Source organism: Pseudothauera rhizosphaerae, assembly GCF_004801305.1.
GTDB classification, from domain to species: domain Bacteria; phylum Pseudomonadota; class Gammaproteobacteria; order Burkholderiales; family Rhodocyclaceae; genus Pseudothauera; species Pseudothauera rhizosphaerae.
The window spans coordinates 224132-311585 of sequence record NZ_SSOD01000005.1; the positions used below are offsets into that span (position 1 = coordinate 224132).

The window sequence follows — 87454 nt, forward strand, 5'->3', positions numbered from 1 at the left end:
CGAGGCCGGCACCTGCACCAGGAAGAAGGACTGCAGGCACCCGGGGGCGACGCTGACCTCGGCGCCATAGCGCATCTCGCTGAAACTCACCGCGCCTAGGGGCTGATGGACGTGCAGGTAATCGAGCCGCTCGCCGCCTCGCGCCTGCGCCAGGCGGTGATCGCAGTAGATGTCGGCCACGATGCGGCGTGTCTCGTCCACATCGTGGGAGCGGTAGGTGGCCGGTGGCGGACAGATCCCGGGTTCTTGCATCACGCGCGCAGTCCTCGAACAGGGTTGCGGGCAGCCTTCCTGGATCGACGCCGTGGGCGTGCGGCGCCGCGACAGGCCTTGCCCCGCGCCATGCTGGCCGAGGCCGGCGGGGGCCGCACTCCGTCGAGCGCCGGCCTTATCCCGGCAGCGCACGAAAGGCATCGACCCGCGCAATGCAGGCGGGGCCGCCCTCAGTGCGCCAGCGTCTCGGACGGGCTTTCGCCGAAGCGGCGCTTGTAGTCGGTGGTGAAGTGGCCCAGGTGGTTGAAGCCCCAGCGGAAGGCGACCGCGGTCACGGTGCTCTCGCCGGGGATGAGGCGCTTGAGTTCCTCGTGCACCCGGCGCATGCGCACTTCCTTCAGGTAGAGCATGGGCGAGGTGTTGCGGAAGCGGCGGAAGCCAGTGAAGATCGAGCGCGTGCTGACCCCGGCGTGCTCGGCCAGGTCGAGGATGGTGATGGGCTCGTCGGCGTGTTCCTCGATGTAGTGCTCGATGCGCTTGACGAAGGCCGGCGCGATGGAGCGGTCTTCCTGCGCCAGCGCCTCGCTGTAGTTGTGCGCCTGACAGGTGAGCAGCATGGTGATGACCATCTGCTCGGTCTGGGCGGCGATCAGCGGCGACTGCAGGCCCTCGTCGTCGTCGGCCAGGTTGGTGTGCAGCCAGGTCATGAGCCGCATCCAGCGTTGTCCGGCCGTAGTGTCCAGCGCCATCGCGGGGCGGAAGGCGATGGGCGCGCGCAGCGCCTGGCCCAGGTGCTGGATGCAATAGCGCTCCAGCACGTCCCGGTCGATGCGCACGACCAGCTTCTCGGTGTCGTTCTCGTGGCGGATCAGCACCGGCAGGTGGGCGTTGAGCACGGACGCGGTGCGGGGCGTCGAACAGACGGTTTCGCCGCCGGTTTCGATCAACTCGCGCCCACGCAGCGGCATCTGCACCAGCACGAAGGAATCGAAGGTGCCGGGGTCTATGGTCACCTCGCCGCCGTAGCTCATGCGCCCCACCCCCAGGCCGCGCAGCCGCCGGTAGTACATGCGGGTGCGGATGGGTTTGCGGGTGTCGAGCCTGCTCAGGCGGTTCTCGCAGAACACCCGGGTGCCCCACTGGCGCGCCTCTTCGATGTCGCTCGTCTGGAACAGCTCGAAGCCGGGCAGATCGGCGCCCGCGAGGGGCGTCGAGGCATAGATTGCGCTTTCCATTGCATCGTTCCTCTACTGTTGGGGTCGAACGAAGTCATGCCCCCCGGCTGGTCGATACGGCGCGCGATCCACCGGCACTGTTGCAGTGCATCAACGATCCATCGGGGTGCATCGGAAAGGCGGTGCGGCGCCCGGGAACGTCGGCAAATCCCTTGTCTATCAACGAAATAGGTTTAGTAGGTCAGCAAAGGGGCAGGGCAATGACGCAATATCTATGCCCAAAGCCATAGGGGGAGCGTTCTCCCCCTTCCGAACGGAGCGGGCTTGTTATTTATGAGACGATCGGTCTAATATTCATCCCATGCCGCCGACCCCCACCCTGCGCCGCCGCCCCGGCCGCCCGCCCAAGCGCATCGATGACCGCCTCGAAACCCGCGAGGCGCTGATCCGCTGCGGCACGGAAGTGCTCACCGAAAAGGGCTTCGCCGCCGCCGGCATCGACGAGGTGCTCAGGCGCGTGGGCGTGCCCAAGGGCTCCTTCTATCATTACTTCGACAGCAAGGAAGCCTTCGGCCACGCGGTCATCGACCACTACGCCGCCTACTTCGCGCGCAAGCTGAACCGCTGCTTTCGCGATGCCTCCCTCCCGCCCCTGGCGCGCGTGCAGGCCTTCGTGGACGACGCCTGCCGCGGCATGGCGCGCTTCGAGTTCCGCCGCGGCTGCCTGATCGGCAACCTGGGGCAGGAGATGGCGGTGCTGCCGGAAGCCTACCGGGAGCGGCTGGAGGCGGTGTTCCTGGACTGGCAGGCCCGCCTGGCGGCCTGTCTGGCCGCCGCGCGGGAAGCCGGGGAGATCGCGGCGGGCGCCGACTGCGAGGCGCTGGCGGCGTTCTTCTGGATCGGCTGGGAAGGGGCGGTGCTGCGTGCCAAGCTGGTACGGGGCGACGCCCCGCTGCGCAGGTTCGCCGACGGCTTCCTCGCCGGGCTGCCGCGCTGACGCCCCGCCGTATTGCACCTTTTGTGGAGGAAAGACCCATGTTCAAGGCCGTACTGATCGAAAAGGACGACGCGGGCTACCGCGCCCGGCTCGCCGAGCTGGACGACGGCGCCCTGCCCGAGGGCGACGTGACCGTGCGCGTGGGCTGGTCCACGCTCAACTACAAGGACGGCCTGGCCATCACCGGCAAGGGCCCGGTGGTGCGCAAGTTCCCCATGGTGCCGGGCATCGACCTGGCCGGCACGGTGGAGGCCAGCACCCATCCCGAATACAAGGCGGGCGACGCGGTGCTGCTCAACGGCTGGGGCGTGGGCGAGACCCACTGGGGCGGGCTCGCCCAGCGCGCGCGTCTGAACGGCGACTGGCTGATTCCGCTGCCGGCGGCCTTCACCCCCCGCCAGGCCATGGCCGTCGGCACCGCCGGCTACACCGCCATGCTGTGCGTGCTGGCGCTGGAGCGCCACGGCGTGACGCCGGACAAGGGCGAGGTGCTGGTGACCGGCGCCAACGGCGGCGTGGGCAGCGTGGCGGTGGCCGTGCTGGCGAAGCTCGGCTACACCGTGGTGGCCTCCACCGGCCGCCCGCAGGAGGCGGAATTCCTCAAGACCCTGGGTGCGGCGGAGATCATCGACCGCGCCACCCTCAACGCGCCGGGCAAGCCGCTGGCCAGGGAACGCTGGGCCGGCGCCGTGGACACCCTGGGCAGCCACACGCTGGCCAACGTGTGCGCCAGCACCCGCTACCGGGGCACCGTGGCCGCCTGCGGGCTGGCCCAGGGCATGGACCTGCCCGCCTCCGTGGCGCCCTTCATCCTGCGCGGGGTCACGCTGGCCGGCATCGACAGCGTGATGGCGCCCCGCGCCGACCGCCTGGAAGCCTGGCAGCGCCTGGGCCGCGACCTGGACGTGGCCAAGCTCGACCTGATCACCCACGAGATCGGTCTGGGCGAAGTCATCGCCACCGCCGGCCGGCTGATGGAAGGCCAGGTGCGCGGGCGCGTGGTGGTGGATGTGAACCGCTGAGCGCCGCCCAACGTTTTCAGACCCGAGGAGACCCCGCATGACCGAGAAAATCAGCCGCTTTCCTGTGCCCGACCTGAACGCCCTGCCCGAGGACGTGCGCAACCGCATGCTCGCCGTACAGGAGAAGGCCGGCTTCATCCCCAACGTGTTCCTGATGCTGGCCCACCGTCCGGCCGAGTTCCGCGCCTTCTTCGACTACCACGACGCGCTGATGGAGAAGGATGTGGGCCTCACCAAGGCCGAGCGCGAGATGATCGTCGTCGCCACCTCCGCCGCGTCCGACTGCCTGTACTGCGTCATTGCCCACGGCGCGGTGCTGCGCATCCGGGCCAAGAACCCGCGCGTGGCGGACCAGCTCGCCACCAACTACCGCAAGGCGGAGATCACCCCGCGCCAGCGCGCCATGCTGGACTTCGCCGTCAAGCTGTCCACCCGCGGCGGCGAGGTGGAGGAAGCGGACTTCGACGCCCTGCGCGCCCACGGCTTCGACGACGAGGCCATCTGGGACGTCGGCGCCATCACCGCCTTCTTCGCCATGAGCAACCGCCTGGTGCACCTCACCGCCACACCGCCCAACGAGCAGTTCTACCTGATGGGGCGGCTGCCCAAGTCCTGAGCCGTTCAGGCCGGCGCGGTGAACACCGTCAGCACGCCGGTGTAGCCGTACAGCCGGTCGCGGGCGATCTCGCCGGCGGCGTGGAAACCCACCAGCGCCAGGTCGGCGCCCAGCTCCTCGCGGATCGCCCGGGCTTCCGCGTGGGGCGAGCCGAAATGCCTGCCGCCGCGTCCGGTGCAGCTCACGTACACCGCACCGGCGGCCTGGCGCCCGGTGGAGGCCAGTTCGGCGCGGATCTCCGCGGCGATGCGGGTCAGGTCGGCCAGCGCCGCCTGAGCATCGCGGCGGCAGAAGGCGAGCTGCATGCCGGGGGCCACCTCGTCGGCCACCGCCAGCACCTGGTGCTGCGGGTCCAGGCCGATGATGTGGCGTACCCGTGTGTCCGGGCCGAACAGGCCAGGCGCGAGCGCCAGGTCTTCCGTGTCCGTACACAGCCCCACCAGCGTGCCGGCCAGGGCGTGGGCCGTGAGGTCCAGCGGCAGGTCGTGCTCCAGGCCCAGGTCCTGCAGCGCGCAGGCGAGTGCCGGCTGGCCGTCCAGCGCGATCACGTAGTTGTCTTCCGCATGGGTGATGGTGCGCAGCGGGCCCACGGGCTGGCAGCCCTGGGTGACCCGCGAGACGATGCCCACGCGCTCGTCGAAGGCCACTCCCGACAGCCCGCCGGAGAGCACCCCGCCGGCGATCTGCAGCGTGCGGTTGCGTGCCGCCGACAGGCCGCCGAAGAGATGGCCCGAGGCCGTGCGTGCGGCCAGTTCCTGCAGCAGCTCCTGCAGATCCGGGGTGCCGCCGTCCGCATGGACCAGCGCGGTGTGGGGGTGGAAACCGCCCACGCCTGGGTGCAGCGGCTGGCGCCCGGAGAACAGGTGGAAGGCATGCGCGGGCAGCGGCGCGATCATCAGCGCCAGCGCCGGCTCGTCGAAACGGGCGGTGTCGCCGGCGATGACGCCCAGCCCCACCGTCCCCACCCAGGTCAGGCTGGGCAGGCGGCGGTTGAGGCCATGCACGATGTTCTCGGCCTCGCCGGCGAGCTGGTCGGTGAGATAGCACCAGCCCAGCGTGTAGTCCGCCACCTCGCCGCCCGCGCGCCGTTCCGCCAGCGCGCTCTTCAACCGGGCCACGCAGTCGTTCAGCGCGGCCTGCCAGTCCGCATTCGCCGCCTGGGCGACGAGGAAACGTGTGGGAGTCATGTCGGCGGCCTCCGCTCGGGTCGTGCCGGTTGGACATTGCCGCGCCGGAGGGGTTTGCCCGCAGGGCTGCGGGCGTCCACCGGCGACGATGCCAGTCTCATTCTAGTTCGGCGGCCGAACGCGCATAATCCGGCGCTTGACCGCCTCGTGCCCGAATGCCCCATGAACGATCTCCGCGACTTGTCCGCCCTGCTGCGTTCCCGCGTGCCCATCATCGTCATCGAGACCATGGAGGAGCAGCGCGCGTTGAAGCTCCTGGCCGACCTGGCCGAAGCCCGCCAGACGCTCCTGTACCGCTGGTCGGCGGCCACCGGGCTGGTACACACCAACTTCCGCTACGGTCCGGCGGCCGATCCGGTGCGCAGGCCGTTCGGTTTCGACGTGGTGGAGGGGGCGGGTACGGCGCCCACCGCGCGTCCGGCCGAGGCGGGGCGCACGCGGGCCATCGAGGACACGCGCAGCATCCAGTCCGCCCTGGCCTTCATCGACGGCCGCGGCCAGCCGGGCATCTACGTGCTGCTGGACCTCCACCCCTACCTGGAAGACCCGGTGGCGCTGCGCCTGCTGCGGGAGATCGCCCTCGACCACGCCGTGGACGGCCGCACCCTGGTGCTGGTCTCCCCGTCCCTGCGCCTGCCGCCCAAGCTCGCCCGCCACGCCGCCCGGCTGAGCCTGCCCCTGCCGGACGAGGCGCGCATCCGCGAACTGCTGGAGACCGAATTCGCCCTCTTCGCGCGCCAGGCGGGCCGCGCCCCGGTGCGCAACCGCGGCCTGGAAGACGCCATGGTGCGCTACGCCAGCGGCCTGTGCGAGGAGGACGTGCGCCACTTGCTGCGCCTGGCGGTGCGGGACGACGGGTGCTCACCCGCGAGGACCTGCAGCGTGCCGCCGCCTTCAAGCAGCAGACGCTGCCCGGCCTGACGCTGGAGGCGGTGCTCGACGGGGCGGATGCAGTGGGCGGCATGGTGCGCCTGCGCCGCTGGCTGGCGCAGCGCAAGCCGATCTTCCTCGGCGAACTCGCCCGCCCCGGCCTGCCCATGCCCCGCGGGGTGCTGATCGCCGGCGTGCAGGGCACCGGCAAGAGCCTGGCCGCCAAGGCCACCGCGGCGGCCTGGGGCCTGCCCCTGCTGCGCCTGGACATCGCCGCCCTGTACGACAAGTTCCAGGGCGAAACCGAGCGCAAGCTGCGGGAAGCGCTGCAGGCGGCCGAAGGCATGCAGCCGGTGGTGATGTGGATCGACGAGATCGAGAAGGGCATGGCCGCCGGCGCGGCCGAGCAGGACGGCGGCGTGTCGCGCCGGGTGCTCGGCACCCTGCTCACCTGGATGGCCGAGCGTACGGCGCGCCTCTTCATCGTCGCCACCGCCAACGACGTGGAGGCCCTGCCGCCGGAGCTGGTGCGCAAGGGGCGCTTCGACGAGCTGTTCTTCGTAGACCTGCCGGACGCGCCGGCGCGGGAGACCATCTTCCGCATCCACCTGGCGCGCCATCGGCTCGACCCGGCCGCCTTCGACCTGCGCCTGCTGGCGGGCCGCTCCGACGGCATGTCGGGCGCGGAGATCGAACAGGCGGTGGTGTCGGCGATCTACGAGGCGCTGCCCGACGGGTGCGACCCGGACGTGGCCATGGTGCTGGCGGAACTGGAACGCACCCGGCCGCTGTCGGTGGTCATGGCCGAGAAGGTGGCGGCCCTGCGCGCCTGGGCTGCCGAACGCTGCGTGATGGCGGACTGAACGGCGGGCGGTTTCCCCGCCCGTGGCGTTCAGAAGGCGTTTTCCACCGCGTACTGGCCGGGCTGTTCGCGGCGCGCCAGGGTGAAGCCGCGCGCCTTCAGCGTGTCGCGGGTGTCGCGCACCATCTGCGGGTTGCCGCAGATCATGATGCGCGAGGCGTCCGGGTCCAGCCGCAGGCCGGCGCGGGCCTCCAGTTCGCCGCTGTCGATCAGCGCCGGGATGCGCCGCCCGAGGGCGCCCGCGCAGGCGCTGCGGGTGACCACCGGCACGTGCACCAGCGCCGCGGCGCGCTCGCCGATCAGCGGATTGGCGCGCAGGCGCGCCGCCTCGTCGCGGTAGGCGAGTTCGTCCGCGGTGCGCACGCTGTGCACCAGCACCAGGTGGCGGTAGTCGTCCCACACCGCCGGGTCCTGCAGGATGGACAGGAAGGGCGCCAGCCCGGTGCCGGTGGCGAGCAGCCACAGGTCCCGGCCGGGGCGGAAGCGGTCGGTGGTGAGATAGCCGTAGGCGCTGCGGTCCACCAGGATCGTGTCGCCGACCCCCAGGCGGGCGAGGCGGCCGGTGAATTCGCCGCCCGGCACGACGACGGAAAAGAACTCCAGATACTCGTCGTAGGGCGCGGAAACCATGGAGTAGGCGCGCCACACCAGGCTGCCGTCCTCCCGCGCCAGACCCAGGCGGGCGAACTGGCCGGGCACGAAGCGGAAGCTGCGCGGGCGCGTGGTGCGGAAGGAGAACAGGCTACCGGTCCAGCGGTGCAGCCAGACGATGCGTTCGGTGGTGTGTTTGTCGAGCGGCGCGTTCATCGGTCGTCCTTGCGCGTATCCCGTTTTACCTGAGTAATTTGCTCGGGAAATGGTTCCGCGCCTGCGGCAAGGGGATACAGAACGGTCGCCGCAAGGCCGGTACAGTTGGCTGTTCCGGTATTCTGTATCCGGCACAATTTTCAATTCTTGAGTCTGTACCCATGAAGGGCGCCGCCCTATCGTGGACTCGCCGCTGCAAACCTGCGGCGAGGAGAACGTCATGATGGTGATCGAGCTGCTGCGCCGCCTGGAGGCGGCCATTCGCGCCCTGCTGCAGCGCCGGCAGGGGCGCCGGGAACTGCTGGAACTGGACGAGCGCCTGCTGCGCGACGTGGGCATCAGCCGCGAGCAGGCGAGGCGGGAGGCGGCCAAGCCATTCTGGCGCCAGTGAGAAGGCTGGGCAGGCGGTGCGTCGCCGCCCCTCGGCGCGAGCTACCCGGTCAGCCCGGCGAGCGGAGCCGGCGGCGCGATGACGAGGCCTTGGGCGTACTGGAAACCGTAGTCGCGCAGCATGTCGCGGAACAGTTCGTCCTCGACCTCGGAGGCGATGGCGTGGATGTCCAGCGCGGCCGCCATGCCGCACAGCGCCTGGGCGACGTTGCAACCGGCTTCCAGGCCGTAGTTGTCGGCCAGGGTCTTGAGGCTGACCTTGGCGTAGTTGGGCCGCAGCAGCGTGAGCAGGGTGGTATTGCCGCCGTCGAGCTGTTCGAGGGCCACGCCGCAGCCCAGGTCGCGCACGCGGGTGACGAAGGCGGCCGCCTCGGCCGGGCACTGGGCCGCCACGGCGGCAGGGAATTCGAGCACCACGCGCTCCGGCTCGACCGCATGGCGGTGCAGCAGGCTGGTGAGCGCATCCAGGTAGTCGCCCGGGTGGTTCAGGGAGGCGCGGGTGAGGTTGAGGCCGATGCGGCCGAGGGGCGTATCGGGGCCGGCGATCTGCCGTCCGAGCTGGATGCAGGCCTGTTCGGCCACCCACAGGTCGAGTTCGAGGCCCGCGCTGCCGGCCTCCAGGCGGGAGAGCAGCTCGCCGGGGGTGAGCACGGTGTCGCCGCTGCCCGCGACGCGCAGCAGCACTTCGTGCCACGGCAGCACGGGGCGTCCGTCGAGGGTGACGATGGGTTGGCCGTACAGTTCCAGGCGGCTGTAGGGAATGCCTTCCGGACGGCTGTCCACGCTCTCGTGGTCGCTCTGGCGGCGGCCCGCCGCCATGCCGTGGCCATGCTCGATGACGCGGTTGCGGCCGCTCTTCTTGGCCGCGTAGCAGGCCAGGTCGGCGGCCACCAGTACGTCGGAGGCGCTGTCCAGGCCGCCGTCGATGCGCACCAGGCCGACGCTGGCGCCCACGGAGAAGCGCCGGTCGTCCCAACTGAAGCGGAAGGCGGCGACGGTTTCGCGCAGGCCCTCGGCGATGCGCAGCGCCTCCTCGGCGTTGCAGCCGCGCAGGATGAGGGCGAACTCGTCTCCGCCCACCCGGCAGATCAGGTCGTCGGCACGCACGCGCTGGCGGATCAGGCGGGCGATGCGGCGCAGCAGTTCGTCGCCCGCGGCATGGCCGCAGGTGTCGTTGACGATCTTGAAGCGGTCCAGGTCGATGAAGCACAGCGCGCCTTGGTCGCCGGCGCGGCGCGAGGCGGCCACGGCCTCTTCCAGCGCCTGCTCGAAGGCGCGCCGGTTGGGCAGGCCGGTAAGCGGGTCGTGCAGCGCCTGATGGGCGAGCTGGGCGGTGGCTTCGTCCACTTTCGCCTGCAGGGTGTGCTGGGCGTCGGCGATGGCGCGCGCCATGGTGTTGAAGCCGCTCTGCAGGGCGCGCAGCTCGGCGACCGCGGCGTCGTCCGGCACGCTGACGTCGAGCCGGCCCTGGGCCACGCCGCCCACCGCGTCGGCGAGCCGGCGTACGGGGCCGGTGACCGAGCGTGCCAGCCGGATCGCCAGCACGGCGGTGAGCGCCAGGCCGCTGATGGTGAGCGCGAGCGTGGTGAACACGATGGCACGCTTGGCATTGTCGAGTGCGCGCGTGTCGAGTTCGACATATACCCAGCCGGCCTGCACCGCCGGCAGGCGGTTGGGGTCGTTCAGGTAGCCGGCGTCCAGGTCGTCCACCACCAGTTGGGTGGCGAGTACCGGCGCGGCCAGCGTGAGCCTCTGCTCGCGCTTGTCGAGGATCTGTGCGCTGCGTGCGGCGACGATGCGGGGCGCTGCGGCCAGGCGCGGGCGGCCGCTGACCGCGAGCAGCTCGCCGGCGCCGTCGTAGACCGCCACGGCGGCCACGTCACGCTGTTCGAGCACCGCCTGCAGCAGCGTGCCGAGCGTGCCGCGGTTGCCGGAGATGACCCCGTATTCGGCCGCCGGGGCGAGGAAGCTGACGATGGCCAGCCCGCGCTCCTGCAGCGCGCCTTCGGCGGCCTGCGTGCCGCGCACCACGAACAGGCCGGCGATGGCGCCGGCCAGCAGCGCGGCCGGCAGCAGCACCACCAGCAGCAGGCGCTGGCGCAGGGTGAGGCGGAACGCTGCCCTCATGGCCGGTTTCCTCCACGCAGGCGTTCGAGTACGCCGGCATTGTCCGGCACCTCCAGGCCGAGGGCGCGCGCCACCTGGCGGTTGATGGCGATGTCGAAACCGCGCGGCGCGCGCACGTCGGGCAATTGCGGGCTGCCGCTGCGCGGCGCGCCGTCCAGCCACGCCGCCACTTCGCGGGCCGCGTCTTCCGGTGTGCTGAACACCGCTGCCAGCGCGCCGGCCTCCACGTAGGCGCGCGAATAGGCGAACACGGGGCGGCGATAGCGGTAGCTGGTGAGCAGCAGCGTGCGTGCCGCCGTCGGGCCGGACACCAGCGGGTCGGCCAGCGCGAGCAGGGCGTCGGACGATTCCAGCAGGCGTTCGAGCGCCGGAAGCAGTTCGCCGGCGGTGGAGATGTGCTGCCCTCCCAGGGCGAGGCCCGCGCTGCGGGCCGCGTCGCCGAAGGCGGGGGCCAGGCTGCTGCTGGCCGGTCCGAACAGGATGCCGACGCGCTGCGCATCCGGGAGGATGGCGCGCACCAGGGCCAGGTGGCGCTCAGCGGGCTGGTCGAGGACGATGGCGGACAAGCGGGCGTTCGGCAGATCCCGGCGCAGGCCGTCGAACTGGCTGCGCCCGACCAGCACGCCGAGCGTGGGCCGGGTGCCGCGGCGGGCGATCTCGTCCATCGCCGGCGCGCCCGCGGCGACGATCACCGCGGCGCGCTCGAGCACGGCTGCATCCACTCCGTCCTCCAGGTTTCCTGCCAGTTCGATGCGGTGCCTGCCTCCGGCAGCGGCCGCGAGTGCTTCGGCGAACGTCCCGTAGGCGCCGCCTTTCTGTGTCAGCACCAGCGCCACCTCGTGCGCGTGCGCCGCCGGCGCGGCCAGCAGGCACACGGCGGCGAACACGATTATGCGGTGAAGGCACGAAGGCATGGGGGGCGGCGTTCAGCGCGAGGATGCGGCGCGGTGGCGGGAAATACGTTCGGTATATGTCATCAGGCTATATCCGGGCGTGGCGGCCACCAAGCGCTTCCGCGCGCCGCGCATGACGTTTACCACGCTCAGAGGTCCAGGCGCAGCGATATCCAGTGGCGGCGGTCCACCCGGCGCTGCATGCGCTGTTCGAAGTGCGCGCCGTTCAGGGACTGCACGGTGTAGGCGAGTTCGCCGCGCTGCTGGCCGACGGCGAAGGGCCAGGCAATGCGCATGTCGGTGCGGTTGTAGTTGCCGACTTCCGTATTGCGCGTCCATTTCATCGCCCCGACCCAATAGCGTGCCAGCGACAGGTCGATGCCCCAGGGCAGCTTCTGCATCAGCAGCAGCGAGGTGGACCGGCGCGGCGCCGACTCCTCGGCCAGGGCGGCGTAGGCCCGCTGCGAAGACCTGTAGTTGCTGTCGGGCGAGTGCGCCAGGCGTTCGCCGAGGGCGGTGTTCTTGTTGTCGATGCGGATGCTGGCATGGCCGAGCGCCAGGCGGGTGGCGTCGAAAGGCTGCCACTTGAACTGGAATTCGTAGCCGCGGATGCGCAGGTCCTGCACCGCCTGCACCGAATAGGGCCGGTTGTCCAGGCCGGACGGCTGTTCGCCGGTGCGGATCAGGCGCATCTGGCGGTCGGACAGCTTCTCGCGGAAATGGCGCACGTCCAGGCTTGCGCGCCATGGGCGCCATTCGCCCAGGTAGGCGAGCTCCCAACTGTCCAGGCGCTCGGCCGGCAGGTCGGGGTTCGCCATCCAGTCCGATACGGCATCGCCGCCGGTTTCCACGTAGTAATAGTTCGCCTTGTAGTCCTGCGTGCCCGGGGTGCGCCAGGCGCGGGCGTAGCCGATGCGGATGGTGTGATCGGGCGTCAGGTGGAAGCTGGTGCTGGCCCGCGGCGCCACGTGGCTGCCGGCAAGCGAGTCGTATTCGTGGGACACCCCCAGGTTGCCGGTGAACCAGGACAGCGGCTTCCATTCCCCGTTGGCGAACGCGCGCCCCACGTCGCGGCTGACGGTTCCCAGCCCGTACAGCACCGTGTCCGAGTCCAGGGTGTCGTAGCGCCAACTCGCACCCCACACCAGGCGGGTGTCGGCGAACGGCATGAAGGTGTGCTGGGCCTCGATCTCGTGGCGGACGCCGCGGTCGCCGACTTCATTGACCTTGCGATAGGGCGGCAGTCGATCGGGATGGAGGAAGGAATCGTCCGCCTTGTCGACGCTGTGCGTGTAGCGCAGCGAGAAATCCGCGGTGTCCGACAGCGTGCGCAGCCAGCGCAGTTGCAGCCAGGTGGACGACTGGTCGAAGTCGCGGATCGGGTCGTCCGGCCTCGACCTGATCGGGTAGGCCATCCGCTCGCGCTTGTCCGCGTCGTCTTCGGTCACCAGGCGGCCGTTGACCTCGCGGCCGATGATGTGTCCCAGGTGTACTTCCAGCGCATCCTGGATGCCGAGCTGGAAATGGGCCCTCAGGTCCAGCAGATGGGTCTTGCTGTCGGCCCGCCAGTCCGGATTGGCCTCGTAGCGCAGGTCGGTGTGCGGCGTGAGGCCGTCGTCGCCGGTCTGCTGGTAGGTCAGGCGGAAGTCGCCCCCTTCGCCCAACCGGCCGCCGGTGCGCAGCGTGTAGTCGTGCACGCCCTGGCTGCCCTGGTTGGTGGATACGGACCATCCCCTCACCAGCGCCGGGTCGACGGTGACGATGTTGATGACGCCCAGAAAGGCATTCGCGCCGTAGGAGGTGGTGTTGGAGCCGCGTACCACCTCGATGCGTTCGATGTCCTCCAGGGCGACGGGAACCAGGGCCCAGTTCATGCCGCCGCGGAACAGCGGCGAGTGCAGCGAACGGCCGTCCACCAGCACCTGTACGCGCGGCGAGTAGTCGTTGTCGTCGCTGACGCCGTGGTAATTGACCCGCGCGGCCACGTCGCTGGCGGCGAAGGTCTGGAAGCCGGGTACCAGGCGGAAGATGTCGGAGAGGGTGCGCGCCCCCGAGGCGCGGATGGTGTCGCGGTCGACCACCGTGACCGAGGTGGGCGCGTCGGCCAGGCGTTGCGGCAGGCGGCTGACCGAGGCCACCACCGGCAGGTCGCTGAAGAAGAGTTCGGTGTCCGCCTGCGCCGCAATGGCGGGCGCGCTCAGCGCAAACAGCGCGCAGTTGCGCAAGCCAAGGCGTTTGCGTCGGCGAATCAAGCGGCCCCCTGAATCCTGTCATTGCCAGTTCAGGGGGCAGACTCGCATGTCGACGAAAACCGGTCAACCGTCGGCCGCGCGCGGGGTGGCGGCCCTGCGTGGACAGCCGGAATCGTGCGCCGCCGAGGTGAGCGTGGTCATGATGACCTTCTGGAACATCGCCGCCAGTTCCGGCCGCGCGATCTCGGGATTGCGCACCGCCCGCACCAGCAATCCGTCGTACATGGTGGCGAACAGTTCGGCTATGGCGTCGAGCCCGGCCTCGTCGTCGGTCAGGCCGAGGCTGCGGCGCTGCTCGCGCAGGATGTCGGTCATGCTGTCGCGGCAGCGCCGGTCGGCGGCGCGGACGATTTCCGCCACGCGGGGATTGCGGGCGGCTTCGGCGACGATCTCCACCTTCAGGGACGCGGTGTTCGGGTCGAGGTTGTCGCGCACGCCCTCGGCGGTGCAGGCGGCGATGGCCTCGAGCATGTCGGGTGAGGCGCGCAGTTGGGCGGTCATGGTCAGCAGGCGGTCGAGATCCTGCTCGACGATGGCCGCGATGATCGCTTCCTTGTTCTCGAAGTAGTGGTAGATGTGCCCCGCGCTCATGCCCGCTTCTTTGCAGATCTGCGCGATGCTGGCGCCGTGGAAGCCCTGGCGGCGGAAACAGTCCCGCGCGGCATCGAGGATTTGTGCGCGGCGCGCCTCGCTGCGGGGCGAATCGCCGCTTGCGCCGGGTGTTGCGTTCATCGTGTTGCTCCGATACATATTTCGCCGGCAAGGGTTATCCGTGCTTGCTAGCGTTTGGAGGCTAACATAGAATGCGCGTTCTATTTAGAACGTTCATTCTAAGAACGATTCCCCGCGACCGGTAGTCGACATCCCGATACGCCTGCCCCAATCGATGAGAGGTTTTCCATGCAGATCCATGAGCGCCGGTTCCCGGCATTGCTGGCGATGGCGTTGACCGGTGCGGTGGTGCTGGCCGGTTGCGGCCAGGGCCAAGCCCCGCAGCAGGCCGGCGGCGCGGCGGCACCGCAGGTGGCGGTGTTCGAAGTCCAGGCGGGAGAGGTGCCGCTGGTGCTGGAACTGCCGGGACGCACGGCGCCCTACCTGATTGCCGAAGTGCGGCCCCAGGTGGGCGGCATCGTCAAGCAGCGGCCGTTCCGCGAGGGGGGCGAAGTCAAGGCGGGCGAGTTGCTCTATCAGATCGATCCGGCCACCTATCAGGCCGCCCACGACAGTGCCGAGGCTGGGTTGGCGCGTGCCGAGGCCAACCTGTACGCGGCGCGGCTGAAGGCCGAGCGTTTCGCCGGCCTGGTCGGCATCGAGGCCGTCAGCAAGCAGGCCAACGACGATGCGCAGGCCGCCTTCAAGCTGGCCGAGGCCGAGGTGGCGAGCGCCCGTGCGGCCCTGGCGAAGGCCAAGGTGGATCTCGACTTCACCCGCGTCACCGCCCCCATCTCCGGGCGCGCCGGACGTTCGGGCGTCACCCCCGGCGCCCTGGTCACCGCCAATCAGGCTGCGGCGCTGGTCACCGTCCAGCAGCTCGATCCGATCTACGTGGACCTCACCCAGTCCAGCGCCGAACTGCTGAAGCTGCGCCGCGATCTGGAAAGCGGCCGGGTGCAGCGCAAGGCGGCCGAGGAACTGCCGGTGCGCCTGCTGCTGGAGGACGGCAGCGAATACGCCGTTCCCGGCAGGCTCGCCTTCTCCGAAGTCTCGGTGGACCAGGCCACCGGCAGCGTGACGCTGCGTGCCGTGTTCCCCAACCCCAACGGCGAGTTGCTGCCCGGCATGTACGTGCGCGCCCGCCTGGAGCAGGGCGTGGCGAGCGGCGCGGTGCTGGTGCCCCACGCCGGGGTGAGCCGCGATGCGAAGGGCAATGCCCTGGTGATGGTGGTGAACGGCGAAAACACGGTCGAGGCGCGCGTGGTCAGGGCCGAGCGTTCGCTGGGCGACAAGTGGGTCGTGAGCGAGGGGCTGGCCCCCGGCGAGCGGGTCATCGTCGAGGGCCTGCAGCGCGTGCGCCCCGGCGCCCAGGTGCAGGTCGCCGGCACGCCCGCCACGCCTGCCGCCCCCGCGGCCAACTGAGGGTCTGAACCATGGCCCGCTTCTTCATCGACCGGCCCATCTTCGCGTGGGTCATCGCCATCGTCATCATGCTGGCCGGCGCTCTGTCCATCCTGGAACTGCCGGTCGCCCAGTACCCGGCGATCGCGCCCCCGCAGGTCGCCATCAACGCCACCTACCCCGGTGCCACCGCCAAGGCGGTGGAGGATTCCGTCACCCAGGTCATCGAGCAGAAGATGACCGGGCTGGACGGCCTGCTCTACATGAACTCCACGTCCGACTCCTACGGCCGCGTCACCGTCACCCTCACCTTCGATGCCGGCACCGATCCGGACATCGCCCAGGTGCAGGTGCAGAACAAGCTGCAGATGGCGCTGCCGCTCCTGCCCCAGGCAGTGCAGGAGCAGGGCGTGCAGGTGGCCAAATCCACCCGCAACTTCCTGATGGTGCTGGGCTTCGTGTCCGAGGACGGCAGCCTGACCGCCAACGACCTGTCGGACTTCCTCGCCTCCACCGTGCAGGACCCCCTGTCGCGTGTGACCGGCGTCGGCGAGGTGCAGGTGTTCGGCTCCCAGTACGCCATGCGCGTCTGGCTCGATCCGGACAAGCTCAACAAGTACAAGCTGATGCCTGCGGACGTGCGCGCCGCGCTCGAGACGCAGAACACCCAGGTATCGGCCGGCCAGTTGGGCGGCACGCCTGCGCGGCCGGGCCAGGGTTTCACCGCCTCGATCACCGCCCAGAGCCGGCTGCAGACGGTCGACCAGTTCGAGAACATCCTGCTGCGCAGTTCCACGCAGGGCGGCGAGGTGCGTCTGCGCGACGTGGCCAGGGTCGAGATCGGCGCCGAGAACTACGGCTTCACCGGGCGCTACAACGGCCAGCCGGCCGCCGGCATCGGCATCAAGCTCGCCTCGGGCGCCAATGCGCTGGACACCGCCGACGCGGTGCGTGCGGCGGTGGCCGACATGGCGCGCTACTTCCCGGAAGGGGTGGAGGTGGTCACGCCCTACGACACCACGCCTTTCGTCAGGCTCTCCATCGAGGAGGTGGTGAAGACCCTGATCGAGGCCGTCATCCTGGTGTTCCTGGTGATGTTCCTGTTCCTGGAGAACTTCCGCGCCACGCTGATCCCCACCATCGCCGTACCGGTGGTGCTGCTGGGCACCTTCGCGCTGATGGCGGCCTTCGGCTTCTCGATCAACACGCTCACCATGTTCGGCGTGGTGCTCGCCATCGGCCTGCTGGTGGACGACGCCATCGTCGTGGTCGAGAACGTCGAGCGCATCATGACCGAGGAAGGGCTCTCGCCCAAGGAAGCCACCAAGAAATCCATGGGCCAGATCACCGGGGCGCTGGTGGGCATCGGCCTGGTGCTGTCGGCGGTGTTCGTGCCCATGGCCTTCTTCGGCGGCTCCACCGGCGTGATCTACCGCCAGTTCTCCATCACCATCGTCTCGGCGATGGGCCTGTCCGTGCTGGTGGCCATCGTGTTCACCCCGGCGCTGTGCGCCACCATGCTGAAGCCCGTCGCCAAGGGCCATGAGGCTTCCGAAGGCGGCTGGTTCGCCGGTTTCTTCCACTGGTTCAACGGCATGTTCGCGCGCAACACCCGGCGCTACGAATCGGCCGTCGGCCGCATCGTGCATCGCACCGGCCGTTTCCTGCTGATCTATGTGGTCATCGTCCTCGCCCTCGGCTTCCTTTTCACGCGCATGCCGACCTCCTTCCTTCCGGAAGAAGACCAAGGCGTGATGTTCACCCAGGTGATGCTGCCGGCGGGCGCGACCCAGGAGCGCACCCTGGAAGTGCTGGAGAAGGTCGAACACCACTTCCTCGAAACCGAGAAGGACTACGTCAAGTCCATCTTCACCGTGGCCGGCTTCAGCTTCGCCGGCAGCGGCCAGAACATGGCCATCGGCTTCATCCACCTGCGCGACTGGGATGAGCGCAAAGGCGTGGCGGGCAAGGTCCAGACCGTGGCCGGGCGCGCCATGGCGGCGTTCTCGCAGATCCGCGAGGCCATGGTGTTCGCCTTCGTGCCGCCCGCGGTGCTGGAACTGGGCACCTCCAACGGTTTCGACTTCTATCTGCAGGACCGCGTCGGCATGGGCCACGATGCCCTGATCGCCGCCCGCAACCAGTTGCTCGGCATGCTGGCCCAGGACAAGCGGCTGGTGGCGGTGCGGCCCAACGGCCAGGAGGACATGCAGGAATACGTGCTCGACATCGACCACGCCAAGGCCGGTGCGCTGGGTGTCACGGTGGCTGACATCAATTCCACCCTGTCCACAGCCTGGGGCGGCAGCTACATCAACGACTTCCTCGACCGCGGCCGCATCAAGAAAGTCTATCTGCAGTCGGATGCCGACGGCCGCATGGCGCCGGAAGACTTCTCCAAGTGGTACGTGCGCAACCGGGACGGCGAAATGGTGCCCCTGTCGGCCTTCGCCACCGGGCGCTGGGCCTTCGGGTCGCCTCGCCTGGAACGCTACAACGGCCAGTCGGCGGTGCAGATCCAGGGCCAGGGCGCACCCGGCGTATCCTCCGGCGAGGCGATGAAGGCCGTGGAGGAAGCCATCGCCAAGCTGCCGCCGGGCGTCGGCTACGAATGGACGGGCATGTCCTTCGAGGAGCGTCGTTCCGGCTCCCAGGCACCCGCCCTGTATGCGCTCTCGCTGCTGGTGGTGTTCCTGTGCCTGGCGGCGCTGTACGAGAGCTGGTCGGTGCCCTTCTCGGTGATGCTGGTGGTGCCCCTGGGCGTGATCGGCGCGGTGGCGGCGGCGGTCAGCCGCGGCCTGCCCAACGACGTTTACTTCCAGGTCGGCCTGCTCGCCACCATCGGCCTGTCGGCCAAGAACGCCATCCTGATCGTGGAGTTCGCCAAGGCGCAGATGGAAGAGGAAGGCAAGCCACTGATCGAGGCCACGCTGGAGGCGGTGCGCATGCGTCTGCGTCCCATCCTGATGACCTCGCTCGCCTTCGGCCTGGGCGTGCTGCCGCTGGCCATCGCCACCGGTGCCGGTTCCGGCAGCCAGAACGCCATCGGCACCGGCGTGCTCGGCGGCACCATCGCGGCCACCGCGCTTGGAATCTTCTTCATCCCGCTGTTCTACGTGGTGATCAAGCGCATCTTCAAGGACAAGCCGGCCACCGACGCGCCGGCCGCGCAGACCGGGGAGGCCCGCTGATGAACAAGCTTCGTATTCTTGCCCTCGCCCTTGTCACTTTGGGCACGGGCGCCTGCACCACGCTGGCGCCGGACTATCAGCGCCCCGCCGCGCCGGTGCCCGCCGCGTGGGCCTACGCCCCCGCCGCGGAGAGCGGCGCCGCGGCGGCCGCCGACATCGGTTGGCGCGACTTCCTCGCCGACGAGCGCCTGCGCCGCGTCGTCGAACTGGCGCTGGAACACAACCGCGACCTGCGCGTGGCCGTGCTCAACATCGAGCAGGCCCGCGCCCAGTACCGCATCCAGCGCGCCGACCAGTTCCCCTCCCTGGGCCTCACCGCCAGCCAGAACGCCCAGCGCGTGCCGGGCGACCTCAACACCAGCGGCGAATCCATGGTCAGCCGCCAGTATGGCGTCTCGGCGGGCATCGCCAGTTGGGAACTGGATTTCTTCGGCCGCGTACGCAGCCTGCGCGATGCCGCGCTGGAACAGTATCTGGCCAGCGAGGAGGCGCATCGCAGCGCGCACATCGCCCTGGTCACCGAGGTGGCCACCGCCTGGCTGCAGGTGGCGGCCGACCGCGAGCGCCTGGACCTGGCCCGGCGCACGCTGGAAACCCGGCGCAAGGCCTACGACCTGACCCGCGCCAGCTTCGAGGCCGGTGCCGTCTCGGCCCTCGACCTGCATCAGACCCGGGGTGAGATGGAGAGCGCGCGCGCCGATGCCGCGGCCTTCGAGAGCAGCGCGGCGCGCGCGGAAAACGCGCTGGCGCTGCTGACGGGCCGTGCCGTGCCCGCCGAGCTGCTGCCGGCCGGCCTGGACGTGGCGGCCACGCGCCTGGCCGAACTGCCTGCCGGCACGCCCGCCGACGTGCTCGTGAGCCGTCCCGACATCGTCGCCGCCGAGCACCGCCTGCGCGCGGCCAACGCCAACATCGGCGCGGCGCGCGCGGCCTTCTTCCCGCGCATCACGCTGACCGCGAGCACGGGAACGGCCAGCGCCGAACTCGGCGGCCTGTTCGAAGGCGGCTCGCGCGCTTGGAGCTTCCTGCCCCAGCTCACGCTACCCATCTTCGAGGCCGGCCGCCTGACGGCCAATCTCGATCTGGCCGAAGTGCGCCGCGACATCACCGTGGCCGAGTACGAGCGCGCCATCCAGGGCGCCTTCCGCGAGGTGGCCGATGCGCTGGCCGAACGCGCTACGCTGGGCGAACAGCTCGACGCCCGGCGCGGGCTGCAGGCGGCGGCGCTGGAAAGCCACCGCCTGTCCGAGGCGCGCTACCGCGCCGGCGTGGACAGCTTCCTGGTGCTGCTCGATGCGCAGCGCACGCTGTACGGCGCCGAGCAGGAGCTGATCGCCGCACGGCTGGCGGATGCGGCCAACCGGGTGACGGTGTACAAAGTGCTCGGAGGCGGCTGGCAGTAGGCGTCTGGCGCAAGGCTGCTCCCACTGCCGAACGCCGGGCCTGCCTTTCTCTCCAAGCCACCATGGACACCCTGACCCATGCCCTGTCCGGCGCCGTGCTCGGGCGCCTCATGGTCCGCCCCGGGCATGCGGCGCATCCCGGCCGCCTGCGCGTGGCGCAGGCGGTGCTGGCCGGTACCGCCGCGGCAGCCTTTCCGGACATCGACTTCGTCCTCGGCTACGTCTCCGAGATCGCCTACCTGCGCGGTCATCGCGGCGTGACCCATTCCGTGCTGATGGCCCCGCTGTGGGCGCTGCTGCTCGCCTGGCTGATGGCGGGCATCAGCCGCCTCGCACGGGACGGGACGCGGCCCTGGCGGGCCTTCTACCCGGTGGCGCTGGGCGGGTTGCTGATCCACATCGCCGGCGACTGGATCACCCAGTTCGGCACCATGATGCTGGCCCCGTTCTCCGACCGGCGCTTCGGCCTGGGCACCACCTTCATCATCGACCTGGTGATCTCCGGCCTCCTGCTCGGCGGCCTCGCCGCCAGCGCCCTGTGGCGGAGCAGCCGCGTGCCGGCCGCGCTGGCGCTCGCGGGCGTGGCCGGCTGGGTCGGGATCAGTTGGGTGGGACGCGGCGAGGCCCTGGACGCCGGCCGCGCCTACGCCGCCGCCCACGGCGTGCCCGTCGTGGAGCTCGACGCCGCTCCGCGCCCGGCCTCGCCGTTCAACTGGACCGTGATCCTGTTCGACGGTGCCGACTACCACGTCGCCCATCTCAACACCCGGCGCCGCGAGCCCCTCGCGGCCGGGCCGGACGACCACTTCATCCGCCGCTTTTCCGCGCCCTACCAGCCCGTGCATCTGGCCGAATGGACGCGCGTGCCGAAATTCGGCAACGGCGCAGCGCAGGGCCTGGCGCGCAACGTGTGGGCGGCCGACGGCTTCGCCTTCTTCCGCTGGTTCGCCATGTTCCCGGTGCTCGACCATGCCGCTGCCGAAACCCCTGACGGCCAGCAGTGCGCAGGCTTCCGCGACCTGCGTTTCGACATCCCCCAGCGCGACCACCAGCCCTTCCGCTACGGTCTGTGCGGGCGGACGGACGAAGGTCCGTGGCGGCTCTACGCGCTGGCCGACGGGGGCCGGCGCTGGCTGGACGGGGGCGGTGCCCTGGCGGCGGAATGAATCCGGATTCCGACTCCAGTTCCAGATCCACGTGGATCAGTGGATCTCCAGGGACTGGATCCTGTCGCCGGCCAACTGGAAGACGTGCTGGAGCTGAACCGGGCTGCCGGGAAAGTTGCCGGTGACTCTGGCGGCGACCGTCACGCACTCTCCCCGCTGCGATACCTCCAGCGGTTCGACGCTGTATTCATACTTCCGCCGGGCCGCTCGCAGCCAGGACCGGATGGCTTCGTGCCCCCGATGCGTGCGCCCTTCATCCAGCACGACGGCGTCCTGGGCAAAGCAACCGGCGAGCCGGGTATCGTCTGCGCCATTGCCGACCTCGAAGTAAGTGGCAATGGATTCAGGCAGTGGAATGGCCATGGTCGTGACTCCTGGAAGGAAATTGCGGTACCTGAATTTTCCGCATAGACTCACCTTCCATCAAGAACGCACCGAAAAGTAAGTTACATACCTGTGATAAAGGTCTATACGCCCGCGACCGCTGCGGTCGGCGTGGAGGAAGTGCTCCGGTTGCTGGAGGGGCGATGGAAACTGGTCATCCTGTTCCATCTCTTCGGCGGCAAAGTGCAGCGCTATTCGGACTTCGAGAAGCTCATCCCGGGGATATCCCAGAAGATGCTGGCCCAGCAGTTGCGGCAACTGGAGGCCGACGGGATCGTGGCACGCAAGCTCTATCCGCAGGTTCCTCCCAAGGTCGAGTACCGGCTGACGGAGTGGGGGCAGGCGCTGTGCCCCGCGCTGGATGCACTTCTGAAGTGGGCGGAGCAACGAGACGGCTTCGGGAACCCCGCCCGGGCCGGCCGCCCAACCTCCGGCGGGCCTGCGGCCTAGCCCCGTTTTCTCCACACGGTGAGTTCCGACAGCGTGTGCTGGAACTTGCGCCGCGTCTCGCGGATCACGAAAGGCACGTCCCGCGGGCCTTCGACCAGGTCGAAGCGTTCGCCCAGCAGGTCCTTCAGGCCGTCCAGCGTGGTGTGGGATTCCCCGTCCTTCTTGAAGCCGCCCAGCCACTCCTCGCGCCTGGTGTGCTCCTCCAGCCAGGTGTAGGGCGAGGCGAGCACCAGCAGGCCGCCGGGGTTGAGGCGTTGGTGCACATGGGCGAGGAAGCGGCGCGGGGCGTACAGGCGGTCGATCAGGTTGGCGGCGAGGATGAGGTCGTAGGCGGTGAAGACGGGCTTCAGGTTGCAGGCGTCGCCCTGCCAGAAGGCGACCTTGCGGGCGACCCCGGCCAGCCCCAGCGCATCCAGGCGGCGTTCGCGGTAGCTGACGAGTTCGCCTTCGTCGAGCAGGGTGTAGCGCAGCACGCCGTTGTCCTGCAACTGCACGCCGGTCTGGATGAAGCGGGCGGAGAAATCCACCCCTTCCACCGCCTCGAAACGGCGCGCCAGCTCGAAGCTGGCCCGGCCGGTGGCGCAGCCCAGGTCCAGGGCGCGGCCGGCGGGGCCGCCGTGGTGGCGGGCGAAGGCGTCAAGCGCGATGCGGGCCACCGCCTGCGGGAAGTTGGGCACGCCGAAGTATTCGTCGCCGTAGTGGAATTCGGCGTATTGGGCGAGCAGGGCGTCGGTTTCGTACAGGGAACCCGGCTGGGCGACCGGCGCCGCGCTGACTACGTAGCGGAAGCCCGCGTGCTGGAAGAAGTGGCGGCGGAAGGCGTAGCGGGAGACGTGGCGCGCCTCGTTGCCGGCGGAGATCCACGCGCCGCCCTTGATCATGTTGTGGCGGCCGTCGAAGGTGGGCGTGGTGAAGTCGTCGTACAGCGGATGCACGGCGAAGCCGTCGAAGGGATAGGTGGGCGTCTCGCACCATTGCCACACGTTGCCCACCACGTCGAACAACTCGCCGTGGGGAAAGCGCGTCACCGGACAGCTCGACGCCCAGTGGTCCAGGTGCAGGTTGGCCGCTGCCGGGGCATCCGCCGGCACGTCGGCGAGCCCGGCGTGGTCGTACAGGCGGTGCCATTCGTCCTCGCTCGGCAGGCGCACCGGCAGGCCGGTTTCCCGCGCCTTCCAGCGACAGAAGGCGCGTGCCTCGTGGCAGTTGGTCTCCACGGGCCAGTCCCAGGGCATGGGCACTTCCTCGGCCAGCAGGCGCAGGCGCCAGCCGCCGCCGTCGGGCACCCAGAAGGTGGGGTGTTCGGCGCGGACGAAGCGCCGCCAGCCCAGACCTTCCTCATCCCACAGGTCGTCGTCGGCATAGCCGCCGGCCTCGACGAAGGCGAGGAATTCGGCGTTGCTGACGAGGTATCTGGCGGCCCGGAAGGCGGGCACCTCGGTCTCGTGGCGGCCGTACTCGTTGTCCCAGCCGTAGTAGGGATCGTCGAAGTCCCGCCCCAGGTGCACCTGGCCGGCGGGGATGTCCACCAGCGCGTTGCCGGGGGCGGGACCGCTGTCGCGGCAGGGCTGCCAGTCCGGCTGCGGGCGAACGTAGCGCAGCGCGTGCTGGCGCATCAGCACCGAGGAGGTCTCCAGGTGGATGCGCTCGTGCTCGATGCCCATCAGCACGGCCCAGAAGGGGTTGTCCCAGCCTATGGGCAGGACGAGGGGCGTCGCGCGGATCACCCGGTCCACGGTCTCGCGCACCTTGCGGCGGTAGTCCCATACCGCTGCGACGGGCGGCCAGTCGTAGCGGGCGTCGTCCAGGTCGTCCCAACTCATCTCGTCCACACCGACGGCGAACATGGACTCCAGGCGGGGGTCGAGGCGTTTGTCCACCAGCCCGGCAAGCACGAGCTTGTTGATGAAGAAGGTGGCGGTGTGGCCCAGGTAGAAGATCAGCGGATGGCGCAGGCTGATGGGCTTGCGGTAGTAGGCCTCGTCGTCGGCGAGCAGGCCGAACAGCGACTCGTAGCGGTCGAAGGTGGCGTGGAAACAGCGCAGGATTTCGGCGCGCTTCGCTTCCGGGTCGGTGCCGTCCAGGCGCGGCGTGCGGGGGAAGAGTGCGGTGGCCATGGATGCTCCGGGGTTCGGCCGGCGATGGCCGAACTGTGCGCCAAAGCGGTGCGCCGATCAAGCCGGCGGCCTGCCGTGGCGCCTGTCTATACTGCAGCGGGAGCGGACGACAAGAATGCCGAAGACCGTCTCCCCAACCCGACAGGAGACCCGATCATGAAAAGCGGAAACAACCCGTTCGCCGGCCGGTGCGCGCTACTCGCGCTGGCCGCCCTGCTTGTCGCGCTGGCCTCGCCGGCGGCTGCGCGCACGCCCGCGCCGGAGGGCGTGGAACTCTACTTCATCGCCCCGGCCGACGGTGCGACCGTGCGCAATCCGGTGGTCGTGCGCTTCGGCCTGCGCGGCATGGGCGTGGCCCCGGCCGGTGTGGAAATGGCCAAGACCGGCCACCACCACCTGATCGTCGATGCGCCGCTGCCGCCGCTCGACCAGCCGGTGCCGGCCGACGCGCAGCACCTGCACTTCGGCGGCGGCCAGACCGAGGTCAAGCTGGACCTGCCGCCGGGGCGGCACGAACTGCAGCTCCTGCTCGGCGATCACCTGCACGTGCCCCACGACCCGCCGGTGATGTCGCCGCGTATCGTCATCACCGTGGAGTGACGGCCGGCAGAGCCTTGACCGCCGCCACGCGCGCGGCGTGGATGCGCTGCGGGATCTGCGCGCGGTCTTCGCAGGCACGCGCGGTGGCGCCCGCATCCACGCCCTGCACCGCAGCGAGGGCCGCGCGCCAGCGGGGGGCGGGCGCATAGTCCCGCGTCTCGTAGCCGGGCCGGCCCTGGGCGTCGCAGGCGCAGGCGGACAGCAGCAGTTCGAAGCGTTCCGGGCGGCGCAGGGCGTCGGCCCGTTCGAGCACCTGCACCACGGTGCCCGGCCGCAGTTCGTCCACGTGGCCGACGATGCCATGCTCGCGGGCCACCAGTTCGGCCAGTTCGCGGCAGTCGGAGGGCGCCTTCAGGCGTTCGGACACCTCCCGCGCGCGGCGTGCGCTCCTCGCCTCGTGGCCGTAGTGGTGGGGCAGGATGTCGGCCGGCGTGTCGCCCTTGCCCAGGTCGTGCAGCAGGCAGGCCCAGCGCACCGGCAGCGGCTGGGCGGTGGCGGCGGCGCGGTCGATGACGCGCAGCACGTGGTCGCCGGTGTCGATCTCGGGGTGGTATTGCTCCGGCTGGGGCACGCCGAACAGGCGGTCCAGCTCCGGCAGGATGCGCGCCAGCGCGCCGCACTCGCGCAGCACGCGGATCATGCGGGAAGGGGCGGCTTCCATCAGCCCGCGGGCGAATTCCTGCCACACGCGCTCGGGCACCAGGTGGTCCACCTCGCCCTCGTCCACCATCGCGCACATCAGCGCCAGGGTCTCGGGGGCCAGCGTGAAGCCGTCGAAGCGCGCGGCGAAGCGCGCCACGCGCAGGATGCGCACCGGGTCTTCGGCGAAGGCCGGGCTCACGTGGCGGAACACGCGCGCGGCCAGATCGGCCCGGCCGCCGTAGGGGTCCACCAGCGTGCCGTCCTCGTCGCGGGCCATGGCGTTGATGGTGAGGTCGCGGCGCACCAGGTCGTCTTCCAGCGTCACGTCCGGTGCGGTGTGGAAGGCGAAGCCCTTGTAGCCGCGCCCGGTCTTGCGCTCGGTGCGCGCCAGCGCGTACTCCTCCTGGGTCTCGGGATGCAGGAACACCGGGAAGTCCTTGCCCACCGGGCGGAAGCCGCGGGCGAGCATCTCCTCCGGCGTGGCGCCCACCACCACCCAGTCCCGGTCCTGCACCGGCAGGCCGAGCAGTTCGTCGCGGATCGCGCCGCCCACCACGTAGCAGCGCATCAGCGGCCGATCCGGTTGGCGTTGCGGCGGAAGGGGTAGAACTGCCGGCGCAGGTTGGCGCCGGCGAGCCAGCCGGGCGCCACCGCCTCCAGCGGCGTGGGCTGCAGGCCGAAGGGCAGCGGCGCGCCGGCGGCGACATTGTCCACCCGCAGGGAGCGCACGTTGTCGCGGCTCATCAGCGGCTGCGGGGCGAACTCCATCAGCCACGCCTGCAGCAGCGCGAGCGCTTCGGGCAACGCGATCACGATGCGCGGCCTGCCGACGAGCGTCGACACGTACTTCACCAACTCGCGCAGCGTATAGACCTGCGGGCCGGCGACCTCGTATGTCTGCCCGGCGGCGGCCGGCTCCACGAGGCTGCGCCACACCACTTCGGCCACGTCCTCCACCCACACCGGCTGGAAGCGCGTGCGCGCGCCGGCCAGGGGCAGCAGCGGGAACAGGCGCGCGAGATGGGCGAACAGGTTGAGGAAGCGGTCGCCGCGGCCGAACACCACCGAGGGCCGCAGGAGGGTCCACGCGCAGCCGGCCTCCCGCACCGCCGCTTCGCCGGCGGCCTTGGAGCGCTGGTACTCGGACGGCCCCTGCGGGTCGGCACCCAGTGCGCTGATGTGTACCAGATGTGCCACACCGGCCGCCACGCAGGCGGCGACGATGCGGCGCGGCAACTCCACGTGGGCACGTTCGAAGGCCTTGCCCCAGGGCCGGCCCCGCGGCGAATGCAGCACGCCGACCAGGTTCACCACCGCATCCGCGCCGGCGAACAGGCCGGCCAGCGCGGCCGGGTCGAACACGTCGGCCTCGACCACCTCCACCGTGGGCAGCAACAGCAGATGCCCCGCCCGGCTGCGCCGCCGGGTGGGCACCAGGACTTCGATTCCGGCCTCGCACAGCCGGTTGGCCAGCGCGCTTCCGATAAAGCCGGAACCGCCGACGAGTACGACGCGTTTGGGATTCATGGGGCACCAGGGTTTCGAGGGATGGAAAGCGGGGGATGGAACGCCACCCCCGATTATCGCAAAAGCCCACGACGAAGGAATGCTCCCCGCCGCCTTCAGCCGCGGCTGGCTTCCTCGTAGCGCGACAGGGTGACCCCGGCGTGCGCCAGGTACTCGCGCAGCAGCTTGACGTCCTGCTTCGAGAAGGTGCCGCCGTGATGGGGCTGGTGCAGAAAACCTTCCACGCCGTTCAGCATCACGCGGAAGCGCGCGCCGTGGGAGGGTTCTATCGTCGCGCCCACGTGATGCAGCAGCGACTCGATCTCGCGCCAGTGGATGTTGCCGCTGATCGGATCCTGGAAGATCGCGCGCAGCAGGCTCAGGTGTTTGTGGCTCATCGGGCGACTCCGCGGGTGACGCACTTGCACGATAGACAACGCCGGGCCGCGCGGATATCCCGCCCGCCGGCACGATGGTAACGGTCGGGGAAAAACGTCCCGTGCTCGCCTATCCTTCAAGGACCCGCGTCGGCGTCTGCACGACCCGGTGCGAGGCCCATAAGGAAACCGGAGAGGAGAAGATCATGCATGCGAACAAGGATGCACGCGATTGGGCGGGCGGCACGGACGGCGGGCTGTTCCCGCCCTTCGAGGACGGCGGCGTCCGCGCGCCGTCCTGGGACCGGCAACTGGCCGCGGCGCAGGCGTGGCAGGACGCGGGCGGCAACGGCGGCGGCGAGGCGTGCCAGTGGCGGGCGCAGCGCGCGGCCGGCGCGACTCCTGCGCTGACGATGCGGACCATCGTGCGCCTGAATACGCTCAATCTGGCCCTGCGCGCGCGGCTCACGCGGATTGCCAGCGACATGTCGGACGTGGCCATCGCGGCCATGCAGGCTCATCAGGATGCCAACCCGGACCAGTCCGCTGCCCGTGGGGTCGAAGTGCTCGATCATGCCGGTGCGGCACGTCTGGCGGGCATGGTGCGGGACTGGTACGCCATCCTGGCCAACGCCCAGGCCGACATGAGCGCGCTGACCGGCATCGCGCCGGCCCGCGCGGAGCGCTCCCAGCCGCTGGTGGAGCGGCGCCAGCGTGCGGTGCCCATCGACTTCGCCGAACGGCGCAAGGCGGGTTAGGCGCGGCACGTCACGTGCGCGTAGGGTTGCCGGCTTCCTGCAATGCGCGCGCCACCGAGGTCAGTGCTGTCCGACCGGCCGGTGTGGTGGCGCGGAAGGTGTCAATGAGGATGTCTTCGTCGGCACTGAATGTTGCGGATATGGGGCGGTTGCCTGGGCCGCGGCGGCCCGTCAGTACATAAAGTACGTCGATCCCCGTGCCGTCGAGCCGGGCCAGCAGGTCGATGGGGCAGCGCTGCTTGCCGGCAGCGACGTCTTTCATCCGCTGCGGGGACGCCTCGCCGGCAGCGCGGGCCGCGGCAGCAAGTGTGAGTCCGGCGCGTGCAATTTCTTCGCGTAACCGGAGGTTGATTTGTTCTACCAAATCGGTTGACATGGTAGAAAAATTCCATCAGTATTCATTCGCTGCCCAGTTGTAATCGCTACCACGGGGCATTGCCTTGCGACCGCCTCATCCACGCCGGGTGGGGCCGCCGGTGCCCGTGGATGGCAAGACTTCCTCGTTCGGCCCACATGTGAGGCGAACGTTTCGAGTGGCACGGCCTTGTCCCAAGGCCGTGCGTTCGTCCGCAATTATCCCGTTCTGGTCATGGACAGGGCAATCCGCTGCGCATCCCATTGGACGCCCAATTCTAGTGCAATGTGCCGTCTAAAACTGTGGCATCCCCATACCGAGTGTCCTCGGCAGATGTGCTCGTGCCTGATTGCACTGCCGGGAAACTCGCGTGACCCGCATAACGAGCCGCCCATTCTGACGGCCGATCTTCATGTCTACGATCCGCTCGACGGCCACTTCCGCAACGAGCGAACGCACCGGCAGATCGAGTACCCCGAATTCTGGTGGGCGCGCGAAAGCGACGTGCTGGCCGAACTGGCCGGCGTCGAGGCGGTGGCGGCCGGCTAGCCGGGGCCGCCTTCAACTGCCGCTGTCGGTGCGCGCCGTGACCACGCCCAGGCGCGCCTTCAGCGATTGCGGCCGGCCTTCCAGCAGGGCGGCATAGATCACCGTGTTGGCCATGACCTTCTTGACGTATTCCCGCGTCTCGTCGAAGGGGATCGTTTCCGCATAGACGGCGCCTTCCAGCGGGCGCTCGTCGCGCCAGCGGCGGGCGCGCCCCGGTCCGGCGTTGTAGCCCGCCGAGGCCAGCAGCGGGTGGTTGTCCAGGTCGTCGAGGATGATGCGCATGTAGCTGGTGCCGAGCAGCACGTTGGTGTCCGGGTCGGTGAGCATGCGCTGGTGGTAGTTCGGCAGGCCGATCTTGCGCGCCACCCACTTGCCGGTGGCCGGCAGCACCTGCATCAGCCCCTGGGCGCCGGCACTCGACCGTGCCGGGGCGGTGAAGCGGCTTTCCTGGCGCATCAGGCCGTATACCCAGCTCATGTCCAGGCCCTGGCGGCGCACCTGGGGTTCGATGACCTGGCGGAAGGGGGTGATGAAGCGCAGTTCGAAATGGTCGCCGGCGTTGGCCAGTTCCGCGGTGTTGATGGCGCGGTCGTAGATGTCGTGGCGCAGCGCGAGCTCCGCGGCGGCGACGAGGAAGGCTTCGTCGCGCCCGCGCAGGGCCCAGTTCCATTCCCGCGTCGCGTCCAGGCGCATGTCCAGGCGGTACATCGCCAATGCGCGGCGCAGGGCCGGGTCGGCGGCGGCGCGTGCACGGTCTTCGGCGGCGGGTCCGCCGCCCCGGTTCGGCAGGCTGAAGGTCTGGCCCATTTCGTCGGCGGCGAGCATGCCGTAGAAATGCGGTTCGCCGGCGATGGCCTCGTACAGCAGGCGCGCGGCGGCGGGATTGCCCAGGGCGTCGTGGGCGCGGGCCAGCCAGTAGGTCCATTCCGGCCGCTCCCGTTCGTCCTCGGGCAGAGCCTCGATCGCGCGCCGCACCCGTCCCCAGTCGCCGGCGCGCAGCGCGCTGCGGATGCGCCAGGCGCGCTGTTCGGCCGACAGGGGCACGTCGCCCGCGGCGTCGAACCACTCCACCGCCTGCGGCATCTGCTGGAAGGCGGCGCGCAGCGCCAGCGCGGCGTAGGCGAGCGCGGTCTTGTCGCTGCCCAGCGCGTCGCGCAGGCGCAGCAGGTGCAGGTGGGCTGCCTCCACGTTCTCGCGCGCCAGGCGGACGATGGCGGCCAGCGCCAGCTCGCGCGCACTGCGCCGGGTGAGCTGGGCGGGGGTCAGGCGGGCCAGGTACTGCCCCGGATTGCCGGCCGCGCGGCTGAACTCGGCCACCGACGGCGCCTCGGCGGCCGGCAGCCAGGCCAGCGTGGCGAGCGCCGGGGGGCTGCCGCGGCTTTCGAGCTGGCGCCGGATGCGCCACCAGATCTGGTCGACGGTGGCGCGCCGCTCGATGGCCAGGGTGCGCAGCACCGGTTCGCAGGCGCCATGGCTGTTGATGCGTTCGGTCCACAGCGCGGCGGCTTCCTCGGCCACGCGCGGGTCGCCGTACAGCAGGCGGGCGTGCCAGGCGTGGCAGGCGAGCTCGTCGTCGGGCTGCTCCAAGGTCGGGTACAGGTCCAGGTAGGCGCGCCATTCGCCGTCCTTGGCCAGGCGGCGCAGCCAGTCGCCGCGCAGGCGCTCGGCCACCAGGGTACCGGGATGGGCCTGCAGGAAGGTGGTGAGTTCGGCCACCGGCGGCGGGTCGGGGCGGGCGAGCTTGTTGAACAGCAGCCAGTAGCGCACGTAGCTGTCGAGTTCGTGGGGTTCGCGCTGGGCGGCAAGGCGTTCCAGGGTGTTGCGGTCGCCGGTGCGCAGGGCTTCGCGCGCGGCGAGGATGCGCGCATCCCCGCTCTGCCCGGCCGCCTGTCCGCACACCAGCAGCCAGCCGGCCAGGACGACCCCCCACAACCCCTTCACCATCGCTTACCATCCTTCCCCGAGCTGCGGAACAAATTACCACAATGAACGAGGCCTCCAGCGCTGTTACATCTGCCGTCGCCGCCCGCCGCCAGGCCCTGCGCGAGCAGGCGGTGTTCCGCCGCGAGGCGCTCGCGGACGACGAGCGCGAACGCCTGGAACGGCGCATCGAAACCCATCTCGACACCCTGTGCGCCGATCTGGCGCCGCGCGTGCTGGCGTTCTGCTGGCCGTGGCGGGGGGAAGCCGACCTGCGCCCCTGGGTGGCGCGCTGGCTGGCCGGCGACGCAGGCCGGGTGGCGGCGCTGCCGGTGGTCGTGGAACGCCATCGGCCGCTGGCGTTCCGGCGCTGGGTGCCGGGCATGCAGATGGCGCTGGACCGCCACGGCATCCCGCATCCGGCCGGCGGGCCGGAACTGCGGCCGGACCTGGTGCTGGTGCCCCTCAATGCCTTCGATGCGCAGGGCTACCGGCTGGGCTACGGCGGCGGCTATTTCGACCGCACGCTGGCGCAGATGGACACGGTGGCGGCCGGGGTGGGCTTCGAACTGGGACGGGCGGACAGCGTGTGGCCGCAGGCCCACGACCGGCCGATGGAGTGGCTGGTGACCGAGGCCGGGGTGTTCCGCGCCGGCGGGCGGTCGCGGCGGCCGTAACCCGCGGGAGCGGCGTCAGCGCGCGCAGGCGGTGCGTTCGACGCGGTTGCGGCCGCCCTGCTTGGCGCGGTAGAGCGCCTCGTCGGCGCGGGCGAGCACGGTGTCGGGGGTGGTGTCGGTGGTCTCGAGCTGGGCGATGCCGATGCTGACCGTCACGCGTATGGCCTCGTCGCCGAAGGCGATGCCCTCGGCCGCAAGCCGGCCGCGGACGCGTTCGGCCAGTTCGGCCGCCTGCTCTTCGTCGGTTTCGGGCAGCAGGACGGCAAACTCCTCGCCGCCCAGGCGGCCCAGGGTGTCGGTCTGGCGCAGCGTACGCTGCGCGAGCGTGGTGAAGCTGCGCAGGGTGGCGTCGCCCGCGGCGTGGCCGTGGCGGTCGTTGATCTGCTTGAAGTGGTCCAGGTCCAGCATCAGCAGCGCGGCTTGCTTGCCGTAGCGGCGCACGCGCGCCAGCTCCAGGCTCAGCCGCTCCATGAACACGCGGCGGTTGCTGGCGCCGGTGAGCGGGTCGGTGCTGGCCAGGCGCTGCAGTTCGTGCTCCTGCAGCTTGCGCACGGTGATGTCTTCCTTGACCGCGACGAAATGGCGCAGGCGGCCGTCCCGGTCGCGCACCGGGGTGATGGTGAGGGCCTCGTCGAAGAGCACGCCGTCCTTGCGCCGGTTGACCACCTCGCCGCGCCACACCTCGCCGCGCAGGATGGTGTTCCACATCTCGGCGTAGAACGCCGGGGCGTGCTTGCCCGACTTGACCAGTTCGCTGGGGCGGTGGCCCACGGCTTCTTCCGGTGTGTAGCCGGTCAGCGCGGTGAAGGCCGGGTTGGCCCACTGGATGACGGCCTCGGCGTCGGTGATCACGATGGCGTTGGCGGCGGCGTCGAGGGTGGCGTGCAGCAGGCGGTTGCGTTCTTCGGCGTGGCGGCGGTCGCTGATGTCGAGCTGGAGCACGGCCGCTCCCGGCGGGCCGCCGTGGGCGAAGGGGCGGGCGATGATCTGCACGGCGGCCTGGGTGGCATCGTCGTGCAGGGCGTATTCCCCTTCGAAGGCCTGCCGCTCGCCGTGCAGGATGGCGCGGATGCCGCCGGCGACGGTGTCGTTGCCGGCTTCGGTGCGGAACTGGCGGGCGTAGTCGCGGTAGTGCACCGTGCCGCGTCCGGCGAGGCCCGGGCGGGCCGCGGCGAACTGGCGCCAGGCGTCGTTGGCGAGCACGGCGCGGCCGTCGTGGCCGAACACCAGCACGGCCGCCGGCAGGGCGTCGAGCAGGATGTCCATGCGGTCGAAATCGCGCTCCTGGGCGGCGATGTGCTGGCGCGCGTTGCGCCGCAGCAGCACGTAGCCGGCCAGCACGCCGGCGAAGGCCAGTGCGATCAGCGGCAGCAGGATGAAGAACTGGCGCCGGGTTTCGTGCCGCGCTTCGGCCAGCGCCCGATCCCGGTCCAGGCGCGCGAGCACGCCCAGCGGGAGCACGCGGGCGGTGCGCCAGGTCGTGATCAGCGTCTTGTCCGCGGGGGTTTCGAGGCGGCTGCCGCGTCCGTCGCCGGCCCGCCAGCGCACCGCGATGTCCTCGTCGGCCGCGCGGGTGGCGGCATCTAGGGCGGCCTCGCGGGTGGACAGCAGCAGGGCGCCGTCGGAGCGCAGCACGTCCACCCAGGCGCCCTCTTCGAGGTCGTGGGTGCCGATGCGGTTGAGGAAGTAATCCACGTTGAGCGTGGCCAGCAGGCCCAGCGTGCCGGATTCGCCCTTGCCCAGGCTGCGCACCACCGGCACGAAGGCGAGCGTGGGCGGCGCGGCGCCCGCATCCGCCACCGCCCGGCCGTCGGCGAGATCGCGCCCGGCGTGCAGCCGGCCGATGCGCAGCACGCCGCCCAGGCCGTTGCCGGGCGGCAGGAAGTCGCTGAGCGGCGGTTGCAGGCCCAGGTTGGCGGGGCTGGAGCTGGCGACCACGGTGCCGTGGTCGTCGAGCAGCGACAGGGAGCGCAGGTGGGGGGCATGGCGCAGCGCGTCGCGCAGCAGGGTGTTCCAGGTGGCGGCGCCGTGCCCGGCGTAGCCGGTTTCGAGCAGGCTCTGCAGGGTGAGGCTGACCGTGGTCAGCGTGCGTTCGAGATGGTCCAGCGTGTAATGGGCATCGACTTCGAGCAGGCGCAGGCGGGCGGCCGCGGCTTCCCGTTCCAGGCGGCCGCCGTGGTAATGCAGCGCCGCCCCGGCCGCCGCGATGCAGGCGAGCAGGAAGACGACGAAGGCGAGATCCGCGCAGCGGCTCCAGCGGTAGTGCCGTATCGCCATGCGTCAGTGGTCGACGACGATGGGTTCCAGGCCGTGGCGGCGGGCCGCCTCGGCGAGGCGGCCGTCGCGCTTGATCGCGCCGACGAAATCCTCCAGGCGCTGGTGCCAGACTTCGTCACCGGGGGCGAGGGCCCAGGCGTAGGGCGTGACGTGGTAGGTGGCGGTGGGCGATACCAGGCGCGCCCAGTCGGCGCCGTCGAGCATGCGCCGGCTGTAGGGGTAGTCGGTCATGAACACGTCGGCACGGCCGGATTCGACTTCCTGCTCGCGTGCGTGGGGGGTGTCGAGCACCGCCAGTTGCGCGTGGCGCAGCATGTCACGCATCACCGGCTCGTGCAGCGTGCCCTTGGCCACCGCCACCACCACGCCGGGCCGGTCGATGTCGTCCCAACTGCGGATGCGGCGGTTGCTGCGGGTGGTGATGGCGTAGATGTCGCTGGCCAGATGGGGCGAGGTGAAGCGCAGCCTTTCCTGGCGCTGGGGGGTGATGCCGATGGCGAACATGGCGACGTCGCAGCGCCCGCCCAGCACGTCGTCGAAGAGGCGCGAGAAGGCGCTGTCCACGAACTCGACCGCCACGCCGAGCTCCTTGCCCAGCTCGCGGGCGAGATCCACGTCGATGCCGATCAACTCGCCGCCCTGTGGGTTGCGCCAGGAGACGCCGTAGTAGTCGGGCCACACGCACACGCGCAGGGTGCCGCTGGTCTGGATGCGGTCGAGGCGGCCGTCGGCGGCTGCGGGCGCGCAGGCCAGCACGGCGGCCAGGGCAGCGGCGAAGCGGAGGCGCATGGCGGACTCGGTCTCGAGTAATAACGGGCCGAAGCATCCCGTGTCCGGTTCGAGTGCGCATTGACGCCGCTCAACCCGCACTACGGGTGAGCGGGGGAATCCGGCTTTCTAATCCAAAAGACCTATATTTTCAACGGCCTCGCTACCCGGTCCGGGCAGTCCGCCGCGCCGCCGTTCAGCCGAGGAACATCCGGTAGGCAGGGTTGCCGGTTTCTTCCACGTAGGCGTAGCCCAGGCGGTCGAGGAATTCCTGGAAGCCGGCGCGGTCGCCCGGCGCCACCTGCATGCCGACCAGCACGCGGCCGAAGTCGGCGCCGTGGTTGCGGTAGTGGAACAGGCTGATGTTCCAGTCCGAATGCAGGTTGGAGAGGAAGTTCATCAGCGCGCCGGGGCGCTCGGGGAAGGTGAAGCGGTAGATCAGCTCGTTGTCCACCTGCGGTGCGCGCCCGCCCACCATGTAGCGCACGTGGGTCTTGGCCATCTCGTCGTCGGTGAGGTCCACGGCGGGCAGTTCGTGGCGGGCCAGCATCTCCGTGAGGCGGCCGGCTTCGGCGCGGTTGTGCACGGTGACGCCGACGAAGATGTGGGCGGTCGCCGCGTCCGCGTAGCGGTAGTTGAATTCGGTGATGTTGCGGCTGCCCAGGACGCCGATGAACTTGCGGAAGGAGCCGGGCTTCTCCGGGATGCTGACCGCGAGCACGGCTTCGCGCTGCTCGCCCAGTTCGGCGCGTTCGGCGACGAAGCGCAGGCGGTCGAAGTTCATGTTGGCGCCCGAGGCCACCGCCACCAGGCTCTTGTCGCGCAGCTTGTAGCGCTTGGCGTATTCCTTGGCGCCGGCGATAGCGAGCGCGCCCGAGGGTTCGAGGATGGAGCGGGTGTCCTCGAACACGTCCTTGATGGCCGCGCAGATGGCGTCGTTGTCCACCAGGATCATCTCGTCCACGTACTGCCGGCACAGGCGGAAGGTTTCCGCGCCCACCTGCTTGACCGCGGTGCCGTCGGCGAAGAGGCCCACCTGGTCGAGGGCCACGCGCTCGCCGGTGGCCAGCGAACGGGTCATGGCGTCCGCGTCCACGGTCTCGACGCCGATGATCTTCGTTTCCGGGCGCAGGCGCTTGACGTAGGCCGCCACGCCGGCGATCAGCCCGCCGCCGCCGACCGCACAGAAGATGGCGTGGATGGGCTTCGGATGCGCGCGCAGGATCTCCATGCCGATGGTGCCCTGGCCGGCGATCACGTCCGGGTCGTCGTAAGGGTGCACGAAGGTGAGCTTCTCCGCCTTCTCCAGCTCCAGCGCGTGGGTGTAGGCGTCGGAATAGGAGTCGCCCGCCAGCACCACCTCGCCGCCGCGCGCGGCCACCGCATCCACCTTGATCTGGGGCGTGGAGGTGGGCATCACGATCACCGCGCGCACCCCCAGTTTCTGCGCCGACAGCGCCACGCCCTGGGCGTGGTTGCCGGCCGACGCACAGATCACCCCGCGCTTGAGCGCCTGGGCCGAGAGCTGCGCCATCTTGTTGTACGCGCCGCGCAGCTTGAAGCTGAACACGGGCTGCATGTCCTCGCGCTTGAAGTGGATGCGGTTGTGCAGGCGGGCGGAAAGGTTGGCGGCGAGGTCGAGCGGCGTCTCGTGGGCCACGTCGTACACCTGGGCGTTGAGGATGCGTTCCAGGTAGTCCGGGCTGGCGGCGGTCATGGCGAAGGTGTCCCGTGCGGGCGGCGAAAGACGAAGAGGGTAGCAGTCCGTGCCGCAGTGCCGCAAGCGGAAGGGGTAGGCTCAGGCCGGTGCGGTCTCCACCCGGTTGCGTCCGCCGCGTTTGGCTTCCAGCAGGGCGTTGTCGGCCGCCTCGGTGAGGGCGGCCGCCGTGTCGAGTTCCGGGTACGCTGCCACGCCGGCGCTGAAGGTGGCGTACAGCGTGCCGCCCGGGTGGGCGTGGGGCAGCGCGGCGAAATCGGCCCGGATGCGGTCGAGCACGGTCTGCGCCAGCGCGGCGTCGGTGCCAGGCAGGGCGATGAGGAATTCCTCGCCGCCGTAGCGCCCGATCAGGTCGCTTTCGCGCAGGCGGGCCTTGAGCAGCCAGGCGAGGCCGCGGATCACCAGGTCGCCTACCGGGTGGCCGTAGGTGTCGTTGACGGCCTTGAAGTTGTCGATGTCTATCATCGCCACGGCGAAACGGCCGCCGTCGGCCGCCGCGTCGTCGGCCATGGCCTTCAGGCGCGCCTTGGCGGCCGCGTGGTTGAAGAGGCCGGTGAGGCCGTCGATGCAGGTCGAGCGCTGCAGATCGCGGAAGCGGGCGATCTTGGTCTTGACCACCGCGGCCAGCAGCACCGGGTTGAAGGGCTTGATCAGGAACTGGTCGCCGCCCAGGCGCAGCGCCTCGACCTGCATGCCGATGTTCGATTCACCGGACAGGTAGACGATGGGCAGGGTGTGGTAGGCCGGTATCTGGCGCAGCACGCGGGTGGCCTCCACGCCGTTGAAGCGCGGCATGTGCATGTCCATCAGGATCAGGTCGGGGCGGTAGGTCCGCAGCGCGTCGAGCAGTTCGCCCGGGTCGCCGATGGCCAGGCTGTCGATGCCGTGTTCGCCCAGCGTGCGGCAGATCACCAGGGCGGCGACGCGCGAATCCTCCACCACCAGCACGCGATACTTGTCCTGTTCCTCGGTATGGAGCAGGTCGAGCAGGCGGTTGATGACCATGGACGGCTGTTCGTCCGCGGGCAGCGCCGCGTCGATGCCCGCGCGCATCAGCGTGACGATGGGCTCCACCGCCGGGGCCGCGCCGAGGCAGAACAACTGGCTGGCCGGGCAGGCCTTGCGGCAGGCCTCGATGTAGTGCAGTTCGTCGGCCTGCGCCTCGATGCCGGCCGGGATGAACAGCATGGCGAACGGGGCCTCGTCCGGCGTGATCCCGGCGCACCAGTCCACGCGCCGCGCCTTGAAGCCGAAGTATTGCAACTGGGACTGCAGCCCGTCGGCCACCTCGCCGCGGCCCTCCGCCACGACGATCCACACGTTGCGCGGCTTGACCCAGTCGAGTTCGCGCGCCGGCGCCCGTTCTCCGGTGCGCCGCACCGGCGCGACGGTCTGCGAGGTGGCCACCGAACCGAACAGCGCGTCGATCTGGCGCTGCAGGGCGATCCGTTCCTGGGCCTCCATGGGGTGCGACGAGGCATCGCCGATGCGCGCCAGCACGGCATTCTCCAGCCCCTGGCACAGGCGGACCAGGCCGGGCAGGCGCAGACGGTTGAAGTGCTCGACGAGGCTATTGACCGCGACGGCGAACTCGATGAACTGTTCGAGCTGCCCGCCGGCCATGTACTGCGCCCAGCGGGCATGCAGCACTTGGAGGCGGTCGTCCAGGGGAGAGGGTTGCGCGGAGGTCATCGGGCGGTGGATTCCGAGGTTGCCCGTAATTATGTGGCATCGGTGCGGCGTGCACAATCGTGCGGCGCAGCGAAGGCAGCCGGATGGCGGACGGGTTTCACGTGGGCGGGTCGCCGTCGTTCAGCGCCCGGCTCTGGCGGTCGATGAATTCCTGCGTGGAGTCGATGCCGCGCAACTGCAGGATGGTGCTGCGCACCGCGGCTTCCAGCAGCACCGCCAGGTTGCGCCCCGCCGCCACCGGCAGGATCACGCGCGGCACCTGTACGCCGAGGATGTTCTGCACCTCCTGCTGCAGCGGCAGGCGGGAGGGATCGTCCACGCCGGGCAGGCGGCGTTCCAGGTGGCACACCAGGCGCAGGCGCATCTTCCGCCGGCAGGCGGTCTCGCCGAAGATGGTGCGGATGTTGATGATGCCCAGCCCGCGCACCTCGATGAAGTCCTGCAGCAGTTCCGGGCAGCGCCCTTCCAGCACGGTGGGGGTGACGCGGGCGAATTCGACCACGTCGTCGGCCACCAGGCCGTGGCCGCGGGAGATCAGTTCCAGCGCCAGTTCCGACTTGCCCACGCCGGAGGTGCCGGTGATGAACACGCCGATGCCGAGCACGTCCATGAACACGCCGTGCAGCGAGATGCGCTCGGCCAGCCGGCGGGCGAGGTGCTGGCGCAACTGGTCCACGACGCCGGCGGAGGGCTGCGGCGTGGTGAACAGTGCCACGCCCTGGTTCTCGCACAGGCCGTGGAGCAGGCCGGGGACTTCCGCGCCGTCCGCGACCACGATGGCCGGGGGGTGGGCGGCGAGGATCTCGTTGAGGTGGTGGGCGATCTTGTCGCGGGACTGGCGGCGCGCCCAGGCGAGTTCGGCGGCGCCGAGGATCTGCAGGCGCTGCGGGTGGATCAGGTTGAGGTGGCCGACCAGGTCGGCCGGCCAGATGCGCTCCTCGGCCACCGCGATGGCGGTGTCCAGCCGGCCGCAGACGTGGGTCAGTTCGAGCCGCTGACGCAGCGACTCATAGAGCAGCGCGACGCTCGTCTGCCGCATGGGGGCCCCAGTTGGCGAACAGGGCGTGGATGGAGGCGGCGTCGGGCGCGTTCTGCAGCTCTTCGCGGAAGCCGCGGTCGCTGAACATCTGCGCCAGTTCGGAGAGCAGTTGCAGATGGGTTTCGTTGGCCTGTTCGGGCACCAGCAGGATGAACAGCAGGCTCACCGGGCGGCCGTCCGGGGCGTCGAACTGCACCGGAGTGGCCAGGCGGAAGAAGGCGCCGGCGGCATCCTGCAGACCCTTGATGCGGCCGTGCGGGATGGCGATGCCCTGTCCCAGTCCGGTGGAACCCAGGCGCTCGCGCGAGAACAGGCTGTCGAACACCACGCTGCGCGCGATGCCCTGATGGTTCTCGAACAACAGGCCGGCCTGCTCGAACACGCGCTTCTTGCTGCTCGCGTCGAGGTCCACGACCACGTTGGAGAGGGGGAGGAGTTGGGAGATGAGGCTCATTCGGTCAGGCCGCGCGCGGTGCCGGACTGCAGGGCGCCGCGCGGGCTGGGGAAGGGCTTTCGGGTGCCGGTTGCCGACACGGCTCTGAAAAACGCGCGAATTATACCCACACCCTAGCCCGAAAGAAGTAGCTACTGGATCACAGCTCGCTGTTCTGATGCTTGATCGCGTCGTGATTGTGGTCCTGCACCTTCTGCTTGTGCTTCTGCACCTGGCGGTCGAGCTTGTCGGTCATGGCGTCGATTGCCGCATACAGGTCGCCATCGTGGGCCTCGACGAAGATGTCCTTGCCGCGGGTGTGCAGCGTGACTTCCGCTTTCTGGTCCAGCTTCTCCACCGAGAGGATCACGCCGACGCTGGTGACGTTGTCGAAATGGCGAATGACGCGGTCCAGCTTCGAGGTCACGTAGTCGCGGATGGCCGGGGTGACTTCGACGTGATGCCCGGTGATGGTGAGATTCATGATGACTCCTCTTTTTCAGATCGTTTTGCGCATACTGACCGGCGGGATATTGAGCGATTCGCGGTATTTGGCGATGGTGCGCCGCGCGACGACGATACCCTGCTGGCCCAACAGATCGGCAATCCTGGCGTCGGACAGGGGTTTCTTCCTGTCTTCGGCATCCACCAACTGGCGAATCAGCGCGCGAATCGCAGTGGAGGATGCCGCCCCGCCGGTGTCGGTGGCGACGTGACTGCCGAAGAAATACTTGAGCTCGAACACCCCCCTGGGCGTGGCCATGAACTTCTGCGTGGTGACGCGGGAGACGGTGGATTCGTGCAGTTCCAGCTGATCCGCGATCTCGCGCAGCGTGAGCGGACGCATCGCCACCTCCCCATGATCGAAGAACTGCCGCTGCTGGTCAACGATGGCCTGGGACACCCGCAGGATGGTGTCGAAGCGCTGCTGCACGTTCTTGATCAGCCAGCGCGCCTCCTGCAACTGGCCCGTCAGGCCGCCGCCGTTGCCGCGGTTCTGCTGCAGGATCTGGGCGTACAGCGCGTTGATGCGCAGGCGGGGCATGGCCTCGGGGTTGAGGCTCACCATCCATTGCCCGCGCAGCTTGCGCACCACCACGTCGGGGATCACGTAGCGCGTTTCCTGGGCGGCGTAGCGCGAGCCCGGGTGCGGGTCGAGGCGGCAGATCAGCGTGTGGGCGGCGCGCAGCGCGTCGTCGTCACAGCCGAGCAGGCGCTTGAGCTTGACGAAATTGCGCTCGGCCAGCAATTCCAGGTGGCGGTCCACGATCTGCAGCGCCAGGTCGCGGGTAGCGTCCCCGGGCATGGCGCGCAGTTGCAGGCCCAGGCATTCCTGCGGGGTGCGCGCGCCGACGCCGGCGGGCTCCAGGTTCTGCACGTGGCGCAGCGCGATGGTGAGGTCGTCCAGGTCCAGGTCGAGCTCTTCGGGCAGCAGGGGCAGCAGTTCTTCCAGGGTCTGGTTGAGGTAGCCGTCGTCGTCGAGGGCCTCGATGATGAAGCGCACCAGCGCGCGGTCGCGGTCGGACAGCGGGGACAGCGCCACCTGCTGGTCCAGGTGGTCGCGCAGCGAGGTCTCGGCGGCCTGGAATTCCTGGAAATCCACGTCGTCGTCCTCGTCGCGGCGGGCGCTGCCGCTGCCCGCGGCACTGAGCCATTCGCCGGCCTCGTCGTAGCTCGCCGCATCCGCGTCGGGCGCTTCTTCGCGCGTGCCCTCGTGTGCCCCTTCGCCGCTTTCGGCGGAGGCGGCCGTCTCGTTCGCGCCGCTGACCGGCCCGGCGGCAGCGGCCTGCGCGGCACCGAACTCGCTGCCGTCGCCGTCCTCGCGCTCCAGCATCGGGTTCTCCAGCAGGAAGCGCTCGATCTCCTGGTTCAGCTCGATGGTCGACAACTGCAGCAGCCGGATCGACTGCTGCAACTGGGGGGTCAGCGTGAGGTGCTGGGAGAGCTTGAGCTGGAGGGTCGGTTTCATGCTGGCAGTCTCGAACGCTCAGAGGCGGAAGTGCTCGCCCAGGTAGACCTGGCGCACGCGCTCGTTGCGGACGATCTCGTCGGGCTCGCCGCTGGCGAGCACGCGGCCCTCGCTGATGATGTAGGCGCGGTCGCAGATGCCCAGGGTTTCGCGCACGTTGTGGTCGGTGATCAGCACGCCGATGCCGCGCTCCTTGAGATAACGGATGATCTTCTGGATGTCGAGCACGGCGATGGGGTCCACGCCGGCGAAGGGTTCGTCGAGCAGGATCAGGCGCGGGGCGGTGGCGAGCGCGCGGGCGATCTCGCAGCGCCGGCGCTCGCCGCCCGAGAGCGAGATCGCCATGCTGTCGCGCAGGTGGGCGATGCCCAGCTCTTCCAGCAACTCCTCCAGGCGGAGCGCGATCTCGTCCTCGTCGAGTTTCTGCAGTTCCAGCACCGCGCGGATGTTCTCCTCCACGGTGAGCTTGCGGAACACGCTCATTTCCTGCGGCAGGTAGGACAGCCCCAGGCGCGCACGGGAGTGGATGGGCAGATGGGTCAGGCGGGCGTCGTCGAGGGTGATTTCGCCGCCGTCGGCGCGCACCAGGCCGACGATCATGTAGAAACAGGTGGTCTTGCCCGCGCCGTTGGGCCCCAGCAGGCCGACCACCTCGCCGCTGCCGACGGCGAAGCCGACGTCGTGCACGACGGTGCGCGCCTTGTAGCGTTTCTGCAGCCCTTCAACCTTCAGCAGACTCATCCGGGGTCTCTTTCAACAGCTTGCAGATCACCGCGGCGGCAAAGCCGCGCCCTTGCAGGAAGCGCGCCTGGCGGGCCCATTCGCGCGCGTCCTGCGGCGCGCAGCCGAACTTCGCGGTCCATACCTGGCGCGCCCGCTCCAGGTCGTCGTCCCGGGCCTCGTGCGCCAGCGCCGCCTCGATCAGCTCGGCGGCCACGCCGCGGCTCGTCAGGTCGTGGCGCAGGCGGGCGGCGCCGAAGCGCGCGGCCTTGTTGCGCACCCAGCTTTCCGCGAAACGGGCATCGGACTGCAGCTCCACCTCGGCCAGTCGGTCGAGCACGGCGGCGATCTCCCCGGCGTCGCCGTGGCCGGCGAGCTTCCTCGCCAGCTCGGCGCGGGAGTGCTCGCGCTGGGCCAGGTAGCGCAAGGCGCGCTCGCGCAGGCCCGCCGCCATGATCCCCGACTCAGGCCTCGGCCGCGGCCGGTTCGGCGCCCAGCGCGGGCAGTTCCTTCAGGCCCAGCGCCACGCGCACCTTGTTTTCGATCTCGCGGGCGAGCGCCGGGTTGGCGCGCAGGAACTCGCGCGCGTTGTCCTTGCCCTGGCCGATCTTGTCGCCGCCGTAGGCGTACCAAGCGCCGGACTTGTCCACGATCTTGTTGTCCACGCCCAGGTCGATGATCTCGCCTTCCCGCGACACGCCCTCGCCGTAGAGGATGTCGAAGTGGGCTTCCCGGAACGGCGGCGCGACCTTGTTCTTGACCACCTTGACCTTGGTTTCGGAGCCGATCACCTCGTCGCCCTTCTTGATCGTGCCGGTGCGGCGGATGTCCAGGCGCACGCTGGCGTAGAACTTGAGCGCGTTGCCGCCGGTGGTGGTTTCGGGGTTGCCGAACATCACGCCGATCTTCATGCGGATCTGGTTGATGAAGATCACCAGGGTGTTGGTGCGCTTGATGTTGGCGGTGAGCTTGCGCAGCGCCTGGCTCATCAGGCGGGCCTGCAGGCCGGGGAGCTGGTCGCCCATCTCGCCTTCGATTTCCGCCTTGGGGGTCAGCGCGGCGACCGAGTCGATGACCACGATGTCCACGCCGCCGGAGCGCACCAGCATGTCGGCGATCTCCAGCGCCTGCTCGCCGGTGTCCGGCTGGGAGATCAGCAGGTCGGAGATGTTCACGCCCAGCTTCTCGGCGTAGCCCACGTCCAGCGCGTGCTCGGCATCGACGAAGGCCGCGGTGCCGCCCAGCTTCTGCATTTCGGCGATGACCTGCAGCGTCAGCGTGGTCTTGCCGGAGGATTCCGGGCCGTAGACCTCGACCACCCGGCCGCGCGGCAGGCCGCCCAGGCCCAGCGCGATGTCCAGCCCGAGGGAGCCGGTGGAGACGGTCTGAATGTCCTTTTCGACGTTGCCGTCGCCCATGCGCATGATCGAGCCCTTGCCGAACTGTTTTTCGATCTGCGAGAGCGCGGCAGCCAGGGCCTTGGCCTTGTTGTCGTCCATGAGATGTATTCCTGAGTGGTTGGCGGATTATGGCACAGAGTTTGCAGGAATGTGCCCGCCGCGCTGAGGCAGGCACGCCTGCCGGCAGTCTAGTGGCTGTATGGATTTACAGCAACTGCGGCGGGTCGCCGCGGCCGCATGCCAGTGCAATGACCCCCGCCAGGGCGCAGATCACGGTCTGGCGCCGCACTGCCTCCCGGTCGCCGGCGAAGTGGCGGGTTTCGACGCGGGGTGGCTCGCCGCACACGCCCCAGGCCAGGCACACGGTGCCCACCGGTTTGTCCGGCGTGCCGCCGGACGGGCCGGCGATGCCGGACACCGCCACCGCCACGTCGGCGCGGCTGTGCGCCAGCGCGCCCACCGCCATTTCGCGCACGATGGGCTCGCTGACCGCGCCGTGGGCGGCGAGCAGGATGGGGGAGACTTCCAGCATCTCGCACTTGGCCTCGTTGGAATAGGTGACGAAACCGCGGTCGAACCATTCCGAGCTGCCCGCGGTGGCCGTGACGGCCTCGGCGATCCAGCCCCCGGTGCAGGATTCGGCGCTCGCCAGCTTCCAGCCGCGGGAGCGCAGCGCCTCGCCCACTTCCCGCGACAGCGCGGCGAGTTCAGCGTCCATGGGCGGCATCCATCAGGCCACCAGGTCGATGGCGCGGCTCAGCACGGCCAGCACCAGCAGGGTGTAGCCGGCGGCGATGAGGTCGTCGAACATCACCCCGAAGCCGCCCTTGAGCTTCTGGTCCGCGAACCGGATGGGCTGCGGCTTGACGATGTCGAAGAAGCGGAAGATCACCACCGCGGCGAGCTGCCACAGCAGCGACACGGGGGTGAACAGCAGCACCAGCCAGATCGCCACCATCTCGTCCCAGACGATGGCGCCGTGGTCCGGCACGCCCAGGGCGCGCCCGGTGCGGTCGGCGGCGATCACGCCGGCGACGAACAGGCTGGCGAGAAAGGCGAGGAACACGCCTTCCGTCACTGGCGTGCGCAGCAGCGGGTAGAGCAGCCAGCCGACCAGGGTGCCTACCGTGCCGGGCGCCCTGGGCGACAGGCCGGCGCCGAAGCCGAGGGAAATGAAGTGCGCCGGATGGCTGAACAGGAAGCGGGCATTCGGGGTCGAGGGCATCTCAGCGGGCGAAATGGTCATAGCCGGTCATCGTGGGCGGCTGCAGGCTGCCGTCGGCCTCGCGCAGCAGCAGTTCGCCCGGTCGGTCGGTGAGTCGTCCGATGCAGTGTAACGGCAGATTGCAGTGCGCCGCCATGGCCGCGACCAACCCGTGCCGCGCGGGCGGCGCGGCGAACAGCAGTTCGTAGTCGTCGCCGCCGGCGAGCACGGCGCGCAGCGCTTCGTCATGCGGTGCACCATCGGCCAGCAGGGGTGCCAGCGGCAGCGCGGGAAGATCGATGATCGCACCGCAGCAGGAGCGCTCCAGGATGTGGCCGAGGTCGCCGGCCAGACCATCGGAGACGTCGAGCATGGCCGTGGCCAGCCCGCGCAGCGCGAGCCCGAGCGCGACCCGCGGCTGCGGGCGGTGCAGCGCTTCGAGGCAGTGCGCGCGCCCGTCCGCCGACAGCGCCAGCCCGTCGCGCAGGGCGGCCAAGCCCAGGGCCGCGCGGCCGGGCCGGCCGGAAATCCATACCTCGTCGCCCGGCCGCCCGCCGCCGCGGGTGACGGCCTGCCCGGCCGGCACTTCGCCGGCCACGGTCACGCACAGGTTGAGCGGCCCGCGCGTGGTGTCGCCGCCGGCCAGATCCACGCCGAAGGCTTGCGCACAGGCGAATAGGCCGTCCGCGAAGGCGGCCAGCCAGGCGTCGTCGGCCGCCGGCAGGGCCAGCGCCAGGAAGGCCCAGCGCGGCTCGGCGCCCATGGCGGCGAGGTCGGAGAGGTTGACCGCCAGCGCCTTCCAGCCCAGGTCGGCGGGATCGGTGTCGGGAAAGAAATGGGTGCCAGCCACCAGCATGTCGGTGGACACCGCCAACTGCATGCCGGGGCGCGGCATCAGCAGCGCGGCGTCGTCGCCCACCGCCAGCGCGGTGTGCGCGGCCGGGCGGGTGAAGTGGCGGCGGATCAGGTCGAATTCACCGGGCATGGACGGGAACGGGCGCTTGGACCAAGGCCCAAGAGCTTAGCGCAGCACGGCCGGCGCGCTGAAACTTCTTGCGCCGGAGCGCTTCCCGGCGTGGCCGGCTCAATCCTCGTCGTCGTCGCCGCCGCCATCGCGCCGCGGCACCTGGGTGGGGTCGCAGATGATGGCGCGGTAGATCTCGACGCGGTCGCCGGGCTTCAGCGGCGCGTCGAGCTTGGTGACCTTGCCGAAGATGCCGACCTTCTGCGTTTCCAGGTCGATCTGCGGGAAGGTCTGCAGGATGCCCGACAGTTCGATGGCCTGCTGGACCGTGGCGTCGTCCGGCACTTCGATCCGCAGCCAGACCGGTTGGGCGACGTCGGCGTAGGCGACTCCGATGCGCATGGTTGTCTATCCTCCGGGTAGCGTCAGACTGCCGCGCCGCCGGCCGGCAGCGCGGGCTGGGCGGCCTTGCGTTCGGCCTTGCGCTTGGCGCCCTCCTCGATCAGGCGGTGGCCGGCGATCAGGAAGGCGATGACGAAGAAGGCGCCCGGCGGCAGGATCATCATCAGGAAGCCCTTGTAGTCGGGAATGACGGTGAACTCGAGAAAGGCGAACTGAGTGCCCAGCATCTGGCTGGCGCCGGCGAACAGCGTGCCGCTGCCGAGCACTTCGCGGATGCCGCCGAGGACCACCAGGGTGGCGGTGAAGCCCAGGCCCATGGCGAAGCCGTCGACTGCTGCGGCACCGACAGGATTCTTGCTGGCGAAGGCCTCGGCGCGGCCGAGGATGGCGCAGTTGACGACGATGAGCGCGATGAACAGGCCCAGCACCTGGTAGAGGTCGTACATCCAGGCGTTCATGCTCATGTCGATCAGGGTCACCAGGCTGGCGATCAGCACGATGAACACCGGGATGCGCACATTAGGGCTGACTAGGTTGCGGATCGAGGCGATCAGCACGTTGGAGAGCACCAGCACGGCGGTGGTCGCCAGCCCCATGCCGAGGCCGTTGGTGGCGCTGCCGGTGACCGCCAGCGCCGGGCACAGGCCGATCATCTGCGCCAGCACGGGGTTGTTGGACCAGACCCCGTCCTTGATCAGCGTGCCGTAGGCGGGGCCGGCGCTGCCGGCGGCGGGGGGCGTGGCGGGCGTCGCGGAACAGGCTTCGCTCATGGTGTCCGTCCTCAGGATCGGGGGGCGGCGGCCGGGGCCGGCGCCGGGGTTTCGCCGAGCATGGCGGCGCGCTGCCCGGCATAGAGTTCAAGGCCGCGCTTGACCGCCTTCACGACGGCGCGCGGGGTGATGGTGGCGCCGGCGAACTGGTCGAAGATGCCGCCGTCCTTCTTCACGGCGAACTGTTCCGGGGGCGGATTGCCCAGGAACTTGCCGTCGAAGGACAGCACCCAGGGGTGGCGGGCGACTTCGATCTTGTCGCCGAGGCCGGGGGTTTCGGTGTGGCCGGTGATGCGCACGCCGGTGATGCGGCCGTCGCGGTCGACGCCCATGACCAGGCTGATGGTGCCCGAGTAGCCCTTTTCGCCCATGGCGAACACCACGCCATTGACGGTGCCGTCCTTGCGCGCCCGGTACACAGTCACGTCCGCGCCCTTGTCGTCCTTGACCACCACGGTGTCGGCCATGAGTTCGTTGTCGAAGCTGTTCTTGGGCAGCACCTCGGCCAGAGCGGCCTGGGTCTTGCGTGCCTGGGCCTCGGCGATGCGCGGCGCGGCGCCCTGGTAGGCCACCGCCAGCGCGGTGCCGGCGACCGTGGCCACGACGGCCAGCGAGAGGCCCTGGTACCAGAGGGTGTCGAACTGATTGGCGATGTTCATCGTGCGCGGGCCTTCGCCGTTTCGGCAGGGTCGAGGGAGCGGCCGTCGCGCTTGCGACCGAAGATGCGCGGCCGGGTGTAGCGGTCGATCAGCGGGGCGCAGGCGTTCATCAGCATGACCGCGAAGGCGATGCCTTCCGGATAGGCGCCCCAGGTGCGGATGATCCAGGTCAGTAGCCCGCAGCCCAGGCCGAAGATCCACTGCCCGACCGGCGTGCTGGAGGAGGTGACGTAGTCGGTGGCGATGAAGAAGGCCGCCAGCATCACGCCGCCGGACAGCAGGTGGGCGACCGGGCCGAGATAGTGGTCCGGCGACACCGCGCTGGCGATGGCGGCGGGCACCGCCACGCCGGCCAGGAAGGCGAGCGGGATGCGCAGGCCGATCACGCCCTTGGCGACGAGGAAGACGCCACCGGCCAGCAGCAGCAGCGCGCTGGTCTCGCCCAGGCTGCCCTGGCGCGCGCCGACGCTGAAGCCCGTGGCGGAGTAGTGGCCGACGATGGACTGGTCGAGCAGGATGCCCTTGGTGGCCTCGGTCTTGACGTGGCCGAGCAGCGACGCGCTGCTCATGGCGTCCGGCACGCCGGGGCCGAAGGTGATGGCCAGCGCGTCGACGAAGCCGGGCAGGGCCTCGGGCGCAGGCAGCAGCCACTGGGTCATCTCCACGGGAAAGGAGATCAGCAGCATCACCCGTGCGGCCATGGCGGGGTTGAACAGGTTCTGGCCCAGGCCGCCGAAGAGATGCTTGGTGACGACGATGGCGAACGCGCTGCCCACCACGCCTATCCACCACGGCGCCCAGGGCGGCAGGGACATGGCCAGCAGCCAGCCGGTGAGGATGGCCGAGCCGTCATGGACCAGCCTGGCGGCGGAGACGCCGCGCACGCGGGCGCACAGGGCCTCGGCGATCACACAGGAGAGGATGGTGACCAGCCACAGATACACCGCGGGCCAGCCGAAGCGCCAGAACCCGGCCACCGTGGCCGGCGCCAGCGCGAGCAGGACCAGCCCCATGACGGCGCCGACGGAGCGGGCGCCGACGGCGTGGGGGGAAGACAGTACGGTGCTCATGTGGCGCTTTCCTCTTGCGTGGCCGCATCGGCGGCGGCTTTCTTCGCGGCGGCCTTGGCCGCGGCCTCGGCCTTGGCGCGTTCGCGCTCGGCCTTGCGCGCGGCGGCGGCGGCGGCCTTTTCCTGCGCTTCCCGCTCCATGCGCGCCAGGCGTTCCTCGGCCAGTTGCTTGGTGGCCTGCTGGCGCAGCTTGTTCTTGTCCTGGGACGTGAGTTCGCCCTTGGCGTAGTTGAAGTAATGCACCAGCGGGATGCGCGACGGACAGACGAAGGAGCAGGTGCCGCAGGCGATGCAGTCCTTGAGGCCGATGTCCACCGAGGCGGCGAGTTCGCCGGCGCGGATGCGCGCGGCCATCTCCAGCGGCAGCAGGCCCACCGGACAGGCGCCCACGCAGGAGCCGCAGCGGATGCAGGGGCCTTCGTCGCCGTGCTTGTTGCTCTCGACCACGGAGAGGGCGAGCACGCCGCTGGTGCCCTTGACGATGGGGGCGTCGGCGCGGGGCAGGATGGTGCCCATCATCGGCCCGCCCATGATGAGCCGCGTGGGCGGCGCGGTGAAGCCGCCGCAGTGCTCGAACAGGACCGAGATCGGCGTGCCGATCAGCGCCTCCACGTTGCGCGGCGCGCGCACCGCGCCGCCGGCCACGGTGACGATGCGCCGGGTCAGCGGTTCGGCGTGACGCACGGCGCGATGCACCGCGTGCAGCGTGCCCACGTTGTGCACCACCACGCCCACGTCGGCGGCGCGGCCGTCGGCCGGCGCTTCCAGCCCGGTCAGCATGTAGATGAGCTGGCGGTCGGAGCCCATCGGGTAGCGCGTGGGCAGTCGCACCACGCGGATTTCCCCGTGGTTCTTCGCCGCCTCCAGCATGGCGGCCATGGCTTCGGGCTTGTTGTCCTCGATGCCCACGTAGGCTTGCGTGGCGCCGGTGGCGTGCAGCACCAGGCGGATGCCGTCCACGATGCCGGCGGCGCGCTCGCGCATCAGGCGGTCGTCGCAGGAGAGGTAAGGTTCGCACTCGCTGCCGTTCACCACCAGGCTGTGGATCTTGCTGCGGCGGCCCAGCGCCAGCTTGACCGCGGACGGGAAGGTGGCGCCGCCCATGCCCACGACGCCCGCGGCGGAGACGATGTCCGACACCGCTTCGGGCGCCAGCGCAAAGGGATCGGCTGGCGGCTCGGCGGGGAAGAGTTCGTCCAGGCCGTCGGGCACGATCTCGATGCCGTTGCCGTACAGGCCGGACGGGTGCGGCATCGGCAGTTCGCCGATCTCGCGCACGGTGCCGGAGGTCGGCGCGTGGACGCCGGCCGAGATGTTGGCGGCCGGCTCGGCGATCAACTGGCCGCGGCGCACGCGCTCGCCCACCTTGACCAGCGGCCGCGCGGCGGCGCCCACGTGCTGGGACAGGGGCAGGATCAGGCGTTCGGGCAGCGGGCCGGCGGCGATCGCCACATCGGCAGTGGGACGCTTGTGGTCGTCGGCATGCACGCCCCAGCGCTGGGACAGCCAGCGCAGGAAGGGGACTTTTTCGAGGGTGGCGGTGGCCATGGTGCGGTTCTCAGGCGGCGGCACCGGCGGGTTGCGCGGGCCGGGAAGTGGTCTGGCTCTGGGGCTTGGGCCACACCCAGGTCTGGATGGTCGGGGCGACGGGCGACAGCGTGATGGCGCCGGTGGGGCAGGCGTGCTCGCACTTGGCGCAGCCGGTGCAGGCGTCGCGGATCACCGCATGGACCTGCTTGACCGCGCCGATGACGGCATCGGTGGGGCAGGTCTTGTAGCACTTGGTGCAGCCGATGCACAGCTCTTCGGTGACGCCGGCGATCTTCGGGCCTTCGTCCACCATGCCCGAGGTGTCCACCGTGACGCCGAGCTTTTCCGCGAGCACGAGCGCCAGCGCCTTGCCGCCCGGCGGGCAACAGGTGACCGGCGCCTCGCCGGAGGCGATCGCCGCGGCGGCGCCGGAACAGCCGGGGTAGCCGCACTGGCCGCATTGTGAGCCCGGCATCAGCGCCTCGATCTCGGCCACCATGCTGTCCGGCTCGACATGGAAACGGCGGGCGGCGACACCCAGTGCCACGCCGCAGAAGCCCCCGATCAGGGCGACGCTTGCGACTGCGATCAGCATCTTCGTGCTCCTTTTCCGCGCGGGTTCAGTGATTGGTGAGGCCGGCGAAGCCCATGAAGGCGAGCGACAGCAGGCCGGCAGTGACGAAGCCGATGGGCGCCCCGGCGAAGGCGGCCGGCACCGCGGTCAGCGCCAGGCGCTCGCGCAGGCCGGCGAACAGCACCATGGCCATCGTGAAGCCGAGCGCCGAGCCCAGGCCGTAGAGCACGCTCTGCACGAAGCCCGAGCCCTCGCCGGCGTTGAGCAGCGCGATGCCCAGCACCGCACAGTTGGTGGTGATCAGCGGCAGGTAGATGCCCAGCGCCTTGTAGAGATCGGGCGCGCTTTTCTTGATGACCATCTCCACGAACTGCACCGTGGCCGCGATCACCAGGATGAAGGACAGGATGCGCAGGTAGCCCATGCCCAGCGGCACCAGCAGCCAGTGCTCCAGCGCCCAGGTGAGCGCGCTGGCGAGCACCAGCACGAAGGTGGTGGCCAGGCCCATGCCCACGGCGCTGTCGATCTTGCGCGACACGCCCATGAAGGGGCACAGGCCCAGGAACTTCACCAGCACCACGTTGTTTACCAGCGCCGTTCCCAGCAGCAGCATCAACCACTCGTTCATCGCTTTCCTCGCCGACCCGTCCGCCGGGTCTCCACCTAGCGCTTTGCAGAACGCGTGCCACGCTGCGTTTTCATTTCAAGTGTTTGAAAACAAATATTTGCTGCGGTGCACCCCGAGGGCCGGCGTGTACCGAGTGCGTCATCCCCGCAACCATTGTCGCGATTCCCACAAATGTGCGGCCTGTGGCTGTTTACGCCCTGTTTACCGCCGCTTTATCGGGCGTTTACCGTGGGTGCATGCACCGCCGGCGGGGGTGGCCGGGACGGAATCAGGCGGCGGGTGGGCATGCACCGTCCCGGTGCGCACGATTGTAGGGTTTGGCACAACGCTTGCTTGATGTCCCACGGTCCGCACTGCACGAGATCATCATGCCCGCACCCGTACCGACACCCACGGCGTTCACCGATGCCGTCTTCCATTACGCGGTCGAACAGTCGGCGATCGCCATCTCGATCACCGACGAGAACGCCACCATCCTCTATGTGAACCCGGCCTTCTGTACGATCACCGGCTACGCGGCCGACGAGGTCGTCGGCCGCAACCAGTCGCTGCTGTCCTACAAGTCCACGCCCAAGGCGGTGTACCAGGAACTGTGGAGCGCACTGAACAGGGGGCGCTCGTGGACGGGGCGGCTGCTCAACCGGCGCAAGGACGGGCGGCCCTACGTGGCCGAACTCACGGTTACGCCGCTGCACACGCCGGAGCAGGGCGACGGCGGCACCCACTATCTGGGCATGCACTGGGACGCCACCGAAGAACACCGCCTGGGGCGCCAGCTCGCCAACCACAAGCAACTGATCGAATCGGTGATCTCGGTGGCGCCGGTGGCGGTGGCGCTGCTCGACGGCAACGGCAAGGTGGTGCTGGACAATCCCGCCTACCACCGCATCGCCATGGAAATGCGCGTGGCCGAACCGGCCCACGCGGTGATGAGCGCGCTGCAGCAGAGCCTGGGCGAAAGCTTCCACCACGCGGTGACCCACCGCCGCCCGCTCGCCAACCACGAGCTGCGCTTCGAGCGCCCGGGCGGCGGCGAGGTGCGCTGGTATTCCTGTTCGCTGACCTGGTTCGAGGAGCGCTCCACGCTGCCCGACGCCTTCTACGGCGACGACCGCACCGACTACCAGTTGCTGGTCATGCACGATATCAGTGCATCGAAGCGCCAGGAAGAGGCATTGCGCCTCGCGGCGATGCGCGCCGTGCTTTCCGAAGGCGAACTCAACCAGAGCCTGCGCGAGGCGCTCGCCGGCGCCATCTTCCAGTTGCAGGGGCCGGTCAACCTGATCTCGGCCGCCGCCGCGCTGCAGAAGCGCCGCGTCGGGCTGGAGGCGGGCGCCGATCCGCTCTCCCGCGCGCTGGCCGACGCCCAGTCCGCCGGCGAGCAGGCCATCGCCACGCTGCAGGCGGCCATGCCGCCGGAACCGCTCGAACCCAGCGGCCCGGTGAACCTCAACGAGGTGCTGCGCGACGTGCTGATGCTGGAAACCGACGCCCTGCTGTCGGCCGGCATCACCGTGGACTGGCACCCGGCGCACGTGCTGCCCTCGGTGCAGGGCGACCCGGCCGAACTGCGCAATCTCTTCCGCCAGCTCATCGGCAACGCCATCGAGGCCATGAACGTGCGCGGCTGGAGCGAGCGCGCCCTGTTCCTGTCCACCGCCGCCCACGACGGCCAGGTGGAGGCCGAGATCGTCGACACCGGCCCGGGCATTCCCGAGGAACTGCGGCTGAAGATCTTCGAGCCCTTCTTCTCCACCAAGCCCGCGCGCGGCGGCGCGCGCGGCGTGGGCCTGTCGCTGGCGCAGGAGATCGTCAGCCGCCACCGCGGCATCCTGGAGTTCGACCCCCACCACACCGGCGGCACGCGCCTGCGCGTGAGCTTCCCCGCCACCCGCAGCATGGCCCCGGCCGCGGAGGCGCACGGATGAGTTCGCCCCCCTCCACCGAGGCCGGCGACCTGCGCGTCGCCTGGCTCGAATCCGCCCTGGAAGCGCTCTACCGCGTCAGCCGCGTGCTGTCGCGCTCGCTGGAACTGCGCGAGACGCTGGCCGAAGTGCTGCGCGTGCTGGACGAGGAATGCGGCTTCAACCGCGCCCTGGTCACGCTCACCGAACCGGACGGCGAGGCCATGGCCATCTCCGCGCTGCACGGCGTGGATGCACCCTGTAGCCCCGATCTCCGCTGGCGCGCCGGTGAAGGCGTGATCGGCGGAGTACTGCAGCGCGGCCGTGCGCAGGTGGCGGAACGCCTCGCCGACGATCCGAACTACCTCGCCCAGCGCGGCATGTTCGACGGCGAGGCGCCCTTCATCGCCGTGCCTATCCGCGTCGGCCACGAAACCCTGGGCGTGCTCGCGCTGCAGCCGCCGCTGGCCGCCCGCGAGCGCCTGGAAGACGATGCCCACCTGGCCGAGATGGTCGCCAACCTGATCGGCCAGAGCGTGCATCTCGCGTTGCAGGTGCGCCAGGAGCGCCGCGACATCGCCGAGGAGCGCGACACCCTGCGCCGCACCGTACGCAACCGCTACGGCTTCGACAACGTGGTGGGCCACACCCCGCGGATGAAGCAGATCTTCGAGCAGGTGCGCCAGGTGGCCAAGTGGAACACCACCGTGCTGGTGCGCGGCGAGACCGGCACCGGCAAGGAGCTGATCGCCCAGGCCATCCACTACAACTCGCCGCGCGCGGCCGGCCCCTTCGTCAAGCTCAACTGCGCGGCGCTGCCGGAGAACCTGCTGGAATCGGAACTCTTCGGCCACGAGAAGGGCGCCTTCACCGGCGCGCTCACGCAGCGCAAGGGCCGCTTCGAGATGGCCGACGGCGGCACCCTGTTCCTGGACGAGATCGGCGAAATTTCCGCCTCCTTCCAGGCCAAGCTGCTGCGCGTGCTGCAGGAGGGCGAACTGGAGCGGGTGGGCGGCGCGCGCACGCTGAAGGTGGACGTGCGCGTCATCGCCGCCACCAACCGGGACCTGGAGTCCGAGGTGGAGCAGGGCAAGTTCCGCGAGGACCTGTACTACCGCCTCAACGTCATGCCCATCATGCTGCCGCCGCTGCGCGAGCGCGTGGAGGACATCCCCGAAATCGCCCGCCACCTGGTGGACAAGATCGCCGGCATCCAGGGCCGCCCCCTCACCATCACCGACAGCGCCCTGCGCGTGCTGCTGCACCACGGCTGGCCGGGCAACGTGCGCGAGCTGGAAAACTGCATCGAGCGCGCCGCGGTGATGAGCGAGAACGGCACCATAGACCGGGACCTGATCCTGATCTCCGGCATCGAGGAGCGCGTGACCCCGCTGCGCGGCGGCGGTGCCGTGAATCTGGACGATCCCGACCTGGACGAGCGCGAACGCGTCATCGCCGCGCTGGAACAGGCCGGCTGGGTGCAGGCCAAGGCCGCGCGCCTGCTCAACATGACGCCGCGGCAGATCGCCTATCGCATCCAGACGCTGAACATCAAGGTCAGGCAGATCTGAATCGGCTAAAATGCCCACCGTCGGCGCGACCCTGCACGGGCCGCGCCGACATGCGTATCGCCAATACCACCAATACCAACATCGCCGTTCCCCACTCCCGATGAACACCCCGCGCAAGACTTCCCGGACTTTCGCCGCCCCCTTCTGCCGCGTGCTGCTGGCCGCGGCCGTCGCCGCCTGCACGTTGCCCGCCGCGGCCCAGGACGGCCCCGAACTGGTGCTCAAGCACGGTCGCGTGGGCGGCGGCGGTTACCAGCGCACCGGCCTCGGCCTGCGCCTGGGCTCCGTGTGGGAGAACGACTGGGGCGGCTGGCATCTGAGCCTGCGTCCGGAGTTCGAACTGAGCCGCTTCAGCTACGACGGCAGCCGCGGCCGTCCCGACGACCGCCTCACCCAGGGCGGCGCCATCGGCCTGCTGCGCGCCTACCGCGGCAACGGCGGCACCCGCCCCTACGGCGAGGTCGGCCTCGGCGTGGCCATGTTCAGCGGCGACAGGCTGGGCAGCAAGGATATTTCCACCCACTTCCAGTTCTCCCAGCACCTGGGCGCGGGGCTGGAATTCTCCGGGCGCTGGAACCTGGGCCTGCAGTATTCCCACTACTCCAACGGCGACATCGAAAAGCCCAACGACGGCATGGACGTCTACCAGGTGCTCTTCGGCGTGCGCTTCTAGCCGCAGCTCTCCTCGCTCCGGCCGCCCTTCATCGGCCGGCAACAATCCAGTCAGACAATCGCCGCGCCGCGGGGCCGACCAAGGTGGGCACTCGCTGCGCGATCCTGTCTCACTGGAAGCGATACCCATGAATTCACTCAAGGTGGGCACCCGCGTGCTGCTGCTGAGCGCGGTGCTGCTGTGCTTTCTGACCCTCCTCGCGGTGCTCGGCCTGAAGAGCATGCACAGTTCGGTGGCGGGCCTGGAGACGGTCTATTCGGACCGCGTGGTGACGGTGCGCGACCTCAAGGTGGTGGCCGACATGTTCGCGGTCAACATCGTCAACGCCGCCTACAAGGCCAACAGCAGCCTGCTCACCACGGCGGCGGCCAAGGCGCGCATCGAAGAGGCCGAGCAGTCCATCGCGCAGCACATGCACGCCTACCTGGCCACGCGCAAGAATCCGCGCGAGGCGGCGCTGGCCGAGGAGATCGGCGCGCTGGCGGACGGCGCGGCCAAGCCCATCGCCGAGCTGAAGGCCCTGCTGGACAAGGAGGATTACTTCGGCCTCAGCCAGTTCATGGTGAAGACGCTGCCGCCAGTGGTCGATCCCATCTCGCAGAAGGTCTCCGATCTCATCGAACTGCAGCTCGACATCGCACGGGAGGAATACGAGGCGGCGCAGCGCCGCTACGTCGTCGATTTCTGGCTGATGGTGGTCGGCGGCGGGGCGGCGATGGCGGTGGGCATCGGCCTGTCCCTGGTGATCCGGCGCAGCATCCTGGCCCAACTGGGCGCGGAGCCGACCGCGCTGGCCCAGTCCGCGGCGGCGATCTCCGCCGGCCGGCTCGGCGCGCCGCAGGCGGCCGAGGCGCCCGCGGTCGGCGTCATGGCGTCGATCCAGGCCATGCGTATCAACCTGATCGACATCATCCGCGGCATCTCCCACAGCTCGGGCCACATCGACCACAACGCCGGCCGGCTGGCGGAGACCTCGGCGTCCGCGCTGCGCAGCACGCTGGAGCAGGGCGAATCCTCCACCCGCATGGCCAGCGCGATCGAGGAACTGTCGCGCTCCATCGCCCACATCTCGGAGAGTTCGTCCGAGGTGCAGCGCGCCGCCCAGGACGCGCGCGCCGCGGGCGACGACGGGCTGACGGTGATCGCCTCCACCATCGCCGGCATGGAAGAGATCGAGCGCGTGATCGCCGACAGCGCCCAGGGCATCGCCCGGCTCAACGAACAATCGCAGCGCATCGGCGCCATCGTCGGCGTGATCCGCGAGATCGCCGACCAGACCAACCTGCTCGCGCTCAACGCCGCCATCGAGGCCGCCCGGGCCGGCGAGCAGGGCCGCGGCTTCGCCGTGGTCGCCGACGAGGTGCGCAAGCTCGCCGAGCGCACCGCCGCTTCCACCACCGAGATCGTCGCCGTGGTGAATGCCATCCAGGACGGCATGGACGCCACCAACCGGCAGATCGCCGATGCCTGCGGGCAGGTCGGCGTCGGCAAGCAGCGCACGGCCAGCGCCGGCGCCGCCATGGAGCGCATCCGCGCCGCCATCCACGCCACCCTGCACGGCGTGAGCGGCATCACCGGCGCGCTGCAGGAACAGCGCAGCAGCAGCCGGGTGGTGGCCGAGCGGGTGGAGCAGGTCACCGCCTCGGTCGAACAGCTCACCGGCACCCAGCGCGAGGTGGGCGAGGCGGTCAGCGCGCTCAAGCAGCTCACCGTGGACCTGAACCGCATGATTGCGCGCTTCCAGCTCGCATAGGGCCTGTTTCGGTGTGTAAAGCCGCTGGGAGCGGTACTCCGGGGAAGGCATCATGAAAACATGTGTCACCCAGCCGACGACGGAGCCCCCGAAATGGACAACAAGAACATCATTGCCTCCTTTCTCCTCGCCAGTGCCGCCTTCTTCGCCGCGCCCCTGGAAGCGGCCGAGCGCCCGCCTTCCGACGCGCGTCCCCTGTCGGAAATCGTCGCGCTGCTCGAACGCAGCGGCTACGGCCCCATCGTCGAGATCGAGTTCGACGACGGGCGCTGGGAGGTCGAGGCCTACCGCCAGGGACGCAAGTTCGACCTGAAGGTGGACCCCCACAGCGGCGCGGTGCTGTCCGAGCGCCCGGAAGAGTGAGCCGGGGCTCAAGATAACCCGTTGCCTGCCGTAGGAGCGGGCTTGCCCGCGATGGGCGTCGTTGGCACCCGGAGCCGCCGCATCGCGGGCAAGCCCGCTCCTACGTTCGATCCATCGGCTTGCGGGCGCATTGACTTCGCCCTTTCCGTGCAGGAGGCTCCCGTGCAGCTCATCGGCATGCTCGATTCCCCCTACGTCCGCCGCGTGACGGTGTCCTTCGGGCTCCTCGGCCTGCCCTTCGAGCACCGGCCGGTGTCGGTATTCCGCCACTTCGACGAATTCCGCCGCATCAACCCGGTGGTCAAGGCGCCCTCGCTGGTCTGCGACGACGGCACGGTGCTGATGGATTCCAGCCTCATCCTCGAATACGCCGAGAGCTTTCCCGCCCGGCGCCGCAGCCTGGTGCCGGCCGATGCCGCCGGCCTGCTGCACGACCTCTACATCGTCGGCCTCGCGCTCGCCGCGTGCGAGAAGAGCGTGCAGCTCGTCTACGAGCGCCAGTTGCGCCCCGCCGAGAAGCTCCATATGCCCTGGGTGGAACGCATCTCCGGCCAGTTGCTCGCAGCCTGCACGGGGCTGGACGCGGCCTATGCGGCGCACCCGGTGCAGGTGGCGAGCGAGACCCTGACCCGCGGCGACGTGGCGAGCGCGGTGGCCTGGCATTTCATCCAGGCCATGGTGCCCGAGACGGTGCCGGCCGGGGATTTCCCGGCGCTGCAGAATCTTTCCGCCCGTGCCGAGCGCCTGCCCGCCTTCCGCGCCGCACCGCACGGCGAGGGCACGGTGCAGCCGGCCGAATGACCGGTCCGCGGACCGCCCGGCCGGGGCGGTACGATGGGGCACAAGTTGTACGTTGTCGTACACCCCACCCTGTGCGATAGCCGACACAATCTCCATCGTGCATAAAAAAACGGATATTTTTCATTGGCTTGAAGTTCATCTTCGGCTGGCACGCCCCTTGCGAACCCTGGGTCAGGACATTCGCCCAAAGGGGAACGACGATGGAACTCCCGGTCATCAGCAACGCCGCGCCGGAGACCGGCGGCGGCTGTAGTTCCAGCGGCTGTGGCAGCGCGCCGGATGCGCTGGCGCACCTGCCGGACCACATCCGCGCCAAGGTGCAGGACCACCCCTGTTATTCGGAAGAAGCGCACCACCACTTCGCCCGCATGCACGTGGCCGTGGCGCCGGCCTGCAACATCCAGTGCCACTACTGCAACCGCAAGTACGACTGTTCCAACGAGTCGCGCCCGGGCGTGGTCTCCGAACTGATGACCCCCGAGCAGGCGGTCAAGAAGACCCTGGCCGTGGCCGCCGCCATCCCGCAGATGAGCGTGCTGGGCATCGCCGGCCCCGGAGACCCCCTCGCCAACCCCGAGCGCACCTTCGAGACCTTCCGCATGCTGTCCGAGCAGGCCCCGGACATCAAGCTGTGCGTGTCCACCAACGGCCTGTCGCTGCCGGACTGCGTGGACGAGCTGGCCAAGCACAACATCGACCACGTCACCATCACCATCAACTGCGTGGACCCGGAGATCGGCGCGCAGATCTACCCGTGGATCTTCTGGAACAACCGCCGCATCCGCGGCGTGGAAGGGGCCAGGATTCTCATCGAGCAGCAGCAGAAGGGCCTGGGGATGCTGACGTCCCGCGGCATCCTGGTGAAGGTCAACTCGGTGATGATCCCCGGCGTGAACGACCAGCACCTCAAGGAGGTGTCCAAGATCGTCAAGGCCAAGGGCGCCTTCCTGCACAACGTCATGCCGCTGATCGCCGAGGCCGAGCACGGCACCTACTACGGCATCATGGGCCAGCGCGAACCCACGCCGCTGGAGCTGGAAGCCCTGCAGGACGCCTGTGCCGGCGACATGTCCATGATGCGCCACTGCCGCCAGTGCCGCGCCGACGCGGTGGGCCTGCTGGGCGAGGACCGGGGCGCCGAGTTCACCCTCGACAAGATCGACGAGATGGAGATCGACTACGCCACGGCCATGGTCGAGCGCGCCAAGGTGCATGAGCAGATCAACGCCGAGCTGGAGATGAAGCGCCAGTTGCGCACGGCGCCCAGGTTCCAGCCCGAGCTGGTGACCATCGAGCCGGCCGCGCCCGCCCTGCGCAACGTGCGCATCGCCGTGGCCACCAAGGGCGGCGGGGTCATCAACGAGCACTTCGGCCACGCCCACGAGTTCCTGGTGTACGAAGTCGGCCCCACCAGCGCCCGCTTCCTCGGCCACCGCAAGTGCACGCCCTACTGCATGGGCGACACCTCCTGCGGCGACGGCGAGACCGTGCTCGGCGGCATCATCCGCTCCCTGGAAGGGGTGGAAGTGCTGCTCGCCAGCAAGATCGGCTTCGAGCCCTGGAGCGACCTGGAGAAGGCCGGCATCCAGCCCAACGGCGAGCATGCCATGGAGCCCATCGACGACGCCCTGCGCGCGGTGTACGACGAACTGGCCGCCGCCGGCAAGCTCGATGCCACCGCCGGCAGCGCCCGCGCCGCCGCCTGAGGAGAAGAGCCGCCATGAGCCTCGTCATCAACGACCTGTGCGTGGGCTGCTACGCCTGCGAGCCCGTGTGCCCCAACAAGGCCATCAGCGCGCCGGTGGACCGCGGCCGCCCGGTGTTCTTCATCAACCCGGACAAGTGCACCGAGTGCCTGGGGGACCACGACCTGCCCCAGTGTGCCGAGATCTGCCCCATCGAATGTGCCATCGAGGATGAGTACGGTGAGCCGCTGAACCCGCCGGGTTCCCTCACCGGCATCCCGCTGCACCTGCTGGATCTCAACCGGGAAGGCGAATGTCGCACGTGACCTTCTGGTGGAAGCCCGGCTGCGCCACCAACACCCGCCAGATCGGCCTGCTGAAGGCGGCCGGCTGCACGGTGGAGGTGCGCGACCTGCTCACGGAGCCGTGGACGCCCGCGCTGCTCGCGGGTTTCTTCGGTGCGCTGCCGGTGGCCCAGTGGTTCAACCCGGCCGCGCCGGCGGTGAAATCCGGCGCCGTGGTGCCGGCCGCGTTCACCCCGGAAGCGGCGCTGGCGCGCATGGTGGAGGAGCCGCTGCTGATCCGCCGTCCGCTGATCGAGGTCGCCGGCCTGCGCCGCGCCGGCTTCGACCCCGGCTGGCTCGCCCTGCGCGGCGTGGTGCTGCCCACCGCCGACGTGCCCCAGGGCTGCGCCCACGGCGAAGCGGCGGTCGCGCCTTTCTGCCCGCCGCCCGGAGGCGCGCCGGGATGAGTGCCCAGGTCGCGGTCCTGCCCGGCCAGCCGGTCGCCATCGCCCCCGATGTGCACTGGGTGGGTGCGCTCGACCCCGGCCTGCGCCAGTTCGACATCATCCTGCGCACCGCCAACGGCACCAGCTACAACGCCTACGCGGTGCGCGGCACGGACGGCGTGGCGGTCATCGACACCGTCAAGGCCGAGTTCGCCGACGATTTCTTCGCCCGCCTGTGGGCCTGTTGCCGGCCCGACGAGATTCGGGCCATCGTCCTCAACCACCTGGAGCCGGACCACACCGGCGCCCTGCCGGCGCTGCTCGCCGCGGCCCCGCAGGCCCGGGTGTATCTGTCCACCGCGGCCATGCGGATGCTCAAGGGTATCGTCAAGGACGGCATCGACGAATCCCGCCTGGTGGTCGTGGACGAGGAAACCCGGGTGGACCTCGGCGGGCGCAGCCTGCGCTTCCTCTACACCCCCTACCTGCACTGGCCGGACACCCAATGCACCTGGGTGGAGGAAGACGGCCTGCTCTTCTCCGGCGACGTGTTCGGCTGCCACTTCTGCGACGCGCGCCTGTTCAACGACCGCGTCGGCGACTTCCGCTTCTCCTTCGACTACTACTACCAGCACATCATGCGGCCCTTCCGCGAGCATGTGCTGTCCGCGCTGGACCTCATCGAACCCCTGCCCATCCGCCTGATCGCCCCGGCCCACGGCCCGGTGCTGCGCGATTCGCCCACCCGCTACGTGCACCGCTACCGGCAGATGGCCGCGCCCCTGCTCGCCAACGAGGCCGGCGAGCGGGAGAAGACCCTGCTGGTGTTCTACATCAGCGCCTACGGCAACACCGCGCGCATGGCCCAGGCGGTGCGCGACGGCGCCGAGGGCGTGGAGGGCGTGCGCGTGTCGCTGTACGACCTCGTCAGCGGCGACTCCGTGCCCTTCGTGGACCTCATCGAGGAAGCCGACGGCCTGGTGTTCGGTTCGCCCACCATCAACGGCGACGCGGTCAAGCCGGTGTGGGAACTGCTGTCTTCCCTCGCCCTGGTCAAGGTCAAGGGCAAGTTCGGCGCCGCCTTCGGCTCCTACGGCTGGAGCGGCGAGGCGGTGGGCATGATCGAGGACCGCCTGCGCGGCCTCAAGCTGCGCGTGCCGCGCCCCGGCGTCAAGGTCAAGCTCATCCCCACCGACGAGGAACTGGACGCCTGCCGCGCGCTGGGCCGCGAACTGGCGGAACACCTGGTCGGCCGCTCCGCCCCCCGCCACATCGATTTCACCGCGCCCGGCGCACTCACCGCGTAAAAGGAAAACCACCATGCCCAAGGCCCAGGTCACTTTCGAGGACATCGGCGTCACCGTCACCGTGCCCGCCGGCACCCGCCTCATCGAAGTCTCGGAGAAGGTCGGCGCCGGCCTCACCTACGGCTGCCGCGAAGGCGAATGCGGCACCTGCATGATGAAGATCGTCTCCGGCGGCGAGCATCTCGCCAGCCCGTCGGTGCTGGAGGACAAGATCCTCAAGGAAAACTACGCCAGCGCCGGGAGCCGCCTGGCCTGTCAGGCCCAGGTGCTGGACGGCCACATCGTGGTGCGGCCCGGCTGATCCCCTTTCCCTCTGTCATTTCCATCAACGAACGTCTCCGGAGGCTGCAATGCCCAACGTCACCTTCTCCAGCCCGATCCACAGGGACAAGACCGTCTACGCCGTGGCCGGCTCGCACACCCAGACCATCCTCAAAATCGCCAAGGACAACCACATCCCCATCGACTTCTCCTGTGAGGACGGGGAGTGCGGCACCTGTATGGTCAAGGTCACCGTGCTCTCCAACAAGGGCGCGATGGCCGGTCCCCTCACGGACAAGGAGATCGTCGTGCTCAAGGAGCACAAGAAGATCACCCAGGAAGAAATCGACGCCATGCGCGTGGACGACGTGTCCCACGCCCGCTGGCGCCTGGCCTGCCAGTTGATCCTGCGCGACGAGGACCTGCTGGTCGAATACTGAAACGCCCTGCCGGCACCCGTGCGGGTGCCGGCCCGCAACGCAACGGGAGCCACCGCCATGCTCGCACCGCTCACCCACCGCCCCTCGCCCGCCCGCGTGGCGCTGCACGCCCATCTCATGAGCCATGCGGCCGGCACGCCCGGCGACGAATTCTTCGCCCACCTGATCGCCGGATGGACCCTCGGCGACGGCATGCTGCCGGCCGACCTGGGCCTGGGCGCCGAACGCTTCGCCGCCCTCATCGCCCGCCACTTCCCCGGCCTGGTGTGGCGTCCCAGCGCGGACCTGGCCCCGCGTCCCGAACTGTTCCCGGAATTCGAAGACCTGGTGCGCTTCCTCGCCGCCGAAGCCGACCCCGCCCAGCCGGGCGCGGCCGACATGGCGGTCGTCCTCGCCACCGCCTGCATGGGCGCCGAACACCTGTGGCAGGACCTGGGCCTGCCCTCCCGGCGGGAACTGTCCCAGCTCATCGCCCTCAACTTCCCGGCGCTGGCCGCGGCCAACACCCACGACATGAAGTGGAAGAAGTTCCTCTACCGCGAACTGTGCCAGCGCGAAGGCATCTACGTATGCACCTCGCCCAGTTGCGAAGCCTGCAACGATCTCGCGCTGTGCTTCGGGCCGGAGGTGTGAAGGTTTGGCCGGCCGCGACGACACCCTGCCGCCCGACCCCGCGCGCCTGATCGACCGCGCCTGCGGCGCCATGCTGGGCCTCGCCATCGGCGACGCCCTGGGCGCCACCGTGGAATTCATGACCCCGCGCGAGATCGCCGCCCAGTACAAGGTGCACGACCGCATCCGCGGTGGCGGCTGGCTGCGCCTGTCTCCCGGCGAAGTCACCGACGACACCACCATGAGCTTCGCCCTCGGCCGCGCCTGGCTGGCCGCCGGTCGCGCTCCCAGCGCAGAGCAGTGCGCCGAAGCCTTCGACGCCTGGATGCGCGCCAAGCCGGTGGACATCGGCAACACCGTGCGCCGTGGCATCGTGCGCTGGCGCACCCACGGCACCGCCCAGGCACAGCCTTCCAACGACGCCGGAAACGGCGGCGCCATGCGCTGCCTGCCCGCGGCGCTCGCCACCTTCGGCGCGCCGGAAGAGGAAGTCGTCTCCGCCGCCCTCACCCAGGCCCGCGTCACCCACCACAACCCCCACACCGACCTGGCCACCATGGCCCTCGTCCGCATGGTCCACGCCGCCCTCGCCGGCCGCGGGCTGGGCGGCGTGCTCGCCTGGGCGCATGCGCTGGTGGCCGAACAACCGGACTTCGCCTTCCGCACCAAGCGCTGCGAAAACCCCACCGGCTACATCGTCGACACCATGCGCGCGGTCTGCCAGGCCATCGACACCAACGACGGCTTCGCCGCGGTGCTCATCGACGTGGTCAACCGCGGCGGCGACGCCGACACCACCGGTGCCATCGCCGGGATGGTGATGGGCGCGCTGGTGGGCGAAACGGCCCTGCCGGCGGAATGGCGCCGGGCGGTGAAGGCCGAGGTGCGGGGGGAGGCGGTGCGTCTGGCCTGCGGGTTGATCGAGATGTCGCCCGCCATGCGGAGCGCCGCCGTCGCCGCGTAACGGCCCCCGAACTGTAGGAGCGGCCTTGCCCGCGATACGCCCCGTGATATAGACCGCGCAGGGCGCAATAACCAAAGGGCATTGCGCCGAATAGCCGCTTGCGCCCACGTTCGCACGCGGCGCAATACGGCTGGCGCCGATCGCGCCCTACGCGGGCTGGTTACCTCCTCCAGGAATCCGTCATGGTTCGTAGCGGTTCGGTATCACGAAAACCACTCCTTCCACCGAGACCCGGAGCGTTCCGTTCAGGGCTTCATCGCGCCATGAACTGCCGGTAGAGCGAAGTCGCGCGATCTCCTCGGCGGAGACGGTCATGGTGCTCTGCAGGGAGGCAATACCCAACTTCTCCCTCATCAAGCTGTCCAGGTTGTCCACACTCGCGTTCTGCGGATAAGGCAACTCCTCGATCTCGGCCTTCTCCCCAATGGTCCGGATCTGCCAGAGTTGGCTTTCCGTCATCCACAACTGATAGGTGTCGGGCCTCATGGCGTCGCTTGCCGTGGCGATAGACGACATGGACAGGATTCCGCCACCCGGGGGTATCTTCATGCGCTCGCCGGCGCTCCTGAAGAAACTGAACTCCCTCGTCTCCGCAGACCGCTCCACCACCTGAGCCTCTTTCGGACTCTCGACCCGGGGCGGCGTTGTTTCCATCGTCAAAGATGTGACCAAATGCGGCATGACAACCGCCACGGTGATTGCCCAAACAAGAACAAGGGCGACAGCGAAACCTGCGCCGAAAACAAACCCTTCGAGGAGCTTCTTCAACATTGTTGGTCGTCTATAGCTGGTGAGGTGGAGCTGAACGACGCTGCGCGGTTCTGTTGCGTAGCGTTCAGCGAAAGCAAGACGCGAGATTGAGCGTCGAGTCCGACGTTCGGTCAGGAAACCAGCTAGTCACCTGTCCCTCCTACTGAGAAACCGGAAGTCTTCCGACTTAGGCGTCCGGCTCGGTCCGCCTTGCGATTGCAGGACGGTAGTCTGCACTACCGGCTATGTCAAACGGTTCTTCAGATATCCGGTGCTTGCGCCGCAAGCAACGGAAATCATGGAAAGCTCTAGTCGATCTTGCCGATGCATCCCCATCCTGCGTTTGTTGCGCCCAAGCACGTGGGACGCTATGCGACGGGCCGCGGGACGGGCGCAAACGGGAAGGGGAGCGACGGCGGTTCGGCTACGGATTCGTCTCTGTGGGGTCTGGACTACGCGCCAAGGAATGGTCAGCGACGACGCGTAGTATCGTATGGCGATACTTATGACGAATTATGTGCAATGAAGTATGCGGACGAATATCCTCCGCCCATCTTCAATGCCGCTACACCCACCCTCATGAGCACTTCCGCCGATCTCGTCGCCGCCCTGAAGACCGAACTGCGCGACGCCCGCATCACCTATGCTGAACTGGCCGGCCGCATCGGGCTGGCCGAATCCACGATCAAGCGCATGTTCGCCCGCAGCGGCGACATGCCCCTGTCCCGCGTGGATGAAATCTGCCGCGTGCTGGGGCTGGATTTCGCCGATCTCGCCCGCCGCGTGGCCGATAGCCGACCGCTGCTGTCCGAACTGACGCTGGAGCAGGAACAGGCCGTGGTGGCCGACCGGCGCCTGCTGCTGGTGGCGATCTGCTGCATGAGCCAGTGGAGCGCGGAGCAGATCGTCGGCACCTACCGCATGGACGCGGCCGAATGCACTGGCCACCTGCTGCGCCTGGACCGCCTGGGCATCATCGAGTTGCGCCCGTTGAACCGCTACCGCCTGCGCGTGGCCAAGGGCTTCCGCTGGCGCGCCCACGGGCCGGTGATGAACTACTTCCGCAATGATGTGCTGGACGACTACTTCGCCGGGGGCTTCGACGGGGAGGCGGAGATGCTCACCGTGGTGCATGGGCAGATCGGCATGGGGCTGGCCAACAGTTTTCGGGAGCGCCTGGCGCGCATCGGTGAGGACTTCGCTCGCCAGCACATAGCCGACCAGAAGCTGTCTGCCGCCCAGCGGCGCCCCTACACGCTGGTGATCGCGATGCGGTCGTGGCTGATGGCGGCGTTTAGGGATTTGAAGCGACCGGATGTGGCGTGGCCGGATGCTTCATAGAGTGCGTTCCTCCCCCTTCAAGGGGGAGGTTAGGAGGGGGATGGGTTTCGGTACTGCGCTGCTATAGACCCATCCCCACCCCAGCCCTCCCCTTGAAGGGGAGGGGGCAGAGCGCACCGCCCTTCGACAAGCTCAGGGCGAACGGTGGAAGCGACCCACCGCCCGTACAACCAACCAACCCGGAGCCTCACCATGTTCCGAACCCTGCTCAAATCCATCCTGCACGCCATCGCCCGCGTGCTCTTCCGCGTGCGCGTCGAAGGCCGCATGCCCGCGCCCACGGACCGCCTGCTGGTCATCGCTAATCACGAATCCTTCCTCGATGGCCTGCTGCTGGGCCTGTTCCTGCCGCTGGACCCGGTGTTCGTGGTGCACACCACGGTGGTGAAGAAGCCGCTCTTCCGCCTCGCGCTCGCGCTGGTGGACCATCTGGCGGTGGACCCCACCAGCCCGATGGCCATGAAGCGCGTCGTGCGCCTGCTGGAATCCGGCCGGCCGGTGGTGATCTTCCCGGAAGGGCGCATCACCACCACCGGCAGCCTGATGAAGACCTACGATGGCCCAGCCTTCGTCGCCGCGCGGACCGGGGCGACGCTGCTGCCGGTACGCATCGACGGCGCGGCGCACACTTATTTCTCCCGCCTGGGCGGGCGCCATCCGCGCCACCTGTTGCCGCAGATCAGCCTCTACATCCAGCCCACCACCCGTATCGGGATGCCCGCCGCGCCCAGCGCGAAGGAGCGCCGCCGCAAGGCCGGCGAGGCCATGCGCCGGGTGATGCAGGAGATGATGTTCGCGACCCGCCCCCGCCAGACCCTGTTCGACGCCTTGCTGGACGCTGCGGCCATCCACGGTGCCAAGCGCGGGCTGGTGGAGGACCTGAAGCAGCAGGAATACAGCTACGGCGAGTTCCTGCGCATGGCGCTGGCCCTGGGCCGCCTGGTGGCGCGCCGCACCGAACCCGGCGAGAACGTCGGCCTGCTGCTGCCCAACTTGGCGCCCACGCTGGCACTGGTGTTCGGCCTCGGCGCCCAGCGCCGGGTGCCGGCCATGCTCAACTACACGGCCGGGGTGGATGGCCTGCAGGCCGCCTGCACCGCCGCCTGCATCCGCACCGTGCTGACCTCCCGCGCCTTCGTGGAGCAGGCCAGGCTGGCCGACAAACTCGCGGCGCTGGAGGGCATGCAATTCCTCTATCTGGAAGACTTGCGCGCTTCCATGACACTCACCGACAAGCTGTGGCTGGTGCTGTGGGCCGCGCGCTTCCCCCGTGCCGCCACCCATGCAGGTGATGCGGAAGACCCGGCGGTGATCCTGTTCACCTCCGGTTCCGAAGGCAAGCCCAAGGGCGTGGTGCTCTCCCATCGGGCGCTGCTCGCCAACATCGCCCAGATCCGCGCGGTGGTGGATTTCTCGGTGGAGGACAAGGTGCTGGACGCCCTGCCGCTCTTCCACTCCTTCGGCCTCACCGCCGGCGGCCTGCTGCCGGTGCTGTGCGGCGCCCGCGTCTTCCTCTACCCCAGTCCGCTGCACTACCGGGTGATCCCGGAGCTGGCCTACGACCGCGCCTGCACCGTGCTTTTCGGCACCTCCACCTTCCTGGGCAACTACGCCAAGCACGCCCACCCCTACGACTTCCACCGTCTGCGCTACGTCATCGCCGGGGCGGAGAAGCTGGCCGAGCCGGTGCGCGAGCTGTGGTTCGACAAGTTCGGGCTGCGCATCTTCGAAGGCTACGGCGCCACCGAAACCGCGCCGGTGATCGCGGTGAACACCCCCATGGCCTTCCGCCGCGGCACCGTCGGCCAGGTGTTGCCCGGCCTGCACGCCCGGCTGGAAACGGTACCCGGCATAGCCGACTGCGGCGGGCGGCGCGGCATGCTGCACGTGAGCGGCCCCAACCTGATGAGCGGCTACCTGCGCGCGGAAGCGCCGGGCGTGCTGCAGGCGCCGGCCTCCTCCTTGGGCGAAGGCTGGTACGAGACCGGTGACGTGGTGGAGATGGACGAGGAGGGCTTCCTGCGCATCGTCGGCCGGGTCAAGCGCTTCGCCAAGATCGCCGGCGAGATGGTGAGCCTGGAAGTGGTGGAGAAGATTGCCGCCGCCGCGTCGCCCGCCGCCCAGCATGCGGCCAGCAGCCGTGCGGACGCGGCCAAGGGGGAGGCGCTGGTGCTGTTCTCCACCGACCCCGCGCTGACCCGCGACGCGCTGGCCGCCGCCGCGCGCAACCTGGGGGTGAGCGAACTGGCGGTGCCGCGCCTCATCGTGGTGATGGATGCCCTGCCGCTGCTGGGTACGGGCAAGATCGACCACGTCACCCTCAAGCAGAAGGCGGAGGCGGTGCAATGAAGGCGCAGGCTTCCTTCTCCCCCGTCCGCCGCCGCTGGCTGCGGGCGGGACTGGCGGCCGGTGCCCTGGCGGCTGCCGGCGGTGGGGCGGCGGTGCTGGCCCAGCCGAGGGTCTTCAACCCCTGCCTGTCCGACCTGCCGCCGGAACTCGCCGGCCATCCGCTGGTGGCTGCGGCCTGGGCCGGGGTGGACCCGGCGCTGGTGTGGGACTGCCACGCCCACCTGGCCGGCACGGGCGACGGGGGACACGGCATCGAGATGTCCCCGGACATGCTGAGCCCGCTCAACCCGATACAGTACGTGCAGCGCCTGTTCTACCTCAACGCAGGCTGCGTGCACGAGGCCCCGGGCCGCGTGGACGACAGCTACGTGGAGCGCCTGCACAACCTGAGCGACGGCATGGCTCCCGGCTACAAGACCATGCTGTTCGCCTTCGACCGGGCGCATGCGGAAGACGGCACGCCCCTGCCGGCGCAGACCGCCCTTCATGTGCCCGACGCCTACGCCCGCGACGTCGCGCGTGCCCGGCCGGAACGCTTCGAATGGGTGTGCTCCGTCCATCCGTATCGCGCCGATGCGTTGGACGCCCTGGCACAAGCGGCAGCGGAGGGCGCCCGCGCAGTGAAATGGCTGCCGCCGGCCATGGGCATCGACCCCGCCAGCCCCGCCTGCGACCGCTTCTACCGCGCCCTGGCCGAACTGGACCTGCCGCTGATCACCCACGTGGGTGAGGAGCAGGCGGTACATGGCGCCGGCCGCCCGGAATGGTCCAACCCCCTGCGTCTGCGCCGCGCGCTGGACCAAGGGGTGCGGGTAGTGCTGGCCCACTGCGCCACGGTGGGCGAGGACGTTGACCTGGACCGGGGCGAGGCTGGCCCGCGGGTGCCCAGCTTCACGCTGTCCGTGCGCCTGATGGGCGAGGATCGCTACAGGAAACACCTATTCGGCGACATTTCCGCCATCGTGCTGCGCAACCGCCGCCTGGAAGTGCTGCGCACCGTCATCGAGCGCGAGGACTGGCATCCGCGCCTGCTCTACGGCACCGACTATCCGCTGCCCGGCATCCTGCCGCTGATCTCGCCCGCCGCACTCGCCCGCGCCCGGATGCTGGACGAATCGGCGGTGCCGGTGCTGGAAGGCATCCGCGCGCATAATCCGCTGCTGTTCACCTTCGTGCTCAAGCGCCACCTGAGCAGCCGCGGCCACCGCCTGCCCGCGACGGTGTTCGAAACCCGCCGCTTCTTCGACCGGAGCATTGCATGAGTTCCCAGTTCAAACTGATGCGGGAACGCCGCTTCCTGCCCTTCTTCATGACCCAGTTCCTGGGCGCGTTCAACGACAACTTCTACAAGAACGCCCTGGTGGTGCTGGTCACCTTCCAGGCCGCGCAACTCACGGACCTGCCGGCAGGCGTGCTGGTGAACATCGCCGCGGGGCTGTTCATCCTGCCCTTCTTCCTGTTTTCCGCCACCGCCGGGCAGCTCGCCGACAAGTTCGAGAAGAGCCGGCTGATCCGTTATACCAAGCTGCTGGAAGTGGTGCTGATGCTGCTGGCGGTGGTGGCATTCGCCCTGTCGTCGGTGAACCTGCTGCTGATCACGCTGTTCCTGATGGGCACCCAGTCGGCCATCTTCGGCCCGGTCAAGTACGCGATCCTGCCGCAGATGCTCGCCGAGCATGAGCTGGTGGGCGGCAACGCGCTGGTGGAATCCGGCACCTTCCTCGCCATCCTGCTGGGCACCATCGTCGGCGGCCTGCTGATCGCCGTGCCGGACGGCCCCGCCTGGGTGTCGGCCGGCGTGGTGGCCGTGGCGGTGCTGGGCTACCTGGCGAGCCGGGCCATCCCGCCCGCGGCGGCGGCCGATCCGCACATGAAGATCGACTGGAATCCGGTCAGCCAGACCTGGCAGATGCTGGGCTTCGTGCGCGAGAACCGCACGGTCTTCCTGTCCATCCTGGGCATCTCCTGGTTCTGGTTCTACGGCGCGGTGTTCCTGTCCCAGTTCCCCGGCTTCGCCGCCACCGTGCTGGGGGGCGACGAAAAGGCCGTGACCCTGCTGCTCGCCGTGTTCTCGGTGGGCATCGCGGTGGGGTCGCTGCTGTGCGAGCGCATGTCGGGCAAGCAGGTGGAGATCGGCCTGGTGCCCTTCGGCTCCATCGGCCTCACCGTGTTCGGCCTGGACCTGTGGTGGGCCAGCCCGGCGCTGGAAGCGGGCGCCGCGATGCGGCCGCTCTCCGAACTGCTGGCCCAGCCCGGCACCTGGCGCATCCTGTTCGACCTGGTGATGGTCGCCCTGTGCGGCGGCTTCTACATCGTGCCCCTGTATGCCCTGGTGCAGAGCCGCTCCGCGCCTTCCCACCGCTCCCGCATCATCGCCGCCAACAACATCCTCAACGCGCTGTTCATGGTGGTCGCCGCGGCCATGGGCGCGGGCCTGCTGGCTGCGGGCGCCAGCGTGCCGCAGCTCTTCCTGATCACGGCGCTGCTCAACGCCGCGGTGGCGCTCTACATCTACACCCTGGTGCCGGAATTCCTGCTGCGCTTCATCGTCTGGCTGCTGGTGCACACGGTGTACCGCCTGCGGGTGGAAGGCATGGAGCACGTGCCCGAGAAGGGGCCGGCCATCATCGCCGCCAACCACGTGAGCTTCGTGGACGCGCTGATCATCATGGCCGCCTGCCGCCGGCCCATCCGCTTCGTCATGGACCACGGCATCTTCCGCTGGCCCGTGATGTCCTTCGTGTTCCGCGCCAGCCGGGCGATCCCCATCGCCTCGCCGAAGGAGGACCCGGCCATGACCCGGCGCGCCTTCGACGAGGTCGCCGATGCCCTGGAAGCCGGCGAACTGGTCGGCATCTTCCCGGAAGGGCGCATCACCGACAGCGGCGACATCCAGCCCTTCCGCCCCGGCATCGGGCGCATCGTCGCGCGCACCCCGGTGCCCGTGGTGCCCGTGGCCCTGCGCGGCCTGTGGGGCAGCTTCTTCAGCCGCAAGGACGGCCGCGCCATGACCCGACCCTTCCGCCGCGGCGTGTTCAACCGCATCGAACTGGTCGCCGCCGCGCCGGTGGGGCCGGGGGAGGTGACGACCGAGGGCTTGCAGGCAAAGGTGGCGGCGCTGCGCGGGGAGTGGCGCTGAAACGCCGGCATCGGCCTTGCTGGCTTCGGCTTCGCTCAGCCAGCGGATGCCGGTCGTTCCGCTCCCTGAGCGGAGTCGAAGGGAGCACTTCCGCCCCCCGTTCTTCCCTTCGCACGAAACCGTGGAACCCGACCTTGCAGCCGGCGGCAAATGGACAATGATGTAAACATGCACCCGCGGACCGCCGGGGCGAGGGGAGAACCACGATGGCCAAGCGCAGCTTCCCGCTTTCGAAGGTGTACGGCCTGCTCGAACCCGGCCCGGTGGTGCTGCTCACCACCGTGAGGGGCGGCGTGCCCGATGTGATGACGCTCTCCTGGCACGTCATGCTGGAATTCGAGCCCCCGCTGGTGGGCGTGGTGCTCAGCGACCGGGACTACAGCTACGACAGCCTCGCCGCCAGCCGGGAATGCGTGATCGCCATCCCGACGGTGGATATCGCCCACGCGGTGGTGGGCTGCGGCAATACCTCCGGGCGCGACACGGACAAGTTCGCCGCCTTCGGATTGACCGCGCTGCCCGCCAGCCAGGTGGCCGCGCCGCTGATCGCCGAATGCCAGGCCAATCTGGAATGCCGGGTGGTGGATACGACGCTGGTGGCGCGCTACGGCTTCTTCGTGCTCGAAGTGGTGAAGGCCTGGATCGACCCCGCCCGCCGCGGCCAGCAGACCCTGCACCATCGCGGCTACGGCGACTTCATGGTGTCCGGCACCACCATCCGCCTGCCGTCGCGGATGCGCTGAAGGACGCTGGAGGCCATCATGTCCACCCGAATCCCCATCGTCCCCCTGATGCTGGTGCTTGCCGGTCCCGCCCTGGCGGCGGACACGCCCGCCCTGCGCGAGCCTGGTCGCGGCGAACTGCTCTACGCCACCCACTGCATCGCCTGCCACGACGCCCAGCCGCGCTGACGGGACAGGAAGGTCGCCACCGACTGGGCGGGGCTGCTGGCGGAGGTGGAACGCTGGCAGGCAGCGGACAATCTGGGCTGGAACGGGGAAGATGTGCGCGAGGTGGCGCGCTACCTCAACGGGCGCTACTACCGCTACCCGGCCCCGGTGGCGCGGGACGCGGAGCGCTGAAGCCCGCGCCGCGCCCGGCCCGTCGTCCGCTCAGCGCATCTCGAACAGCTCCTGGTGGAAGTCCGCCCGAGGGAGACCGGTGCCGGCGAACTGGTGGCGCAGGGCATCGCCGAAGGTGGCGGGGCCGCAGAACCAGACATCAGCGCTGCGCCAGTCGGGCACGGTGCGGCGGATGCGTTCCGCGTCCAGCAGGCCGTCGCGGCTGCTCACCAGGACGTGCAGCGCGACGCCGGCCCGCTCGGCGTACTGACGCAGGCGATCGATGAAGCCCGTGTCCGGCATCGCCGTGCTGTAGAAGAGATCGACGGGCTTGCCCCCGGCCTTTCCTGCCAGCGCCTGCAGGCGGGCGATGAAGGGCGTGATGCCGATGCCGCCCGCCACCCATACCTGGCGCGGCCTGTCGCCGGCGAAGTCGAAACGGCCGTAGGGGCCTTCCACCGTGACCGGGTCACCCACCTTCAGCGTACTCGGCAGGGTCGCGGTGTAGTCGCCCAGCGCCTTGATCAGGAACACCAGGCGCCCGTCGCCCGTCCAGGCCGAGGAAATGGTGAAGGGGTGCGGCCCTTCGGCGGGATCGAAGGTGACGAAGGCGAACTGCCCGGCCTCATGCCCGGCCCAGCGCCCGCGCAGCCGGACCGCGACCTGCAGCACGCGATTGTCCGCGTGGTGCACCAGCGCCTCGATCTCACCGGCCGCCTTGCGGCTGTGGCCGACGCGGCGGAACAGGGACACACAGGCCGCCACCGTGCCGCCGGCCATCAGCAGAGCCATCACCACGCCCACCGGCTGGCTCCAGTAGCCGAAATCCACCAGTACCGTGGCGTGGACGACCAGGACCAGATAGGCGACGGCGAGTACCCGGTGCGTCTTGAAGAAGTGGCGGTAGGGGAAGCGCTTCACCAGCGCCAGCACGATCAGCACCACGGCCGCATAGAAGGCCCATTCACCGATCGACTCGGCCAAGCCGCGCTGTTCCTGGAAGAAACGGAAGATCTCCACCGGCTGTTCCGGCCGTGGCCCGCGCATGGGGCGCTCCAGCCAGCCCCAGCCGACCATCCACTTGGGCACGGTGGCCCAGGCCCAGTGGATGACGGCGATCACCAGCCCGGTGATGCCCAGCCACTTGTGCAGCCGGTAGCCCTTGTCCAGCCCGCCCAGCCGGGCGTCCACCCAGGCCGGGCGCGCCGCCAGCATCACGGCGACGCTCATGACGCCGATGGCGAGGATGCCGGTGTAGTTCATCATCGCCGTACGCAGCGGGAAGAACTTGATGGTTTCGCTCCACAGCACGGAGTCGGCCGCCAGCCAGAGCAGGCTGAGACCGGCGAGCAGGGCCAGATAGGTGAGCTTGATGTTTTTCATGATGCGGCCTGTAGTGGAAGCCGGCAGCGCTGCCCGCCCGCGCGGGCCGCTGCCACGCTTTCACTTTGGCACCGGTGTCCCGCCGCCGGTGTATCGCTTCGTAGGCGCATGCGCCACTTCGGTGCATGCTGAAAGGATATGTGGGAGCTCCGTAATTTCATCAATGAATTCAGTGTATTGAGATGCACTATCATGGTGCCGAAGGAGGCGCTGATGCACCAGGATAGAAACAATAATTTCAGTATTGACGTTACTGAAATTATTGTTTTAACGTGCCGCCAACGGCCCCGGAAACGGGTCCGGAATCCTCCCCTTCAGCCTCCTCCAAAGGAGTAAGTGATGCGCCTCCCCGCCACCCGCCTGCTGTCCGCATGTCTGTTCTCGGCCGCCGCCTTTTCCGCCGTCCCGGCGCTGGCGGCGACCATCCACATGATCCCGCAGGGCGACCTCAAGATCCTCGATCCGATCCAGAACCCGTCCTACATCACCCGCAACCACGGCTACATGATCTACGACACGCTCTTCTCGCAGAACGCGAAGGGCGAGGTGAAGCCGCAGATGGTCGACACCTGGAAGGTCTCCGCCGACCAGAAGACCTGGACCTTCACGCTGCGCTCCGGCCTCAAGTGGAGCGACGGCACGCCGGTGACCGCCGCCGACTGCGTGGCCTCCCTGAAGCGCTGGGGGGCGAAGGACGTTTCCGGCCGCCTGCTGTTCGCCGCCGTCGGCGAGATCAAGGCCATCGACGCGGCGAGCTTCGCCATCGTGCTGAAGGCGCCCTTCGGCCCGGTGCTGGAAATGCTCGGCAAGCCCTCGTCCAACGTGCCCTTCATGATGCCGGAGCGCGTGGCCGCCACCGACCCCAACGAGCAGATCAAGGACACCACCGGCTCCGGCCCCTTCGTCTTCAAGCGCGACGAATGGGTGCCGGGCAGCAAGGTGGTGTACGTGAAGAACCCCCACTACCTGCCGCGCCAGGAGCCGGCCGACGGTCTCGCCGGCGGCAAGGTGGTGAAGGTGGATCGCGTGGAGTGGAACTACATCCCCGACCAGAACACCGCGCTCACCGCCTTCCGCAACGGCGAGATGGACGTCTACGAGCTGCCGCCGGCCGACTTCATCACCCCGCTCGCCGGCGACGCCAGCGTCAAGCTCGCCACCGACAACCTGGGCAACCAGGGCTGGCTGCGCCCCAACCACCTGGCCGCGCCCTTCGACAATCCCAAGGCCCGCCAGGCCCTGTACTACCTAGTGAATCAGGACGAATACCTGGCCGCCGCCGGCTTTCCGCAGGACTACCGCCACAAGACCTGCACCGCCTACTTCATGTGCGGCAGCGTGAACGAGACCGCCGCCGGCGCCACCCCCTACGCCGCCGGCCAGAACCTGGCGAAGGCCAAGCAACTGCTGCAGGAGGCGGGCTACAAGGGCGAGAAGATCGTCGTGCTGGCCCCGTCCGAACCGCCGGTGCAGGCTGCCGCGGCCATGGTCACGATCCAGAACCTGAAGAAGATCGGCGTCAACGTGGAAGCCCAGGCCATGGACTGGAGCACGCTGCTGGCGCGCCGTTCCAAGAAGGAAGGCTGGCACATCTTCCACACCTTCTCGGTGGGCGCCGACGTGTTCTCGCCCGCGGTCAACGCCTACGCCCAGGCCAACTGCGACAAGGCCCCGTCCGGCTGGCCGTGCGACGCCAGGCTGGAAGAACTGCGTGCCGCCTGGGTGGCCGAAGGCGATGCGACCAAGCGCAAGGCGATCACCGACGAGCTGCAGACGCGCATGTACGAGGTGGTGCCCTACGTGAATTTCGGCCAGTTCTTCCAGCCGATGGCCTACCGCAGCAACCTGTCCGGCGTGCTCAACGTGGGCGTGCCGGTGATGTGGAATATCGAGAAGAAGTAAGGCGCGGGCGCCATGGGTTACGTCCCTCCCCCTTCAAGGGGGAGGTTAGGAGGGGGATGGGGTTTTCCGTGCCTGTTGGAACCCCATCCCCACCCCTGCCTTCCCCTTGAAGGGGAGGGAGCAAACCGTCGCGGTGCCACTTGCCGTGCCAACAGGAACACTACCGGTCACATCCACCCAACCGCGGACCTTCGCCCATGAACTACCTGATCAAGCGCATCCTGGCGGTGATCCCGGTGCTGGCCGTGGTCGCGGTCATCGTCTTCCTGCTGCTGCACCTGTCGCCGGGCGATCCGGCGGTGATCATCGCGGGCGACACCGCCAGCGCCGCGGACATCGAGCACATCCGCCACACCCTGGGCCTCGACCGGCCGCTGCCCGAGCAGTTCGCCGGCTGGCTGGGGCAGGTGCTGCAGGGCAATCTGGGGGTGTCGGTGTTCACCGGCCTGCCGGTGGCCGAGATGATCGCCCAGCGCGTGGAGCCGACGTTGTGGGTTTCCGCGCTGACCATGCTGTTCGCCGTGGTGTTCGCGCTGCCCATGGGCATCCTCGCCGCGTGGAAGGCCGGCACCTGGGTGGACCGGCTGATCTCCGGCCTCGCGGTGGCGGCCTTCTCGCTGCCGGTGTTCGTCATCGGCTACGGGCTGGTGTACGGCTTTTCCACCACCCTGGGCTGGTTCCCGGTGCAGGGCTTCAAGAGCCTGTCCGAAGGCTTCGTGCCCTTCATCCGCCACCTGGCGCTGCCGGTGGTGAGCGGCGGGCTGATCTACATGGCGCTGCTGGCGCGCATGACGCGCTCCACCATGCTGGAAGTGCTGGGCGAGGACTACATCCGCACCGCCCGCGCCAAGGGTCTGTCCAGCCGCCGCCTGCTGCTGCGCCACGCGCTCAAGAACGCCGCGGTGCCCATCGTCACCACCATCGGCCTGGGCATCGCCATGCTGCTGTCGGGCGTCATCGTCACCGAGAGCGTGTTCGCCATTCCCGGCATCGGCCGCCTCACCGTCGATTCCATCCTGCGCCGGGACTACCCGGTGATCCAGGGCATCGTGCTGGTGACCGCCGCCGCCTACGTGGCGATCAACCTCGTCACCGACCTGCTGTACGGGCTGTTCGACCCGCGCATCCGTTACTGAGCACCCGGGAATCCGCCATGGAAGACACCATGATCGCCACGCTGGAAGCGCGCCTGGAACGGCAGCGCCGCCGCCCGCGCGCGCTCGCCTTCGCACTCCGCCACCCGGTGCTGGTGGCGGGCGCCGCGCTGCTGCTGGCGATGCTCGCGCTGGCCCTGTTCGCGCCCTGGATCGCCAGCCACGACCCCACCGAGATGAACGTGCTGCAGCGACTCAAGCCGCCGTCCGCGGAATACCTCTTCGGCACGGACGCCCTGGGCCGCGACATCTTCTCCCGCACCCTGCACGGCGCCCGCGTGTCCCTGCTGGTGGGCGTGGCGGTGGCGCTGCTGGCGGCGCTCGCCGGCATCCTCATCGGCACCGTGGCCGGCTACAGCCGCCTGGCCGACGCCCTCATCATGCGGGTCATGGACGGCATGATGGCCATCCCCGGCATCCTGCTGGCGGTGGCGCTGATGACGCTGATCCACGCCAGCATCGCCACCGTGGTCATCGCCATCGCCCTGCCGGAGATTCCGCGCGTGGTGCGCCTGGTGCGTTCGCTGGTGCTGACCATCCGCGAGCAGCCCTACATCCAGGCTGCGCAGGCCATGGGCACGCGGCTGCCGCTGATCCTCGCGCGCCACGTGGTGCCCAACCTGCTCACCCCGCTGATCGTGCAGGCGAGCTTCATCTGCGCCTCGGCGATGATCTTCGAGGCCTACCTCAGCTTCCTCGGCGCCGGCACGCCGCCGGAGGTGCCGAGCTGGGGCAACATGATGGCCGAGGGCCGCTCCGTGGTGCAGCTCGCCTTCGGCACCATCCTCTATCCCGGCCTCTTCCTTGGCCTCACCGTGCTGGCGGTCAACCTGGTCGGCGACGGCCTGCGCGACCTGCTCGACCCGCGCATCGCCCGCAAGCTGTGAGGCAAGCGACATGAACCAAGCCCATCCCGCCCCCATCCTCGAAGTGGACGACCTGCGCATCGCCTTCGCCAGCCCGGACGGCATCGTGCGCGCGGTCGACGGCGTGTCCTGGCAGCTCTTTCCCGGCGAGATGCTGGGCATCGTCGGCGAATCCGGCTGCGGCAAGAGCGTCACCGCCATGTCGGTGCTGCGCCTCTTGCCCGGCCCGCCGGCCATGTACGCCAGCGGCGCGATCCGCTTCCGCGGCGAGAACCTGCTCGACGCCACCGAAGCGCGCATGCGCGAGCTGCGCGGCAACGCCATCTCCATGATCTTCCAGGACCCGATGACCTCGCTCAACCCGGTGCTGACCATCGGCGAGCAGATCGCCGAGGTGCTGATGCTGCACCAGGGCCTGGGCAGGCGCGCCGCCTGGACGCGCGCCGCCGAGATGCTGGACCTGGTCGGCATCCCCGACCCGCAGCGCCGCGTGTGCGAGTATCCGCACCAGTTCTCCGGCGGCATGCGCCAGCGGGCGATGATCGCGCTGGCGCTGGCCTGCAGCCCGGCGGTGCTGATCGCCGACGAGCCCACCACGGCGCTGGACGTCACCATCCAGGCGCAGATCATGGACCTGCTCGACCGCCTGCGCCGGGAGATGGGCACCGCCATCGTGCTCATCACCCACGACCTGGGCGTGGTCGCCGAGAGCTGCGACCGGGTGGTGGTCATGTACGCCGGCAACAAGGTCGAAGAGGCGGCGGTGGACGAGCTCTTCGCCCGCCCCACCCACCCCTACACCCGCGGCCTGCTCGGCGCCATGCCGGATCTCGACACCCCGGTGGAGGCGGGCCGCCGCCGGCTCGCGGAGATTCCCGGCATGGTGCCCTCCCTCAAGCAGGCCGCCGTCGGCTGCCGCTTCGCGCCGCGCTGCGCCTATGCGGAGGCGGGCTGCCACCGCACCGTCCCGGCGCTGGCGCCGCTGGCCGTCGGCCACGCGGTCGCCTGCCTGCGGGCCATCGACATCCTGGAAGGAGCCCCGGCATGAACGCCCGGACCCTCGCCGTCGAGCGCGCGCCCCTGCTCGCCGTGGAAAACCTGGTCAAGCACTACCCCACCCGCCGCGGCTGGCGCGCCGGCCCGCCGGTCAAGGCGGCGGACGGCATCTCCTTCGATCTGGAAGAGGGCGAGACCCTGGGCCTGGTGGGCGAATCCGGCTGCGGCAAGTCCACCGCCGCCAAGACCCTGCTGCGCCTGATCGAACCCACCGCCGGCCGCATCATGCTGGAAGGCACGGACCTCGCCCGCCTGCCGGCCCACCGTTTCCGCCGCTACCGGCGCGAGATGCAGATGGTGTTCCAGGACCCCTACGCCTCGCTCAACCCGCGCATGCGCGCCGGGGACATCGTCGCCGAACCCCTGCGCAACTTCGGCTGGGACAACAGCGACGGCCCGGCCCGCGTCGCCGACCTCTTCGGCCGCGTGGGCCTGCCGGCGGACGCCATGCGCAAGTACCCCCACGAGTTTTCCGGCGGTCAGCGCCAGCGCCTGGGCATCGCCCGTGCGCTCGCCCTGCGGCCCAAGCTTATCGTCTGCGACGAGCCGGTGTCGGCGCTGGACGTCTCCATCCAGGCCCAGGTCATCAACCTGCTGGAAGACCTGCAGGACGAGCTGAAGCTCTCCTACCTCTTCGTTGCCCACGACCTCGCCGTGGTGCGCCACATCAGCCACCGGGTGGCGGTCATGTACCTGGGCCGCATCGTCGAGATCGGCCCGGTGGAGGACATCTACGCCCGCCCGCGCCACCCTTACACCCGCGCACTGCTGTCCGCGGTGCCCAAGGTCGGCGGACGCGGCAAGGGCGAGCGCATGCTGCTGAAGGGCGACCTGCCCAGCCCGGCCAATCCGCCCTCCGGCTGCGCCTTCCGCACCCGCTGCCCCTTCGCCCGCGCCGAATGCGCCGAGCGCGCCCCGCAGCTTTCCGGCGACGGCGCCCACCGGGTCGCCTGCCACTTTGCTGACCAGATCGCCTGAGCACCACCGACACCCAGCCCCGGAGATTTCATGACCGCCCTGCCCGACACCTTCGCCTCCCTGCCGCTGGCCCGCTGCGCCGGCCGTCCGGCGACGGGTGCCTATCCCGACCGCCTCAAGCCCGTCCTCAGCCTCGCCGCCCACGCCGAGGCCATGACCGAGATCGCCGACTGGCCCGGCTATGCGCCCACGCCCCTGGTGGCCCTGTCCGGCCTCGCCCGTGCCGCGGGCCTGGGCGCCATCCACTACAAGCACGAGGCCGGCCGCTTCGGCCTGGGCAGCTTCAAGGCCCTGGGCGGCGCCTACGCCGTGCTGCGCCTGCTGAAGAAGGAAATCCTGCGCCGCACCGGCCAGCAGGCCACCAGCCGCGACCTGCTGGCGGGCCGCTTCCGCGACGTGGCGGCCGACATCACCGTCACCTGCGCCACGGACGGCAACCACGGCCGCTCCGTGGCCTGGGGCGCCCAGGTGTTCGGCTGCCGCTGCGTGATCTACATCCACGCCACCGTCTCCGAAGGCCGCCGCGCCGCCATCGCCCGCTACGGCGCCGAGGTGGTGCGCACCGCCGGCAACTACGACGATGCGGTGCGGGCGGCGGACGCCGCGGCGAAGGAACACGGCCGCTTCGTGGTCTCCGACACCTCCTACCCCGGCTACACCGACGTGCCCCGGGACGTGATGCAGGGCTACTCGGTGATGGTGGAGGAAGCCCTGCGCCAGTGGCCGGAAGCCGCGCCTCCCACCCACGTCTTCGTGCAGGGCGGCGTGGGCGGGCTGGCCGCCGCGGTGTGCGCGCAGATGTGGGAACGCCTGGGCGACGGACGCGGGCGCTTCGTCGTCGTCGAACCGGACAAGGCCGCCTGCCTGTACGAATCCGCCCGCGCCGGCCGGCCGGTCGCCGTGCATGGCGACCTCGACACGCTGATGGCGGGCCTGGCCTGCGGCGAAGTGTCCCTGATCGCCTGGGATGTGCTGGAAGCCGGTGCCGCCGACTTCCTCACTGTGCCCGACGAAGCCGCGGTGGCCTGCATGCGCCTGCTGGCCGATGCGCCCTGCGGCGACACGCCCATCGCCGCCGGCGAATCCGCCGTTGCGGGCCTCGCCGGCCTGCTGATGGCCGCGAGCCGCCCGGACGTGGCCGCCGCGCTGGGCCTGGGGCCGGACTGCCGCGTGCTGCTCTTCGGCAGCGAAGGCGCCACCGACCCGGCGCTCTACGAGCAGTTGGTAGGGCGCGCAGCTGAAGGGGTGGAAAGATGAGCGGTATGCGACGGACGTGCCGCCCTGTACGCCACCGACCGCGGATGGAGTCTTTGCCTGGGCGTGCCAAACCCATCCCCCTCCCGGCCTCCCCCTTGAAGGGGGAGGAGATGTCCGTCCGGCTGGCACCGATGACTCCCTCCCCTTCAAGGGGAGGGTTAGGGTGGGGATGGGTTTCGTCCCCCCTGGTCCAGCACATTCGCAGGAGCACCTCGTGAGTCTCCTCAACCTGCAGATCGACCCCGACCGCCTGCACCGCCGCATCGCCGCCCTTGCCGAAGTGGGCGCCATCGAAGGCGGCGGCTGTGCCCGCCTGGCGCTCACCGACGCCGACCGCGCCGGCCGCGACCTCGTGTGCGGCTGGATGCGCGAACTGGGCCTGGCCGTCACCGTGGACGCCATCGGCAACGTGGTCGGCGTGCGCGCCGGCCGTGTCGACGGCCCGCCGGTGATGACCGGCTCCCACATCGACACCGTGCGCACCGGCGGCCGCTACGACGGCAACTACGGCGTGCTCGCCGGGCTGGAAGTGGTCGCCGCGCTGAACGACGCCGGCGTCACCACCGAACACCCGCTGGCGGTGGCCTTCTTCACCAACGAGGAAGGCGCCCGCTTCGCCCCGGACATGATGGGCAGCCTGGTCTACACCGGGGTGCTGGCGCTGGACGAGGCGCTGGCCGTGCAGGGCATAGACGGCGCCACCGTGGGCGGGGAACTCGCCCGCATCGGCTACGCCGGCCCCGCGCCCGTGCCCGGTGCAGTGCCCCGCGCCTTCGTCGAACTGCACGTGGAGCAGGGCCCGGTGCTGGACCGGGAAGGCACGGAGATCGGCGTCGTCGAATCGGTGCAGGGCATCTCCTGGACGGAGATCGACATCCGCGGCACCTCCAACCACGCCGGCACCACGCCCATGAGCCTGCGCCGGGACGCGGGCTGGGCGGCGGGTTCCATCATCGCCTTCGTGCGCGAACTGGCGCAGGAACTGGGCGGCGACCAGGTCGCCACCGTGGGCCGCATCGAGTTCTTCCCCAACCTGGTGAACGTCGTGCCCAACCGGGCCGTGCTCACCGTGGACCTGCGCAACACGGACGAAGCCCGCCTGCGGCTCGCCGAAGCGCGCCTCGCCGCCCATCTGGACGCGCTGCGCGACGCGGAGAAGGTGGACATCGCCACCCGCAAGCTCGCTCGCTTCGCCCCCGTGCCCTTCGCCCCGGAAATGACCGCCCGCATCGAGCGCCATGCCCGCGCCCAGGGCCTTTCCACCCGCCGCATGCCCAGCGGCGCCGGCCACGACGCCCAGATGCTCGCCGCCGTGTGCCCCACGGCGATGATCTTCGTACCCAGCGTGGATGGCATCAGCCACAACGTGCGCGAATACACCCGACCCCACCACATCGAAGCCGGCGCCCGCGTGCTGCTCGCCGTCCTGGGCGAGCTGGCCGGGGCCACCGAACCGGCAGGAGAACGCAAGCCATGACCCGCAAGCTCATCGTGGGCGCCGCCCAGCTCGGCCCCATCGCCCGCAACGAATCGCGCCCCCGGGTGGTCGCCCGCCTGATCCAGCTGATGCGCGAAGCCAAGGCCCGCGGCTGCGACGTGGTGGCCTACCCGGAACTCGCCCTCACCACCTTCTTCCCGCGCTGGTACACCGAGGACCAGGCCGAGATCGACGCCTGGTTCGAGCGCGAGATGCCCGGCCCGGAAACCAGGCCCCTGTTCGACGAGGCGAAGAAGCTCGGCATCGGCTTCTACCTGGGCTACGCGGAACTCGCCCGGGAAGCCGACGGCCTGCACCGTTACAACACCGCCATCCTGGTGGACAAGAGCGGTGCCATCGTCGGCAAGTACCGCAAGGTGCACCTGCCCGGCCACCGCCAGCACGAACCCTGGCGCGCCTTCCAGCACCTGGAGAAGCGCTACTTCGAACGGGGCGACCTGGGCTTCGGCGCCTGGCGCACCCTCGGCGGCATCATGGGCATGGCCCTGTGCAACGACCGCCGCTGGCCCGAAACCTACCGCGTGCTCGGCCTGCAGGGCGTGGAGATGGCCTTCATCGGCTACAACACCCCCATCCACTACCCCCCCGTGCCGGAACACGACCACCTGCAGGGCTTCCACAACCACCTCGTGCTGCAGGCCGGCGCCTACCAGAACGGCATGTGGATCACCGGCATCGCCAAGGCCGGCAAGGAGGAGGGCTGCGACCTGCTCGGCCAGAGCTGCATCATCGCCCCCACCGGCGAGATCGTCGCCATGTGCTCCACCGTGGAAGACGAACTGGTCACCGCCGTGTGCGACCTCGACCGCTGCCGCGAACTCAAGGACAATGTTTTCAACTTCGGCCTGCACCGGGAGCCCGAGACCTACCGGCTCATCGTGGAGACCAAAGGCCCCGTCGAACCCGCACCGGCCCCGTAGCCCGGATCAGGCCATGGGCCGGAATCCGGGAGCGGCGTTCGGAGCCTGCACCGCCAACCCCGGATTCCGCTCCGCTCCATCCGGGCTACGCCTCCCGCCCACCGGTTGTTTGCGCCATTAGACGCCACCCCGCATGACCCCCAAGCCCGCCAAACGCTTCCGCCCCATCGACGAGCGCATCGAAGCCCTCACCGAACCCCTGCCCGACTCGGAGCGCAAGCTGGCGGAACTCCTCGCCGCCCAGCCCGCCCTGCTCGCCACCCACTCCGCCACGGAACTGGCCCAGATCGCCGCCAGCTCCAAGGCCGCCGTCACCCGCTTCATCCAGCGCCTGGGCTACGAAAGCTTCGCCGCCGCCCGCCGCGAAGCCCGTGAAGCCCAGCGCTGGGGCGCCCCCGCGTTCCAGGCCGCCCCCGACCTGCCCGCCGCCACCGAGGAAGCCTTCGGCGAACACCTGCGCCGCGACCTGCAGAACCTGGCCCTGACCTTCGAGCGCCTCGCCGCCGGCGTCGTCGAACCCGCCGTCGCCACCCTGGCCCGCGCCCGCCGCATCGGCGTCGTCGGCTACCGCAACAGCCACGCCCTGGCCCAGTACTTCGCCCGCCAGCTCGTGCTGCTCAAGGACCAGGTCGTCCTGCTCCCCCAGCCCGGCCAGACCGTCGGCGAAGACCTCGCCGGCTTCGGCCCGGACGACATGCTCGTCATCCTCGCCTTCCGCCGCCGCGTCCCCATCGTCGCGGAAATCGCCCGCCACGCGAGAAAGGCCGGCATCCCCGTCCTGGTCCTCAACGACGCCGCCACCCCACCCAAGGAAGTTGACGCCACCTGGCGCATCGCCTGCGAAACGCGAGGGTCGGCGCAGTTCGATTCCTATGCCGCGGCGATGAGCGTGCTGAACCTGCTGGTGTCGGCGCTGGCGAGATTGCCGGAGATACAGGCGGGGAACCGGCTACGGGAGGCCGAGCGGCTGCACGAGGTGTTCGAGGAGTTGTAGGGCGGTGCCGGACAAGCCGATGCAGGACTGCGCGAACGCAACACCGTTCGCCCTGAGCCTGTCGAAGGGCGATTGCTCCAACCGGGTTTCGACGGATTTTCGGCGCCTTCCTTGCCCGAGCGAAATCGAGGTGCTACTTTGGTAGCACTTCCCCAAGCCCGGATTCGGCAAATGTCCACGACGTCGCTGAAACTATCCGATGAGCTCAAACAAAGAGCCATCGCCGCCGCCATGAAGCAAGGCGTCTCGCCCCATGCCTTCATGGTCCAAGCCATCGAACAGGCCGCCACCGCGGCGGAACAACGGGCAAGCTTCCTGGCTGCCGCCCTCGCGGCACGCGAGGACGCGCTGGCTTCGGGCGAAGGATACGAAGCCCACGAAGTGCATGCCTTCCTGAAGAAGCGCATCACCGACCGCAAGGCGGAGAGGCCGAAGGCGAAATCTTGGCGCGGCTGATCTATGCCGCCCAAGCGCTGGCGGATCTGGAAAGACTCACAGATTTCCTCGTCGACACGGAACCCGCTGCAGCGCTCGGAACGGTCGAACTGATCGAGGAGGCCGTCGCTATCCTGCAGAACCATCCGTTGATTGGGCGCCCCGCCGAACATGGCCTGCGGGAACTGGTGATTTCCCGCGGCCGGACGGGCTATGTGGCGCTTTATGCGTTTGAGGAAGCGCAGGACTGCGTGCTGATCCTCGCCATACGGCATCAGCGGGAGGCGGGGTATGGGGCTTCGGGGTATGGTGTCTGACCCGAGGACCTGGCTGCAGGGCGCAATAGGCCAAAGCCGTATTGCGCCGAATGGGTTTGCGCCGTGGAGAGACATTCGGCGCAATGCCCTTCGGCTATTGCGCCCTACGTGGGCTGGTCCTCTTCAGTTCTTTGCGGCCGGCCTATCCAGTGCCACCGGTTCCTTCATTCGCATCTTCAGCCACCGTCTGATGTGCCATGTACGTCCATTGCTTTGAAAGTCATGCCAGTCAAAGTACATATAGCCATCCTTCGTATGCAGGCTGGGTGCTCGAATATGACCAATGAAAGGACCAATTTTCTCTGGCTTCCGGAAGCTTATTCTTGATACCAAATCGCCAGCAATGGTATATCTGGAAACGACCATTTTGCCTGGCTCTTCCAGATGGGTAATGAACCACACATACTCATCGCAGAGTACTTTCACGCCACTGTCGAATTGTGCAGTGCGAGAGTACGGCACCTGTTTATTGCCAGTTTTGTCGTGCACGAAGCGTTGCCCCTGCATACGATCACCTGGATCCGCAGGTCTGAACACCTTCTTGCATTCCCCTTGGCGTTTCTTGTCAGAAACAAGGCTGCTCCACTCATCCCACGCGACTATACGCTCGGGCGTATATTCAACGGATTCCAGCACTTCCGGCGAGCCCTCAACTGGTAGGGGCAAGACTGCCTGGGGCAGCGGTACTCTCGGAGGGCGACAATCATCTCGACGCCGTTCGTTGCGATAGCTGTCCTTGTAAACGTAGCTCCACTCCTTATAGCTTCTCGGGATTTCATGCTGGAAGAATCTCTCGGACGAGCGGATTTTCTTTGCAATCGTTTCGTCTATCTCAGCGGCTGACAAATGTTGTTTGGGGGATTTATCACCAATAATGGAGATATTCATTCTCTTCAGGGAATCCGGAGCTCGGTCCAAGGGAACAGGGTGCCAGACATTCCTTTGTTTATGGTCATGCCTTAAATATATGAATGGCAGTTCAGTACAGCCATAAATCTGAGCGACCTCCTTTGTCGGACGGGCCGCCAAGACAATATAGGGTGTTCCGTCTACCACATCCAGCAGGACAGGCTCGACGGATACCTCACCTTGCCAGGTGAGAATCTCCCCATTTTTCGGATGAGTGAACCGTAGCTGGTGCTTGCGGAGCTTGTTCCTGGAAAGTTGATAGCCACTTCCTGCATCGCCAAAGGAATGGCTGAGTGTGTAGCTGACATTCCGCTCTAATTTCAGGGCGCTTCCGTCATGAAGAACAATTTCTTCGCTCCAGTTGTCATCCGGAACCGCTCCCGCCAACTCCAAGTCTTGCGCCAGAAGACGATCCCTGATGGCCTGCAACGACGCCAATGAAGATTTCATGTACTTTTCGGGCTCGGCACGCAGTTGTCGTATCTCTTGCGGCGATACACGTCGCCACAGTATGACCGATCCAGTTGGATTCGGTTGGCGTCCAATTCGTCGATCCACCGTTATATTCTCGGCGTTAAGGAATCGCTGATTTATTCCTCCGCCGGCGCCCCGGCACAGAGATGCGCTTGAGATAATGGAGGCTGTGTTCGAATGACAGGACGTGGGCCGATGCAATCGAGCTTTTCCGAGTTGGAGTACGCCGCC

The 87454-nt window shown here is 69.3% G+C and carries 86 protein-coding genes (1 of these 86 only partly in view); 47 read left to right on the forward strand and 39 right to left on the reverse strand.

Translation table 11 applies throughout. The annotated features are described in order from the left end of the window. Positions 1–252, reverse strand: partial view of an AraC family transcriptional regulator gene (locus E6O51_RS08415; RefSeq protein ID WP_136384528.1) — the 5' portion only. The gene continues 729 nt to the left of window position 1, outside the view; 252 of the gene's 981 nt are visible here — the first part of the coding sequence; it begins with the start codon at positions 250–252; its stop codon lies off the left edge, out of view. Positions 253–443: 191 nt separating this feature from the next. After that, entirely contained in the window at positions 444–1448 is a 1005-nt protein-coding gene (locus tag E6O51_RS08420; RefSeq protein WP_136384529.1) for an AraC family transcriptional regulator, read from the reverse strand. Positions 1449–1749: 301 nt separating this feature from the next. On the opposite strand from E6O51_RS08420, the gene acuR reads away from it, so the two are divergent. From acuR to E6O51_RS08435, 3 genes are read left to right on the forward strand one after another with little or no spacing between them, the layout of a single operon-like run. After that, positions 1750–2385 (forward strand): acrylate utilization transcriptional regulator AcuR, encoded by a 636-nt coding sequence (gene acuR / locus E6O51_RS08425; RefSeq protein WP_136384530.1) that lies wholly within the window; start codon positions 1750–1752, stop codon positions 2383–2385. Positions 2386–2423: 38 nt separating this feature from the next. Then, positions 2424–3407 (forward strand): acrylyl-CoA reductase (NADPH), encoded by a 984-nt coding sequence (gene acuI / locus E6O51_RS08430; protein ID WP_136384531.1) that lies wholly within the window; start codon positions 2424–2426, stop codon positions 3405–3407. Positions 3408–3444: 37 nt separating this feature from the next. Next, positions 3445–4023, forward strand: a complete 579-nt coding sequence (locus E6O51_RS08435) for a peroxidase-related enzyme (RefSeq protein WP_136384532.1) — start codon at positions 3445–3447, stop codon at positions 4021–4023. 5 nt (positions 4024–4028) lie between these two features. Here the strand turns inward: E6O51_RS08435 and E6O51_RS08440 are convergent, their stop codons facing one another. After that, the gene (locus E6O51_RS08440; protein ID WP_136384533.1) at positions 4029–5210 is read right to left on the reverse strand and encodes an FIST signal transduction protein; all 1182 of its coding nucleotides are present in this window, start codon (positions 5208–5210) and stop codon (positions 4029–4031) included. Positions 5211–5372: 162 nt separating this feature from the next. Here E6O51_RS08440 and E6O51_RS22055 point away from each other — a divergent pair, with 162 nt between their 5' ends. Both E6O51_RS22055 and E6O51_RS22060 read left to right on the forward strand, forming a co-directional pair. Continuing rightward, positions 5373–6131, forward strand: coding sequence for a hypothetical protein (locus tag E6O51_RS22055; protein WP_211091361.1), 759 nt, complete (start codon positions 5373–5375; stop codon positions 6129–6131). Further along, entirely contained in the window at positions 6068–6943 is an 876-nt protein-coding gene (locus E6O51_RS22060) for an AAA family ATPase (RefSeq protein WP_211091362.1), read from the forward strand. Before E6O51_RS22055 ends, E6O51_RS22060 begins: the two co-directional genes overlap by 64 nt. Before the next feature lie 29 nt (positions 6944–6972). On the opposite strand, the gene E6O51_RS08450 is transcribed toward E6O51_RS22060, so the two are convergent. Continuing rightward, positions 6973–7749 carry a ferredoxin--NADP reductase gene (locus tag E6O51_RS08450; RefSeq protein ID WP_136384534.1) on the reverse strand — a complete coding sequence of 259 codons (777 nt, stop codon included), beginning with the start codon at positions 7747–7749 and terminating at the stop codon, positions 6973–6975. 220 nt (positions 7750–7969) lie between these two features. Between E6O51_RS08450 and E6O51_RS08455 the strand changes: the two genes are divergently transcribed. Continuing rightward, positions 7970–8140 carry a DUF1127 domain-containing protein gene (locus E6O51_RS08455; protein WP_136384535.1) on the forward strand — a complete coding sequence of 57 codons (171 nt, stop codon included), beginning with the start codon at positions 7970–7972 and terminating at the stop codon, positions 8138–8140. A 41-nt stretch (positions 8141–8181) separates the two neighbouring features. Here the strand turns inward: E6O51_RS08455 and E6O51_RS08460 are convergent, their stop codons facing one another. The 4 genes from E6O51_RS08460 to E6O51_RS08475 all read right to left on the reverse strand — a co-directional run bounded on the left by E6O51_RS08460 (position 8182) and on the right by E6O51_RS08475 (position 14143). Next, on the reverse strand, positions 8182–10266 hold the full coding sequence (locus tag E6O51_RS08460) for a diguanylate cyclase (protein ID WP_136384536.1): 2085 nt from the start codon (positions 10264–10266) through the stop codon (positions 8182–8184). After that, positions 10263–11153 carry an ABC transporter substrate-binding protein gene (locus tag E6O51_RS08465; RefSeq protein WP_230976734.1) on the reverse strand — a complete coding sequence of 297 codons (891 nt, stop codon included), beginning with the start codon at positions 11151–11153 and terminating at the stop codon, positions 10263–10265. The genes E6O51_RS08460 and E6O51_RS08465 overlap by 4 nt, the downstream gene beginning before the upstream one ends. A gap of 155 nt (positions 11154–11308) precedes the next feature. Further along, a complete protein-coding gene (locus E6O51_RS08470) occupies positions 11309–13384 on the reverse strand; it encodes a TonB-dependent receptor plug domain-containing protein (RefSeq protein ID WP_168735226.1) in 2076 nt (691 codons plus the stop codon). 90 nt (positions 13385–13474) lie between these two features. Then, positions 13475–14143 carry a TetR/AcrR family transcriptional regulator gene (locus tag E6O51_RS08475; RefSeq protein WP_230976735.1) on the reverse strand — a complete coding sequence of 223 codons (669 nt, stop codon included), beginning with the start codon at positions 14141–14143 and terminating at the stop codon, positions 13475–13477. A gap of 168 nt (positions 14144–14311) precedes the next feature. Here E6O51_RS08475 and E6O51_RS08480 point away from each other — a divergent pair, with 168 nt between their 5' ends. From E6O51_RS08480 to E6O51_RS08495, 4 genes are all read left to right on the forward strand, one after another. Next, on the forward strand, positions 14312–15487 hold the full coding sequence (locus E6O51_RS08480; protein WP_136384540.1) for an efflux RND transporter periplasmic adaptor subunit: 1176 nt from the start codon (positions 14312–14314) through the stop codon (positions 15485–15487). Between the two features lie 11 nt (positions 15488–15498). Continuing rightward, positions 15499–18657: an efflux RND transporter permease subunit gene (locus E6O51_RS08485; RefSeq protein WP_136384541.1), complete on the forward strand. Its 3159-nt coding sequence runs from the start codon at positions 15499–15501 to the stop codon at positions 18655–18657. Continuing rightward, positions 18657–20060 carry an AdeC/AdeK/OprM family multidrug efflux complex outer membrane factor gene (gene adeC / locus E6O51_RS08490; protein ID WP_136384542.1) on the forward strand — a complete coding sequence of 468 codons (1404 nt, stop codon included), beginning with the start codon at positions 18657–18659 and terminating at the stop codon, positions 20058–20060. Before E6O51_RS08485 ends, adeC begins: the two co-directional genes overlap by 1 nt. Positions 20061–20122: 62 nt before the next feature. After that, positions 20123–21226, forward strand: coding sequence for a metal-dependent hydrolase (locus E6O51_RS08495; RefSeq protein WP_136384543.1), 1104 nt, complete (start codon positions 20123–20125; stop codon positions 21224–21226). A 36-nt stretch (positions 21227–21262) separates the two neighbouring features. On the opposite strand, the gene E6O51_RS08500 is transcribed toward E6O51_RS08495, so the two are convergent. After that, positions 21263–21589, reverse strand: coding sequence for a nuclear transport factor 2 family protein (locus tag E6O51_RS08500; RefSeq protein WP_136384544.1), 327 nt, complete (start codon positions 21587–21589; stop codon positions 21263–21265). A 93-nt stretch (positions 21590–21682) separates the two neighbouring features. On the opposite strand from E6O51_RS08500, the gene E6O51_RS08505 reads away from it, so the two are divergent. Continuing rightward, positions 21683–22060 (forward strand): winged helix-turn-helix transcriptional regulator, encoded by a 378-nt coding sequence (locus E6O51_RS08505; RefSeq protein WP_136384545.1) that lies wholly within the window; start codon positions 21683–21685, stop codon positions 22058–22060. Here the strand turns inward: E6O51_RS08505 and ovoA are convergent. Then, positions 22057–24177, reverse strand: coding sequence for a 5-histidylcysteine sulfoxide synthase (gene ovoA, locus E6O51_RS08510; protein WP_136384546.1), 2121 nt, complete (start codon positions 24175–24177; stop codon positions 22057–22059). The two genes, E6O51_RS08505 and ovoA, sit on opposite strands and share 4 nt — an antisense overlap. A gap of 156 nt (positions 24178–24333) precedes the next feature. Here ovoA and E6O51_RS08515 point away from each other — a divergent pair, with 156 nt between their 5' ends. After that, positions 24334–24777, forward strand: a complete 444-nt coding sequence (locus tag E6O51_RS08515) for a DUF4399 domain-containing protein (protein ID WP_136384547.1) — start codon at positions 24334–24336, stop codon at positions 24775–24777. Here the strand turns inward: E6O51_RS08515 and E6O51_RS08520 are convergent. From E6O51_RS08520 to E6O51_RS08530, 3 genes are all read right to left on the reverse strand, one after another. Beyond that, positions 24764–25987, reverse strand: a complete 1224-nt coding sequence (locus tag E6O51_RS08520) for a multifunctional CCA addition/repair protein (RefSeq protein ID WP_136384548.1) — start codon at positions 25985–25987, stop codon at positions 24764–24766. The genes E6O51_RS08515 and E6O51_RS08520 overlap by 14 nt on opposite strands. Beyond that, positions 25987–26946 (reverse strand): complex I NDUFA9 subunit family protein, encoded by a 960-nt coding sequence (locus E6O51_RS08525; RefSeq protein WP_136384549.1) that lies wholly within the window; start codon positions 26944–26946, stop codon positions 25987–25989. The genes E6O51_RS08520 and E6O51_RS08525 overlap by 1 nt, the downstream gene beginning before the upstream one ends. A gap of 95 nt (positions 26947–27041) precedes the next feature. Further along, a complete protein-coding gene (locus tag E6O51_RS08530; RefSeq protein WP_136384550.1) occupies positions 27042–27323 on the reverse strand; it encodes a type II toxin-antitoxin system HicA family toxin in 282 nt (93 codons plus the stop codon). A 185-nt stretch (positions 27324–27508) separates the two neighbouring features. Between E6O51_RS08530 and E6O51_RS08535 the strand changes: the two genes are divergently transcribed. After that, positions 27509–28060, forward strand: a complete 552-nt coding sequence (locus E6O51_RS08535) for a hypothetical protein (protein WP_136384551.1) — start codon at positions 27509–27511, stop codon at positions 28058–28060. 10 nt (positions 28061–28070) lie between these two features. Here the strand turns inward: E6O51_RS08535 and E6O51_RS08540 are convergent, their stop codons facing one another. Next, complete coding sequence (locus E6O51_RS08540; RefSeq protein ID WP_136384552.1) at positions 28071–28436, reverse strand: hypothetical protein; 366 nt, start codon at positions 28434–28436, stop codon at positions 28071–28073. Between the two features lie 312 nt (positions 28437–28748). Here E6O51_RS08540 and E6O51_RS08545 point away from each other — a divergent pair, with 312 nt between their 5' ends. Further along, a complete protein-coding gene (locus E6O51_RS08545; protein WP_136384553.1) occupies positions 28749–28964 on the forward strand; it encodes a hypothetical protein in 216 nt (71 codons plus the stop codon). Positions 28965–28976: 12 nt separating this feature from the next. Here the strand turns inward: E6O51_RS08545 and E6O51_RS08550 are convergent, their stop codons facing one another. Continuing rightward, on the reverse strand, positions 28977–30908 hold the full coding sequence (locus tag E6O51_RS08550; RefSeq protein WP_136384554.1) for a lytic transglycosylase domain-containing protein: 1932 nt from the start codon (positions 30906–30908) through the stop codon (positions 28977–28979). Between the two features lie 41 nt (positions 30909–30949). On the opposite strand from E6O51_RS08550, the gene E6O51_RS08555 reads away from it, so the two are divergent. Then, on the forward strand, positions 30950–31561 hold the full coding sequence (locus tag E6O51_RS08555) for a 5-formyltetrahydrofolate cyclo-ligase (RefSeq protein WP_136384555.1): 612 nt from the start codon (positions 30950–30952) through the stop codon (positions 31559–31561). Positions 31562–31576: 15 nt separating this feature from the next. On the opposite strand, the gene E6O51_RS08560 is transcribed toward E6O51_RS08555, so the two are convergent. The 21 genes from E6O51_RS08560 to rsxA form a co-directional block, all read right to left on the reverse strand. Further along, positions 31577–33838, reverse strand: a complete 2262-nt coding sequence (locus E6O51_RS08560; RefSeq protein WP_136384556.1) for a sensor domain-containing diguanylate cyclase — start codon at positions 33836–33838, stop codon at positions 31577–31579. Positions 33839–33841: 3 nt separating this feature from the next. Further along, a complete protein-coding gene (locus E6O51_RS08565) occupies positions 33842–34627 on the reverse strand; it encodes an ABC transporter substrate-binding protein (protein ID WP_136384557.1) in 786 nt (261 codons plus the stop codon). Between the two features lie 175 nt (positions 34628–34802). Further along, on the reverse strand, positions 34803–36323 hold the full coding sequence (gene ilvA / locus E6O51_RS08570) for a threonine ammonia-lyase, biosynthetic (protein ID WP_136384558.1): 1521 nt from the start codon (positions 36321–36323) through the stop codon (positions 34803–34805). A gap of 81 nt (positions 36324–36404) precedes the next feature. Continuing rightward, entirely contained in the window at positions 36405–38015 is a 1611-nt protein-coding gene (locus E6O51_RS08575; RefSeq protein WP_136384559.1) for a GGDEF domain-containing response regulator, read from the reverse strand. A 97-nt stretch (positions 38016–38112) separates the two neighbouring features. Beyond that, positions 38113–39054, reverse strand: a complete 942-nt coding sequence (gene hprK, locus E6O51_RS08580; protein ID WP_136384560.1) for an HPr(Ser) kinase/phosphatase — start codon at positions 39052–39054, stop codon at positions 38113–38115. Then, positions 39023–39508, reverse strand: coding sequence for a PTS IIA-like nitrogen regulatory protein PtsN (gene ptsN, locus E6O51_RS08585; RefSeq protein WP_136384561.1), 486 nt, complete (start codon positions 39506–39508; stop codon positions 39023–39025). The genes hprK and ptsN overlap by 32 nt, the downstream gene beginning before the upstream one ends. A gap of 139 nt (positions 39509–39647) precedes the next feature. Then, complete coding sequence (gene hpf, locus E6O51_RS08590) at positions 39648–39971, reverse strand: ribosome hibernation-promoting factor, HPF/YfiA family (protein ID WP_136384562.1); 324 nt, start codon at positions 39969–39971, stop codon at positions 39648–39650. Positions 39972–39986: 15 nt separating this feature from the next. Then, positions 39987–41456 carry an RNA polymerase factor sigma-54 gene (locus E6O51_RS08595; RefSeq protein WP_136384563.1) on the reverse strand — a complete coding sequence of 490 codons (1470 nt, stop codon included), beginning with the start codon at positions 41454–41456 and terminating at the stop codon, positions 39987–39989. 18 nt (positions 41457–41474) lie between these two features. Then, positions 41475–42197: an LPS export ABC transporter ATP-binding protein gene (lptB, locus tag E6O51_RS08600; RefSeq protein ID WP_136384564.1), complete on the reverse strand. Its 723-nt coding sequence runs from the start codon at positions 42195–42197 to the stop codon at positions 41475–41477. Further along, a complete protein-coding gene (gene recX, locus E6O51_RS08605) occupies positions 42178–42630 on the reverse strand; it encodes a recombination regulator RecX (protein WP_136384565.1) in 453 nt (150 codons plus the stop codon). Before recX ends, lptB begins: the two co-directional genes overlap by 20 nt. A gap of 10 nt (positions 42631–42640) precedes the next feature. Then, a complete protein-coding gene (recA, locus tag E6O51_RS08610; protein WP_136384566.1) occupies positions 42641–43675 on the reverse strand; it encodes a recombinase RecA in 1035 nt (344 codons plus the stop codon). 106 nt (positions 43676–43781) lie between these two features. Beyond that, complete coding sequence (locus tag E6O51_RS08615) at positions 43782–44294, reverse strand: CinA family protein (RefSeq protein WP_136384567.1); 513 nt, start codon at positions 44292–44294, stop codon at positions 43782–43784. Positions 44295–44306: 12 nt separating this feature from the next. Further along, entirely contained in the window at positions 44307–44822 is a 516-nt protein-coding gene (locus E6O51_RS08620) for a phosphatidylglycerophosphatase A family protein (RefSeq protein ID WP_230976736.1), read from the reverse strand. After that, entirely contained in the window at positions 44803–45765 is a 963-nt protein-coding gene (gene thiL, locus E6O51_RS08625; protein WP_136384568.1) for a thiamine-phosphate kinase, read from the reverse strand. The genes E6O51_RS08620 and thiL overlap by 20 nt, the downstream gene beginning before the upstream one ends. A 99-nt stretch (positions 45766–45864) precedes the next feature. Further along, the gene (locus tag E6O51_RS08630) at positions 45865–46146 is read right to left on the reverse strand and encodes an RnfH family protein (RefSeq protein WP_136384569.1); all 282 of its coding nucleotides are present in this window, start codon (positions 46144–46146) and stop codon (positions 45865–45867) included. Positions 46147–46169: 23 nt separating this feature from the next. Beyond that, the gene (locus E6O51_RS08635; protein WP_136384570.1) at positions 46170–46916 is read right to left on the reverse strand and encodes an electron transport complex subunit E; all 747 of its coding nucleotides are present in this window, start codon (positions 46914–46916) and stop codon (positions 46170–46172) included. 11 nt (positions 46917–46927) lie between these two features. Further along, complete coding sequence (rsxG, locus tag E6O51_RS08640; protein WP_136384571.1) at positions 46928–47575, reverse strand: electron transport complex subunit RsxG; 648 nt, start codon at positions 47573–47575, stop codon at positions 46928–46930. Next, a complete protein-coding gene (locus tag E6O51_RS08645; protein WP_136384572.1) occupies positions 47572–48645 on the reverse strand; it encodes an RnfABCDGE type electron transport complex subunit D in 1074 nt (357 codons plus the stop codon). Before E6O51_RS08645 ends, rsxG begins: the two co-directional genes overlap by 4 nt. Then, complete coding sequence (rsxC, locus tag E6O51_RS08650) at positions 48642–50192, reverse strand: electron transport complex subunit RsxC (RefSeq protein ID WP_136384573.1); 1551 nt, start codon at positions 50190–50192, stop codon at positions 48642–48644. Before rsxC ends, E6O51_RS08645 begins: the two co-directional genes overlap by 4 nt. Before the next feature lie 10 nt (positions 50193–50202). Next, positions 50203–50769 carry an RnfABCDGE type electron transport complex subunit B gene (locus tag E6O51_RS08655; protein ID WP_136384574.1) on the reverse strand — a complete coding sequence of 189 codons (567 nt, stop codon included), beginning with the start codon at positions 50767–50769 and terminating at the stop codon, positions 50203–50205. 25 nt (positions 50770–50794) lie between these two features. Further along, entirely contained in the window at positions 50795–51376 is a 582-nt protein-coding gene (gene rsxA, locus E6O51_RS08660; protein WP_136384575.1) for an electron transport complex subunit RsxA, read from the reverse strand. Between the two features lie 368 nt (positions 51377–51744). On the opposite strand from rsxA, the gene nifL reads away from it, so the two are divergent. From nifL to draG, 14 genes are all read left to right on the forward strand, one after another. Further along, positions 51745–53304 (forward strand): nitrogen fixation negative regulator NifL, encoded by a 1560-nt coding sequence (gene nifL / locus E6O51_RS08665; RefSeq protein WP_136384576.1) that lies wholly within the window; start codon positions 51745–51747, stop codon positions 53302–53304. Then, on the forward strand, positions 53301–54851 hold the full coding sequence (gene nifA / locus E6O51_RS08670; RefSeq protein ID WP_136384577.1) for a nif-specific transcriptional activator NifA: 1551 nt from the start codon (positions 53301–53303) through the stop codon (positions 54849–54851). Before nifL ends, nifA begins: the two co-directional genes overlap by 4 nt. Positions 54852–54951: 100 nt before the next feature. Continuing rightward, positions 54952–55524: an acyloxyacyl hydrolase gene (locus E6O51_RS08675; protein ID WP_168735227.1), complete on the forward strand. Its 573-nt coding sequence runs from the start codon at positions 54952–54954 to the stop codon at positions 55522–55524. A gap of 127 nt (positions 55525–55651) precedes the next feature. Beyond that, positions 55652–57277 carry a methyl-accepting chemotaxis protein gene (locus E6O51_RS08680; RefSeq protein WP_136384579.1) on the forward strand — a complete coding sequence of 542 codons (1626 nt, stop codon included), beginning with the start codon at positions 55652–55654 and terminating at the stop codon, positions 57275–57277. 93 nt (positions 57278–57370) lie between these two features. Continuing rightward, positions 57371–57640, forward strand: coding sequence for a PepSY domain-containing protein (locus E6O51_RS08685; protein ID WP_136384580.1), 270 nt, complete (start codon positions 57371–57373; stop codon positions 57638–57640). Between the two features lie 162 nt (positions 57641–57802). Further along, positions 57803–58441, forward strand: a complete 639-nt coding sequence (locus E6O51_RS08690) for a glutathione S-transferase family protein (protein WP_136384581.1) — start codon at positions 57803–57805, stop codon at positions 58439–58441. A gap of 200 nt (positions 58442–58641) precedes the next feature. Continuing rightward, a complete protein-coding gene (gene nifB, locus E6O51_RS08695) occupies positions 58642–60147 on the forward strand; it encodes a nitrogenase cofactor biosynthesis protein NifB (RefSeq protein ID WP_136384582.1) in 1506 nt (501 codons plus the stop codon). A 14-nt stretch (positions 60148–60161) separates the two neighbouring features. Further along, positions 60162–60452, forward strand: coding sequence for a 4Fe-4S binding protein (locus E6O51_RS08700; protein WP_136384583.1), 291 nt, complete (start codon positions 60162–60164; stop codon positions 60450–60452). Continuing rightward, positions 60440–60877, forward strand: coding sequence for a thioredoxin domain-containing protein (locus E6O51_RS08705; RefSeq protein WP_136384584.1), 438 nt, complete (start codon positions 60440–60442; stop codon positions 60875–60877). The genes E6O51_RS08700 and E6O51_RS08705 overlap by 13 nt, the downstream gene beginning before the upstream one ends. Then, positions 60874–62163, forward strand: coding sequence for an FprA family A-type flavoprotein (locus tag E6O51_RS08710; RefSeq protein ID WP_136384585.1), 1290 nt, complete (start codon positions 60874–60876; stop codon positions 62161–62163). The genes E6O51_RS08705 and E6O51_RS08710 overlap by 4 nt, the downstream gene beginning before the upstream one ends. 13 nt (positions 62164–62176) lie before the next feature. Next, on the forward strand, positions 62177–62464 hold the full coding sequence (locus tag E6O51_RS08715) for a 2Fe-2S iron-sulfur cluster-binding protein (protein WP_136384586.1): 288 nt from the start codon (positions 62177–62179) through the stop codon (positions 62462–62464). Between the two features lie 49 nt (positions 62465–62513). After that, the gene (locus E6O51_RS08720; protein WP_136384587.1) at positions 62514–62864 is read left to right on the forward strand and encodes a 2Fe-2S iron-sulfur cluster-binding protein; all 351 of its coding nucleotides are present in this window, start codon (positions 62514–62516) and stop codon (positions 62862–62864) included. Between the two features lie 57 nt (positions 62865–62921). Continuing rightward, on the forward strand, positions 62922–63497 hold the full coding sequence (locus E6O51_RS08725; RefSeq protein WP_136384588.1) for a nitrogen fixation protein NifQ: 576 nt from the start codon (positions 62922–62924) through the stop codon (positions 63495–63497). A gap of 4 nt (positions 63498–63501) precedes the next feature. After that, positions 63502–64440, forward strand: a complete 939-nt coding sequence (gene draG / locus E6O51_RS08730) for an ADP-ribosyl-[dinitrogen reductase] hydrolase (RefSeq protein WP_230976737.1) — start codon at positions 63502–63504, stop codon at positions 64438–64440. Positions 64441–64620: 180 nt separating this feature from the next. Here draG and E6O51_RS08735 read toward each other — a convergent pair whose 3' ends face one another. Beyond that, positions 64621–65211, reverse strand: coding sequence for a hypothetical protein (locus E6O51_RS08735; protein ID WP_136384589.1), 591 nt, complete (start codon positions 65209–65211; stop codon positions 64621–64623). A 558-nt stretch (positions 65212–65769) separates the two neighbouring features. Between E6O51_RS08735 and E6O51_RS08740 the strand changes: the two genes are divergently transcribed. From E6O51_RS08740 to E6O51_RS22380, 7 genes are all read left to right on the forward strand, one after another. Further along, the gene (locus E6O51_RS08740) at positions 65770–66531 is read left to right on the forward strand and encodes a helix-turn-helix domain-containing protein (protein ID WP_136384590.1); all 762 of its coding nucleotides are present in this window, start codon (positions 65770–65772) and stop codon (positions 66529–66531) included. Positions 66532–66723: 192 nt separating this feature from the next. After that, positions 66724–68880, forward strand: coding sequence for a bifunctional acyl-ACP--phospholipid O-acyltransferase/long-chain-fatty-acid--ACP ligase (aas, locus tag E6O51_RS08745; RefSeq protein ID WP_136384591.1), 2157 nt, complete (start codon positions 66724–66726; stop codon positions 68878–68880). Further along, positions 68877–70142, forward strand: coding sequence for an amidohydrolase family protein (locus tag E6O51_RS08750; RefSeq protein WP_136384592.1), 1266 nt, complete (start codon positions 68877–68879; stop codon positions 70140–70142). Before aas ends, E6O51_RS08750 begins: the two co-directional genes overlap by 4 nt. Further along, a complete protein-coding gene (locus E6O51_RS08755) occupies positions 70139–72019 on the forward strand; it encodes an MFS transporter (protein WP_136384593.1) in 1881 nt (626 codons plus the stop codon). Before E6O51_RS08750 ends, E6O51_RS08755 begins: the two co-directional genes overlap by 4 nt. Positions 72020–72225: 206 nt before the next feature. Beyond that, positions 72226–72762 (forward strand): flavin reductase family protein, encoded by a 537-nt coding sequence (locus E6O51_RS08760; RefSeq protein WP_136384594.1) that lies wholly within the window; start codon positions 72226–72228, stop codon positions 72760–72762. An 18-nt stretch (positions 72763–72780) separates the two neighbouring features. Continuing rightward, positions 72781–72930: a hypothetical protein gene (locus tag E6O51_RS22065; RefSeq protein WP_211091363.1), complete on the forward strand. Its 150-nt coding sequence runs from the start codon at positions 72781–72783 to the stop codon at positions 72928–72930. 45 nt (positions 72931–72975) lie between these two features. Beyond that, complete coding sequence (locus tag E6O51_RS22380) at positions 72976–73101, forward strand: hypothetical protein (RefSeq protein WP_269140100.1); 126 nt, start codon at positions 72976–72978, stop codon at positions 73099–73101. Between the two features lie 30 nt (positions 73102–73131). On the opposite strand, the gene E6O51_RS08770 is transcribed toward E6O51_RS22380, so the two are convergent. Further along, positions 73132–74463 carry a ferredoxin reductase family protein gene (locus E6O51_RS08770; protein ID WP_136384595.1) on the reverse strand — a complete coding sequence of 444 codons (1332 nt, stop codon included), beginning with the start codon at positions 74461–74463 and terminating at the stop codon, positions 73132–73134. 339 nt (positions 74464–74802) lie between these two features. Between E6O51_RS08770 and E6O51_RS08775 the strand changes: the two genes are divergently transcribed. The 11 genes from E6O51_RS08775 to E6O51_RS08825 all read left to right on the forward strand — a co-directional run bounded on the left by E6O51_RS08775 (position 74803) and on the right by E6O51_RS08825 (position 85840). Then, positions 74803–76365: an ABC transporter substrate-binding protein gene (locus E6O51_RS08775; protein WP_136384596.1), complete on the forward strand. Its 1563-nt coding sequence runs from the start codon at positions 74803–74805 to the stop codon at positions 76363–76365. Between the two features lie 197 nt (positions 76366–76562). After that, the gene (locus E6O51_RS08780) at positions 76563–77501 is read left to right on the forward strand and encodes an ABC transporter permease (protein WP_136384597.1); all 939 of its coding nucleotides are present in this window, start codon (positions 76563–76565) and stop codon (positions 77499–77501) included. Between the two features lie 17 nt (positions 77502–77518). After that, complete coding sequence (locus tag E6O51_RS08785) at positions 77519–78406, forward strand: ABC transporter permease (RefSeq protein WP_136384598.1); 888 nt, start codon at positions 77519–77521, stop codon at positions 78404–78406. A gap of 10 nt (positions 78407–78416) precedes the next feature. Beyond that, on the forward strand, positions 78417–79433 hold the full coding sequence (locus tag E6O51_RS08790; protein ID WP_136384599.1) for an ABC transporter ATP-binding protein: 1017 nt from the start codon (positions 78417–78419) through the stop codon (positions 79431–79433). Then, on the forward strand, positions 79430–80419 hold the full coding sequence (locus tag E6O51_RS08795) for an ABC transporter ATP-binding protein (RefSeq protein WP_136384600.1): 990 nt from the start codon (positions 79430–79432) through the stop codon (positions 80417–80419). The genes E6O51_RS08790 and E6O51_RS08795 overlap by 4 nt, the downstream gene beginning before the upstream one ends. A 30-nt stretch (positions 80420–80449) precedes the next feature. Beyond that, positions 80450–81676: a diaminopropionate ammonia-lyase gene (locus tag E6O51_RS08800; protein ID WP_136384601.1), complete on the forward strand. Its 1227-nt coding sequence runs from the start codon at positions 80450–80452 to the stop codon at positions 81674–81676. 214 nt (positions 81677–81890) lie between these two features. Next, positions 81891–83153 carry a Zn-dependent hydrolase gene (locus E6O51_RS08805; RefSeq protein WP_230976738.1) on the forward strand — a complete coding sequence of 421 codons (1263 nt, stop codon included), beginning with the start codon at positions 81891–81893 and terminating at the stop codon, positions 83151–83153. Next, on the forward strand, positions 83150–84094 hold the full coding sequence (locus E6O51_RS08810) for an N-carbamoyl-D-amino-acid hydrolase (protein WP_136384603.1): 945 nt from the start codon (positions 83150–83152) through the stop codon (positions 84092–84094). Before E6O51_RS08805 ends, E6O51_RS08810 begins: the two co-directional genes overlap by 4 nt. A gap of 133 nt (positions 84095–84227) precedes the next feature. Then, entirely contained in the window at positions 84228–85088 is an 861-nt protein-coding gene (locus E6O51_RS08815) for a MurR/RpiR family transcriptional regulator (RefSeq protein WP_136384604.1), read from the forward strand. A gap of 171 nt (positions 85089–85259) precedes the next feature. Further along, the gene (locus tag E6O51_RS08820; protein WP_136384605.1) at positions 85260–85544 is read left to right on the forward strand and encodes a hypothetical protein; all 285 of its coding nucleotides are present in this window, start codon (positions 85260–85262) and stop codon (positions 85542–85544) included. Further along, positions 85532–85840, forward strand: a complete 309-nt coding sequence (locus E6O51_RS08825; protein WP_211091364.1) for a type II toxin-antitoxin system RelE/ParE family toxin — start codon at positions 85532–85534, stop codon at positions 85838–85840. Before E6O51_RS08820 ends, E6O51_RS08825 begins: the two co-directional genes overlap by 13 nt. A 123-nt stretch (positions 85841–85963) precedes the next feature. Here the strand turns inward: E6O51_RS08825 and E6O51_RS08830 are convergent, their stop codons facing one another. Beyond that, positions 85964–87199 (reverse strand): hypothetical protein, encoded by a 1236-nt coding sequence (locus tag E6O51_RS08830; RefSeq protein ID WP_136384607.1) that lies wholly within the window; start codon positions 87197–87199, stop codon positions 85964–85966. Positions 87200–87454: the final 255 nt, after the last annotated feature.

Coding starts and splice junctions, on each gene's coding strand:
- E6O51_RS08420 (WP_136384529.1), bottom strand. CDS start 1,448: ATGGAAAGCGCAATCTATGCCTCGACGCCCCTCGCGGGCGCCGATCTG.
- acuR (WP_136384530.1), top strand. CDS start 1,750: ATGCCGCCGACCCCCACCCTGCGCCGCCGCCCCGGCCGCCCGCCCAAG.
- acuI (WP_136384531.1), top strand. CDS start 2,424: ATGTTCAAGGCCGTACTGATCGAAAAGGACGACGCGGGCTACCGCGCC.
- E6O51_RS08435 (WP_136384532.1), top strand. CDS start 3,445: ATGACCGAGAAAATCAGCCGCTTTCCTGTGCCCGACCTGAACGCCCTG.
- E6O51_RS08440 (WP_136384533.1), bottom strand. CDS start 5,210: ATGACTCCCACACGTTTCCTCGTCGCCCAGGCGGCGAATGCGGACTGG.
- E6O51_RS22055 (WP_211091361.1), top strand. CDS start 5,373: ATGAACGATCTCCGCGACTTGTCCGCCCTGCTGCGTTCCCGCGTGCCC.
- E6O51_RS08450 (WP_136384534.1), bottom strand. CDS start 7,749: ATGAACGCGCCGCTCGACAAACACACCACCGAACGCATCGTCTGGCTG.
- E6O51_RS08455 (WP_136384535.1), top strand. CDS start 7,970: ATGATGGTGATCGAGCTGCTGCGCCGCCTGGAGGCGGCCATTCGCGCC.
- E6O51_RS08460 (WP_136384536.1), bottom strand. CDS start 10,266: ATGAGGGCAGCGTTCCGCCTCACCCTGCGCCAGCGCCTGCTGCTGGTG.
- E6O51_RS08475 (WP_230976735.1), bottom strand. CDS start 14,143: ATGAACGCAACACCCGGCGCAAGCGGCGATTCGCCCCGCAGCGAGGCG.
- E6O51_RS08480 (WP_136384540.1), top strand. CDS start 14,312: ATGCAGATCCATGAGCGCCGGTTCCCGGCATTGCTGGCGATGGCGTTG.
- E6O51_RS08485 (WP_136384541.1), top strand. CDS start 15,499: ATGGCCCGCTTCTTCATCGACCGGCCCATCTTCGCGTGGGTCATCGCC.
- adeC (WP_136384542.1), top strand. CDS start 18,657: ATGAACAAGCTTCGTATTCTTGCCCTCGCCCTTGTCACTTTGGGCACG.
- E6O51_RS08495 (WP_136384543.1), top strand. CDS start 20,123: ATGGACACCCTGACCCATGCCCTGTCCGGCGCCGTGCTCGGGCGCCTC.
- E6O51_RS08500 (WP_136384544.1), bottom strand. CDS start 21,589: ATGGCCATTCCACTGCCTGAATCCATTGCCACTTACTTCGAGGTCGGC.
- ovoA (WP_136384546.1), bottom strand. CDS start 24,177: ATGGCCACCGCACTCTTCCCCCGCACGCCGCGCCTGGACGGCACCGAC.
- E6O51_RS08515 (WP_136384547.1), top strand. CDS start 24,334: ATGAAAAGCGGAAACAACCCGTTCGCCGGCCGGTGCGCGCTACTCGCG.
- E6O51_RS08520 (WP_136384548.1), bottom strand. CDS start 25,987: ATGCGCTGCTACGTGGTGGGCGGCGCGATCCGCGACGAACTGCTCGGC.
- E6O51_RS08525 (WP_136384549.1), bottom strand. CDS start 26,946: ATGAATCCCAAACGCGTCGTACTCGTCGGCGGTTCCGGCTTTATCGGA.
- E6O51_RS08530 (WP_136384550.1), bottom strand. CDS start 27,323: ATGAGCCACAAACACCTGAGCCTGCTGCGCGCGATCTTCCAGGATCCG.
- E6O51_RS08535 (WP_136384551.1), top strand. CDS start 27,509: ATGCATGCGAACAAGGATGCACGCGATTGGGCGGGCGGCACGGACGGC.
- E6O51_RS08540 (WP_136384552.1), bottom strand. CDS start 28,436: ATGTCAACCGATTTGGTAGAACAAATCAACCTCCGGTTACGCGAAGAA.
- E6O51_RS08545 (WP_136384553.1), top strand. CDS start 28,749: ATGTGCTCGTGCCTGATTGCACTGCCGGGAAACTCGCGTGACCCGCAT.
- E6O51_RS08550 (WP_136384554.1), bottom strand. CDS start 30,908: ATGGTGAAGGGGTTGTGGGGGGTCGTCCTGGCCGGCTGGCTGCTGGTG.
- E6O51_RS08555 (WP_136384555.1), top strand. CDS start 30,950: ATGAACGAGGCCTCCAGCGCTGTTACATCTGCCGTCGCCGCCCGCCGC.
- E6O51_RS08560 (WP_136384556.1), bottom strand. CDS start 33,838: ATGGCGATACGGCACTACCGCTGGAGCCGCTGCGCGGATCTCGCCTTC.
- E6O51_RS08565 (WP_136384557.1), bottom strand. CDS start 34,627: ATGCGCCTCCGCTTCGCCGCTGCCCTGGCCGCCGTGCTGGCCTGCGCG.
- ilvA (WP_136384558.1), bottom strand. CDS start 36,323: ATGACCGCCGCCAGCCCGGACTACCTGGAACGCATCCTCAACGCCCAG.
- E6O51_RS08575 (WP_136384559.1), bottom strand. CDS start 38,015: ATGACCTCCGCGCAACCCTCTCCCCTGGACGACCGCCTCCAAGTGCTG.
- hprK (WP_136384560.1), bottom strand. CDS start 39,054: ATGCGGCAGACGAGCGTCGCGCTGCTCTATGAGTCGCTGCGTCAGCGG.
- ptsN (WP_136384561.1), bottom strand. CDS start 39,508: ATGAGCCTCATCTCCCAACTCCTCCCCCTCTCCAACGTGGTCGTGGAC.
- hpf (WP_136384562.1), bottom strand. CDS start 39,971: ATGAATCTCACCATCACCGGGCATCACGTCGAAGTCACCCCGGCCATC.
- E6O51_RS08595 (WP_136384563.1), bottom strand. CDS start 41,456: ATGAAACCGACCCTCCAGCTCAAGCTCTCCCAGCACCTCACGCTGACC.
- lptB (WP_136384564.1), bottom strand. CDS start 42,197: ATGAGTCTGCTGAAGGTTGAAGGGCTGCAGAAACGCTACAAGGCGCGC.
- recX (WP_136384565.1), bottom strand. CDS start 42,630: ATGGCGGCGGGCCTGCGCGAGCGCGCCTTGCGCTACCTGGCCCAGCGC.
- recA (WP_136384566.1), bottom strand. CDS start 43,675: ATGGACGACAACAAGGCCAAGGCCCTGGCTGCCGCGCTCTCGCAGATC.
- E6O51_RS08615 (WP_136384567.1), bottom strand. CDS start 44,294: ATGGACGCTGAACTCGCCGCGCTGTCGCGGGAAGTGGGCGAGGCGCTG.
- E6O51_RS08620 (WP_230976736.1), bottom strand. CDS start 44,822: ATGACCATTTCGCCCGCTGAGATGCCCTCGACCCCGAATGCCCGCTTC.
- thiL (WP_136384568.1), bottom strand. CDS start 45,765: ATGCCCGGTGAATTCGACCTGATCCGCCGCCACTTCACCCGCCCGGCC.
- E6O51_RS08630 (WP_136384569.1), bottom strand. CDS start 46,146: ATGCGCATCGGAGTCGCCTACGCCGACGTCGCCCAACCGGTCTGGCTG.
- E6O51_RS08635 (WP_136384570.1), bottom strand. CDS start 46,916: ATGAGCGAAGCCTGTTCCGCGACGCCCGCCACGCCCCCCGCCGCCGGC.
- rsxG (WP_136384571.1), bottom strand. CDS start 47,575: ATGAACATCGCCAATCAGTTCGACACCCTCTGGTACCAGGGCCTCTCG.
- E6O51_RS08645 (WP_136384572.1), bottom strand. CDS start 48,645: ATGAGCACCGTACTGTCTTCCCCCCACGCCGTCGGCGCCCGCTCCGTC.
- rsxC (WP_136384573.1), bottom strand. CDS start 50,192: ATGGCCACCGCCACCCTCGAAAAAGTCCCCTTCCTGCGCTGGCTGTCC.
- E6O51_RS08655 (WP_136384574.1), bottom strand. CDS start 50,769: ATGCTGATCGCAGTCGCAAGCGTCGCCCTGATCGGGGGCTTCTGCGGC.
- rsxA (WP_136384575.1), bottom strand. CDS start 51,376: ATGAACGAGTGGTTGATGCTGCTGCTGGGAACGGCGCTGGTAAACAAC.
- nifL (WP_136384576.1), top strand. CDS start 51,745: ATGCCCGCACCCGTACCGACACCCACGGCGTTCACCGATGCCGTCTTC.
- nifA (WP_136384577.1), top strand. CDS start 53,301: ATGAGTTCGCCCCCCTCCACCGAGGCCGGCGACCTGCGCGTCGCCTGG.
- E6O51_RS08675 (WP_168735227.1), top strand. CDS start 54,952: ATGAACACCCCGCGCAAGACTTCCCGGACTTTCGCCGCCCCCTTCTGC.
- E6O51_RS08680 (WP_136384579.1), top strand. CDS start 55,652: ATGAATTCACTCAAGGTGGGCACCCGCGTGCTGCTGCTGAGCGCGGTG.
- E6O51_RS08685 (WP_136384580.1), top strand. CDS start 57,371: ATGGACAACAAGAACATCATTGCCTCCTTTCTCCTCGCCAGTGCCGCC.
- nifB (WP_136384582.1), top strand. CDS start 58,642: ATGGAACTCCCGGTCATCAGCAACGCCGCGCCGGAGACCGGCGGCGGC.
- E6O51_RS08700 (WP_136384583.1), top strand. CDS start 60,162: ATGAGCCTCGTCATCAACGACCTGTGCGTGGGCTGCTACGCCTGCGAG.
- E6O51_RS08705 (WP_136384584.1), top strand. CDS start 60,440: ATGTCGCACGTGACCTTCTGGTGGAAGCCCGGCTGCGCCACCAACACC.
- E6O51_RS08710 (WP_136384585.1), top strand. CDS start 60,874: ATGAGTGCCCAGGTCGCGGTCCTGCCCGGCCAGCCGGTCGCCATCGCC.
- E6O51_RS08715 (WP_136384586.1), top strand. CDS start 62,177: ATGCCCAAGGCCCAGGTCACTTTCGAGGACATCGGCGTCACCGTCACC.
- E6O51_RS08720 (WP_136384587.1), top strand. CDS start 62,514: ATGCCCAACGTCACCTTCTCCAGCCCGATCCACAGGGACAAGACCGTC.
- E6O51_RS08725 (WP_136384588.1), top strand. CDS start 62,922: ATGCTCGCACCGCTCACCCACCGCCCCTCGCCCGCCCGCGTGGCGCTG.
- E6O51_RS08735 (WP_136384589.1), bottom strand. CDS start 65,211: ATGTTGAAGAAGCTCCTCGAAGGGTTTGTTTTCGGCGCAGGTTTCGCT.
- E6O51_RS08740 (WP_136384590.1), top strand. CDS start 65,770: ATGAGCACTTCCGCCGATCTCGTCGCCGCCCTGAAGACCGAACTGCGC.
- aas (WP_136384591.1), top strand. CDS start 66,724: ATGTTCCGAACCCTGCTCAAATCCATCCTGCACGCCATCGCCCGCGTG.
- E6O51_RS08750 (WP_136384592.1), top strand. CDS start 68,877: ATGAAGGCGCAGGCTTCCTTCTCCCCCGTCCGCCGCCGCTGGCTGCGG.
- E6O51_RS08755 (WP_136384593.1), top strand. CDS start 70,139: ATGAGTTCCCAGTTCAAACTGATGCGGGAACGCCGCTTCCTGCCCTTC.
- E6O51_RS08760 (WP_136384594.1), top strand. CDS start 72,226: ATGGCCAAGCGCAGCTTCCCGCTTTCGAAGGTGTACGGCCTGCTCGAA.
- E6O51_RS22065 (WP_211091363.1), top strand. CDS start 72,781: ATGTCCACCCGAATCCCCATCGTCCCCCTGATGCTGGTGCTTGCCGGT.
- E6O51_RS08770 (WP_136384595.1), bottom strand. CDS start 74,463: ATGAAAAACATCAAGCTCACCTATCTGGCCCTGCTCGCCGGTCTCAGC.
- E6O51_RS08775 (WP_136384596.1), top strand. CDS start 74,803: ATGCGCCTCCCCGCCACCCGCCTGCTGTCCGCATGTCTGTTCTCGGCC.
- E6O51_RS08780 (WP_136384597.1), top strand. CDS start 76,563: ATGAACTACCTGATCAAGCGCATCCTGGCGGTGATCCCGGTGCTGGCC.
- E6O51_RS08785 (WP_136384598.1), top strand. CDS start 77,519: ATGGAAGACACCATGATCGCCACGCTGGAAGCGCGCCTGGAACGGCAG.
- E6O51_RS08790 (WP_136384599.1), top strand. CDS start 78,417: ATGAACCAAGCCCATCCCGCCCCCATCCTCGAAGTGGACGACCTGCGC.
- E6O51_RS08795 (WP_136384600.1), top strand. CDS start 79,430: ATGAACGCCCGGACCCTCGCCGTCGAGCGCGCGCCCCTGCTCGCCGTG.
- E6O51_RS08800 (WP_136384601.1), top strand. CDS start 80,450: ATGACCGCCCTGCCCGACACCTTCGCCTCCCTGCCGCTGGCCCGCTGC.
- E6O51_RS08810 (WP_136384603.1), top strand. CDS start 83,150: ATGACCCGCAAGCTCATCGTGGGCGCCGCCCAGCTCGGCCCCATCGCC.
- E6O51_RS08815 (WP_136384604.1), top strand. CDS start 84,228: ATGACCCCCAAGCCCGCCAAACGCTTCCGCCCCATCGACGAGCGCATC.
- E6O51_RS08820 (WP_136384605.1), top strand. CDS start 85,260: ATGTCCACGACGTCGCTGAAACTATCCGATGAGCTCAAACAAAGAGCC.
- E6O51_RS08830 (WP_136384607.1), bottom strand. CDS start 87,199: ATGAAATCTTCATTGGCGTCGTTGCAGGCCATCAGGGATCGTCTTCTG.